The sequence below is a fragment of the Gottfriedia acidiceleris genome (genome assembly GCF_004138285.1).
Classification (GTDB): domain Bacteria; phylum Bacillota; class Bacilli; order Bacillales; family Bacillaceae_G; genus Gottfriedia; species Gottfriedia acidiceleris_A.
Genome location: NZ_SCFN01000008.1, coordinates 57,672 through 173,014 on the forward strand (window position 1 = coordinate 57,672; position 115,343 = coordinate 173,014).

A 115,343-nucleotide genomic window follows, 5' to 3' on the forward strand; every position below is an offset into this window, starting at 1 on the left:
TTCAGGTGTAAAAAATGTTTATTTAGCAAATGAATACAATCGTCCTACAGCAGAACCATCTACACCAGATATGACGAAGAGTCATCAATTCATCCAGTCTAAAGAAACTTGGAAAGACACTGGATTTGATGGTAAAGGTATGGTTATCTCAATTATTGATACAGGAATTGACCCTACACACCGTGACTTTAAATTAACTGATCCTTCAAAAGAGGACTTAACAAAAGATTCAGTAGCTCAAATTGTAAAAGATAAAGCTTTACCAGGTAAATTCTACACTGATAAGGTTCCTTATGGTTATAACTATTATGACCAAAACAGTATCGTAACGGACCTTGGACCTGGTGCTTCCATGCATGGTATGCACGTAGCAGGTATTACGGCTGCAAACGGTGACGAAGCAAACGGTGGTATTAAAGGGGTTGCACCAGAAGCGCAAGTTCTTGCGATGAAAGTCTTCAGTAATGACCCAAGTTATCCATCTACATGGTCTGATATTTATCTTGCAGCTATCGACGATTCTATTAAACTAGGTGCTGATGTATTAAACATGAGTCTTGGTTCTGTAGCATCTTCTTATGAGCCAAATAGTGCAGAAGATCTTGCAATTACTCGTGCAGTTGACAATGGTATTGTGTGTGCTGTTTCTTCAGGTAACTCGAATCATATTGGTTATGGATGGGGAGATCCTCTATCACAAAACCCTGATATCGGTGTGACTGGAGCGCCAGGTCTTAATAAAGACACAATCTCAGTAGCTGCTTCTGGAAATGAAGCTTATCTTTATGAACATGCGATCACTGTTGATGGTAATAATGATCTTAGCGTTGTTGGTAAGGGAATTGATGCTTGGAAAAATTTATCAGATCAATTCAGTGGAAATATTCCAGTTGTAAACCTTGGTAAAAATGCTGATGGAAGCTACAAATTAGGTTCACCTGATGATTATAAAGGCGTAGATGTAAAAGGAAAAATCGTGTTAGTAGCACGTGGTTCATTAACTTTTGCTGATAAAACGAAATATGCAGCTCAAGCTGGCGCAGCTGGTATTATCGTATGGAATGCAACAAACGGTACTCAATACGGTGACCAAGGCGGATGGGATGTTCCTATTATGCTTGTTAACTCAAAAGCAGATGGTGAAGCATTATTTAATTCGATTAATGGTTCAGGAACACTACATGTCTCTCAAATTGCTAGAAATGAAAGTCCTGAAATGGGTCGTATGACAAGCTTTACTTCATGGGGAGTTACACCTAGCCTTGAGTTAAAGCCAGAAATTACAGCTCCTGGTGGAAATATCTATTCAACTGTAAATAACAATCAATATGAAGTAATGAGTGGTACTTCAATGGCAGCTCCACACGTAGCTGGTGGTTCTGCATTAGTACAAGAGTACTTGAAAAATGATAATCGTTTCAGTTCTTTAAGCTTAAGTCAACGTACTCACTTAGCAAAAGTATTATTAATGAATACAGCGAAAGTTATTAATGACTTAGATGGTCATCCATTCTCTCCACGCCGTCAAGGTGCAGGTATGATGCAAATTGAAAACGCTGTTACAACACCAGTTTACTTCTATAGTAAGGCAACAGGTGAAGCGAAATACGAATTGAAGGATTTCCAATCTAAGCAAGTTTCAATGACTTTCACAGCTAAAAATATTTCTGATAAAGATGCTGAATATAAAGTTGACACAAATGCGTTAACAGATGAATTCTATCAAACTGCTGATGTTGACCGTAATGCGCTTCAAACAGGTGCTTTAGATGGTGCAAAAATAAATGCGCCTGAAACGATTATAGTGCCAGCAGGTAAATCTGTTGATTTCACTGTGAAAATTGATTTAACTGATGCAAAAATTCCTGGATTCGATAAAGCTGGTAAAGAAATTCTAGCAGATCTTCATGACAACATTTTCGTTGAAGGTTCTGTAAATCTTATCGGTACAAATGGCAATCCAAACTTAACTGCTCCATACGTAGGCTTCTACGGCAAGTGGGACAGTCTGCCAATTCTAGATGGATTCAAAGATCTTGGTGAAACTCGTTATTTTGATTTAGCAAGAGCTTATAAAGGTGCACATGACATGGCAACTGATAACGATAGTACATTCTGGGAAGCTGCTCCTGGAAAGGATGGAGAGAAATATTACGCGTTTTCACCAAACGGAGATAACAGTTGTGATGATATCAATGCTCTTCCATCATTCTTAAGAAATGCATCAGAAGTACAATATAACATCCTTGACAAAGGTGGTAAATTCCTTCGCCGTTTAAGTGCTCAATCTGAAGTTACTAAAAATAACTATAACAATGGTAAAGGCGATATCATGAAGGATAGCGAGTCTACTATTTGGGATGGTAAAGTAAATGGTCAAGTTATGCCAGACGGTAAATACTATTACGAGATTAAATCTGTAATTGGCTACGATAATGCAGGGTGGCAGTCTAAGAAGATTCCAGTTTATATTGATACTCATGCTCCAAGTATTAAAGCAACTTATGATCCAGATAAGAAAATTGTATCTTGGGAAGGTTCAGATGATGCAACAGGAGTCAAAGTATATGGTATTTTCGTAAATGGGAAATTAGAAGGCACAACTGATAATACAAAATCTTCTTATGATCTTTCTAAAGCTCCTGCTAAAGCTTTAGTAGAAGTAGTTGCAATGGACTATGCAGGTAACGGGGCAGAAGATACTGCAACGATTGGTGACGTAGATCTTCCATTAGTATATATCACTGACGGTACGTCAGATGGTGCTGGAGGATACGTTCCTAACTCACCAGAGCCATGGGGAGCTTATAAAGATAACACAGTTCCAGTTAAAGGTTTCGTAACAGATGATATTGGTATTAAAACAGTTAAGGTTAATGGAAAAGAAGTTCCAGTTGATTTTGATGCTAAGACTGGACACTACAACTATTCAACAACTGTAACGTTTGACCAAGATGGACCGTTCACTGTTCAAGTAGAAGCAACAGATTTTGCTAACAAAAATTTCTCAGTTGCGCGTCATATTTATGTTGATACTCACGCAGCAGAAATTAATGTACTAAACGCTCCTACTCGAGTGAATAAAAATGTAGATGAAGTTACATTTAAAGTAAACTTAAAAGATAACTACAGCTACTTAAACTTCTTCGTTGGTGAAAACCACGAATTTGAAGTACCATTAATTAGCCCAGTGGATGTTGTAAAACCACTAAACAAAGTTCATGAAGTAACTGTACCGTTAAAAGAAGGACAAAATAAAATTACGTTAAGAGCGACTGACCTTGCTGGTAATGAAACAGTGAAGGAAGTAGTAATTAATCGTGCAGATGCTCCGATTAAAACTGGTTGGGTAGTAGAAAATGGCAAAAAATACTACTACAATTCTGCTGGAAAGAAAGTAACTGGCTGGTTAACGTATAATGGTAAGAAGTATTATCTAAACAGCGACGGTTCTATGTTTAATTCTGGTTGGAAAGTAATAAGTGGAAAAAGTTATTACTTCGACAAAAACGGCATAATGAAAACTGGTTGGTTAACAGTAAGTGGTAAGAAGTATTACCTAAACAGTGATGGATCAAGATTTAGCAATGGCTGGAAATCAATTAGTGGTAAATACTACTATTTCGATAAAAATGGCGTAATGAAAACTGGTTGGTTAACAGTAAGTGGTAAGAAGTATTACTTAAACAGCGATGGATCAAGAGTTAGTAATGGTTGGAAGTCAATCAGTGGTAAACACTACTACTTTGATAAAAACGGCGTAATGAAAACTGGTTGGTTAACAGTAAGTGGTAAGAAATATTACTTAAACAGTGATGGATCAAGATTTAGTAATGGCTGGAAATCAATCGGCGGTAAATACTACCACTTCGATAAAAATGGTGTAATGAAAACTGGTTGGTTAACAGTAAGTGGTAAGAAGTATTACTTAAACAGCGATGGCTCAAGATTTAACAATGGCTGGAAAAAAATCAGCGGTAAATACTATTACTTCAACAAATCAGGTGTAATGGCTGTTAATACTAAAGTAGGGAAATATAAAGTTGGAAAAGACGGAGCAAGAAAGTAAGTTTTGACCTTCTAAAAGCGTATTAGATATAGGATATCGTGGGCATGTATTCGATACAAAATCGGATACATGCTTTTTTTGTTTCGATTAAGGATGCAGAAAAGCCACAAGGAAAACAAATTTCCTTGTGGCTTTTTAATGCTGCTCTAGCTTATTTTCGTTTTATTATTGTTATTCGCTGTCTCCAGCTTACTTCTTTTCTTGCCATATAATACATAAACAACAAGTCCTATAGCCATCCAGACAATAAAGCGAATAAATGTAATGCCTGGAAGACTAGCAATTAGATAAGCCGAGAAACCGATCCCGATTATTGGAATAAGTGGAACCAATGGTGTTTTGAATCCTCTTTTTAAATCAGGACGTTTTACACGTAATACAATGATAGAAGAACAAATTAAAATAAATGCTGTTAACGTTCCAATATTAACTAATTCAGCCACTTCGTTAATTGGCGTAACACCTGCTACAAATGCAGTAATTAAACCAATTATTAAAGTAGGACGATAAGGTGTTTTATATTTAGGATGTAATTTTGTAAACCATTTTGGTAATAGACCATCTCTACTCATTGAGAACCAAATACGTGATCCAGCAAGCATAAATGAGAATAAAACGGATAGAATCCCTGTAATTGCAGCGGCAGATATGATTAACGTAATCCACTTCATTCCGATATTACTAAAGGCTTTTGCTACAGGTGCTGCGTTATTAAGTGTTTCATACGGAGCCATACCTGTAATAATAAGTGACATTGCAACATACAAACATAAAGCGACAGCTAATGATATGATAACTGCAAGTGGTAAATCACGTTGCGGTCTTTTTGCTTCTTCTGCTGCTGTCGTTAATGTGTCATAGCCGAATACAGCAAAGAATACTAGAGCTGCTCCACTCATAACGCCATGAAAACCAAATGGCATGAAAGGATGCCAGTTAGCTGAATCAATATGAAAACTTCCAACGCCAATAACTAAAAGAATAATACCTAATTTGATCATAACCATTAATGAATTAAATTTAGAACCTATTTCAGTTCCTAATGTAAGTAAGCCCGCAATTCCAAGACTAACTAAAACGGCAATTAAATCAACTTTGTGACCTGCTCCAGTACCAGGCGCGCCTTGTGCCCAAACAGGAATATGAACACCCATTTGTAATAAAAACTCTTGCATATAGCCAGACCATCCAATGGCTACTACTGCAACAACTAAGGCATACTCAAGTAACAAATCCCACCCGATTAACCAAGCTGTACCTTCTCCTAAAACAGCATAGCTGTAAGTATAAGCACTTCCGGCTACAGGTATTAATCCAGCAAATTCTGCATAACACAATGCTGCTGCTGCGCTAGCTAAACCAGCAATAATAAATGATAAAAGAACTGCCGGACCAGCGTGTTCAGCCGCTGCTACACCGGTTAATACGAAGATACCTACACCTATAATACCGCCTAAACCAATGGCAGTTAATTGCCATAAACCTAGAACGCGGTTAAGTCCGGTATTTTTAGCCCCATCCTGTTGAAGCTGTTCAATCGACTTTTTCCTGAAAAAAGCATTCATCCAAGATTCCCCCTTTTTGTGAATAATCTGTATTTTTAGTAAATAAATACACACTGCTTAAAAGAGTGTGCAGTAACTAATCAATTTGCAACGGGAGAGTTGTATTAATTCCCTAAATTGAAGGAGGAATGACTAATAATTCCTCGAAATTTTCGTAAGCGTTTTCTAATGCGTATACGAAATACATTTTAATAGACTAAATATTGGAAGAAATATCCTTTTCTACAAACATATTTTTTGTATTGTAACATAGTTCAATAATACTACGCAATAATAGTATGAATGTTTTAAATATTATATTTTAATCTAATAGAATATTAATTTTAACTAATTTAATGAAAGTGTGTGCAAAAATACATAGATGTATCAAGGGGTTCTGTGACTTTTTTAGTAGACTTTAATTATTCATTCTTTCAGATAAAAATTAAAACATAAATGATAAAATTATTTTTTTGAAATTAAAGTTTGAATATTCTGAAATAATATAAATCTACTCAGATCACCTCCAATAGTTCACTCAGGAGAGACAAATAATAGGCTTATTAAAAAAAACATACCAAATATTTATGATTTTCTAAAAAATCTCCTTGAAACGCTTTTTAAAACAATAGACAATAGATATAGGGAAAGTCGTATTATGTTTTTGGCAAGATAAGGAAGGGGTATAGTTTTATGGAAACGGCGAAAAGAATTGACGAAGAAAAAGAACAAGCAAAAGTAACTACGCCACGTCAGAAGAAATTTATTTTAATAGGGATCATTGTTCTTTTAATCGTTTCTGTGGTTCTTAGCGTAGCGGTGGTAGAAATTAAAAAAAGTAAATCTAAAACATTACAGTTTATCAGCCCAACAGTAAAAAGTTTTACGAAAACTGAAACTGTGTCTGGTCGTGTAGTACAAAGTCATACTGAAACAATTTACGTAAATCCAACAAAAGGTTCTATAAATGAGATTTTTGTTAAAGAAGGAGATACTGTCACTAAAGGGCAAAAACTTTTTTCTTATGAAGATACAACTATAGCAGCTGAACTAGGACAAGCAGAAGTAAATAAGAAGCTAGCAGAAACAACTGTTACGCAGAAAAACGATCAAATTGCATCATTAGAGAAAGACATTCAAAATGCTATTTCAGCGTCAACATCTAATACAACTGATGCAAATAATACAGATAAAAATGCAACAAATACAACAAATACAACAAACACACCAGAGATTCAATCGCTACAAGCTGAACTTAATACTGCAAAAGAAGAGCTTAATGCTACACAGCTAAAAGTAGAACAATATACACTTGAAGCTGAAAAGCTGAAAGCACAACAAGAATCATTAACTGTTAACAGTAATAATGATGGGGTAGTACTTAACTTGAACAAAAGTATCGGTCAAGGTTATAAAGCAACAGATAAACAGCAAATCTCAATTATGCAAATTGCTTCAAATGAACCATTTCAAATTGAAGGAAAGCTAACAGAAGAAGAGAAAGCAAAAGTTGAGCCTGGCCAAACAATTAAAGTGAGTTCAAAGGTTGTTGCCGATAAGAGCTGGAAAGGAAGTATTTCAGAGGTAAGTAACTATCCTTTGAATGATCCATCCACAAATCAAGATAAGAATTCCAAAAAAGAAACTATACCATATTACACTTTTAGAGCAACACTAGATTCACAAGAGAACCTATATCCTGGCTATGAAACAAATCTTGAAGTAGTAGTACAATCAAAGGATTTGTTAGCAATACCTGAGACGAGCGTTAAAGGATCAGGAAAATCAAAATATGTGTATGTACTTAAAAAAGGAACTATTTATAAACAAAATGTAAAAACTGGTCAAAAACAAGGGAAATATGTTGCCATTCTTAAAGGAGTAAAGGAAGGGGATAAAGTAGGGAAAAATCCTTCCTGGACTGTCCGCCCTGGAACTAAAATTGATTTAAATAAGTAATAGAATAGACGATCACTGTAGAAAATTCATTTTACTATAGTGATCGTCTATTTGTTTTTTAGAAACAAAGGTAAAAAAGGGCGTCTCAAAAAGTCAGGTTAACTGACACGAGACGCCTTTTTTAATGTGAAACTAGTATTTAGTCGAAGTAGTATAGGTATCTCAACAGAACTTTTCATTTTAGTTGAGAAAATGGCTCTTTTTTAATAGATATTTAGAAGAGTTTTATTCGATTTAGTAAGAGTTAGAATATATTTGCTAGTTTTCCATTTCAAGTTATCTATTGGACTTCTTATTTGCGATTCGCAGTTATAAAAAAGGGGCTACCCGTTTAAAGTTATACTTTTGGGACGCCCCCTCCTTATAAAAGCGTTTTCAAAAATTAAATTGATTAAGCATTAATTTTTTGTGGAGGTAGGGGAACAGCGCGTAGTTCGGTTGCTTCTTCTTTAATAGAAAATAAATAAGCGATCAATCCTAAGAGAGCCGTAATGATTAACATAATAATTGAGGTAGTGAAATTGCCTCCTGATGAATCACGTAACCAGCCCATAATATAGCTAGAAAAGCCACCCATTAGGTTTGTAAATCCGATTAAGCCTGCTGCACGGCCAGCCGTCTCTTGAGTTGAATATTTTACTAAGAACATATTACTAAGATGGAAGACTCCACCTTGACATCCCATAGCAAGTCCCATGCAAATCCCTGCTAATACTGGATTTGGAACAAGAACTGCCATTGTTAAAAATATAGCAGTCAGTGAAAATAATATTGATGCCATTAAGCTTGGGCGTCTGGTTTTATCGGCAAGAAAACCACATGCGAGAACAAATCCAAGTGCAAATAACCATGATAAAGAAGTAATGCTTGTCATACCTTCACGATCAAAACCTTTTGCCTCGATCAAGTATGTTGGCAGCCAAATGCTTATTCCAAAGAAAAGGAAAGAACACACTAACATACCAAACCATACAATCCAAAAACGATAATCTTGAATAAAATTTTTATTCCCATTGGAACTACTTACTTGATGTTCTATTGGTTCTATTGGACGGTGAATTAGATCCAATTCTTCTTTACTAACCCACGGGTGTTCATCAGGTGTATTTCTTGTAAGAAAAATAAACATAGGAATATTAATTAAAAAGTTAAATCCAGCGAGCAGAAAGAAAGCTGATTGCCAATGAAGTGATGAAATAACAAGTACTAATATAACTGCCCCAATTGCTGGTCCTAAATAGTTACCTGTAAGCCAAGAAGCTTGAGCTCGCCCTAGCTCTCGTTTGTTGAACCAAGCAGAGATAAATTTCCCTGAAACAGGAATCATCATCCCTTCCCCAAATCCAAGAATAATTCGACTTATAATAAATGCTTCATATGTAGTTGAGAGCCCAGATGAAAACATAGTAAGAGACCAAACAAATAATCCAGCTATAGCCGTTTTTCTCGCACCAAATTTATCAATAATGAATCCCCAAAATAGATTCGAAATTCCATATGCAATCGTAAAAACAAATGAAAGAAGACCAATTTTTGCATTTTTGTCAACACCAGTCATACCGAGCGCCTTCAAAAACTCTGGATCTGTTTGTATGACAGAAATGCCAACTTTATCAATTTGTCCGAAGAACCAAAAGAAAAAGATTGGTAAAGCGATTAAAATCCATCTTTTTTGTCTATGTAGCATTAAAATTCTCTCTCCTTTTAAAATCAAGTAATTGCGTTTAAAATTTGGAAGGAAAAAGCAGAAACTACGTTTACCTAATAGATATTGAAGTTCAAATAATCTGTTTTGATACTTCAAGTATTAATTTTGGCTCAAACCGAACGATCCACTCCTTTCGTTATAAGTACAAAAGTTTTAAATATAAAACACTGTTTCAAAATTTAACGATGAAACTCTTTTAAAGATAAAATAATTAGAAAAGTTTGTCAATTATGATTTTACTGAAATATTTTCCAATTTTTATGTTTCAATAGCATAATCAATCATTTATCTATCCATTGAAAAAATAGAGTTATTGACATTAAATTCTGACAAATCTATAATTCAAGTTAAAAAAACATGTTTTTTATATGAAACATTATGTTTTTTTGATATTCAGGTTAATAGATTTTGATTATAGAGAATAGAGTGGAGGTAATGCGGATGCCAATTAGTCATTTAAAAGAGTTATCGATTCATTATCAAGAATCAGGTGAAGGACAAGCCCTTGTAATTTTACATGGTTTGGGAAACAATTCTCAGTCATGGAAGCATCAATTAAGTGAATTGAAGGAAAATTATAGAGTAATTGTTTGGGATGCTCCAGGTTATGGTGGGAGTTCCGATCTACAAGTGGAGTTCCGTGAATTTTCCGAGTTTGCTAATGTTCTTAAAGAGTTTTTGGATAGTCTAGGGCTAGATTCTATCTATTTACTAGGTCATTCAATGGGATCGGCAATTGCAATTGATTTTACGAATCGTTTTCCACATATGGTCGATGCGTTAATTATTTCAGATGCAACACGTGGAGCAGCTGGATTAAGTAGAGAAGAAAATGAGAAAAAACTTCAAAATAGATTAAACTCCATTGAAAATCTACATCCAAGTGAACTAGCCAGAAAAAGAGTAAAAGCATTACTTGCTCCAAATGCATCAGCTGAGGTTATTAAAGAGGCTGAACGTATAATGTCACAAGTACGTCTATCTGGTTACCGTTCTGTTTCCTACTCTTTATCAAACTTAAACCAAATGGAGATTCTGTCTTCAATACCTGTTCCAACACTTGTTATGTGCGGGGAGTTAGATCAAGTAACACCAGTAAGTGAATCACAAATATTTCACGAGTTGATTCCAAATTCGGAATTTGTTATCGTTCCAAATACAGGGCATTTATGCTATCAAGAAGATCCTAAAATATTTAATCAATCCGTGTTAAACTTTTTAAAGAAACAACCGATAAGTCAAAAGTAGAATTGAATCTATGTATTAGGAGAGGTTTGCTCGATGGATAATGTAGAAAAAGAAAAATATAGCGCCAATTCTTTAGTTAGAGGTTTAGAAATTATTAAGCTTTTTAATGAGGAACATCCTAGTTTGTCACTTTCAGAGATTGCAAAAAAGTTAGGAGTAAGCAGAACAGTACCTTATCGATTACTTTATACACTACAGTCGATTGGATATTTAACACAGGATGAAAATACGAAACAATATTCGTTAACTCCTAAAGTTCTTGAATTAGGTTTTAGTTATATAAATAGCTTGAAAATACCTGAAATTGCACAACCTTATATGGAATCATTACGTGATGAAATAGGTGCTTCTTGTCATTTGTCAATTTTAGATGGACATGAAGTAGTCTATGTGGGTAGTGCTCCGGTTAGAGGAGTATCAGCAGTCAACGTCAATATTGGTTTAAGATTACCAGCTCATGCAACTGCAAATGGAAAGCTACTTCTTGCATACGAATCAAAGGATAGTCTTATGCAACTGTTCCAAGTTACAAATTTAACGCCATATACAGATAAAACATTAACGACGCCTGGGGAGTTTATGGATCAATTAGAAAAAATACGTCAAAATGGCTACTCTATGACTAGTGGAGAATTTCATCAAGGTATTCATTCAATCGCTGCACCTATTTACGGTAGAACAGGAAAGGTATTAGCAGCACTGAATATCGTAGCGACTGAATTATCTTATCAGGAAGATTTCATGAATAAAGTTGCATTACCTAAACTTCTAGATGTCTCTGTTTTACTATCAAACTATATGGGTTACAATGGCAGAGTTTCAAGTAGGTAAAATAGTTCAAGTTAAAAATATGGATTCCCATACTAAGGGAATCCATATTTTTTTTGCAAAGAAAACTAGTTATAAACCTTGAAAATACAGTGCTTTTTTATATTTAACTTTTATGACATATCAAAATTTTCTAAAAACTATGTTGACACAAAGGATAAACCATCCTAGAATTATTTTATAGATAAAACACTGTTTTGTATATAAAACACATTTAATATTAAATACAAAACATTTTGTTTAAAAAAAGAACAACAATACAGGGAGGATTTTAAAAATGACAAATGAAACTTTTTCAGTTAAAGAATTTGAAAAAAAATACGTGGCTCGCTTAGAAGACCGTACGTTAGATTGGAATGTCTTAAAGTTTCAAGAGGAAATTGATCCTAGATACAAGCGTGCACAAATGCGTTATATTGGACGCGGTGCGACAGCGAATAATGATTCAAATGTAATTACAGCAGAACATTTTACATTAAGTACAATGGTTCTACCTCCTGGCTGCATTGGACCTTTACATCTCCACGATGATGTAGAAGAAGTATTTTTCATTCTTGAGGGAGAAGTTACTGCTTTAATTCAAGAAGTTGGTAAAGATGAAGTACATGAAATTAAATTAAAAGCTAGAGATTGTATCAGTTCTCCTCCTGGCGTTCATCGAGGAATTAGAAATGATGGAGACACTGAAGCACGTATGTTAGTTATGCTTGGCGCAGTGAAACCAAACCTTCCAACCTATCCAGAGGGTAGTGCGCTTGAAGAACTTCGTAAACAACGTGCTAAAGAAAGAGAAGCAATCATCAAAGGTTAATTAAAAAAATTGAAAAAGGGTCAGCTGCATTTTGAATAAATTGCAGCTGCCTTTTTCAATAGAGTTAATTAAAGAAAGCGCTTTATATAGATGAATGGGAGGGATTGTTGGTGCTAGGAATTACTCATTTAAGACATATAAGTTTGATCACACCAAACTTTGAAGAACAAGTGAACTTTTACGAAAAGGTTTGGAGTTTAGATCGTGTAAATGTTTCAGATGACAATATTGCATATTTTCGAGGGGCAGGACCTGAGCATCATATACTAAGCCTTCGAAAGGGCGATAAATGCGGTTTGCATCATATCGCATTTGGAATGGTCGATAAAAATGCAGTTGATCGTGCAGCGGAAATCTTACATTCAAAAGGTGTACATATTGTTGAAGAGCCAGGTTATTTGGATGAAGCTGGTGGAGGATATGGACTTCGATTTGTTGATCCAGAAAACCGTGTAATTGAACTTTCCGCTTGGGTAGAGGTTCAAACATCGATTTGGACTAATAAAAACGTTGATCCCGTGAAATTAAACCATGTAGTTATGAACACAAAAGATTTAGATATGATCGTGGAGTTTTATACTGATGTGCTTGGATTCAAAGTGACTGATTGGAGTGAGCACCAAATGTCCTTCTTAAGATGTAATCGAAAACATCACTCGATTGCATTTAACCAAGATGCACACGCTTCAGTTAATCATATTGCTTACGAGGTTGATTCGGTGGATGAACTGATGCGAGGCATTAGTAATGTTAGGAAAGCCGGATTAAGTGAGTTATGGGGGCCAGGTCGACATGGTCCTGGTAATAATATCTTTTGTTATTTTCAAGATCTCGGTGGATTTGTCATGGAATATACATGTTATCTTGAAACAATTGAAGATGAGGCGGAGTGGAGAGCGCGAGTTTGGAAACGCGTGCCACATCTAATGGATCAATGGGGAATTGCTGGTCCACCAAAACCAGAAGCTCGTAAAGCTATGGGCGGAGAGCCGGATAATGGCTGGGTAGATACAACGGTTAAAGTACGTTAAAAAGTTTAAATAAAAATGCTTTAAATAATACGAACCATGAAAGCTTTAATAAGGGGTGACGGGATGGATCTTGGGTTAAAAGGAAAAGTTGCAGTGATTATGGGTGGCACTTCTGGTGTTGGACTGAAGACAGCTGAGTTATTTTTAGGTGAAGGTGCTAAAGTAGCAATTTGCGGAAGAAGCAAAGAGCGTGCAGATAAAGCATTAAAGCATTTACTCTCATATGGCAAAAGCGAAGATCTATTTGCTACGACCTGTGATGTTACATCAAAAGAGGAAGTTAACTCGTTTATTCAACAAACAGCAGAAAAGTTTGGTGGAATTGATACGTTAGTGAATGCAGCTGGTCAAAGTGTTATGGGGCATTTTTTCGATATTACAGATGAACAGTGGCAGGAACAAATTCAATTAAAATATTTCGCTATTATTTATGCAGTTCGTGCAGCTCATCCTTATTTAGTGAAAAGAGGAGGGGGCCGAATAATTAATATAAATGCAACTCTAGCGAAAGAGCCCGAGCGTCATATGGTAGCAACAGCAGCAACTCGTGCAGGACTTTTAAATTTAAGCAAAACGTTGTCTCAAGAATTAGCATCAGACAATATTTTAGTAAATTCAGTATGTCTTGGATTAATTCGGACAGATCAATGGGAACGTAGAAGATTAAAAAATGCTCCTGATATGGATCCTGAAGAATATTATAGAGATCTTGCGATAAAAAGAAATATTCCTCTAGGTCGTGTAGGTGAAGCAGAAGAGGTTGCTAGTGTAATTGTTTTTCTTGCTTCAGACAAAGCGAGTTATGTGGCTGGTTCTACAATTGAAACTGCAGGTGCAATCGGTAAAGCACTTTAAATAAATTATTAGACAAAGGTAGGATACCAAGATGAAAAATCAAGAAGAGATCATATTTACTACTGCGGATGCCGTCGTAAAAGAGTTAGTTCAAGCAGGCGTAGAAGTCGCCTTTGGAATCGTAAGTATTCACAATATGCCCATCTATGACGCGATTTTAAGGGATGGAAGTATCAAGCTAATCTGTTCACGTGGCGAAAGTGGAGCAGTAAATATGGCAGATGGCTATGCACGTGCGACAGGGAAATTAGGTGTTGTTATTACTAGTACAGGAACAGGAGCAGGAAACGCTGCTGGTTCATTAGTAGAAGCATGGGCAGCTGGAGTTCCACTACTACATCTGACTGGAGAAGTAGCTTCACCTTATCTTGGTACAGGTAAAGGGTACATACATGAATGTAAAGACCAGCTTTCAATGATGAGTGGTGCTTGTAAAAATGCTGTAAGACTTAGAAGACCAGAACAAACAGCTGGTGTAGTAAGAAAAGCAATTGAAGAAGCATTAACTGCTCCAACTGGACCAGTTAGCTTAGAAATTCCAATTGATTTTCAATCAGCAATTATCGAGGACGTTTCAATTGATAAGGTACAGGTAGATGTTTTTAAACCGCAACTAACTACCGTAATACCAGAAATCGCAATTTCAAAAATTCTAGAAGCACGTCGTCCAGTTATTTGGGCTGGTGGCGGTGTTATTTCTGCAAATGCCTCAAAAGAGTTAACAAATTTAGCAGAAATTCTTGGAGCTGCTGTCATTACAAGTCAATCTGGAAAAGGTTCGATACCAGAAGATCATGAGCAATGTATAGGTCATTTTGCGGCCAATGAGTCGACAAAAGAGTTTTTGAGAAATGCAGATTTACTGATTAGTGTAGGTGTACGTTTCAGAGGAAATGAAACTTCTAACTGGAAAGTTCCTGTCCCAGAAGAACATATTTCGATTGATGCAGATTTTAATGCAATTAATCGTAATTATAAAGCAACAGTTGGGTTAGTCGGAGATGCAAAAGATATTTTATCGGCTCTAATTAATAAAATCGATGAAAAGTCTATTTCGGTTATACCATCTTATAAAGAAGAAGTACGTTCATTAAGAAATGAAGTACGAGGACAACTTCGTAAAACACTTGGCCCATTTGAACAATTTGTAGATGGCATGAGAGAGATTCTACCGAGAGATACGATTTTGGTTCGAGATGTGACAGTACAAGCAAATGTCTGGGGTAGCAGAATATTCGATATTTATGAACCGAGAACATCTATTCACGCATCTGGTGGCGGGATCGGTCAGGGTCTTCCTACTGCTATTGGAGCTCAATTGGGTTGCCCTCATCAAAAGGTCGTATTAATGGCTGGAGATGGTGGGTTTATGGTTAATGTAGGTGAAATGGTAACTGCAGCTGAAGAAAATCTTCCTATTATTGTTGTGTTATTTGATGATTCTGGCTATGGGGTTCTACGTAATATTCAAGAAGCGGCATACGGTCGCCAAGTAGCAGTGAATTTATTAAGTCCAGATTTTGTAAAACTAGCTGAGTCAATGCATTTTGAAGCAGCACGTATTGGTTCAGGAGACGAATTTGTTAATGAACTAAAGAAGGCAACTGAAAGAAGAAAGCCAACAATGATCGTTGTAGATATGGAAGCAGTTGGACCTATGGCAAAACCTTTTGGCGGACCTCCAGGAGCAGCTGAAAGCTTTAAACCAAAAAAATTATAAAGGAGATTCAATATGATTTCGACATATCCAGTTGTATCAGGAAGATATCTCATAAATGGTGAATGGAAAGAAAATAATGAAACATCAAATATTATTAATCCTGCAAATAAGTCGGAAGTAATCGGTAAAGTAGCATTATGTACTGAGGAAATCGTAAACGAAGCAATTAATGCAGCATCGAGTACATTTAAACTTTGGTCACAGAGTGAGATTCAGGATCGTGTAGAAAGAATGAAAGCAGCCGCGCAGGAACTTTCTAAAATCATTGAAGAACATGTTTCATTATTTGTTCGTGAAAATGGAAAAACACTAGTAGAAGCTAAAAAAGATTTATTACGCTGCGTTGAAGTAATGAATGGTGGAGCGGATGAACTTCTTAAATGGTGGAATCCAGAATTACTTCCAGGAAATCAAAAAGTTCAAGTAAGAAGAAGAGCTAGAGGGGTTACTGCAGTAATTACTCCTTGGAATTCGCCTATGATTTTAACATTTAAGCGAGTGATTCCTGCTGTTTTAGCAGGTAATACAGTTGTCGTGAAACCTGCGACAAATTGTCCGTTTACCATTATGGCTTGTTTAAAAGTAGTGGCTGAACATTTTCCGCCTGGTGTAATCAATATTGTAACAGGTTCAGGAAAAATGATTGGTGACAAGCTTTGTTCTGATTCACGTGTTCGTACGATTGCTTTTGTCGGAAGTACACAAACAGGTAAAGATATTATGAAAAAGTCTTCAGGAAATCTTCAAAAAGTATATATGGAGCTTGGTGGGAATGACCCAGCAATCATTTTAGAGGATGCAAACTTAGATGAAGAAGCTATTAAACGATTAAGAATGAGTATTTTAAAAGCGGCTGGCCAAGTATGTTCGGCTATTAAGCGCGTATATGTACAAGAATCTAGATATGTTGAATTAGTAAAAAAATTAAAGAAAGAATTTGAGCGTATTGTTGTAGGTGATGGTATTCAACCTGATGTAACAATGGGCCCATTAAATAATAAAGCTCAGTATGACTATGTTAACGGATTAATCGAGCGTACTGAAAAAGCAGGTGCAAATGTAATAACAGCTGGAATTCAACTGAATCCTGAAATGTGGGATCAAGGTTATTACATCTTACCAACAATCGTAACAGGTGTTGACCAGCAAAGTGAGATCGTTCGTGCAGAACAATTTGGACCAGTAATTCCTATTCTACCTTTTTCAACTATTGACGAAGTTATCAAACTAGCAAATGATAGTGAATTTGGCTTAAGGGCTTCTGTTTGGACTGAAAATGAAGAATTAGCAGTTGAAATGGCAGATCGATTAGAAGCAGGCGCAGTTTTTCATAATAACCATACCATTTTTAGCGATTTAGCATTGGATTTCCCAGGGTTAAAAGAGAGTGGTGTTTCAAGGGAAACGAGACACTGTGGATTGGAATTCTTTGCAGATTCATACGGATTTGCAAATTAAGGATGGTGAATAAGCATGAAACTAGGTCTAATCGGCTGTGGAAATATTGGTCAATTTCTTCTTCAAGCAATTAATAAAAATGGAATGTTACCTGGTGGAAAGATTGTTTCAATTTATACGCGTTGTGAAGAATCAGGCGTTCAACTTGCTAAAGAATTTGAAACAGAAGCTTATCAAAGTGTAGAGGCGCTGCTTCTTTCTGATATAGATTTAGTCATTGAAGCTGCAACAGTAGAAGCAGCAGAAGAGTACGCTATAAAAGTTCTTGAAGGTGGAAAAGACTTATTGTTAAGTAGCATTGGGGTAATGGCTGATTCTGATTTTGAAGAAAGAGTTCGAGATGTTTGTTCAAGATATGCTGTAAATGTTTTCCTACCATCAGGGGCTATCGGTGGATTGGATATTTTAAAGTCAGCAAAAGCTGCGGATGGTCTAGAGACTGTTTCAATTACAACTAGAAAACCACCTGGAGCATTATCGAAAGAAGTATTAGATAAAGAAACGATATTGTTTGAAGGCTCTGCAGCTGAAGCAATTAAGCTATACCCAAGAAATATTAATGTGGCAATTGTATTATCCTTAGCTGGACTTGGTGCTAACAATACGAAAGTGAAAATTATTGCTGATCCAATTGCGATAAAAAATAGTCATTTAATTGAAGCATCTGGTGCGTTCGGAAAACTTAAACTTGAAATCGAAAATGATCCAATGCCAAATAATCCTAAAACAAGTTATTTAGCAGCGTTAAGTGTTTTGGCAAAGTTACAAAATAAAGACAAATATGTACAAGTTGGGTAAAGAGTCAAAATATGAAAGGAGAGTGCTGAGCATGATTAAAACAGAAAAAACTTTAGATGAACTGTCAAAAGAGCAACTAGTAAATTACTTAAACGAAACCGTCAAACCAGATGAAGGAGTCATTCCTGCATATCTTCTAGGTGATAAAGCTGTTTACGAATTAGAGCATGAAAAAGTATTTTTAAAAACATGGATTTTTCTAGGTCATGAATCTGAAGTTCCAAATCCGGGGGACTTTATGACACGTGAACTTGCAGGTTATTCGATCATTATCTCACGAGATAGCAATGGTGAAATCAATGCATTTTACAATATGTGTACACACCGTGGTATGAAGCTGTGCCGTGCTGATAAAGGAAACAAGACTTTATTTACATGTCCGTATCATGGATTTAATTTTAAAAATACTGGTGAACTTGTTGGGGTTCCGCTTCAAAAAGATATTTATGGCGAGAGACTCGACCGATCAAAAATGGGTCTTCACCAAGTAAAGCTAGAATCATATAAAGGTCTTTTATTTGGAAACTGGGACGAAAATGCAGAGCCTCTTGAAGAGTTTCTCGGTGATTTTAAGTGGTATTTAGATATCGTAGTAGGACGTGCTGAGATGGAAGTAATTGGAGCTCCTCAACGTTTTATTGTTCAATCAAACTGGAAGGTCGGTTCTGATAACTTTGTAGGTGATTCATACCATACGATGGTTACTCACGGTTCAATTGCCAAATTAGGTATGGTACCAAATGCAACATATTCGAAGCGTGGTTTTCAAATTCATACTGAAAACGGACACGGATTAAACCTTGGAACACCAAACCCAGACTTTGCTTTTCCTGAAGAATTAAAGGATGAGTATAAAAGTAATTTGTCAGAAGAACAATATGAAGTTCTATCAAACTTAAAAAATATGATTGGAAATGCTTTTCCGAATATGTCATTTTTAATATCTCACACAAAAGTTAAAGGCGAATTAATTTCGAATACTTCAATTAGAATGTGGAGACCAATTAGTCACAATAAAATGGAAGTAATTGCATGGATGTTAGTAGAAAAAAATGCTTCTCAGGAATGGAAGAATCGATCAAGAGATTCCTTTATCTTAACGTTTAGTCCATCTGGTATTTTTGAGCAAGATGATACTGAAGTTTTCACAGACATAACGGAAGCAGCACAAGGTCCAATGCCATTTCAAAAGAATTTAACTTATAACTATACAATGGGACTACATCGTGAACCCGTCGATTTTATCGGACCTGGAGTAGCCTATGATGATAAATTTACAGAAGCAAGTCAACGTAATTTCTATCAGTACTGGCTTGAATTAATGACAAAGTAATAAAGGAGGGAGGAAGGAAAATGAATATTGAAAAATTATTAGCAAAATTAGAATTTGAGCAGTGGTTAATTGATGAAGCAGAATTACTTGATGATATTGAATTTGATGATTGGTTTAGTTTAATGCACTCGAATCTAATCTATCAAATGCCTGTACGCGTAAATAAAGAAGGAACTGAACGCCCAGACTATTCAACTGAGATGTTTACTTTTAATGATGATATTGAATTATTAAAGCTTCGAGTAGATCGATTGAAAACTGACTATGCATGGGCTGAAATTCCTCCTTCAAGAACCCGCCGTTTTGTAAGCAATGTTAGCGTAAAAGAGTTAGTTAAAGAAGAGAAGGCAGTAGTTAATAGTTATTTACTGATCTATCGAAGCCGTAGCACAGATATTCACTATGATCTAATTTCTGGAGAACGTAATGACGAGTTTACATATGAAGATGGGAAATGGAAGCTTTCCAAGAGGGTATTTATTGTAGATCAAACGACAATTAATACTAGAAATCTTGCAATCTTTGTTTAATAGAAGAAAAAGGAGGCTAAGTCATGTTATTAAAAGATAAAGTAGTGTTAATTACAGGAGGCGCATCTGGAATAGGAGCAGCCGTTACAAGACGATTCATTCAAGAGGGAGCAAAGGTAAGTATTATAGGTCGCTCACTTGAAACACTAGAGCAAATGAAAGAAGAATTTAATGACAATCTCCTTATCATTCAAGGTGACGTAAGCAAATACGAAGACAATGAGCGAGCTGTAAAAGCAACTGTTGAACAGTTTGGTAAACTAGATGTATTTATTGCGAATGCAGGCGTTTTCGATGGATTTGCAAAATTCGCTGATGTGACACCCGATGCCCTATCAGATGCATATGATTACCTTTTAAATATAAATGTAAAAGGATCATTTTTTGGTGCAAAAGCAGCTTTAGAGGAATTACAAAAAACAAATGGTAATATTATCTTTACTGTATCTGGAGCAAGCTTCTACCCAGACGGCGGTGGAGTTTGGTACACGGCTAGTAAGCATGCTCAAATCGGATTAATGCGTCAGCTTGCTTTTGAACTAGCACCAAATATACGAGTAAATGCAGTAGCACCAGGAGGGACTTTAACAGCACTAACTGTCATCCCACCTTTACGTACTTTTACTAAATCCGTGGATAATGATACGAAAGCAAGCAATATAAAAAGAAGAAATCTACTTCAACTAGCACAAATGCCTGAAGATCATGTTGCAGCATATGTACTTTTGGCATCTGATCAGTCACGTGCGATCACTGGTGAAGTCATTTCTAGTGATGGTGGATTATCGGTTCGAGGACTTGGTTAAGAAATTTTTGATAAAGCATAGGGTGTCTTAAAGGGACACTCTCTTTTTTATTAGTGCTAATTAAATTGTAAGTGATAGTAGTTCAAACCGTATATATGATGAGTTATATAGAGACCAGTATATAATTTGAAGTTATTCCACTAACCTTCCATTTGCTTCAATATAAAATGAGCAACAAAAGTGACTCATGATCTTCGACTAAAGCATGCTTTAGTTGAATAATCATTTTTGATAATGTCTTGTGAAGTAGTAGACTTAAATTAAAAAATAAAAAATGTGCCAAGAGAACAGTTAATTCAATAGGTTTTATTTCATATTCTTTAGAGGGGAGATGACATTGTTATAAAAAAATCTTTCCCATTTAGCCAACAAACTGTTTCCATTTTCACCACGTTGTATTTCAATTTCATGGTTTTTATGAAATTCAACTGTTCGTTTATTATGCTTTTTATGCCATTGGTGTAGAGTTGCTTGTTTCATTTTTATTCCCCCTTCGATTAATAACATTTTTATATCTCTTGGATTGAAAATTACAAAGTTATTTTAGTCCCTTAGTTTTGACATAAATGAATGAAATTAATAGAGAAATTTAGGTGATGTAAAGCGATGTTCATTATTAAAATAGAACTCTATATGAAGAATAGAGATGCTTTACAACTAACACATGTGTTAGTTGTAAAGGGGTTTAATTAGATTCTATCTTTTCTGCATATCCTAATGCATTAAATAAACCCTTAATAACACTACAAACATGAGAATAACCTCATTTTATTTATATAAATATATATCAATCTTATCATTTTCATTTAGAGTTGCTAGTAATATTTCATTGATTGAAACATTATATTTATTTTTTAATTCTGCTATAAGCCAATTTAAATCTTTGTTGATTTTAGTAAGAGCTTCTTGTTCAACCGCCCCATCTTTAATAATTGGTTGGTTAAAATGAAATGGTTTATCTTTTATTTGAAGTTCTTCTCTTGTTGGTTGCTCGTATTTCGGATATAAAAACGTAGATATAAAACCACCAGCTTCCCAGCAAGCTAGCGCAACCTTTTTCGGATCATCAATTTTTTCTTTTCTGAGCTCTGAAAGTAATTCATCAATGGTAATTCGGGCTTTTTTTAAATTTTTATATTGTATGTTTCCATTAGAAATAAGATGCAATGGATGAGGATTCACATAATGTTTGAATTTATTTGATCTAAAAGTTAAATAGTTACAAAATAAATATAATAGAACTAAAACACCGATAGAAAGAAAGGAATCCGTTAACGCTAATTTTTCATCAGATAATGGATGGGCGATAATATTTCCTACGATGAGAACGATAACAAAATCCAGTAATCTCATTTGCGAAATTGTTCTTTGACCTAATATTTTCACACTAATTAACATAAAAATAAATCCAACTATTGCTCTCAACAACCAGTCAAAAAAAGTTAAAGAATGATCACTAAATAAAAAAGACAATTTACTACCCCCGATATATTAATCAACTTTAGTATCATAATAATTCAGTAAACTATACTACATAGGAATCTGAAAAAACTATTGTTTGGAGTTGATCTTCGTGAAAGATAAAAGCTCAGGGGGAACATATAATCAAGTCAAACGATTACTTGCTGATCAATATAATAAGAAGAATAACAAACCCTTCTGCGGCAAGGGACTAACTTTTATGTGTTTTATCTAGCAATGCATAATTTGTATAAAATCATCCATACAAATAGGCCTTTAAAATTTCCCTTAGAATTGATTCAAAAGAGGAAGTTTATAGGCCTTTTATTTTAAAAAATATTAAAAATTACTATCTGCAATTAATTAAAACCAAGAACGTCTTCTACAGCTCTTGATCAAATCCCACATTTCTCTTTGATGAGAAGGATTTTGTGGATCTACATTACAATTCATTAGCCACTCACATGCGTTTTCACGTTGTTCCTCAGTTATTGATACTTTACAACATTCTGACAGTCTGTCGATCATACTACATGCACCTTCACGGCTTTTTAAATCATTACAACGAAATGATCGACAAACATTAAAAATACGTGGAAAACAGCGAGGATCACACGCCTTACTACAAAATAACCTCATTAAAGTTGGGTCAAGATTTCCCATAAAGCCACTCCTTTATTATTTAAACCATAAACTAAAATGACATATACACAAATAACAATGTATTATATGCAATCATAGAAAATAAGGACAAGGCGTTTAACTAAGTAATTGTAAATTAGTCACTTGTCTTATACTTTTTTAGATAATGGCTTAATGTCAATAAGGGCCATATATAACGATAACTATGGTAATTTATATAGAAATGGCCTGGTAATCCTCCACCTGTTGGATAGGTCAATCGTTTATCAGGGATTTTTAACCAGTTTAAAATGTTTGATATTCCATCGTCAATTTCACTAGTAGGGTAATCGTTGATCGAAATGAGCGTATCAACTACCCATGATGTATGAACAATTGTGGAAAAGGATAGTGGGATATATTTTCTTTCTATGTCGCTTTTACAGGACTCACCCCAGCCACCATCATCGTTTTTTATATTAAGTAGCCAGTTGTTAGCTTTTTGAATGCTAGGGTGATTTGAAGGGATACCGACCGCTTTCATACCAGTAATAGCGGCCCATGTTCCATAAATATATGAAATTCCCCAACGACCGTACCAGGAACCATCTTCGTGTTGATGATGGATTAACCAATTAACTCCGTCTTCAATTCTTGGATGAACTATATTTAACTTTAATTTGGATCCTAGAAATTCGATTGTTCGACCGGTCAAATCTGCTGTAGATGGATCAACTGCAGTATCAACAAAATTTTGGATAGGGAAAATGAGTTTTAAGTACTTGCTACTGTTTTTTTCAAATGATGCCCATCCGCCGTCCTTATTTTGCATATCAAATAACCATTTCACTCCAGCGTTCCAAGATTTTCGATAATCGTCATCTATTAAGGAGATATCAGTTGTCGCTCTTAAGACTGCTTGTGTATCATCTACATCAGGATTTTGAGTATTGCTGTCTGAAAACCCCCACCCACCTAAACTAATCTTATGATCTTTCTCGACCACTGTATGTTGGAGGGAGACTAAGTAGTTAGAAGCGGACGCGATTGCTTCATCATTAACTGGCACACCGGCCTCCTGTAATGCGTAACTAGTAAGGGCTGTGTCCCATATTGTCGAAGGGGAGTTTTGGATATGAAGGGAATCTTCCAAATCAAATAAGTATGCTTTTATACCTAACACAGCACTTTGTATTACGGGTGAGGTAGATTGATAGCCTAATGAGAGGAGTGCATAAATTCCAATAAAAGTAGCGCTGGCATAACTAGATAAGGTTCCATCTCCTTCAATATTTTGAAGAATATATTTCTCGGCCTTCTTAATAGCCACTTTGGGTAATGATTTAATAAAAGGCATTTTAAAATTTGTGAATTTCCGTCTTTTGCTAATCTCTTTAAATTTATTGTTTGTAAACAAATGTTGTATAGTAGGCGTCCATTTATTTTTAATCGTAAATCTTTTATGCCCTAATATTAAAAGTGGAGCAAAATGGAATCGAACATAAGAACTAAATTTAAAGAAGGACAAAGGAAAAAACTTTGGTAAATTCATTAAAAGGAGAGGGACTGGAAAAAACCTGGGCCATGGATACAATTCATGTAAAGCAAGCATAAATTTTGTGGAGACGTGTACACTCTCTAATCCCCCATTTTGACGAATGAACGCTTCTGCTTTCTTCATTTTTTCATCAGTAATTTCTATATAACCCGAGAACAGTAATGCAGTGTAAGCCTCTACAGTTACCGATAAATTTCCTGAGTCATCATCAAAAAGCTTCCAGGCCCCACTGGAGTCTTGCTTTATTAATAAACGATTTACCAGTTTCTGAATTAGTTCTTCATCATGACCTTCAATCGTTCTTAAAATAATAATCATATAGGCATCTGTCATAGGACCGCTTTCGAAGCAATATCTCCATGATCCATCATCACTTTGATTAAATTTAATTTTATCTATTAGACTATCTATTTCAACTCTAACTTTCTCTGATAAATCCATTTTTAATCTTCACCGCCAACTGATTGTGATACATATTTTTTTTACATTAATAAATAATAAATTGGCAGGGAATCGTACTCGACGTGGTTGCCAATTTTAGGAATTAAGTGTAAGTGCAATTACGTCTCTGACTTCGCCTAAATAGGATCGTCAGTCGACGAGTTTTCTTTATATAGATATGTATATGGCCATCAATTGGGGCGGGCAACTATCTGTACAAATCATTTGTTAAGAAGTTAAAGTAGCTAATTAAATATTTTTGAAGGTTAAGTGTAAAAAAATAAAAAGGAAGTATCTCAGAAAGCAAGAATACTAAAAAATACCCTCTATTTAAATTTCCAATATTTAGTAGTGTGGCTTTTTTCGTTTTATATAAAGAAGGGCGGGGATAAAAAATGGAACGTGATTATTTAATTAAACCATTACTTGGCCAGCATTACCCTATGATTTCTCATGGAAAGGGTGTGTACCTATTTGATAAAGATGGAAATCGGTACATTGATGGGTCATCTGGTGCAATTACTGTAGGAATCGGTCATGGTGTTGAGGAAATCATTGATGTTATGACTGAACAAGCAAAACAAGTATCTTTTGTTTATCGTTCACAGTTTACTAGTGAACCTGCGGAGAAGCTAGCAAAGAAGCTGAGTGATATTACTCAAGGTGATTTAAACTGGACGTTCTTTGTTAATAGTGGTACTGAAGCAACAGAAACTGCTATGAAACTAGCAATACAGCATTACCAAGAAAAGGGAATCAAGGGGAAGAATAAAATCCTCTCACGCTGGATGAGCTACCATGGAATAACAATTGGAGCATTATCTATGTCAGGCCACCCTTTACGACGACAACGATTTGTACCAATCTTGGAGGATTACCCTTCAGTTTCACCACCATATTGCTATCGTTGTCCTTTCAACTTAGAACATCCATCTTGTGATTTAGCGTGTGCATCTGAATTAGAAACAGCCATTGATCGAATTGGCCCTGAACATATTGCAGCATTTATTGCTGAACCAATTATCGGTGCTGCAGGTGGTGCGATTGTACCATCTAAAGGGTATTACCAAAGAATTAAAGCTATTTGTGAAAAGTACGATATTTTGTTGATTGCAGACGAGGTTATGACTGGCCTTGGACGTACTGGGAAAATGTTCGCAATGGAGCATTGGGGTGTTCAGCCTGATATCGTTACGCTTGGAAAAGGATTAACATCTGGATATACACCAATGGCTGCAACGATTGCTAGCGATCGCGTTATTGAACCGATTATGCAAGGTTCAAAACTTGTAATGAGTGGACATACTTTTAGTGCCAATCCACTATCAGCTGCAGTTTCATTAGCCGTTATTGAGTATGTTGAGAAACATAATTTAGTACAAGCTGCAGAAGAAAAAGGTAATTATCTGATGAATAGGCTCCAAGGATTAAAGGAGAAATTTCCATTCGTAGGAGATGTTAGAGGAAAAGGTTTATTAATCGGTATTGAATTTATTCATGATATAAAATCAAGTTCATTTATTCAAAGAGTAATGAGTAAGGGGTTACTTTTATACCCTTCCGTAGCCGGAAAAAACGGAAAGGAAGATGCAGCTTTCATGATTGCACCACCTTTAACTATTACTTATGAAGAACTGGATGAATTGCTTCAAATTCTCGATGAGAGTTTAAAAGAATTGGAAATGGAACAATCCCATCTAACTTATACAGCTAAGGGGGAAATCGTATGAATTTAGTTGAAAATACTTATAAAAAAATAGCAACAATGGAACAAATTCTTCAATTTTTTCATGACGACATGACGCTAATGGTTGGGGGATTTGGAGGAGTCGGTTCACCGCCAACTTTACTACAAACTTTATTTGAAAGTGGAGTTAAGGATCTTCACTTGATTTGCAACGATACTGGATTTCCGGATATTGGCATCGGAAGAATGGTAAGGAATGAAAGGATCAAGTCAATTGTGACATCTCATATAGGGTCGAATCCGTTTGCAGGAAAATTAATGACAGAAGGTAAGCTCAAAGTAGAATTTTCTCCGCAAGGTACTTTAGCAGAGCGTATTCGAGCTGGTGGAATGGGGCTTGGAGGAGTATTAGTAGATGTAGGTCTTGATAGTATGGCAGAAAACGGTAAGGAAAAGGTATCTGTAAAAGGTAAACAATTTCTAGTTGAAGAAGCTCTTAAGGCAGAAGTCAGTATTATTTTTGCAAAGAAAGCTGATCCATTTGGAAATTTGGTTTTTGACAAGAGTGCGAGGAATATGAATCCTCATATGGCTATGGCAGGAGATATTACGATTGTAGAAGCGGAAGAAATCGTTCCACTTGGCTCGTTGAATCCTGAGGAAATCGTAACTCCAGGTGTGTTTGTTGATTACATAATTTCATCAGAAGGAGTGAACTGGAAATGGGCATGGGAATAGACTTTCGTCAAAAAATTGCAATGCGAGCTGCTAAGGAAATAAAAAACGGGATGATCGTAAATTTAGGAATCGGAATTCCATCCATTGTTCCTGATTACTTACCGGAAGATGTACATGTTATGTTCCATGCGGAAAATGGCGTTATGGGAATTGGACCGAGTCCCGAAAAAGGAAAAGAAGATGAAAATTTATGTAATGCAGGTGGTTTCCCGATAACTGTATTAAAAGGTGCTAGCTATTTTGATAGTGCTACTGCTTTTGGCATTATACGAAGAGGTTTACTAGATTTAACGGTTTTAGGGGCATTACAAGTTAGTGAAAAAGGAGATTTAGCAAACTGGATTGTACCTGGAAAGCGTGTACCAGGAATAGGTGGGGCAATGGATTTAGCTCAAAAAGCTAAAAGAGTAATAGTCGTTATGAATCATACCGATAAAGCTGGGAATCCAAAAATTGTGGAAGAATGTAGTTTGCCATTAACTTCTAAATCTTGTGTAGATTTAATCATAACGGAAATGGCTGTTATTGAAGTAGTCAATAACACTTTAGTGCTTAAAGAACTAATGAGTCCATATACTGTAGAGGATGTAATCGAAAAAACTGGTGCGAAACTAGAAATTAGTACGGATTTAAAAATGTTTATATAGAAAAGGGTGAAGAGGATGAGTCATTACAAAAAAGTTATTCAAGATTATATAAGCAATCATAAAGCTAAAACAATTGATCTTCTTAAACAACTAGTAATGGAAAATAGTGTGTCTGGTAATGAGAGTAAGGCACAAGCAATTGTCCTTGAAAAATTGAGAGAGCTTGAATTGGATTTAGACGTATGGGAACCAGATCTGAAAGAAATGAAAGAGCATCCTTATTTTATTTCTACAAGAGACAGTTTTACAGGTAGTCCTAATATTGTCGCTACGCTTAAAGGAACGAGCGGAGGAAAGTCCATGATCTTAAATGGACATATAGATGTTGTTCCAGAAGGAAATATTCAGCAATGGACTTACCCTCCTTACAGTGCAACCGTAGTAGATAACAAGCTTTATGGGCGCGGGGCAACCGACATGAAAGGCGGAAATGTTGCGCTAATTTTAGCAATTGAAGCAATAAAAAGAAGTGGAATTACACTAAAAGGTAATGTTTATTTTCAAAGTGTAATTGAGGAAGAGAGTGGTGGCGCTGGTACACTTGCTACAATATTACGAGGATATTCAGCTGATGGTGTTATTATTCCCGAACCAACAAATATGAAGTTTTTCATTAAGCAACAAGGGTCAATGTGGTTCCGTCTTAAGGTAAAAGGTAAGGTAGCACATGGAGGTACTCGTTACGAAGGTGTAAGCGCTATCGAAAAAAGCGTTCTCATCATTCAGCAAATCCAAAAACTTGAGCAATTACGAAATGAACGAATAACTGATCCGTTATATGATGGAGTACCGATTCCGATACCAATTAATATAGGAACAATTCATGGTGGAACATGGCCATCTTCTGTATCTGATCTAGTGACTTTAGAAGGAAGATTCGGAGTAGCGCCAAATGAAAGATTAGAAGATGCGAAAAAAGAATTTGAGAATTGGATAGGTAATATTAAAAATCTTGATGATTGGTTCGTAGAAAATCCTGTAGAAGTAGAGTGGTTTGGAGCAAGGTGGGTTCCTGGTACGATTGAAGCTGATAGTGAATTAGTGCAAACTTTGCAACAAAACTATCTTGAAACAATGAAACAAAACCCAGTTGTTGAAGCTGCACCATGGGGAACTGATGGAGGATTATTTACACAAATTTTAAATATTCCGATGATTGTTTTTGGACCAGGGGAGACAAAAGTAGCTCACTACCCGGATGAATTTATTGATTTAGATCAAATGTTTTTAGCAGCAGAAATAATTGCTTGTACATTAATTGACTGGTGTGGAGTTGAGGGCCAACAACATGAAGGTGAGGGAGCATATGAAAACGAAAAAGTATTATGAAACAATTAAAGTTCAACAAGAAAACTATTATTTCGAAGGTGCTTTAGATTATTTTAATGAGCGAATTCGAGTTGATTTTTACTTAGGGAACGTATCACTTCTAATCGAGAGAATAGAAGAGCTAGCAAAAGAACACAAATTTACTAAGCTAATTATTAAAGCAAGAAGTGAACATATTTATTCCTTCTTACAATCAGGATATATGATTGAATCTGCACTGAAAGGCTATTTTCAAGGTAGTGATGGCTTTTTTGTTACGAAATATGCTAGCCAGGATAGAAGAAATAGTCTTTATTGGGCTGCTGGAGATGATATTTTAGATGCTGTTTTAAAGAGTGATCGATCAAAAGAAAAAGTAATTCCTGACGATTATGTTTTACGAAGAGCTGAAAAAAATGACTCAAAAAAACTTGCTAAATTATATGGTCAAGTTTTTAAGGTATATCCTACACCTTTAAATGAATCCACTTATGTTGAAAAGACGATGGATGAAGGAACTATTTATTGGATTTATGAGAAAGATGGAAATATTGTAAGTGCAGCATCTGCTGAAGTGGACTTCGGTCAAAGAAATGCCGAGCTAACAAATTGCGCAACACTTGAAGAGCATCGTAAGCATGGATTGATGAAGGAGCTAATGAAGAAGTTGGAACAGGATTTAGTAAGCCAATCAGTTTATTGCTCTTATACGATAGCGCGAGCATTATCATATGGAATGAACGCAGCCTTTCATCAATTAGGATATAAGTATACTGGAAGAATGACAAACAACTGCTATATCTTTGATAAATTAGAAGATATGAATGTATGGGTGAAGGATCTTTCAAAAGTAATCTTTTAATGTCAAACTGCCGAAAAGTGAGCGTTAAATTGCCAACTTTTCGGCAGTGAAAGGATGGTTATGAAATGAACGCAACAATTCCAACTAATCAAATGATTAGTGCCATATTAAATAGTATCGATGAATCAATTCACGCAGTCGACAAAAATGGAATGACTATATTTTATAATCAAGTTGCGGCTGACCATGACGGTGTTTCAGTTGAAGAGGTTCTGGGAAAGCATGTACTAGAAGCTTTCCCTTCTTTAACAAAAGAAACAAGTACCTTACTGAAAGTACTAGAAACAAAGCAAGCGATTATTCAACAGCCTCAACGCTATGAAAATATTAAAGGCCAATTCATTGATACAGTTAACACGACAATTCCAATCATTTTGGATGATCAATTGATCGGTGCTGTTGAAATTGCAAAGGATTATTCTACAATTAAATCGCTTGGTGAGAAGGTTTTAGACTTACAAGCGAGAATTAAACCGCAAGTAAAAAAAGGAAAAGCAAAACAAGTTCACTCATATACGATCTCAGATATATTAACGGATGACCCTGCTTTAATAGCCGTTAAAAATCAAGTTGAAAAGGTAGCAAATGCAGACTCTGCAGTACTGGTAGTTGGTGAAACTGGAACTGGGAAGGAACTTTTTGTACAGTCCATTCACTATATTTCAAATAGAAGTGAAGGCCCTTTTATTGCTCAAAACTGCGCTGCTTTACCAGAATCATTATTGGAAAGTATATTATTTGGTACGACAAAGGGTAGTTATACGGGAGCCATAGATCGAGCAGGGTTATTTGAACTTGCTGATGGTGGAAGTTTGTTTTTAGATGAACTAAATTCGATGCCATTAGAGCTCCAAGCTAAGCTACTAAGAGTACTAGAGGATGGCGTTGTTCGCCGAATAGGTGATCAAAAGACTCGTAAAGTTAATGTAAGAGTAATCGCTGCAATTAATGAATCACCTTTAGATTGCGTTCAAAACGGTATTATGCGACCGGATTTGTATTATCGTTTAAATGTGTTTTCTTTGTTCATACCTCCGTTAAGAGAAAGGAATTATGATATCGAGCTACTCACATCTCATTTTGTTGAGAAATTCAATGAACGCTTCTCAAAGAATATTCGAAATGTAGAACATACTGTATTTGAGTTATTCCACCAATATAATTGGCCTGGTAATGTCCGAGAACTAAAGCATACGATTGAGCATGCTATGATTATGGCAGAAGGACATACTCTTACGGTTAAACATCTTCCGATTCAACTACAACAAATTAAGAAAAGTACTGAAACAAAAGGAGTTCAGCCTTTACGTTCTGCAATGCAGGAAATGGAAATTTCACTTATTAAACAAGCATTGCTACAAACGAATTCTAATATTCAACAAGCTGCAGCACTACTTGAAATACCTAGGCAAACTCTTCAATATAAGATTCAAAAGTTAAATATCGTAGTATAAACTACATTTTAATCTTCTGAAAAATCTAGTTTTAGCACTTCATTCAATAGCCAAGCCGCCTAATTTTAGGCGGTTTTATTATTTTTGATTCATCTTGGGAAGATATCCACTTAAGATTTTACCTTAAAAAAATAAAATAACAGGCTGAATAGTTTGAATTTTCTATATTCACAGCGCTTTTATTAAAGAATTGTAAATTTTTGGCACGGCTCTTGCTTTATATTAAAACAAACAATTTGAAAGGGGATGTAAGTATGGTAAATGCAGTCTATGCTCCAAAAAGACATTGGAAAGAAATTGAATTGTGGAAAGATGTAACAGATGAACAATGGAATGATTGGGTTTGGCAACTTACAAACACCATCAAATCATTGGATGAGTTAAAGCAAGTAATTAACCTCACGCCAGACGAAGAAGATGGGGTACGAATTGCGACAAAAACAATTCCACTAAACATTACCCCATATTATGCATCGTTAATGAATCCGGATGACCCACGTTGTCCAGTTCGTATGCAATCTGTTCCAATCTCTGCGGAGATTCATAAAACTAAGTATGATTTAGAGGACCCTCTTCATGAGGATGAAGATTCTCCTGTACCAGGTTTAACACATCGTTATCCAGATCGAGTCCTATTTTTAGTAACAAATCAATGCTCAATGTACTGTCGTTACTGTACAAGACGTCGCTTCTCAGGACAAATTGGAATGGGAGTGCCAAAGAAACAACTTGATGCTGCTATTAATTACATTAGCAAAAATCCTCAAGTACGAGATGTACTTATTTCAGGTGGAGACGGTCTTTTAATTAACGATAATATTTTAGAGTATATTTTAAAAAATTTACGTGATATTCCACATGTGGAAATTATCCGTATTGGTACGAGGGCACCTGTAGTATTCCCACAACGTATTACTGAAAATCTTTGTAATATCTTAAAAAAATATCATCCAGTTTGGTTAAATACTCACTTTAATACTTCAATTGAAATTACAGAGGAATCGAAACGAGCTTGTGAAATGCTTGCAAATGTTGGTGTACCGTTAGGGAACCAAGCCGTAATCTTAGCTGGAATTAATGACAGTGTTCCAATTATGAAAAAGCTAATGCATGATTTAGTTAAAATTCGTGTTCGTCCATATTATATTTATCAATGTGATTTATCAGAAGGAATTGGACACTTCCGTGCGCCTGTTTCAAAAGGTTTAGAAATTATGGAAGGATTACGCGGCCATACTTCTGGATATGCGGTACCAACATTTGTAGTAGACGCACCAGGTGGGGGAGGAAAAATTTCTCTTCAACCAAATTACTTAATTTCTCAAAGTGCTGATAAAGTTGTTCTTCGTAATTTTGAAGGTGTAATTACTACTTATCCGGAACCACAAAATTACGTGCCAGGTAGAGCTGAAGCATACTTTAAAGAAATTTATCCTAATATGGAAGAAAAACGTTCAAATGCAGGAATCGCGGGATTAATGAATGAAACAAAATTCAATCTTGTACCAGAAGGTTTACAACGTATGGAAGTTCGTAAAACATATGCAACAAACCCAGAGCATGCTTCTTTGAAAGATAAGCGTGATAAACGCGACGAATTAAAAGAAAAGAAATTCCAAGCACAGATTACAAAAATCCAAGTTAGTGAAAAACTAGTAGGAAGTGCGCAAGGAGACGCTGAATGATGAAATGTCAGTGGTGTGAATCAGCTAACATAGTTGAATCAACAAATACAGTCTACTGGGAACTTCCTGATGGTACGAAGGCAATTGAGATTAAAGAAACACCATGTATCATTTGCTTAGATTGCAAAATAACATATCAAACAGATGATACTGTTGGTGCAATTGAGGAGCAATTATACTTAATTGACACAAAGTTGCTTGGAAAGGCAACTTCATATAATGAGTTGATCGAGCAACAAAGATTATTAAAGAGGAATTATTTTGATTTTTCCAAATAAGAAATGAGAAGCGACCATTCGCTTCTCATTTTCTCTAATGCTCAAACTTTTCCTAATCCTGCCGTTGGACGTTTGAAAAAAGCAGAAAATTATCGAATCCAAAAAACGACTGAAAAGGAGTATTTTAATGAAAAATACGGTAAATACAATAACAGTCATTGATTCTAAGAACGATATTTCTATTATGCCTCAAGAGTTAAAGCGTGGACTAAAACCTCGTCATATTACAATGATTTCTCTAGGAGGAACAATTGGAACAGGTCTATTTTTGGCAAGTGGAGGTGCAATCCATAATGCAGGACCAGGTGGTGTTCTGGCGGCTTATACAGCGATTGGAATAATGGTGTACTTTTTAATGACAAGCCTTGCTGAGATGGCTACATATATGCCAGTTGCAGGATCTTTTAGTACATATGCAACAAAATTCGTTGATCCCGCACTTGGTTTTGCACTTGGCTGGAATTACTGGTATAACTGGGCAATTACTATAGCAGCTGAATTAGCTGCAGTTACGATGGTTATGAAATTCTGGTTACCACATACATCCTCACTCTTATGGAGTTCTTTATTTTTAGCGATTATCTTTCTGTTAAACTATCTGTCTGTTAAAGGGTTTGGGGAATCAGAATACTGGTTTTCTATTATAAAAGTTGTTACAGTAATCATTTTTTTAATTTCGGGATTTTTAATGATTTTTGGAATTATTGGTGGAGAAGCAGTAGGATTTAAAAATTTTACAGTTGGTGACGCTCCTTTTCATGGAGGATTCATGGCGACGCTCGGAATCTTTATGGCAGCTGGATTTTCTTTCCAAGGTACTGAGTTATTAGGGGTAGCAGCTGGGGAGAGCGAGGAGCCTGAGCGAAATATTCCTCGTGCGGCTCGCCAAATATTTTGGCGTATTTTATTATTTTACGTATTATCTATAGTTGTAATAGGTCTACTAATACCATATACAAATCATAATCTAGCAAGTGGCGACGTAGCTGTTAGCCCATTTACGCTAGTTTTTGATAAAGCTGGCATTGCATTTGCAGCGTCTGTAATGAATGCAGTTATCTTAACGGCGGTTTTATCTGCTGGAAATTCAGGAATGTATGCTTCAGCTCGAATGCTGTGGGACATGGCTCGCCAAGGGAAAGCTCCAAAAGCATTAGGTAGGTTAAATAAAAGGGGTGTACCTGTTAATGCATTAATGATTACAGCGGCAGTCGGTACTTTAGCTTTTTTAGCTTCTCTATATGGTGACGGAGTCGTTTACATTTGGTTACTTAATGCTTCAGGTATGTCTGGTTTTATTGCTTGGCTTGGCATAGCGATTTGTCATTATCGATTCCGCAAAGCCTACGTAGCACAAGGGAAGGATTTAAATGACCTACCGTATAAAGCGAAATGGTTCCCGTTCGGACCAATATTTGCTTTCGTACTATGTGGGGTCGTTATTCTTGGACAAAACTATTCAGCATTCACGGGAAATACGATTGACTGGAACGGTGTACTTGTTTCATATATAGGTCTGCCATTATTTCTTGCTTTGTGGATCGGATATAAACTCATAAAAAGAACAAAAATTGTTCGACTTAATGAGTGTGATTTAGAAAATTGATGAAAGACTTATTTCATTAGATAAAAGGTCTTTAAGTCTTTATGGGGATAAGTTTATTAACTATTTGGACAAATTCCAAAGATAAAAATGATAATATCAAATTATGATGGAGATGTAATTCATGATTGAATTTGCATCTCCTTTTTAATGTTACAACAATGGAAAAGTTGTTTCTCCTGTTAATGGAGTTGTTACAACTTTATTTACGCAATAGGCAATACGTCAGAAAATGGAATTGAAATTCTAATTCACTTTGGGATGGATACAGTTAAATTAGATGGGGAATTTTTTACAGCACACATTGACCAAGGTGATGTAGTGAAAGCTGGAGACTTACTTGTTGAATTTGACTTAGTAAAAATCAAGGAAGCAGGCTACGTTGAAAATGGTCTTGGGGCATACGATCAGATTAAAGAAGATGGTTCTATTAACGATGATTACCTTCTTAGTCATATTGAGGCAATCGGTGAAGCAATCGAGGATGGTGTCGAACTGATGGGCTACACTCCATAGGGCTGTATTGACTTAGTAAGTGCGTCTACAGGAGAAATGTCTAACCGCTACGGTTTTATTTACGTTGACAAGCATGATGACGGAAGTGGAACATTAGATCGCAAAAAGAAAAAATCATTTTATTGGTAGCAAAATGTCATTCAAACTAATGGAACCCAACTTGATTAAATATTGATAAATGAAATAACGTACATATTTGGAAATGAATATGTACGTTATTTTTCTATTAATCTATTATTTTATCAATAACATACTTTAAACATCCAAATCCTTCTCCAAATTTATACCAATTTTACCTTCCTGTATTCTAGATCGGAATACAGTCCAATAAATAATAATCCCAGCAAGAAATAAGTAAAGGATAACTTTAGTAGTTGGTAGGAAATCCTTTGGGAGTGTTAAAATGCCAACTTCAAATACTAACCAAATAATCGCAAGAATCGTAACAGGTAGTCGCCATTTTCCTAGCTTAAAACCATCTGTATCCGGTAAGGTCTTAATTTTAGTAGCGTATGCGATTACAGTTATTAAGTAAATTATGGCCGGAAGTGCCGCAGAAGTACCTATTAATAAAGATAGTTTCCCAAAATAGAATACAGCAATAATGCCTAATACAGAAACTAAAATTATCGCATTGTACGGTACATTATGTTTTTTATCTACTTTTTTAAACACATTTGAAGCGAAAAACACATTGTCTCTTGAAAGGGCGTAAATAAGTCGAGAAGCAGAAGCCATAATAATTAATCCACAAGCAAAAATTGACACAATTACTAATGCGAGGAAGAAGTCCGCAACTGCAGTTCCTAAACGTGATTGTAAAATATCAGAAATAGGAGAAGCAGAAGCCATGATTCTATTAATATCTTTAATTCCCGAAGTAACAATAATTAGGAAAATAAATCCAATTATACCTGCAAGTAACATTGAGTAAACGATGGCTTTAGGTACAGTTTTATTGGCATCAACTGTTTCTTCTGCTAAATTCGCCGCTGCTTCAAAGCCTACTAATGTATAAGAGCCCATTACGACTGCTAGTACAAATGCTGTAAAATAGCTTCCATTTGAACCAACTTTGTGGGCAGTATAAGTTAATAATGAAAAATCTGCCCCTTTGAAATATAAGACAAAGCTTAAAATAATAATAATGCCAATAAATCCGATTACTTCTGTATAGACAGCTGAATTATTAATGATTGTAGCAATCCTTACTCCATAAATATTTAATAGTGCTTGTATAACGATTGTAATTATTACGACGGTTGTAAGTACTGTAGTTGTACTTTTAATACCAAATAAATCAAGAAAAATTGGCGCTACGCCATAATCAACGGTAGGTACAACAATAATTAAGTAACATAATGCAGCCCAACCTGTAAACCAACCAAATCCCCGATTAGTTAAACGACTGACCCATTGGTATACATAGCCACTTAAAGGAATTTTACTTGATAAATCTGCAAAAATTAAAGCAACAAGCAAATGTCCTACCATAACAAATGGCCAAGTCCAAATCCCCGCCGGCCCAGCTGCTCCTAAAGCAAGACTATAAGAGCTAAAAATACCAGTTGTAATTGAGATAAACGAGAACGCAACTGCAAATGAACTGAAAAATTTTAATGATCGCTGTAATTCCTGTTTGTAGTTAAACGATTGTAAAGCATCTGAATCAAAACCTTGTTTACTCATAAATCATCTCCTCCGAATTCAAATTTATTTTACAGAATTTTCTTATAATTAAACTCGTAGTTAGTCCGATTAGATTAACTAAAAGTTTTATTATCGATCAGGTATTAAGCTTACATATTTTGCAAAGATCTAAAATTGGGCAGAGTGATAGTTTACAGTTAACAATGCAACTTTCGTGCCAGTCTAATAGATGTAAGTAATTTTAGAGATTCGTATAAAAAGAGAAGTAAATTCTATGAGGTCTTGAATAATGTATGCAGGACTGAATAACAACCAGGCTAATTATAAAAGTAGATTTTAGTGAAAGGAATTTCGCTTTTTCTATGAAAACTTAATAATTTCAAAGCAATAGTACGTGTTCTTTATAACGTTTACAAAAAATTAATATTTTGGCATAAAACTTGCAATTCTAGAAAAAGACTTATTTAAATATTCAAAAAAAGGAGGTTTCTGTCGGAAAAGTAAGAATTATAAGGAAGTAGTAATAACGATGTAAGCGCTTAATCTAAAACGAAGGGGATATGATAGGTGGAGAATAAAACACAGTTAAAAAGATCCTTAAAGTTATGGCAAGTAGTTATGATGGGGTTAGCCTATATGACCCCTATGGTTGTTTTCGACACATTTGGAATTGTATCTGATGTAACTAATGGTCACGTACCAACTGCATATATTGTAGCCTTAATAGGAATGTTATTTACAGCTGTTAGCTACGGCAAGTTAGTAAGAGTATTTCCTGAAGCTGGGTCTGCATATACTTACACTCAAAAAGCGATTAGTGGTCACTTAGGTTTCCTTGTTGGATGGTCATCTTTACTAGATTACTTGTTCCTTCCTATGGTAAATGCTTTATTAACTAAAATTTACTTAAACGCTCTGTTTCCAAGTGTGCCAACTTGGATTTGGGTAATTGGATTTGTAGGACTAGTAACTTTCTTAAACTTAAGAAGTATCAATATGCTAGCGAATTTCAATACTTTTTTTGTGTTAGTTCAGCTTGCGATTATGGTTGTCTTTATCATTCTAGTAATCCAAGGGTTACATCATGGAGAAGGATACGGAGAATTCAGTATAAAGCCACTTTTTAATGCAGGAATGCATTTTGGCACATTAGTAACTGGTGCAACGATTCTTTGCTTTTCATTTTTAGGGTTTGATGCTGTTTCTACTTTATCAGAAGAAGCAATAAACCCTGCAAAAACAATTCCTAAAGCAATTCTTTACACAGCTCTTTGGGGAGGCGTAATCTTCACAGTTACATCATTTTTCATTCAATTATACTATCCAGATATATCTAGATTTAAGCATCCTGATGCTGCTTCACCAGAGATTGCATTATATGTAGGTGGTAAATTATTCCAATCAATTTTCTTATGCATTACCTTTATTAATACACTTGCTTCTGCATTGGCTTCACATGCGAGTGTATCACGTTTGTTATATGTAATGGGACGCGACAAAGTTTTCCCGGATAAATGGTTCGGATTTGTTCATCCAAAATGGAAAACGCCAGCATTTAACGTAATTTTTGTTGGCGTGATTTCATTATCAGCAATCTTTTTCAACTTGGTAACAGCCACTTCGTTAATTAACTTCGGAGCATTAATGGCATTTACTTTTGTTAACTTATCAGTCATTAATCATTTTTACATTCGAGGAAAGCATAGATCAGTCAAAGACTTCTTTTCTTACCTGCTATTACCTTTAATTGGAGCCGCATCTGTAGCGATCCTATGGTTTAACATTGAAAAAAGCTCACTAATAATGGGAACAGTTTGGTTCGTCGTTGGATTATTATATCTAATTTACCTTACTAAGGCATTCCAAATTGCACCTCCTAAATATGAAGAAGAAGCTGCAGTGTAGTAAACACACAATGAAGAAAAGTCACAAGGTAATTAAACCTTGTGGCTTTTTTTGTTTGAGTCAACTCCAGAATATTTTGTTCGCATTTCCCTTTCCTTAGTCATGCATAGTAAGTAATTCAATTTTGAATAATGATTAATGCAAAATTGAATAATTCATGCATTCAATCATATTTCCACTAAAGGATCGAATTTGGTTATTGAAGAAAAAAAGACTTATAAGGATCGTTCGAAAAAATATAAAAAGTAATGAAAGTCTTGTAACTGCCTTTCTAATAAGCTTTTGTTTGTTCTATCACTTCACAAAATGATGAAATGAATTCAAGTTGGCACAGGAATTGCTATTAAATTTTTAAAATAACTAATGAGGTGTGTAAAATGAGCTCAAATTTAACTGAAGTTGAACAAAATGAAAAGAGTAGTGAGCAGGTAGAGATAGATGATTCCCTTCAGGAGTTTAGAGAAACGCTAAATGAAGCAATTGGCATAATGAACTATCCAAGCCAAGTATTTGATTTCCTTAAAACACCAATGCGATTTTTAGAATTTAGTATTCCCGTTCAAATGGATAATGGTGAGACAAAAGTATTTCAAGGATATCGAGCCCAACATAACGATGCACTAGGACCTACAAAAGGGGGAATCAGATTTCATCCTGATGTAACGCCAGAGGAAGTAAAAGCATTAGCTGGCTGGATGAGTTTAAAGTGTAGTATTACTGATTTACCTTATGGAGGTGCAAAAGGTGGGGTTGTTTGTGACCCAAGACTATTAAGTATGAATGAGCTAGAAAAACTAAGTAGAGGTTATGTAAGAGCTGTAAGCCAAATTGTAGGACCTACTAAAGATATTCCAGCACCTGATATGTATACAAACGCACAAGTAATGGCTTGGATGCTAGATGAATATGACCATATTAGAGAGTTTGATTCACCAAGCTTTATTACTGGTAAACCTCTAACTTTAGGAGGATCAGTAGGTCGAGAGACAGCAACTTCAAAAGGAGTATTTTATGCTCTCGAGTTAATTAGTGAAATACAGAAAATCGAGATTAAAAATATGAAGGTCATTATTCAAGGATTTGGAAATGTTGGTAGTTACTTAGCACAATACTTATATGAAGCTGGAGCAAAGGTTGTTGGAGTTTCAGATGTACTTGGAGGAATTTATGATCCAAAAGGTTTAGACATTCCATATCTATTAGACAATAGAGATTCATTTGGAGTTGTTTCTAACTTATTTAAAAATGCGATATCTAATCAAGAGTTATTAGAAAAAGAATGTGATGTCTTAATTCCAGCAGCAATAAGTGGAGTTATTAACAACCGTAATGCGGATAAATTGAAATGCAAGATTGTTGTTGAAGCAGCGAATGGACCGACTACTAAAGAAGCTCTAGAAATCCTTGATCAAAAAGAGATTTTAGTCGTTCCTGATATTTTGGCTAACTCAGGTGGAGTAGTTGTTTCATATTTTGAATGGTGTCAAAATATGCAAGGTTATTATTGGACTGAAAGTACTGTAGATGAGAGATTAAAAGAAAAAATGACAGATAGCTTTTTAAAAGTTTATAAAACATCACAAAAATATAATGTAAACATGAAAATAGCGGCTTATATTGAAGGCATTCGTAAAATCGCTGAAGCTTGTCGCTTGAGAGGTTGGGTAAAATACTAAAACAAAAGGAGAGATCTAGAATGATTGATATTATTTCTGAATCAACGGAAAGTCAGCTTGTACACCATTATTGTTTATTAACGCAGAACAATCGATATGATTTATCAATTGCCTTTTCAAGTCACTTTTATGGAAAATCAATGGTTACATCAATTCAATCTAGTAAAATGGCGTTATTATGTTTAGAAGATATTCATTCTGAACATTATTGGGCTCCTAAATTAGGTATTGCTGAGGAGGATATTTCAGAAATCCAAAATTTCTTTAGCATGGTTTTACAATCAAAACACATTTGCGAGTTATAATATCAGGGATTATTTTTAAAAGAAAATTCGCCGATTGAGCTTTAAGGAGAAGTCAGAGGCGGAGTTGCAATTATACTAAATTCCTAAAATTTGCAACTACGTCGAGACACCTTCTTCGCTACAAATTTAAAACATTCTTAATGTGCAAAAAAGGAGTGAGCTTTATGTATTATGGAGTCATTGTCAGTGACTACCATGGAACAGTTGAAGAGACCGCTATTCAGAAAGATTCAAGAATTTATGAATGGGAGCCGTTATTCTTTATTAAAACTACAGATGGAATTACAAAAGTTATTCATCAAGGAATAAGTGGTGAAGTTGTTTCATTGGAGGTCTCAATTGGAGACGAGATCGTTCCTGGAATGGTTCTTGCGTACGTTAAAGAGGATTTGTTTGTTACCGCTAGCGATTGAGTAGAGTGTGATTAAGATTTCGAGGTTGTACAAATGACAACTTTGATTCAATTAACGCGTACTCTTATCTAACAAATAAAGGGGTGTCTCTTGTCGAATAGACTTAAGAGACTGCCCTTTCTTTTTTGTTTATGTTAAATAGATTAGCAAATTATAATTTTAGATTTTTATGATAAATTTAAAAATTCTGCTAAAATAGGTATGTATAATGGTTTAGACATAAGGGGGGAAAGCAATGTTATCAATAAATGAGAAACAAATAAGACCAGTCATCGCAATAGATATCGACCAGTACAAGGAAAATGATGAAATCGATTTATCCAGTATAAATGAACCCTTTTTATTCTTACGTAAGCAAAATCAGATTTTTGGTTATGTTCAATTCAATAATATTATTCAAGGTAATAATAAAAAGAAAAATATAGAAATTTCAAAGATTACTAGTTCCTCTCAATCAATTAAGAGTGTTTATTGCTTAAGTGGACAAATTTCATTAACAGATCTATTTCAAATTATTGGTGAACCAATCTCAATCGTTAAAGAAGAGGAAGATATGCCAATAGGTTACATACTTCGAGAAGATATATTAGCGGAGCTTTTCAAACAAGAAAATAAAAGTGTAGATTTATTAAAAAGTATTTTGACTTCAATACCGATGGGAACGTTTGTAGTAGATAAAAATAAAGTTATTATTAATTGCAATGATGCTGGGTTAAAAATGATTAAATCAACATCTGAAAAAGTAATTAATACAAAAGCAGAAACTATTTTTAGCGGTGAACAAGTTGAAAATGTATTTGCTACAGGTAAAACAATTCTTAATCAGATTCAAATAAATGACGATATGGGTGTTCTTGTCGATTATAGCCCAATTTTCGTTGATAATGAGGTTGAAGGAATCGTTATTGTTGTACAAGATCTCCCAATGGTTGAAGAAATGGCCTCCGAAATTGAATATGTAAAAGATTTAAATAAAGATTTAAATGCTATTTTATCGAGTATTTATGATGAAATACTTGTAGTAAATCGTAAGGGTGAGCTAATTCGTTACAGTGAAAATATAATTCCAGGATTTTGGAATGTAGATTTAAAAGAACTACTTGGAAAGAGTATTTTAGAATTCGAAAACCAAGGACTTTTTACGCCATCTGTTACAAAATTAGTTTTAGAAAAAAAGAAGAAAGTATCAATTGTTCAAGAAACAATTAATGGACGTAAAGTACTTGCAGTAGGAAATCCAGTTTTTGATGAGAATATGGAAATTGAACGTATTATTATTGCTTCTAGAGATATTACAGAAACTTCACGCCTTAAAACGGAATTAAAAGAAATGAAGAAGATTTCTGAGCAATATAAAAAGGAGCTTGAAGATATAAAGAGCAAGGATCGTTTTGTCAAAAAACTGATTTACTGTAGCCCAAAAATGGAGCAAATCATCAATCAAGCGAAAAAAATTGCTGATTTTTCTTCCACTGTGTTACTGCATGGAGAGTCTGGTGTAGGGAAGGAAGTAATTGCACAGGCTATTCATCAATTAGGAAACCGTTCTTCAAAACCGTTTTTAAAATTAAATTGCGGTGCAATTCCTGAAAATCTTCTGGAAAGTGAGCTTTTTGGCTATATTAAAGGCGCGTTTACAGGAGCAGATCAAAATAAGGACGGCTATTTTAAGCAAGCAGATGAAGGTGTTTTATTTTTAGATGAAATTGGTGAAATGCCATTACATTTACAAGTAAAACTGCTTAGAGTCCTTCAAGAACAAGAAGTAATTCCAGTTGGAAGTACAAAGCCAATTAAAGTAAATGTGCAAATTATTGCAGCTACAAATAAAAGATTAGAAAAAATGGTTGAAGAACGTACATTTAGGGAGGATTTGTATTATCGACTAAATGTTATACCTTTAAATATTCCACCGTTAAGAGAAAGAATTGAAGATATCTCATTATTAGCTTTCCATTTCTTACAGAAATTAAATGAAAAATATAATAAGAGTTTTCATCTTACACCTGATGCAATTAACGTATTAGAATTTTATTCTTGGCCAGGTAATGTCAGAGAACTTCAAAACATCATAGAAAGATTAGTCGTCTCTGCTGAAGATCAAATTATTAATGCAGAGGATGTTAATCAATTCTTACCAAATAGCTATGATTTTAATAAATCTAAACCAGTCATTAATAAAGTAATTCCTCTACAAGAAGCGATTGATTATGTTGAGGAGCAGCTCATTATGCTTGCGATGAAGCAATATAAAACAACAACGAAGGCTGCACAGGTTTTAGGCATTAGTCAGTCCTCGGTTAGTCGTAAGTATCAAAAAATAATGAATGAAAAGAATATGAATAGTGACTTTATGTCATTTAATTGAGTAAGTAAAAAAACGCACCAAGTGGGTGCGTTTTTTTCATGCTGTTGAAAAAGGAATTTGTCAATTAAATTGTTGGATTAATCATTGTTAAGTAAGTTGTGTCATATTGATTTCCACTACAGGGTGCTCGTTTTCCATGGGGCGTGATTCTTGAGCCTCCTCGGCGCTATATTTATCAAACTGTAACTTAAGATGACAAATTACACATCTTTACAATTATTGATTCAAAAAAGAAGATATTTTAATTTTTGCAAGTTAGTTAAAACATTTATATATCAACCAAAATTACTTGTTTATCAATAAGATGACAGATAAAACAATAATAAATAGACTAATTTTCATAGAAATTCATTTAATTTTGTATTTTTCAATATTGACTACAATATATTTCAACACTCTAAAAAAACGCACAGAGTGCGTTTTTTTATTTCTCTAAATCCCCTATATTTTCAACATTACTATCAATTACTTCAGTCATACTAACTTGATCCCTCGAGATACTAAATGCCATGAATATGATGATGAGTCCCACTGCAATACATGTTCCTGCAAGCAACATAAAATTTTCCTCCTTTCATGGTGTTCTAGCCTATGCAATGATTTTTCTTAATATGTCGTTTTAGAGTAATAGTTTTAAAAACGTTTTATTAGCGCAGAATTTTTACGAGTTTCAAAGATTATGCAATTTGTAATAGTGTTATGCAAAATTGAATACTAGTTGTACAAGGTATGGAATAAAACCCTTATAAATTGGGGGTATTAAAGTTGGCACAGTTCTTGCAATCTAGTAAGTTGTAAAGAAATTAAGGAGGGTTTATATACAATGGTCGATGTTCAATTTAAAACAATTGATTTAAAGATGTTTATTAATGGCGAATGGAAAGATTCTAGCAATCATGAGAAACGCCCAGTTATTAACCCAGCAAATGGAGAAATCATTGCATATGCTCCTGAAGGAACGGTTGAAGATGCGAAAGAAGCAATTGATGTTGCTCGTAAAGCATTCAATGATGGAAGATGGTCTGATTTATCTGCTCAAGAAAGAGCAACTTACTTATTTAAAATTGCAGACAAAATAGAAGAGTACCAAGATGAATTAACTAAACTTGAAACATTAGATAATGGAAAACCTAATCGTGAAGCGGGCTTTGATGTTGCCGATGCGGCAGCTTGCTTTCGTTATTATGCAGGATTAATTACAAAGCCAGATGGGTTTACTTATCATGTAGCAGATCCTATGCAGGCAATGGTTGTTCGCGAGCCAATAGGAGTATGCGGATTAATTGTTCCTTGGAATTATCCGTTATTAATGAGTATATGGAAAATTGCTCCAGCGTTAGCGGCAGGTAATACAATTGTTTTCAAACCATCAGAAGTAACACCAGTGACTCCTAAGAAATTATTTGAAATTTTTGAAGAAGTTGGTCTTCCACAAGGTGTAGCAAATATGGTGATGGGTGCTGGTCCAGTGGTTGGAAATGAAATCGCTGCCAACCCTGATGTAGATATGGTTTCATTCACAGGTGGAACAAAAACAGGTAAACACATCATGAAAACAGCGGCTGATACGATGAAAAAAGTGTCACTTGAGCTTGGTGGGAAATCTCCAAATATTATTTTTGCAGATGCAGATTTTGAAACGGCTGTCGATTATGCTCTATTTGGAATTTATGCAGGTTCAGGTCAAGTTTGTTCAGCAGGATCAAGAATTTTAGTTGAAGAATCAATTTATGATCGCTTCGTGGAGCGATTTGTAGAGCGTGCTAAAAAAATTAAAGTAGGTCCTGGGGATGTAGCAGAAACGGAGATGGGACCACTAGTTAGTAAAGAGCATTTAGAAAAAGTTTTAAGCTATATACAAATAGGTAAAGAAGAAGGAGCAAGACTTGCTTGTGGGGGAAATCGTATCGAAAAAGATGGTTTAGAAAAGGGATACTTTGTTGAACCAACTGTTTTTGTAGATGTTGAACAAAATATGCGCATTGTCCAAGAAGAAATTTTTGGTCCAGTTGTATGTATTCAAAAGTTTAAATCTGAAGAAGAAGCGTTAAAACTTGCAAATGGCACTGTATATGGTTTAGCGGGTGCTGTCTTTAGTAAGGATGGAGCGAAAGCTTTAAGGGTAATTAAAAAGCTACGTTCAGGCATTACTTGGATTAACTCATATCATCCAACATACAATGAAGCACCTTGGGGCGGCTACAAACAAAGCGGTGTAGGACGTAGCTTAGGTACATTTGGACTAGAAGAATTCCAAGAAATTAAGCAAATTAACATTAACTTACAAGTTGAACCAATTGGATGGTTTGCAGAATAATTTTAGGCAGTTATAAGAAGAGACATATGGGAAAGAAAAAAATAGATAAAACGACTATAGGAGTGAACAAAATGAGTATCAACTTAAAAAACGAATTAAAAAGTGAAGAAAAAAATGTAACCGAGTATATTAATAAGGTTTTAAGTTTAATAGAAAAAGAGACTGTTACAGAAGAAGATGCTGCATGGATCACAAAGGAAACAGTTGATGGTTTTAGAGAGCACGTAAACCCAGGTTTCCTTGCTTACCGCAAAACTGTTACAGAAGGCGGTCAATTTGCATCTGTTGAATGGTCTGATAGCGGCTCATGCTTTAAAGACGTAAATGGTAAAGAGTATATTGACTGTTTAGGCGGATTTGGAATTTATAATGTTGGACACCGTCATCCAAAAGTTATCAAAGCTGTTACAGATCAGTTAAAAAGACAGGCACTTCATAGCCAAGATTTATTAGATCCATTACGTGCAATGCTTGCTAAAATTTTAGCAGATATTACACCTGGTGATTTAAAATACTCATTCTTTACCAATAGTGGTACTGAAAGCGTAGAAGCAGCATTAAAGCTTGCGAAAATGTATAGTGAGCGCAGTACATTTATTTCAACTACACGTGCATTCCACGGAAAAAGCTTAGGTTCTTTATCTGGTACTGCAAAAGGCATGTTCCGTAAACCGTTTTTACCGTTAATTCCTGGATTCCGTCATGTTCCATTTGGTGACATTGATATGATGAGAAAAACATTTGAAACTTGCTCTTTAGTAGGCGAAGATGTTGCAGCAGTTATACTTGAGCCAATTCAAGGTGAAGGTGGAATTATTCTTCCTCCTCCAAACTACTTAAAAGAAGTTCGTGAACTATGTGATGAGTACGGAGCTCTACTAATTTTTGACGAAGTTCAAACAGGTATGGGACGTACTGGTAAAATGTTTGCTGCTGATTTATATGAAGTAGTTCCAGACATTATTTGTCTTGCTAAAGCATTCGGCGGCGGAGTTATGCCGGCTGGAGCAGTAGTTGCAAAAGAAGAAGTATTCAAAAGCTGGTTCCCAAATCCATTTATGCATACAACAACATTTGGTGGAAATCCATTAGCATGTGCAGCTGCTATTGCTACAATCAGTGTGCTTCTTGAAGAAAAATTACCTGAAAGAGCAGAAGTAGTTGGGGCTTACTTCTTAGATCAATTAAAAGAAGCAGCAAAAGGACATGAAGACAAAGTTTTAGAAATTCGTGGTCAAGGTTTAATGATTGGAATTGAGTTCCATCAAGATGAAATTGGCTATGAAGTTTCTAAAGGAATGTTTGATAAAGGTATCCTAGTTGCTGGTACATTAATTAACTCAAAAACAATTCGTATCGAGCCTTCTTTAAAAATTAGCTATGAAGAAGTTGATACTGTAGTGAGTGCATTTAAAGAAATATTATCTAATATTTAAGTTAATCTTTCAGCATGTCATGACCGATAATCATGACATGCTTTCATTACACTCAAAAACCGTTATAGATAGGATGGTGTAATTATGGCAGATCGAAAATTCGTTAAAATCCAAACGTCAATTCCAGGACCAAAATCACAAGAGTTGGTTGCTCGAAGAAATAAAGTGGTTCCAAAAGGGATTAGTAATAATAGTGCAGCATTTGTAAAAAAAGCAAAGGGTGCACTAGTTGAGGATATTGATGGTAATACGTTTATTGACTTTGCAGGTGCAATTGGAACGATAAACGTGGGCCATTCCCATCCTAGAGTAGTAAGGGCGCTTCAAGCTCAGGCAGGCGATTATATTCACACAGGATTTAATGTCATGATGTATGAATCTTATATTCAGCTTGCAGAAAGATTAGCAGATCTTTCACCTGGAAGTTTTGATAAACAAGTGGCATTTTTTAATAGTGGCGCAGAGGCTGTTGAAAATGCAGTAAAGATAGCAAGAAAGTATACAAAGCGTCAAGGAATCATTTCTTTTACTAGAGGATTCCATGGTCGAACATTAATGACAATGACGATGACAAGTAAGGTTAAGCCTTACAAATATGGATTTGGGCCATTTGCTCCTGAAGTGTATAAAGCACCATATCCATATGTTTACCGTCGTCCAGATCAAATGGATGAAAAGGAATATAGTAAATTTATCATTGAACAATTTGAACAGTTTTTGATTGCAGAGGTTGCACCAGAAACGATTGCTGCAGTCGTAATGGAACCAATCCAAGGTGAAGGTGGCTTTATTGTTCCTGATCTTGATTTTGTAAAAAGGGTTAGAGAAATCTGTACGCAATATGGAATATTATTTGTAGCAGATGAGATTCAAACTGGTTTTGCTAGAACAGGTAAATATTTTGCAATTGAGCACTTTGGAATTGAGCCTGATTTAATAACAATTTCAAAATCAATGGGTGCAGGAGTACCTATTAGTGGCGTTATCGGTAGAAAAGAAATTATGGAAGCTTCTGATGCCGGAGAAATAGGCGGAACATACTCTGGTAGTCCACTTGGATGTCGTGCAGCATTAGCAGTACTCGATATCATTGAGGAAGAAGGATTAAATGATCGAGCTGTTGTAATTGGCGAAAAAGTTAACGAGAAAATGCGCAGGTGGGCTAAACAGTTTGAACAAATAGGTGATATTCGCGGAATTGGCGCAATGTGTGCGATGGAGATTGTAACAAATAAGAAAGATAAAACACCAGATAAAGTGACAGTTGGAAAGATTGTAAAAGAAGCTAACAATAGAGGGTTAATGTTGTTAAGCGCAGGTATCTTTGGCAATGTTATTCGTTTGTTAATGCCACTAACGATTACAGATGAACAGCTTGAAGAGGGACTAGATATTTTAAGGGAGTCAATTGAAGCTGTATTAGTACCAGAATTTCAATTGGAGGTAAACTCATGAGCCAAATTAAAGAGAAATATGAAGTCTACCCAATGTATATAGATGGTACATGGGTTGGGAACGATCATGAATATTATACGAAGGTTACAAATCCTGCAACCGGTGCAGTTGTAGGGGCAATTCCAACGGGTGGTACATATGAAGCTAAATTAGCTGTTGATGCTGCTCATACTGCATTTAAAACTTGGTCAAAAAAGACGGCAGAAGAAAGATACCATTTATTAATGAATTGGTATCGTCTTATTGACGAAAAGAAAGAAGAAATTGCTAGATTAATGACAATTGAGCAAGGTAAACCATTAAAAGAAGCGTTAGGTGAGACTGTTTATGCAAATGGTTTTATTTCGTGGTATGCAGAAGAAGGCAAACGTGTATATGGAGAAACAATTCCTGCATCACAACCTAATAAACGAATACTAATTAGGAAAGAACCTGTAGGAGTTGTAGCAGCAATTACTCCGTGGAATTTCCCGGCAGCTATGATTACTAGAAAAGTTGCTCCTGCACTTGCAGCTGGTTGCACAACGGTTATTAAACCAGCTACTCAAACACCTTTAACAGCATTAAAGCTTGCGGAGCTTGCCCATGAAGCGGGAATTCCAAAAGGTGTAATTAATGTCGTTACTGGTAAGTCTTCTGAAATAGGCGATGTATGGCTCAAAGATCCAAGAGTAACAAAGATTACATTCACTGGCTCTACTGAAGTTGGAAAAACGCTAATGGTAGGAGCAGCGGAGAATGTCAAAAAGGTTTCGCTAGAGCTTGGTGGAAATGCACCATTTATTGTCATGGATGATGCTGATTTATCAAAAGCAGCGGTTGGCCTAGTTCAATCAAAATTCCGCAATGCAGGTCAAACTTGCATTTGTACAAATCGTATTTATGTACAAGAAAGTGTAGCTGAAGAATTTACAGCGTTATTTACAAAAGAGCTAGAAAAATTAAAAGTAGGTAACGGTTTAGAAGAAGGAATTGATGTTGGTCCACTAATTGATCATGCAGCTTTAGAAAAAGTAAAAACGCTAGTTGAAGACGCTACTAATAACGGTGGAAAAATCGTATTTAGTGGTAATAAACCTGCAGAGGAAAATGGATATTATTATGCACCAACTATTTTAACTGGAATCACGGATGAAATGGCATGTATGAAGGAGGAAATATTTGGTCCACTTGCACCAATTACTACATTTAAAACCGAAGAAGAAGTAATTGAGAGAGCAAATAATTCAAATTACGGTCTGGCTGCATATGTGTATACGGAAAACTTAAGTCGTTCTTTCCGCGTTACAGAAGCACTTGAGTACGGAATTATTGGACTAAATGATGGTACACCATCTGCTGTACAAGTTCCATTTGGCGGTTATAAAGAGAGCGGTCTTGGAAGAGAAGGCGGTCACTTTGGAATTGAGGAATTTTTAGAAGTTAAATATATTTCAATTGGGTTAGACATCTAATAAATCTACTATTTTTATAAAGCGCAGTTGTAAGCCAGTTAAACATTCAATTCAACTAGTGTAATTGATCGTTTACTGGCTTATTAACTAGATTAATTGAGGTGGAAAAGTTGCCGGGTGCATTACATGGAGTAAAAATCATTGATTTAACAAGAGTACTAGCCGGGCCCTTTTGTACGATGATCCTTGGGGATTTAGGAGCAGAGATCATAAAAGTAGAAAGTATAAATAATGGCGATGAAACAAGGGGATGGGGGCCACCTTTCGTTGAAGGTGAAAGCGCTTATTATTTGTGCGCAAACCGCAATAAAAAAGGCATTACTCTAAACTTAAAAAGTGAGCAAGGTAAAGAAATTTTAAAAAAGCTAGTTTCAGAGGCTGATGTAGTTGTTCAAAATTTCAAACCTGGAACAATGACAAAACTAGGTTTTGGCTATGAGGATTTGAAAAAAATAAAAGAAGACATAATACTAGCGTCCATTAGTGGGTTTGGCAGTGAAGGGCCGAATTCAAGTTTACCAGGATATGATTATATCATCCAAGCGATGTCTGGATTAATGAGCATTACTGGTGAGAAAGAGGCAGAGCCAACAAAAGTAGGTGTAGCCATTTCGGATGTTTTAACTGGTCTATTTACATGTATTGGGATTCTTGCTTCACTTCAGCATCGAGATCGTACAGGAGAAGGTCAGGAAATCGATATTTCATTGTTTGACTCCCAGCTAGCTGCTTTAGTAAATGTAGCTAGTAATTATTTATGCAGTGGGATTGTACCTGAACGAATGGGGAATCAACACCCAAATATCGTTCCATACCAAGTCTTTACTGCAAGTGACGGTGAATTAGTCGTAGCGGTAGGTAATGATGAACAATTTAAAAGGTTTGCTTTACTAATTGATGAACCAAACTTATGGGATGATAAATTTAAGACAAATACTGGCCGTTTACAGCATCGAAAACAAATAGAGCAATTAATTCAAAATAAGTTGAAGATGAAAAGTAAAAATGAGTGGAAACAATTATTAGATCAAATTGGAATTCCGAATGGCCCAATTAATAATGTGAGTGAAGCTCTAAAGTCAGAACAAGCTAAATCGAGAGAAATGGTGTTGGATGTAAACCATCCTTTTATAAAGGATCTAAAATTAGTGGGATCACCGCTAAAATTATCAAAAACACCAGTTGAAGTATTAAGACACCCACCCCTACATGGCGAACATACTGAAGAAATAATGAGCAAACTAGGTTATTCCCGAATTGAAATAGAAGAAATGAAATTAAATAAAACAATTTGAGGAGGAAATAGGAATGGATTTTTCATTATCAGAGGAACAAATTAGTGTAAGGAAAGTAGTCAGGTCATTTGTAGACAGAGAAATTATTCCTTTTATAAAGGAATGGGATGAAAAAGGACATTTTGAAGCTAATATTCTAAAACGACTTGCAGATTTACAACTAATGGGTGTATGTATTCCAGAACAATACGGTGGAGTAGGAATGGATTATAATACTTTAGCAATTGTCTGTGAGGAATTAGAACGTGGAGATACTGCTTTCCGTACTGCTGTTTCAGTACATACTGGTTTAAATAGTATGACATTACTACAATGGGGAACTGAAGAACAAAAGAAAAAATATCTTGTTCCTCAAGCACAAGGGAAGAAAATTGGTGCATTTGGATTAACTGAACCTAATGCAGGATCTGATGTAGTGGCGATGGCAACAACTGCTGTAAAAGATGGGGATAGTTATATCTTAAACGGATCAAAAACATGGATTTCTTTATGTGATGTAGCTGATCATTTCTTAATTTTTGCGAAAACAAATCATGACCTAAAGCATCATGGTATCTCCTGTTTTATTGTAGAACGTACATTTGAAGGCGTTTCCACAAAAGCGATCAAAGGAAAAATGGGTATTAGAGCAGGGAACACTGGAGAAGTATTTTTAGATGATGTCAGAGTACCTGCTGAAAACTTATTAGGCTTTGAAGGTGAAGGCTTTAAAATTGCAATGTCTGCGTTAGATAATGGACGATTTACAGTTGCAGCAGGTGCTTGTGGCTTAATCCAGGCATCACTTGAAGCAAGCGTAAAATACTGTCATGAACGAAAAACATTTGGTAAAGAAATCGGAAAACATCAATTAGTACAACAAATGATCGCAAAAATGTCTTCAAACCTTGAAATCTCACGCCTATTAGTTTATAAAGCTGGTTGGTTAAAAAATAGTGGAAAACGTAACACTAGAGAAACGTCACTAGCAAAATGGATTTCTTGTAATGCAGCAAACGAAGCTGCAAATGATGCAGTTCAAATTCATGGAGCATACGGATTCTCAAACGAATTCCCAGTAGAGCGCTACTTAAGAAACTCAAAAGCACCTGTTATCTACGAAGGAACAAGAGAAATTCACACAATTATGCAAGCTGAATATGACCTTGGTTACAGAGAAGATAAAATCCTAAGAAAAATGCTCCCATCTTGGCCATTTGAAGAGATTACGGTTGAGGCAGTGAAGTCTTAACAAAGAAATTACGTGCAGATTTTTGAATAACTTTGATAGCTCAGCATATGCTGGGCTTTTTTTCGTAAAAGAAAGCATTTGAAGGATTAATCATGTTTCGCCTAAAGCTACCAACTAATCATCAATTTTTTAAGTGATATAATTGCTCAAAATTTTACCAATATAGGGAGGAAATCTTGATATTTACAAGAAAATAATAATAAGCATATTTATAGTGCTTCCTATAACTTTTTTAATAATAATCTTTAATTCATCAAAAAACTCTAGTGGATATAGTAATTTTTTACACAATTAAATAGTAAAAAGCAAATGTTGAAGGAGTAATTATTTAATATGAACATAACAACAATTGGATTCTCCAAAAAATCATTAAGAACATTCTCATCATTGCTTCAACAAAATAACGTTACACATCTAATTGATACAAGACTACATAACACATCACAACTAGCAGGATATGCAAAAAAAGATGACCTTCATTTTGTAATGGATTTATTAAATATTCAATACACACATGACACTGATTTAGCTCCAACAGAAGAATTATTGAAAGCAATTAAGAAAAAGGAAGTCTCATGGAATGATTTTGAAAAAGACTTTTTTAGCTTAATACAAAATCGTAAAATCGAAACAAAAATAAACGACTTTATAAGCAACGGCGTTCCATGCTTTTTGTGTAGCGAAGAAAAACCACACCATTGTCACCGCAAACTAGTCGTAGAATATTTAAGAGAATTTGATAATCGTTTTGAAATTATTCATTTATAAATTCGAAAAGACTGTCCGTTAAAGACAGTCTTATTTAAGTTATTTAATATAAGTACGTAACCTATCTTGTATCTGCTTGAAAATATCATCAATATGATCCAGTTCTAAAATGATTTTATCATATTTATGATTGTTTAAAGTTAAAACTAAATTCCCCTTGTTAGTACTTGTAGCAACGAAATAGTTCACGCCGTCCTTTTTAAAATAGCCATATTTATTTGCACCTATTTGAGTACCGTAAATTTTCCAAAGAAATTGATGGAGATCCTCTATCGAAACGTCCTTAATATCACCATATGGTACTTCGATTGTATGATTTAACCCTAATATTGTTTCAAAACCAGAAAGTGTAATGATTAATTTATCTTCTTCAAATAAAATTGTTTTCATAAAAAATCCCTCCTTACTTCTTATACGACCCGGGACTGAGTATCGTTCATTTATTTTGATTTAATTATAAATAGATAAGTATATTTTTCATCGAAACCGCTTATTTTCAAAACTAAACAAACGTTTAATTAAATATATAATGCAACGATTTTCGTGATTTTAAAGTATACTGACTTTGGAATAAGTAGGCTTAGTATTAGTAAAAATCGAAAAAAATTGAACGATAAGATAATTTTTTTTCATAGCTAGTAAATGCTAGGGAATGATATCATCTAGGTATACGAATTATTTACTATTCTCAAAGAGGTACGTGATATGGATCAACAAGTACAAACTTATTTTGAAAACCTTGAATCAAAAGACAAGAATTTGCAATACGAAGCCTTTAACTATATTATTTCCGTTACAAAAGAGAAAGTGGATTGGTCATATGAAGTATGGGATCGATTAAAATCAGAGCTAACGCACAAAGGAAATCACACAAGGTCAAGAGCGGCACAATTTCTCTCAAATTTAGCGATTAGTGACCCAGAGAAAAGAATGTTAAATGATTTTCCTGAAATTTGGCAAGTTACATATGATCCAAAATTTGTTACCGCAAGACATACCTTACAATCTATATGGAGAGTAGGATTAGCTGGTCCAGAACAAAGAGCAATCGTCCTTGAATATCTAGAAAACCGTTATTTAAATTGTAAAGAAGAGAAGAACAATAAATTAATTCGTTACGATATCATTCAATGTATGAGGAATCTTTATGATGCGGTTAAGAATGAGGAGATTAAACAAAAGGCTTTAGAGTTGATTGAAACAGAAGAAGATCCAAAATATCGAAAAAAGTATATGACAGTGTGGAAATGAAGCAAGAAAAAATAGAAGCCCATTAGGGGTTTCTATTTTTTTTATACTAAAAGAAGTAAGGGGAAGTAATTAAAGGCACAACGCTTAAGAAATAAAAAACGAATTCACATGGAATTCGTTTTTTTTTTATTAGCAAGTAAAAATTAACTAAGATTAGTTCATCATCTGTTTAATTAATTCACGATTTCGTTTTTTAAATACTTCATTATGAGATGAAACCATTGCAGATCCACTAGCATCTGGTTGGATATATTGCTTCGCTTTATTAACGGCATTAGCGGCATCTTGAAATGCGCCAGCAATTAATTGTAACTTTCCTTCATGCATTAAAATATCTCCAGCTGCGTAAATCCCTTCAATCGAAGTTTCACTCGTTGTATTCCCTTTAATATAGAAATCTTGAATCATTTCTACTTTTATTTCACTGTTATTTAATAAAGAAGTATCCTGTTCATAACCGTGGTTTATGATTACTTCATCAATTGCCAAATGAGATACTTCACCAGTTTCATTATTTGTCAGTTCAACCTTTTCAATTTCCTCATGGTTTTCACCAGCAATTAATTTCGTAATAGATGTATTGAAAAGACATTCGACTGTACTATTCATCAATTGAGAAACTTGTGCTTCATGACCCTTTAGAGCATCTTTTCGGTAAGTTAAATAAACTTTCTTAGCAATCGGCTCTAACTCATTAGCCCAATCAATTGCAGAGTTACCACCACCGGAAACGATTACAGTTTTATTTTGGAAATGTTTAAGTGATTTTACTGTATAGTTTAAATTTGAAACTTCGAATCTTTCTGCACCATCTATTTGAAGCTTTGTTGGATTTAAAATACCACTTCCTACTGCAACAATAACTGTTTTAGAATAATGTTTTTGACCTGAAGCTGTATGTAAAACAAAAATACCATTATCATCACGAGTGATTGTGTCGACTTTTTCATTTAACACAACAGTCGGATCAAACGTTAATCCTTGTTGAACAATTTGTCCGATGAATCTCTCGCCAGGGATTGGTGGTTGTCCTCCAACATCCCAAATTACCTTTTCAGGATAACAATGAACTTTACCGCCTAATTCAGATTGAAATTCTATAATTTTTGTTTTCATTTCTCGTAAACCACTATAAAAGGCAGAGTAAAGTCCAGCAGGACCTCCTCCGATTACTGTTACATCATAAAGATCGTTCATATTCATTATGTTCTCACTCCAGAATATTCTGTCATTGATTATCATTCTCAGTAAAATATAAACCATTTTTGAGAATTTTTCAATGATTTCACTAAAAAATAATATTGACAATAATAGTAAATAGACTTATATTTACCTAGCAACAATGATTGATAATAATTATCATTATCACTAACGGTTAAAATATTAAATGAATGGAGGTCCCTTTATGGTACGGTTATATACTAATGAATTGACCATTGGTTATGGTGATCGTTTGATTGTAAAAGACCTTAATATAAAAATTCCGGATAAACAAATTACAACAATCATTGGTTCAAATGGATGCGGTAAATCGACTCTTTTGAAGGCGATTACAAGAATAATCTCTCATCAATCCGGAACGATTATTTTAGATGGAGAAAACATTGCTTCAGAGAATACTAAATTACTAGCTAAAAAAATGGCGATTCTTCCTCAAACACCAGAGAGTGCAAGTGGCTTAACAGTAGGTGAACTAATATCTTATGGTCGATTCCCATATCAAAGTGGTTTTGGCAGATTAACTCAAAAAGATATTGAAGTTATTGACTGGGCACTTGAGGTTACAGGTACAAAGGAATATAAATATCAAACAGTTGATTCGCTTTCAGGAGGTCAACGTCAACGAGTTTGGATTGCAATGGCGTTAGCACAAGAAACTGAAATCATTTTCCTTGATGAGCCAACTACATATTTAGATTTAGCTCATCAGCTCGAAATTTTGGAGTTGTTACAAAAGCTAAATCAGGAGCAAGAACGTACGATTGTAATGGTTTTACATGACCTAAATCAAGCAGCTCGATTTGCAGATTATATCATCGCACTTAAAGATGGAGAAATCGTAAAAGCAGGTTCTTGCGAAGAAGTCATTACGCATGAAGTTCTAAAAAAAGTTTTTTCAATTGATACAGTAATAGGAAGAGACCCAAGAACAAATAAACCAATGTGCATAACATACAATTTACTTAAGGGAGAAGAGAAAAATGAAGAAAATCTTAATACCATTTCTTTTAATATTCGTGCTAATTATTAGTGCATGTAGTAAAGGAGCATCAAGTACAGAAGGCTCAAAGAATGAACCAAAAAAGTCTGGAACTATTACATATCAATCTCAAAATGGTCCAGTTAAAGTCCCAGCAAATCCTAAACGTGTAGTAGTATTATCTTCGTTTGCAGGAAATGTAATGTCTTTAGGAGTTAACATTGTCGGTGTTGATTCTTGGTCTAAATCGAATCCTCGCTGGGCTGAAAACTTAAAAAATGCTGAAGTAGTTTCAGATGATAATATCGAAAAAATTATTGAGTTAAACCCAGATTTAATTATTGGTTTAGATAATGTTAAAAACCTTGATAAATTAAAGAAAATCGCACCTACTGTAGTATATACTTACGGCAAAGTAGATTACTTAACTCAACATATTGAAATTGGTAAATTATTAAACAAAGAAAAAGAAGCGCAAGCATGGGTAGATGATTTTAAAGCTCGTGCACAAAAGGCCGGAGAAGAGATAAAAGCTAAAATTGGTCCAGATGCAACAGTTTCTGTAATTGAAAAATTCGACAAGCAGCTTTATGTTTATGGCAACAACTGGGGTCGTGGAACAGAAATTCTTTTCCAAGAAATGAAATTAAAAATGCCTAAAAAAGTTGAAGAAAATGCATTGAAACCAGGATATTATGCAATCTCTTTAGAAGTACTTCCTGAGTTTATGGGTGAATATGTAATCTTTAGTAAATTTGATCAAACTGATACTTCTGTAGAAAAAACAGATACTTATAAAAATACACCAGCAGTAAAGAATAAGCACGTTTTTGAAGTTAATGGAAGTGAATTCTACTTCAATGATCCAGATACTTTAGACATGCAATTAGAATTCTTTAAAAAGCAATTTTTAGGTAACTAACAAATATAAGAGTAGGAATTCTATTATTCCTACTCTTATTATTTAGACATTGTCCAAAAATTTTATTGCAGACTGATTGAAAACGTTTATCTTTCGGGGCGGGAAGCATTAAAGAAAGCGAGCGTTTGGCGGGCAGTCTGAAGACATTCTATAAAGAGAAGATGAGAGGCTAATGACACAAAAAAACAAAGGTTCTGTTCCATTCTTTTTTAAACTTATATTGGGGATTATCATTTTTATAGTTATGTTTGTAATTGCAATCGTTTTCGGCGCAGCGGATACAACTGTTGGTGATGTATGGAATGCAATTTTTACAAACATGAATAGTCAACAGATTTCTATTATTAGAGAGTTACGGTTACCTCGAGAGGTGGCGGCAATATTTGTAGGAGCAGCTCTTGCGGTGGCAGGCGCTATTATGCAGGGGATGACAAGAAATCCACTTGCAGATCCGGGTTTGCTTGGCTTAACGGCAGGAGCAAATGCAGCTTTAGCAATAACAATGGCTTTCCTACCAAAAGTAAATTATTTTGGAATTATGTTAGCTTGTTTTATAGGTGCAGCAGTTGGTTCACTAATCGTTTTTGGAATTGCTACAGTGAAAAAAGGCGGTTTTTCTCCATTTCGTATTGTTTTAGCAGGGGCGGCTGTTACAGGCTTTTTAACTGCTATTTCTGAAGGTGTAGGGATTTACTTTAAAATATCTCAAAATATTTCAATGTGGACTTCTGGTGGATTAGTTGGTACTTCATGGGGCCAAGTAAAAACGATTACGCCTTTTATTATAGTCGGTATTCTAGTAACAATTTTCTTGGCACGTCAATTAACAATACTTAGTTTAAATGAAGAGGTTGCTGTAGGTTTAGGTCAAAATATCCCAAGAATCAAAGCAATCTTATTTGTCGTAATCGTATTACTAGCTGGAGCGGCAGTTGCTCTAGTAGGAAATATGGCATTTTTAGGTTTAATGGTACCTCACATGGTGCGTGGATTCGTCGGAACTGATTACCGATTTATTATACCGATGTCTGCTATTTTTGGTGCTACATTTTTACTTTTGGCAGATACACTTGGGCGAACAATTAATATACCTTATGAAACACCAGTTGCAGCGATTGTTGCAATGATTGGCCTTCCTTTCTTTCTATTTATCGTACATAAAGGAGGCAAAGAATTCTCTTGATACAGCCTGCTATTATTAGAAAACAAAGGTTAATTCTGTTGATACTCTTTATACTTATTCTCTTAACAATGTTTATTGGAATGGGAATGGGATTTTCAGCAATACCATATAGTAGATTACTTCCAACATTTTTAGGTGATGGTACATTTAAAGAAGAGTTTGTAATCTTTTCAATTCGTTTACCTAGAATGATTATAACTTTAATGGCGGGAATGGCACTTGCACTATCTGGTGCAATTTTGCAAGGGGTAACAAGAAATGATATGGCTGAGCCTGGGATACTAGGTTTTAATGCTGGTGCAGGTGTAGCTATTACAGTATTCTTTTTATACTTTCCAATTGAAGCAGGATCGTTTGTTTATTTAATCCCAATCGTTGGATTTTGTGGTGCTATTGTAACAGCAATTATTATTTACTTATTTTCTTATAAGAAAAATTCGGGTTTACAACCTATAAGACTAGTTTTAGTAGGTATTGGTTTCTCGATGGCTCTTTCAGGAATCATGATTGTATTAATTTCATCTGCGGAACGTGCTAAAGTAGATTTTATTGCAAAATGGTTGGCAGGTAATATATGGGGGACAGATTGGCCGTTTATTTGGGCATTCTTACCTTGGCTAATTGTATTAATTCCGTTTACTTTATATAAAGCAAATACATTAAACCTTCTTAATTTAAATGAGCCTGTTGCAATCGGGGTAGGGGTCTCATTAGAAAAGGAAAGAATTGTTTTAATGTTAGCAGCAGTTGCATTAGCAGCATCGGCTGTTTCAGTAACAGGAGGAATTGCGTTTATCGGATTAATGGCACCACATATAGCCAAAAGCTTAGTTGGCCCAAGAAATCAATTATTTATACCCATTGCAATTTTAATTGGTGGATTCTTGCTATTAGTTGCCGACACAATCGGAAGAAACTTAGTCGATCCTGAAGGAATACCAGCGGGGATTATAGTAGCCCTAATCGGTGGGCCTTACTTTGTATATTTAATCCTAAAAAAGGCTTAATCAATAGAAAAAGACATTGTGAACTACACAAATCGTTCAAACAATGTCTTTTCTTTATTCTTAAACAGTTAATTCTTCATTTAAGTATTTAATTTGTCCGTCTTTTAAAGATTGAATACGAGCAAGAGATTTAACTCGATAACCACGATCACGCAGAATCTTTCCGCCATCTTGGAATGATTTTTCAATTACGATTCCAAAGCCAACTGTTTCTGCCTTCGCTTGTTCCATGATTGAAAGTAAGCCAAGAGCTGCCTGTCCGTTTGCTAAGAAATCGTCTATTACTAATACTTTATCACCTTCGTCTAACCATTTATGAGAAATTGAAATTTCATTTTCTTCTTTTTTTGTAAATGAATATACTTTGGCAGTATAAACATCTTGCTGCATTGTGATTGACTTTTTCTTACGAGCAAAAACTAGAGGGACATTTAAAGCAAGTGCTGTCATTAGCCCAGGTCCGATACCTGAAGATTCTATAGTAACTACCTTTGTTATTTTTTCTTCAGAAAATAAACGTGCAAATTCTTCCCCAATTTCTTTCATTAAAACAGGATCCATTTGATGATTTAAGAAAGCATCCACTTTTAATACATCATTTGCTAAAACGATTCCTTCTTGTTCAATTTTTTTTAGTAATAATTCCATAATGATCCCCCTTAATCTAAACAAAAAAACTCAAAACATGTACTTCACTGTATAAAATGAGTGAAGTAACACATTTTGAGTCTTTGATTCGCTAGAGCTAAAATGTTAGATGTGTTACCACTCATAGTCGGTAAATTTACGGTTAACCGGTAGAAACTTGTGAGCCATATCCTCACTATTATACGAGTGAAATTTATAATTTTAATGAAACTATAACATGTTAATAGATTCTGGTCTAGCAATTAATAGGTGTAAATTATTAGCATTATTGAATACAGCTTAATACAGTTTACAAATAAATTTAGTGAACTCCTTTACTAAATCCTGGTCATAAACAGTACCACTTTGTTTTTGAATTTTTTTTAACGATCTTTCAATTGAACATTTTTTTCTATAAGGGCGATCATGGGCTAATGCATCAAAACTATCAATTATTCTAATTACTTTCGAATTAAAATCAATTTCGTTACTACATAAACCTTCATAGCCAGTCCCATCAATATTTTCATGATGATAACGGACAGCATTTAAAATATCATTATGATATGAAAAATCTTTTAATAAATCATATCCATAAATTGTGTGATTCTTCATTAGATTCCACTCGAAATCAGTAAGAGGACCTCTTTTTGCAACGATTGAATTTGGTATTTTAAACTTACCAATATCATGTACATAACCAATAAAATGTAATTGATTGGATTGATGTAAAGAGAGATCTAAATATCTACTGAATTTATACGACATTTCTCCTACACGCATCCCGTGTAAAAAAGTATCATGATCGAGTTGCCTTAATAGATCAACTAACTCATTTGTGACTAATGTTGGCCTTTCTTTTACCATAAAATCACCTTTGAATGCTTATTCAACATAAAACTTATTTTAATAAATGGGCGATATGATTAATATCGCGCTGTGAAAGAGTAGAACTAATTACCGCAATTGGAACAATATCTAAATCAATTTGAAAATCAGCAATGATAAAGTCCAAACGTAATTCACTAATCGTTTCAGGGCTTAGTTCGCCGTTTTGGAGTTCAACAAATTGGATTTTATCTCCAAATTCTTTTATTAGTTTAGCTGTTATATACTGTCGTACACCATAACCTTCACTACTTAACAGCAGTACCCTTTTTTTTACGAATGATAATTTAATAATGATTGCTTGAATATTTAATGTGATTTTAGCAATTACTTCATTATTTACTTCTGGGTATGAAAGGTAATTGCACCAATTACGAAATACAGTTTTTACTTTATGAAATAACTCCGGATAACGCTTTTTAACGTATTCAGTAATGAGGCAAGATCGATCAATTCTACCGTTTAAAAAAAGAACTAGGGAAAAGGCTTTAAATTGTTTTTGAAGAGTGAGAATAAAATCATTATGATCATGTAATTTTATACCAAGCTTTTTTTCGAGCATCGTAACGAGCTCGTGTAATTCTATATATTGTTTTTTTGATTTATGATGGTAGCTAATTATTATTTCATCTTGAGGTTCATTATCGCTAGAAAAATAAGGGGATGCAGATATCATTATAGAAAGAGCGTTTATTTCATTTAATGGAATTGATACTTTATAAATTTTTTCTAGCTGTCCGCATATATCAGTTGCAACTGAAAAAAACTTCGAATCCTTAATATTGTTAGAAGGATTTAAATCCAATTGTATATCTCGATCGATTCTTTGAATCATCGTACCAACATAATAAATATATTTATATATAGTAGGTGGGAATAAAAGTAAATTATTTTCTTCAGCTGACTTTGTAACTACTTTTTTTATTATAGAAAACGATAGAGAATCATAAGGCCATTTATTCGTATGGGAGTATAGACCATACAATACGTCACAGCATAAGATTCTTTTTTGGAACTCATTTCCTACAATTTCAAGAGGTGCACGCTTTAAACTTAAGTTATATGATTTCAATAAAGTGTCTACTCGTTCGAGAATTTTATAAACAGTATTATGATGTGTATATAAGACTTTTCCTAAATCACTAATGTGTTCAATCTCTTTTATTAGAATAAACATGATTACTTGAAGTGATAAAGAGTTCTTAACAAAAAGTGAACGAACTTGATCAAGTGAGGAATTAATTGGATTATTTATATAAATACCTTTTCCTTTTATCGTTTCAATTTGCCATCCTTCTGGAAGTGTTGCATTGATAATTTGTATATCAGTTCTTATTGTTTTCTCAGTACAATTTAAATTTTTAGCAAGCTCCTCCGTTTTGAACCATTTTTCTTGACTACTTAAAATATCGATTAAGTGTAATCTTCGTAAACTCGCCTTATCCATCTCATCTCCTACTTTAGATCTAGAATAATATTTTTACTAACATAAATAAACTAACTATTTTTGTGATGAAACTCACATAAAATGTTGTTGAGATAATGTTTTCAAAATTATTTTAAACTTAGATGATGGATAAGGATATGACTATTTTTACCGTTAAAAACGGTAATAAATATATATTAATCGAAAATCTCCTTTTATATAACGAAGGGCATACATCGTTTAATGAAACTTTATATATTAACTGTTTTTACCTATCAAAACGGTAAAAAAAAGCATTTGAAACTTTAATAAGCAAGACTATAATTTACTTTGAAAAGGAACTCGTTTTAATTTGTGATTGTATTCGGATGTGATCATGATTGGTGCTCTAAATTGAGAAATGAGGAGGGAAATGATGGGTATAGTGTTACTGTTTTTTATCCTAGGAAAACTTTTGCTAGTTCAGTCTATGTTACATAGCCGTATTACTTTGTTAGGATTGTTATTTAGTATTTTTATTGTTGTTTTGCTATATTTACTTCCAATCTTTTTAGAATTCAATAAAAGAGAACGATCTATTGGTTATAGTTTTACTTCATTAGTAGTTGGATCTATATTTTTAATCTGTACTGTTTATGAAAGATATGCTGTTTTTGTATTTTCTACTATTGATCAAACAGAAGAAATCTCCAATACAATATTCTCGTTTTTTATGATAGGGGACTTACTTTTTGTTTTTGATTTTCTATTATTACTGTACCTCTTACTATTCAAAGTACTTAAAATAAAGACAGCACATTTAATTTTTGGAAAAGAAATAAGGAGAAATAAGAGAGCAAGTATAAAGAATGTCTATTCATATTCTCCTCTTAAAAACATTACGCTTAATGAAGATTAAAGAGCAACTGATTTAATTATGAATGAATATAAAAAAATGAATGACATACGAAAAACCTCACTTTCGAAGTGAGGTTTTTTTGCACTTTCAATCCGTTCATAATTTTACTAAGGAGTAAGAAAATTGGGCAAGTGAATCGGTAACAATGCCCAAGTCCTCAACATATTTTGTTGTTGAGAGTCTGCGTTTTAGTGGATTCAAATTAGGGAATCGTATTTATTTTATTTAAGTACGTTATGTTTTATTCGCTTTCAAATTTTATGTCGGAGGTTATAAAAATGTATGATTTTCAAAGAGAGCTTCAACAATTAAACGTTGATCAGTTTCAAACTAGTCAAGTAGTTCCATGGGATTATAATCAGAATCAAAATCAAGATGCTCGAGTTTGCTTTGCATGCTTTTTCCCTTTTTTTAGTTGTTTTGGTTGTGGAGGTTGCTTCGGTTGTGGAGGATGCGGAGGCTGTTTCCGTTGCGGAGGATGCGGTCACTGTGGTCGCTGTCACCGTTAATTGTAATGTTTCATAAAAACTATTTGTCCAACTAGACAATCAGCCCCTACTTATCTTTGTAGGGGTTATCTATTAAATTAGGTTATGACATAAGGAATACATAATATACATAGGATTATGAAGAAAGTATTTATTAAATTCAATGTACAACTCACAGGAGATTGAAGGAGTTGAAAAGGATGTCAAAATTGAATCCATCTGCACGACTAAAGGTTAATCGAGATACTTTTTTTGTACCTGATTCGAATGGAGGTGTCTATTTTAGGAATAACTTAAGTTCATTTCGAATGGAAGGTGCATCTGTATACCAGTGGATTGAAAAGTTACTTCCTATGTTTAACGGTGAACACTCCCTAGATAGTTTAACAAATGGTTTGCCTGACCAATACCGAGAAAGAGTATATGAAATTGGTGAGATTTTATATAAAAATGGCTTTGCACGGGATGTAAGTAAGGATCATCCACATCAATTATCTAAAGATATTTTAAATAAGTATGCAAGTCAAATTGAGTTTTTAAATTGTTTTGGGGAGTCTGGTTCATATCGTTTTCAAACGTATCGCCAATCCAAGATATTGGCAATTGGTTCTGGAACAATTGTCACTTCGCTAGTTTCAGCATTATTAGAGTCGGGGTTAGCCAAATTCCATCTTTTAATAACGAATACGGAAAATACTGATAAAAAACGAATAAAAGAAATTGTAGACAACGCACGGAGAACGGATAGTGAAGTCGAAGTTGAATTAATTAAGAGAAAGAAGCTTTCATTACAAGAGATTGTATCAGCTTTTGATTCGATTTTATACGTATCAGAAGATGATCGTGTTTATGAACTTAAATTGCTCAATGAGATTTGTAAAAGAGAGAAAAAGCGATTTATCCCAGCAATTTCTTCGCAAAAGATCTGTATGGCCGGACCACTAGTGACTTCAAATTCTGAAGCTTGCTTTGAGTCAGCGTGGAGAAGCGTTCATCAAAACATACTCTGTGAAGAAGAAACGAACCAACCATTGTCTTCGATTACATCAGCAATGTTGGCAAATATAATGGTGTTCGAGCTATTTAAGGATATTACAAAGTCACGCGAAACAGAAAAGAATAATCAGGTTTATATTATTAATCAAGAGACGCTAGAGGGCAGTTGGCACTCATTCTCTCCTCATCCACTAGTGACTGGGAAAGCAAAAGCTAAAATAGTTCATAATTTTGAGGAAAAGCTAGAGCAAAACAAACCTAGTGGAGATCAAAGGAAGTTATTAACTTACTTAGGTCAGTTCAATTCACAAGAAACTGGATTATTTCACGTTTGGGATGAGGGTGAACTAAATCAACTTCCATTAGCTCAGTGTCGGATACAAGTAGTAGATCCTCTTACAGAAGGACCAGTAAAACTACTAACGAGTACGATTTGTACTGAATTAACTCATGAAGAAGCACGAAGAGAGGCGGGACTTACTGGAGTTGAAATGTATGTATCGCAAATAGCCAGTCAACTTATTATGAATTCAGAGTCCGATGTTGTAGAGTGTATTGAACCTGAGGAATACATCGCAATAGCTACTGGTCAAACTTTTTCAGAAAGTATTTGTAGAGCTCTACAAAAATATTTGTCTGAAGAGCTTAATAAACAAACGAGTGATCATGAAAATCATATTCAGGAAATAAAAGCGATAAAAATTGAAGATGATTGTGCTCAATTTTATTTACAAACATTAAATACAATACATGAATCTCCAAAAATAGCATTAGGAAAAGAGATTTGTGGATTTCCAGTAGTCTGGATTGGTACACAAAAAGGCTGGTATAGAAGTGTTGGTTTAAATATAACAATGGCCTTACAAGATGCACTAAAACAAGTACTTAAGGAATCACAAAATAAAACCCCACTACTTGCATCAAAAGCTACCCAGAGTTCATCAGTTTTAGTGGAAGAAAAGCAAGTACCTGAAATTATTATCCCTGAATCTGACCGTGCTAAACATGCTGATTTATTATTCTCGGCTATGGATATTTTAAAACAGAATAATATGGAACTACTAACATTGGAGTTTATGCTTGAATCAATTAATGTAGATGAGCTAGCGGGAGTTTATGGTGTCTTGTTAAGAGAGGTGAGCTCGATTTGAATTCAATGGTTACTATTTTTGGAGAGGGATTATTAAGTAAGTACACATCCGAAATTCTTTTAAATAAATATAAGATCGTTCAACAGAAAGATTTAGAGTCGAAGGTTTCAGAGGATACTAGTTTAATACTTATTTTAGATGACGCGTGGAACCCTAAGATTTATGAAAAAGTAGATGAAAACTTAAGAATAGGAACTGTTCCATGGCTACGTGCTTGTGTTTCGTTTGGGGAAGGTGTAATCGGACCCTTAGTACATCCAGGGCAAAAAGGATGCATAAAGTGTGCTGATTTTAGACGTTTAATGGCTGGCAGAGAGCGCAGAGAAATGCTAGAAATTGATCATCAGTTATTAGAAGGTGATGGAGTATCGGATGATGTATGGGGTACAAGAACGGGACTTTTACAAATGGCTTACTTAATTGCTGCTGAAGTAGATAAATTTATGAACGGTAAAGAAACTCGTCTAGAGGAACGAATTTTTTTATTAAATATGAAAACATTCAAGAGTTCTAATCACTTTTTTTTACCGAATCCTTTATGTCCAATTTGTGGCGAACTAGAAGATGATACTTCTGATTCTGCTATTATTTCACTTGAGCCAAGTATGAAAGTATCTCCAAATAGTTATCGTAGTCGCTCGATGGATGAATTAAAAAAAGTGTTAGTTAATGACTATTTAGGTCAAAAGACAGGTTTTTTAAATGGAAAGGCATATGATCTAACCACACCATTTGCAGATGTTGTCGTAAACCTACCATTACTTCAAGGGGATGAAGGAACAGCAGGGCGTACACTATCATATGAATCTAGTGAATTAACTGCTATTTTGGAAGGGTTAGAAAGGTATTGTGGTCTCACTCCACGAGGAAAAAGAACGGTAGTACATGATAGCTATAACAACGTAAAAGATTATGCAATTAATCCTGAAATTGTCGGTACTCATTCGAAAGAGCAATATGCTCTGCCGCGTTTTCCATTTAAGGCGTTTAATCCTAAACGGAAGATTGATTGGGTATGGGGCTATTCATTTATGAAGGAAGAGCCGATTCTTGTACCAGAGTTGCTTTCATACTATAGTCTAGGATGCGGACACGGTTATGTTTATGAAACTTCCAATGGATGTGCATTAGGAGGGAGTTTAGAAGAAGCTATATTCTACGGTATTTTGGAAATTGTTGAACGGGATTCTTTCTTAATGACTTGGTATGCTCAGTTGCCTCTTCCTCGACTTGATCCAAAATCGGCTAAGGATCAAGAACTCGATTTAATGATTGAGCGAATGCGCTTGGTTGGAGGATATGATCTTCATCTATTTAATTCGACGATGGAAAATGGAATTCCAAGTATTGTTGCCATTGCAAAAAACCGAAAAGAACATGGTTTAAATCTCATTTGTGCAGCAGGCGCACATCTTGATCCAGTTAGGGCGGTTAAAAGCGCAGTGCATGAGTTAGCTGGAATGATGTTAACATTGGATAAAAAGTTTGAAGAAAATTACGCTCAAAATATGAAAATGCTTTTAGATAATAATCTCGTTAAACAAATGGATGATCATGGAATGTTATACGGGCTACGTCAAGCAGAGGAGCGTCTGAAGTTTTTATTAGATGATAACCGTCCATTAAAGACTTTTGAGGAAGAATTTAAATGGGATACAAACCATCTGGATTTGACGAATGATCTAAAGGATATTCTACAAGTATTTAAACAATTAAATCTTGATGTGATTGTAGTCGATCAAACTACACCTGAAATTAAAAGAAATGGATTATCTTGTGTAAAAGTCTTAATTCCAGGAATGTTGCCTATGACATTCGGCAATCATTTAAAACGATTGAATGGACTTGATCGAGTGTTAAAAGTTCCTGTTAAAATGGGCTATACGAAGAAGCCGCTAAAGCCGGAGCAGCTCAATCCATATCCGCACCCGTTCCCATAGGTGGTGTTCTAGGAGGTTTTTGGATGAGTTTACAAACATTTCTACACAATCTGCATTTTGATATTGAAAAGGCAAATCAATCGGATTGGGAAGTAGATTGGGAGGATGCGCCACTAACTTATAAGCTTTATAAAGATTTACCTACTATTCCACTTTCTCTTAACGTTCCATTATCCTTAAAAGAAAAAAGGGACGAATTTGAGCCGAATTTAGACGAAATAGGCTATTTTCTATGGTATGTATATGGAATAGCACAAGTTGCTCAAACAGCAATTACTTCCGGTTCCAACGAAATGGTTAATATGATGTCTTCAAACCGAAGATTCATCCCCTCTGGTGGTGGATTGTATCCGAATGAATTGTATTTATATCTTAAGTCTGATCAAGTCTCTTCAGGTATTTATCATTATGATGTTGCTAGACATTGCTTAGTTTTATTAAGAGAAGGAAATTTTGATTCTTATGTATCAAGAGCTTTAGGAAATAGATGTGATCTTCCTAAGTGTTTTGGTACTATTTTTATTTCAACAATGTTTTGGAAAAATTTCTTTAAATATAATAATTTTTCTTACCGTCTTCAAGGGTTAGATTGCGGTGTGCTTATTGGACAGATTTTAGAGATGGCTAAACGCTTTGGGTTTAAAGCGGGAGTATATTACCAGTTCCTAGATCAAGCGATCAACCATTTAATCGGCATAAACGAACGTGAGGAAAGTGTATATGGAGTAATTCCACTCTCAATTGAAGAATCTACCTTGATTTCAAAAGATAATGTGAAAAATAAAATTTACAATTCTATCGATCTAAATAAAGAGTTACAAGCAGTTTCACATAAATATTTAGTAAAATCGAAAAAGATAAGAGAGTTCCCGATGCTAATTAAAATGAATAAAGTATCGATGATCGAATCGACTCAAACATTTAGAAAAGTTGATGAAACTGTTGATGCTTTAGATGAACGGCATCGAATAATTTTACCTAAAGTGGAGCGTCTGTCCTATGATTTTGCAGCTATATGTAAAGAACGGTTTTCACCTGAACTTGACTTTGTTTTACGCTCTATTAGTCAAAAAAACCTAGCAACACTACTTAAAGAGGCGACAGCATCCTTCTCATATATAAATGATTTAGATGGATCCTTTAAAAAGAATAAAAACCGACCAAAATTATATTTATGTTTGTATAACGTTGAAGGGATTAACAATGGGGCTTATTATTATGATGATCATACCCATACGCTAGTACAAACTAAATTAGGCGATCATCGTATGCAGCTCCAATATGGAATGAATGCCCCTACCGTTAATTTATTCCAAGTGCCAATTTGTATACATGTAGTGGGGAATACGGAACATATAAAATCGACACATAGTTATAGAGGCTATCGAATTCAACAGATGGAAGCTGGCATAATGGTTCAGCGTTTACTAATAGCCGCATCAGCATTAGGAATGGGGGGGCATCCACTACTTGGCTATAATGTAAAATTATGCGATGAGTTATACCAATTAGAAGAAATAGGAAAAACAAGTTTAATTCAAATTCCTATAGGTCATTATCGGAATCGACCTTGGTTAAAAGGAAATTTGCATAGCTAATAGAACTTAAAAAGTTAAAAACAAGAATACTTTCTGGGTATTCTTGTTTTTTTTTTAGAGTGTTGAAATATGTAGTCAATATTGAAAAATACAAACATTAAATGAATTTCTATGAAAAAAATTTATTTTATCTGTCATCTTATTGATAAACAAGTGATTTTGGTTGATATATAAATGTTTTAACTAAATTGCAAAAATTAAATTATCTTCTTTTTTGACGATCAATATTTTTAAAGATGTGTAAGTCGTCATCATAAGTTATAAATTGAAGAGTAATTCATTCGTTCAATTGACCATTCTATTATTTTTAAGATTATTATTTTTTATAAAGAGTTTGATTGGAACGGAAGGGTGCTCGACTCCTATGGGAGAAGCGGGAAGACTAAAGACCCCGCAGGCGCGCCGAGGAGGCTCAGGTCTCGCCCCATGGAAAGCGAGCACCCTGTAGTGGAAATCAATATGACGCAACTTACTTATCAATGTTCAATCTAACAATTTAATTGACAAATTCTTTTTTTGAAATATAAAACGGTCAAACCTATATTAAGTGAATCTTATTGACAATAAACCCAATGGTGGCGCTGGTTAACCGCATAATCGACATTTATTCGACATACAAAAGTCTCGGAAATTAGATTGAATAGTTCTTTTGGATTAAAATTATATAGTATAATTAATTTAGTTATTATTTAGATATAAAAAAAACCTTCCAAAAAGAAGGTTTTTTTATTTTTGGAAATATTTAACGTAAAAATCCCCAAAGAAGAATTGGTGTAATTAAAAAAGTATAAAGCAAAAACTGAAGTATAATAATCGGTGCAATTTCTTTAAAATCTTCAGCCCAAAATTTAGCAATACCGGCCGTTATAGCTAGTTCTAATAAGGGGCCAAAACAAATTAACCATTTCATATTTTTATTCTCCTGTATATAGATTCTTAGATGAATTAGTCTTTTTCGTGAAAATTCTTACTAAAAAATCTTTAAAAAATTGTTTTTATGTCTGCTAATAAAATTATATTAACACAATTTTAAAATTGTTATAAATACTATTTAATAACATAACATATAATTAAAAAAAATGTCAGATTATAAAACTTTTTGTATAATTAAATCGTCTAATTTTAGTAAAACAAATTTAAATAATTTTTATGGTTAGTTTTTGTTTAATCTTAAACGTTGATTATTAGTAGTTTGATTAAAAGAATTCGTGACGATACTAGAGTAAAAAAAGCTTTATTTATCATCTACCAAATTCTACGACAACAACCAATTAAAAAAAACGATAAAAAGTATAGAAATTATAGGAGGAGAAAACCATTGTCCAGAAGTATGAAAAATCGTAGAAAAAAACCAATTATAGGAATCGCAATTTCTTTAGTTTTAGTAGCCGGTGTTGCAGGTACACTTTATGAACAAAACAAAGAACCTAAAACGATTGTTATTAAGAAGAATGCCAAAGTTAAAAATGACATTGTAAAAAATGATAACGTACTTAATTTTCCAGATTATTATAAAACTACAAAAGAAGATGAATCTGGGTTATTAGAAGTGTTAAACGTTGATTCAAATTTAGTCTTAGTTAATAAAGATCGAAAGCTACCCGATGGTTATGAACCAAACGATCTTATTTATCCATCAATACCATTAAATGGGGCAGTAAAAGAAAAAACTAGAATGAGAAGTGAAGCTGGACATGCATTAGAGAAGTTATTTGCTGGTGCATCTGCGGATGGTTTTACATTAACAGCAATTTCTGGATACCGTTCATATGATCGACAAGTTTCTTTATACAATAATTATCTTTCAACACATGGCGAGGAATGGACTAAAGCATACAGTGCATTTCCAGGAACGAGTGAACATCAGACTGGACTAGCGATAGATGTTTCTTCACCGGCATTTGGTAATGCGTTAGAAGTAGGTTTTGCCAAAACGCCTGAAGGAACATGGTTAGCAGAGCACGCACATGAATACGGCTTTATTATTCGTTACCCAGAAGATAAAGTAGATATAACAAACTATCACTATGAACCATGGCATATTCGATACGTTGGAAAAGAATACGCTACTTATTTATATACGAAGCATCTTGCACTTGAAGAAGCGATGCCCGCTAAAAAATAATAATAACAATAAGGCATGTCCCATTAGTATGAGACATGCCTTTTACTATCTACTGATTTATTAATGTATTTGCCATACTTAGAGCTTTACGGGTTTGTTTGCGTTTAAAATAATAGTTAAACAATTCTTTTTCCGAATGATTGATTAGATAAGCGAATCCTAGTTTTTTAAAAAATGGTAATGAATGATCTGCCATATATTGATGATATTCTTCTTCTTTTTCTAAGATTAAAAGGTCTAATAAGGTGAATAAGTTGATAAAAAGTTTGTCGCTTTTCTTGGAAGCAATATCAAACCCTTCACTTACAAACTGTAATAATTCACCCTTAGGTAATAGTTCTCCATAGTATGAGCTTCGTATATATCCTTCTAGGGAAAGTAAATACGGTATAGAGTTAGAATCCTTCAATTTCATAGACTCAAAATAGTATTTTTTTGCTAACTCATAATTTTTTCTTCGGTAATATTCAAAGGCCAAATTATGATATACCCTTGCTTTTCGGTCTGATGATCTACAAATTTCACAGCTTTGAATTAAGTTTTCAAATCTTTTAATCGTCTCAGTAAATTCTTCATTATCTTTAACTTGTATTAGCATAAGCATTTCGGAGTCGATTACTCGAAGATAGGAATTAATACTTTTGAAATACTGACGAGCTTTATCAGCGTAAAAATAAGCCATTACGGGCATTTCATTAGAATGGTAAGCTGATGCTAAATGATAATAATATTCTTCATTTGTATACTCTTCATTATTGATTTCCTTCAGAACTTTCATGGCAAGTAAAGGTTCATGGTTCGTTAAGTGATAAATACCTTGCACATGTCTAAAAAGATTTATTTCATAAGGTGACAATTTATGCTTTATTTTTTTCATTTCATCAATGAGCTCTTTTGCTTCATTCATTAAATTACGCATTAATAAATATCTGATACGAAGTAATTTATATTGATTAGTATAATTTGAAATTTGAATTAACTCTTCTTGCTCAAGTTCTAAGTTGATTTCTTCTATTTCGTCAAATAGCTGCATTACAATAGACTGCTGCCAACTATTTATACGTATTTTTATATTTTTTAATTTTGAAATCTCATTTTCAATTTTTATTCCAAGTCGATCAGATAGTAGGGCTATTATTTCATGTGCATATTCAGTTTGAGATCTTTCTATTTTACTAATATGCGTACTAGAACAAATTCCTTTCCCTAACTGTTCTTGTGTCATCTGAGATTTTTCACGATAATATTTTATGATTTTCCCCTCATACATAACAAATTTCTCCCTTTAGAAAACCTTTTTATTAAAAGTTTGAGTAGTAGAAAACCAGCGATTCCCCCAAGTTTATAATAAAAATTTCTATTGAATTTAAATGACTTTCTTCCAAACATAATCTATAAATTAATAAATTTAGTAAAATATGAGACTTTAATTCTAAAAAGAAAAATTAATTATTGATGATTAATGTCGAAATAAGGATTATAAATGAAAATATGGACTGAAATAACCCCCATTTACCACGAAAAATAGCTAAATTACAATTAAATTATTAGATTTGTCTAATTATTCTAATTCTAATTTTACATCATTTTTTTATTTGGAGGAATGAAATAGAGTTAGTTAATTTAACCATTTTTTCATATAGTAGATTATTTTTTACTTAATTTAAATTAAGTTAGTAGAAGGAGCGCATCGAAATGAAGATTAGAAAGAAGAAAATGCTAAACATATTGGTGACAAGTGTATTAACTACAAGCTTTTTTGCATCTTATTTAATGCCCCAAAAAAGGTCTTATGCAACTTCGAACTCTGTAGAATCAATGTTAAAGGGTCTAACAGATGAGCAAAGACAATCAATTAAGCGCTTAACACCTCAAGAAGGCTTTATTATTGATCCTAGTTTACTATCATTAAAGGATAAGACTGCGCATGTCATCGTTGAACTAAAAACATCGCCACTAGAAGAGACTCAACAATCAAAATCAAAAGCATCACCAAAAGAAAAAAAACAAAAAGTAAGAGGCGAACAAGCGTTTTTTAAACAGCGATTAACTGAACTTTTCAATGAGAAGGCATCCAAACAAAAATCAAGCCAAACATTCAACCAACAAGCCCTCCAATTTGATATTAAACAAACATATGAGAATGTATTTAATGGGATGGCAATGACAATTCCTACGAATCAAATTAATACACTTCTACAAACAGGTGTTGTTAAGCGAATTTGGAAAGATAATGAGGTCCGCTTGCCAAAAAATGAGTTATCTACATTAGATCAATCAGCAGGAAAAGCAATACCACCAGCTCTTCCGCATATTGGCGTTGATCGATTACAAAGTGAAGGCCTAAAAGGACAGGGCATAAAAGTAGGTGTTCTTGATACTGGTATTGACTATAATCATCCTGATTTAAAAGATTCATATAAAGGTGGATATGATTTTGTAGACAATGACGCTGATCCAATGGAATCAACGCCTGCAGATCAAAAAGCATCAGAAATGCCCGAATCTATAGATGGAATTCCGTTTGTAACTGAACATGGAACACATGTTGCAGGTACAATCGCATCCAACCCTAAAAATGACGTGGAATATGCAATGACAGGTGTTGCTCCAAATGTAGACTTGTATGCATATCGAGTATTAGGTCCTTATGGGTCAGGCTCTGATTCAGGGGTAATTGCAGGTATTGAGAGAGCCGTTAAAGATGGTATGGATGTTATTAATCTATCTTTAGGTAATAATAGTAATAATTCATTAAACGCTACTTCCGTTGCGATAAATAATGCGGCAATACAAGGTGTAGTACCAGTAGTTGCTGGAGGAAACGCTGGCCCAAACCCTGGAACGCTAGGATCACCAGGTACGTCTCCACTAGCAATTACGGTTGGTGCAAGTGATGTTCCAACTGATATTCCTACGGTAATTACTAGTTTAGGAGATGTTTCTGTAACAAATACGTTAATGGGACATGGTCTTGGTAAAGATTATTTAAATGTAATTGATAAGGATTATGAAGTTGTAGAAGTTGGCATCGGTACAGAAGACAATTATGCAGGGAAAGACGTAAATGGTAAAGTGGCCTTAATTGCCCGTGGAGATATTTCATTTGATGAAAAAATTAGACGTGCAAATTCCAAAGGTGCAGTAGCTGTTTTAATTTACAATAATGTTGATGGAGATATGCCGTTTTTCTTTGGTGAAAACTATGGTTATGCTCCAACATTTAAAATGTTGCAAGAGGATGGAGTTAAACTTGTTGATAAATTAAAAGAGGATCCAACAGCAACTATTAAACTATCAGATTTTAAGTCAAATATGACTACTGGCGATGTATTAGCTGACTTTAGTTCTAGGGGACCAGTGAGTAATAACTTTGATATTAAGCCAGATGTAGTAGCACCAGGTGTTTCTACATTTTCAACAGTGCCTGAGTTTATTAATAGCCCTGAAGAGGGAACTGATTACTCAACAGGCTATGCAAGTTTAAGTGGAACATCGATGGCTACACCTCATGTAGCAGGAGTAGCGGCATTATTATTACAATCACATCCAGATTATACGGTAGCTGATGTAAAAGCAGCTCTTATGAATACGGCTGACCCATTAAAAGGAAGAACTTACAATGTAAATGAAGTTGGGGCAGGACGTGTAGATGCTTATGAAGCAGTTCATAACACTACGTTAGTTGAAGTACAAAACAAAACGATCACACTAGATCAAGATGGTTTCAAAAAAGAAATTGCTGATATTTCTGGTTCTCTACCATTTGGAAGTATTGCACAATCAAGCGAAGATCAAAAAAGAACGACATCAATTCAGATAAAAAACTTAAGTAGTAAAAAAGAAACATATCATTCAAGAGTAGAATTTTTAACTATTGATGGTGTATCAAAAGATGCTAGTAAAAGTGGAGTTAAATTAGAATTACCATCTATGATTGAAGTAAATGGAAATGAAAGTATTAATATTGATGCAAATTTAACGATTCCAAATAATGCTGAATTTGGTATATATCAAGGATATATTCATATTGAAAATGAATCAAAAACTGCGGAATATCAAATTCCTTTCCATGTACGCTATTCGACTAGTGGTTTTGAAAAGGTAGAATTTTATAAACATGCTATAACAAATGATTTAAGTAACTATCATCCATATATTGAACCATTTACACCTGCATCTTTCAAATTGAATAGTCAAATGAAAACGATGGATGTAATCGTTAGCGATTTAAACGGTAAACCTATTGGATATTATGGAACGTTTACTAATATGGAAGATCTCAGTGTTGATACTGAATACTTTATCTTTTTTGGATTCTCTGGTGCAGTAAAATATTTTACAGCTGATCCAAACAATCCTTTATCACGTGAATATGAAAATCTAGAAGAAGGTAAATATATTGTATCGTATATTGGTACAGGAGTAGACGGAAAAACGTATAAAGTAGATAACGACATGGTAATCGATAATACAGCCCCTAAGGTGACATTTGATAAGAAAACAGGAATTAATGAAATTGCTAATGAGGATTTAACAACGGAAAATAATCCAATGGATGGCAAGGATTATAATGCATATTGGGTTCATGGTAATGTATATGACGATACAATTGATTTTCTGAAGAGTAGAGGACATGACATTACGCAAGAAGCAAATAAAGTATATGCTTACCAAGATTCATTTTGGCCAACTGCAGAATTTTTCCCGACAGCTAATGGAGACTTTAAATTTGGTGTATTACCAGAAGAATATGCAAATTATCCGACGAGTATAAGAGTGTATACTTTTGATCACGCAACTGCAGGCAATCCGACTTTCCCAGAATTTACGATTATTAACAAAGGTGATAAGTATGCAACATTTAATACAAGTTCAAAAGGAGTTAGTCTTGGTTCTGAGTTTGTAAATACGTTTAAGGTTAATAACGCAAAAGAATTAACAAGTGCTAGTATTACAGCTGATATTCCAAATTATTATAAAGTTGTAGATGTTAAAGCGTCAAAACAATTAGAAGATTTAGCTGAAAGGAATAATTGGACAATTGATGTTGCAAAACCTGAAATAATTGCAAGCACATGGTCAAATGTATCAACATTCGGTGTAGATATTTCAGATAAAAAGACTAAATTACCGGTTTCAATTAATGGTGACATTAATTTATTAGATATTAATTTAAAAGTAATTGATGACCATAATTATTTTGTAGAGAGTGGATTCTATTATCAAGAATCATCGTATCAAACAAATAACGGAACTAAGTTTACATTACCTACTTATGCTGATAAATTTAAATTCATCTCTCAGCATTCAATGTTAGAGGGTTACTACCATGGAGAAGCAGTAAATTTAGATAATTATGATATGGACTATTCAAAGATTGGTACAAAAGTTTATGTTGTTGATAAAAAAGGTAAGAAATATAATGCTTCAATTATTGATAGCGGTTGGTTGACGATTACTGATATTCCTGCAGTTGCAGATGACTATACATTAGTAGTCGATATTCCTGGTCATTTCCTATACACTAAAAAAATCAAAATAAGTAAAACAATTGATGGAAAAGTACAAGGTATGTACTATGACATGTATATGGACACTGCTGCAGCTGGTGATGTAAATGATGATAACGTAATTGATATTTATGACGCGAAGTTTGTTGCAAATAATGCAGGTGAAACAGGAGTTAACCTAAAAGCAGATCTTAATAAAGATGGTGTTGTAGATATTGTAGACTTCAACTATGTCGAAAAGAATTTTATGTCAATCAATCCATATTTCCCTACTTCAATTAAACCAGTTGAAAAAGTAGGTAAATTAACGTTAGAAGAATTGAAAAAGAGCTTTAACTAAAAAAAGAGGGTGCCTTATATGGCATCCTCTTTTTTATTTCCAAGATTCAATTGCATTTATTAGTAATGACGCAAATACTTTTGCACCATCTGGTTTTAAATGAACGCCATCTGGAGAAAAATATGAATTATGATTTGCGCTAGCACTATGCCAGTCTACAACCCTAGTATTTGGATATTTACTTGAAACTTCTCTTAAAGTTTTATTAACAATGGATTCCCAAGGTCTAGGGACACGCGTGTTAACAAATAAAATTTTTCGATCTTTTCCAATTAAATCTATGAGAGAAGACATTTGTTTTACGGTAAACGGACCGTTTGTACCTAGCTCTATGACAACAATATTACCAAGCGAATTTGTGTTTTTTGCTTGTTGAATAATTGCAGATGCTTCAGTAAATTGTCTTCCAATTTTAGCATTTACCGAAAGAGATGAATATGTTTTTTTGAGTTCAGGAATTGAATTAATAACGATAGAATCTCCAATGATAAATACATTATTTTTTGAAACAACCGGCTGATTCGCTTCAGCAGGTTTATTATTATTATTTGGAGTTTGATTGTTATTTACACCTGGCTTAGGATCTTCATTTGTTTGACCTATATTATTTTGCTTACTAGTATTGTCAGTAACTGGCTTTTCATCTTTATTTACTGGTTTTTCTTCATTATTTACTGTTTTTTCGTCATCATTTTGCTCAATTGGCTTAGTTGCCTGTTTATCGTGATCAACTATAGTTGTTGAAGGAGGTTTTTTAGTATCGTTTTCAACAACAGTTTCAGATGATTGCTTTGATACGGATTGAACCGATTCAATTTCTGAGCTTGCTTTTACACCTTTAGCATCAGGGAGAACTGATAGTCCGAAGCTTGCAATACCAGATAGTAAAATAAACGTGCTTATGATAACAATATGTTTATAAAAGAATTCTTTTACATTAATATTTCCTGCGATGAAGTTTTTCCAAAGTATACCTAGTTTACCTTTTCTTATTGGATCTTCAATATAGTGATAGGATAGTGCTGCAAGAACAAATATTAATGTAATTTGACAAATTGCTCTAAAAAGTGAAATATCGCCAGTATTAACCTTAGGGGAAAATAAAATAATTACAGGGTACTGCCATAAATAGATTCCGTATGAACGTAATCCGATCCATTTCAATGGTCTCATTGCTAGGAATCTACCAATCTTACTTGTAGGGTGAGCGAGTGCTGCAATTAGCATTGCAGCGGAAATAGACAATAGGAACATTCCTCCGCGATAAAGGAAACTATCATATTGATTTGTTTTACCGACCATAAGTAGAAAAATAAGTAAACCAGTAATCCCAACTAGATCAATTAAAATCTTTCCAGAGGTTGTAACATTATTTGTTAGTTTTCGGCTAGGCCATACTAATGCTAATGAAGCTCCTATTAATAAAGAAAAAGCTCTCGTATCAGTACCGTAATAGACCCTACTAGGATCACTACCCGGATGGAATAATATAGCCATCAGTAATGCAGAAACAATTGCACCAACTAGTGTATACAAAAACAGGCGATCTTTATTTTTAATATATTTTAAGCCTAATAAAGTAAGGATTGGCCAAATAATATAAAACTGCTCTTCAACTGCTAACGACCAAAAATGATTTAATATTGATGGATTTGCAAAAGACTCAAAATACGAAAGATGATGGAAAATATACCACCAATTACTGTAATAAAATATTGCAGCTACTGAATCTTGTTTTAAATTTCCGATCATTGATGATTTGAATAATGAAACAAATGCAATAACGATTAGTAGTAAGGTGAACATTCCAGGTAAAAGTCTTTTTGCGCGGCGGTACCAAAAACTTTTTAAGTCGATCCTTTGATTTGTACTCCACTCGGCAATTAATAAATCAGTAATCAAATAGCCTGAAAGTACAAAAAATACTGTTACTCCTAGGAATCCACCAGAAGCCCAAGAAAAATTCAAGTGATATGCGATGACCGATAAAACTGCTAAAGCTCTAAGCCCGTCTAATCCAGCCATATAACGAAACTGTTTATTTGTATTAGACATAAGCATAGCCTCTTCGTTTAAACACCTTATAAACGATTTCTTTTTCGAATAAATGTTGAACGCTTATTAAATTAAATTTCTTAACCGTCTGAACCGCGAAGTTCATTACTAATTTCCCCTTCCCCTAATTTAACTATTTATGTAGCCTTCTTTATATATTTGGCTTTTTGTTTAATGTAATTGTTTTACTTAAAAGAGAGCCAAGTCTTAAAAAATTTAGAAAGGCTCTTTTATTCGTTTGTTTAAAAGTTATCTAATATAATGATTTCCAACTAAAACTTTTGAAAGAACGTCAGTTGGAATCGTAAATTCAACAACACCCATATAACCAGGGGCAACTTCATATTTATCAAATGAAATAACAAGCTTATGATCATTATTTATATAAAAATTTTGATTGTCTTTAATGCTTACGAAAGGATCAATTGAATAGTCAAGATTTGCCTCCGGTATCCAGTATACCTTACTTTCATCTTTTTTCATCTGATCTTTCATTTGTTCTTTAATGTTTTCGCTAATTATTTTCACATACGATTTATCTTTAAAAAGAATAGGTAATGACAATAAAATTTCCTTTTTCTTGTCAATTGTGTCAAATTTCATAGTTGTTGAGGAGGAAGCAGCAGTATTAACAACATATCTTTCAATGGACAATATGTCCTCATTATCTGTTTTAACTTCATAACCACTATCAATTCCTAAGTGTGCACCAGAATCTTTCTTTACAGATTCTGTTTCTTTTATAAACTGATCATATAGCTTCTTATTTTCTTCTAAGTATTTTTTGTTCAAGCTTTGCTCTAAACCTTTATTTTTTAAATTTTTAACCGCAGGGACTTTTAAATTTGCCTTATAGGTTGGTTCATCAACAGTATATTCAGTAAAGGTTAGTACATTAACAACATTTCCAAGTATTGGAACATTCGATAATGTTTTTGCAAAAGTCGAACTAGTATTTATTGATAAAACAAATAGTGCAGCAGTAAAAAAACCTGTAATTGACTTTAGAGGGAATCTTTTTTGTATGGAACGTTTAATTGCTTTTTTAACAATAATGTCCAAATTATCAGGGATAGGGACATTTTTATAGTCCGATCTTAATTTTTCTAATTTTTTATCCAACTAATTGGCCTCCCAAAAATAAATTCATTTCATTTTAATCCGGAGTATTTCTAAAGCTTTATATAAACGAGTTTTTATTGTATTTGGACTCTCCTGTAAAATTTCAGCAACTTCTTCAATTTTTAAGTCTTCGAAATACCTGAGGACAATTACAGCCCGATATTTAGTTGGTAAAGATTCTAATGATCTTTCTAAATCAATATCTGTATAATTATCATCCTGTCCTGAAGAATAGAACTCAATCGTTTCTTCATCCATTACAGTTACTTTTTTTTGTTTTCTTAAAAAATCTAATGATGTATTTACTACAATTCTATAAAACCAACTTTTTAAAGATTGTTCATTTTTTAATTTATCTTTTGAGGAAATGGCTTTATGAATAGAATCTTGTAATATATCCACCGCATCTTCTGAATTTTTAACGTAGCTATAAGCTAACCGATAAAAATCGTCTTTATTATTAATAATAAAATCTACAAGTTCCTTTTCTAAGTTAGATTTCCCCTTCATTTAAAGAGCTCCTTTTTTGAGATACGTATCTAAGAAGGTACACATTATAAAAGACGTATACCTATTCGAAAAAGTTTTATAAAAAGTAAAAAATATTTAAGGAATTTTTTACTAAAAATCAGCCAAGCAGTTTATGGAAATTTGGCCTAAATTAGTAGTATACAGATGGCATACCTATTCGTAAACAAACTATAGACAATTAATCCAAAAAAAGAGCCAAGGATTACTTCTGTTCCAATCAACAGGCGTTTTAAAGTATAAAAAGAACCCATAACAAAAAAAGCAAAAATCTTAAAATCCTGCTCTTTTATAGTCGTTTTATTTGAAATTACTGATAGTACAACGAATCAAACGGTTAAATCAGCTTTTTCTTTGAAAACTATTTATTTACATATTGAGAATATAGATAATAGGAATAAGAGTCTGCAAACTGTACTAATCTTACTAATTTAGTTGGAGGATATATGATTAAAGAACACTATAATTTTAGCCCATTTCCCAAAATAGTCACGGACCGATTAGTTTTAAGACAAATGAATAATGAAGATCGATATGAAATATTTGCATTACGATCAAATAAAAAGGTGTCTCAATATATTAACAGACCGATTGCAAAAGAAGTTGATGAAGCACTTCAATATATAATAATGATTAATAAAGGAATTGAACGTAATGATTGGGTTCTTTGGGCAATTATTATTAAAGAAAGTGATCAATTAATAGGTACAATATGCTTGTGGAATTTTTCGGTTGAGCAATCGAAAGGAGAAGTTGGATATGAACTCTCACCAGGGCTTCAAGGAAAAGGGATCATGCAAGAGGCATTAAAAGCAGTGTTAGCATATGGGTTTAATACACTTGAATTACAAGTCATTGAAGGAATTGTTCAGTCAGAAAATCAAAAATCACTCCAAATTTTAGAGAGAAATAAATTTATTAATAAAGGCTTGGTGAATAGGGAATCAACTAATGAAGAAGACATACATTCATAAGTTTTTGAGTTAACGAATGAAAGGTATCACTCGAAATAATAACTTAAAGCATTATAAAGTTTAAACAAACGTTTGAATAAAAAAGTAGTCGCTAATAGCGACTACTTTTTTAATTTAAACTAACAATTTTTAAATTTTTTGATTGAAGATATTCAATAATTTGTGGTAAAGCATCTAAAGAAGGTTTAGATTCGTGAAGTAGAATGATACTTCCAGATTCAGTGTGGCTTTTAACGTAATTTATAATTGTATTTGTATTACGGTTCTTCCAATCTTCAGTATCTTTATCCCATAAAACCATTTTAAATTGATGTTTTTGCATTAATTCAATAGTTGCTTGGTTTTTTGCACCGTAGGGTGGTCTAAAGAGGATTGTGTCTTGCTTTGTAATGTTTTTTATTAAGTTACTTGTTCTAACCATATCATCTTCTTGATTTTTATATGATAGTTTTAAGAAGTTATTGTGGTGCATGGAGTGGCTTCCAACTGAGTACCCGTTAGAATATGCGTATTGTACACAATCAGGATATCTTTGAACGTTATCTCCGATGTAGAAAAAAGTACCGCCAACCTTATATTTTTTTAAAACATTTACTATTTCCTTCGAATACTTCGATGGACCGTCATCAAAGGTAAGGGCTACGCTACCTTGTGGGATACTATAGCTAACTACATTGTTTAATTTTACAGTCGGATAAATTGATTGGACAGGTTTATTGATTGGTTCTTGCTTAATTGCATATCGAACATCTGGCTCATTTGTGTACACATTCGGTTGAGATACGTTTTTAATAGCAGTTTTATTTGGATCTTGTTTATCCTGATTAGTTTTTATTTGTTTCTCTGGAGATTTTATATTTTGTGCCTTTGAAACACTTTCAGCTTTTGCTGGTTTTTTTCCGCAAAATAATGTTTCTGATTTACAAGTTTGACTCTTATAACCTATTAAAATAATCGAGAGAATACTAATAGCAGCAACAGTAAGCCAACCATAAAGTTTATATCGTTTCGAATTACCTTTTTCTTTTTTGGAACTGGATCGACTAATTGATAAATAAGGTAGATCAATTAAAATCCTAAGATCCTTCATATTTTTTATGGAGTGAAGTTGAAGATGAAACTCTTCTGAACAAGAAAAGTATATTTTTTCACTCTCATTATTGTTTGATTTAGTTACAAAACTAGTAAACTGATTTTTATCCTCTTCCCAAGTACTACATAAAGAAAGGCTAAACTTATAGTTTTCATCAAAAATAATTTTTGATTTCATAAGATTGGCCGTTTCGTTGTCAATTTCCCAATGAAGTTCTATTTCTTGATTAAATAATAATTTTACATGTAAAAAGGATTTATCGAATTTTTGTTCGATTGATAAAAGCTCAATAAGTTTTTCATTGTAAATTGACATAACTTCCTCCTATCTTGTAAAGAAATCACTAATTTTCGTTTATTCTTAGACATCAAAGACTGACCTAAAAATATATCTTTTGTCATAATTATTTCTACTTTATTTCTTAAAATATATTAGTCTATAAGGAAAATAATAAGTAAAGATTTTCCCTATTGAGAACAGTTTTTTTAAATACATTAAAATGTGTCGAATATTAAATTTACCTTACATTTTAATTGTAAAGTACTGTAATAAATTGTCAATTGAAGATTTGAAATTAGTCCTTATGGAATAAGAGAGTAAGGTTAGAAAGGATAGAAAGAACCATTTTATCATTTTAAAACGGTTGAAATGGCGTCTCATTAGGGAAAAAGTACTTTAAGGGTGCTTTTTTTTTGTAAATTATGAGTTCAAACATCTTATGAGGTCTTTTGAGGCATGCTTTTTTTATCAATATGTAAGTATAAACAACTTGAGTTATTGTTTAGTAAAATTGACATTTTGCAAACAATAACATATTATGTTTGTAGATGAATAAACATATTGAAAATTTGTTTGGTTAATTATAAACAATAAAGGGTTGTGTTTGTTAAATGGAAAATTTAGACGTTTTTTGGAATGCCGATATTGAAGAATTAAAACAAGGTTATATCGAAGAGGAAAATCATTATTTATGTTTACTTTGTAGTAAAAGTATTGAAAAAGGAATTATCTATCAAGATTCAGGAGTTTTATATGAAGCCAAAAAATATATGAAAGTTCATATAGAACAAAGTCATGACTCTGTTTTCGATTATTTAATCCAACTAGATAAAAAGTTAACAGGATTAACAGAGCATCAAAACCATCTTTTACGTCTTTTTTATCAAGGTAAGAGCGATACAGATATTCAAAAAGAAACTGGTATCGGTAGTGCTTCTACGATTAGGAATCATCGGTTTGTTTTAAAGGAAAAGGAAAGACAAGCAAAATTATTTCTTGTCATGATGGAGCTTTTAAAAGAAAAGGATCAGCATGCGCCAAGTTTTTTGCCGCTTCATAAAACAGCAAAAATGGTCGATGAGCGCTATAACATTACAGAGGATGAAATGGAAAAAAACTTAAAAAAATACTTTCCGGAAGGCATAGATGGACCATTGAAAAAATTTCCATTAAAGGAAAAACAAAAGCTTGTTGTTTTGAGAGAAATCGTTAAAAGATTTTCACCAAATAAGACATATACAGAAAAAGAGATAAATGAAATACTGACAACTATTTATCCTGATTATGTCGTATTAAGAAGATACTTAATTGAATATGGCTTTATTGATCGAAAGTCGGATGGAAGTAGTTATTGGTTAAAAGCTTAGTAAAAGAAAGGTTGTTAAAAATGAGTAGAAAAAAAGAATTAAAAATGCAATATAAAGAAACGAAAGTTCAAGCAGGTATTTATCAAATTAAAAATATAAAAAATCAAAAAATATTCATAGTAAGTACTAAAAATTTAAAAACAATTAATGGAAAGAAATTTGAATTAGAGGCAGGGTCTTGTACAAATAAAATTCTTCAACAGGAATGGAATGAATATGGTAAAGAGTCATTTGTATTTGAGGAATTAGAAATTTTAAAGGAAGAAGACATTAGTCCATTAGGTATAAAGGGTGATTTAAAGAGACTCGAGGAAAAATGGTTAGAAAAACTTCAACCTTATGGTGAAAGAGGATATAACACATACAGTAGCAAGGGTGATCAGGCTTGATTACATCAGAGATTAATCCTCAGGAGCAAAAAAAAGTAAAATTTACTTTATTACGCCCGATGGTTATGTTTCTAATTCCATTACTTTTAAGTAATATTTTGCAGTCAATTGGTCAGGTTTTTAGCATGATTATAGTGGGGAATTGGTTAGGGGAAAATGCTTTAGCTGCAATTTCAGCTTTCTTTCCAATCTTTTTCTTTTTAGTATCATTTATTATTGGAATTGGATCTGGTAGTTCAATTTTAATCGGTCAGGCACATGGTGCAAAGCTTGAAGAAAGAGTAAAAGCTATTGTTGGAACGACTCTTACTTTTACTCTTTTCCTTGCTGTAGTGCTAGCGATAATCGGTAATATTTTTATTGAAAAACTTTTGAGATTAATAGGAACACCTGAAAATATACTTCATGTAAGCACACATTATGCTTCCATTTTATTTTGGTCAATTCCCGTGCTATTTATCTATATGGTATATACAACCCTAATGAGAGGTATTGGGGACTCGAAAACACCGTTTTATTTTCTTATTTTAAGTACAGCTTTAAATGTTGCATTTTTACCTCCATTAGTATTCGGTTGGGTAGGCATACCGAGGCTAGGAATTTATGGGGCAGCTTATGCCTCAGTAGGCTCAACAGTTTTGACATGTATAATTCTATTCAAATACTTACACAAAACGAATCATCCTCTACGCTTTGATACTCGAATGAGAAATTATTTGAAAATGGACCCTGAACTTTTAAAACTAATTTTAAAACTAGGTATTCCAACGAGTATAAATATGGTATTCCTTTCGATTTCTGAAATTGCCGTTATTACTTTTGTTAATCAATATGGATCAGATGCTACTGCATCCTATGGGGTTGTAAACCAGTTAGTAAGTTATGTTCAAATGCCATCAATATGTATTGGAATCGCTGTATCAATTTTTGCTGCTCAGTCAATAGGAGCAAATCAGGTTGATCGATTAAACCAAGTTATTAAAATAGGATTATTTCTTAATTATGTGCTTGGTGGCATAGTAGTATTACTCACTTATTTTTTCTCAAAGCCTATTTTAAATTTATTTCTAACGAATGATAGTACTGTACAAATAGCCAATAGTTTATTGATGATTACGTTATGGGGGTATTTAATACTCGGACATTCATTTATTTTATCGTCTACAATGCGTGCTAGTGGAGCAGTACTGTGGCCAACGCTAATTAGTATATTCGTAATATGGTGTATTGAAGTACCTGTAGCCTATCTTTTATCTCAATACACAAGTCTCGGTATGAAAGGAATTTGGGTCGGATATCCGGCAGCTTTTATAGTTGGACTTGGATTAAACTTTTTATATTATAAATTTTCATGGAGAAAGAAACGTATAGTCCGTTTAGTCAATTAATTTGAAATTCCATAATTGTAGTTCAACCACAAGGTTTTCCTTGTGGTTTTTTGTTTTACCTACACTTTCTTTGGACTTAAGATTCCCCGTATACCTTTTTTGTTATAGGAACATACTTTTATAGATACAAATTAAAATGCAATTTTACTGATTGTGTTCATAAAATCGTAACATTATCGGTCATTTGATTAGAATAATTAAATTCATTGGACAATAAGATATTACATTATAGGGGGGGATTCGGATGGAGTTAGATAATGTCACACTCAGTAGATTACTAACAAGTATGACACTAATATTTCACATTATTTTTGCAACAATTGGTGTAGGAATACCCTTAATGATCGCAATTGCAGAAGGGTTGGGAATCTTAAAAAAGGATCCACATTACACGCTAATGGCAAGAAGATGGGCAAGAGGTTACACAATTACTGTTGCAGTTGGAGTCGTAACTGGTACTTGTATTGGTCTACAACTATCCTTATTATGGCCGAGCTTTATGAGAATCGCAGGTCAAGCAATTAGTTTTCCTTTGTTTATGGAAACATTCGCTTTCTTTTTTGAAGCAATATTCCTAGGGATCTATTTATATACTTGGGACCGATTTAAAAAACCTATTTATCATTGGTTAATCATTTTACCTGTTATATTAGGTTCAACTATGTCGGCATTTTTTATCACTACGGTAAATGCGTTTATGAATACGCCACAAGGTTTTACTTTGAAAGATGGAATAATTAAAACGGTCGATCCAATTGCCGCAATGTTTAATCCAGCTGCTCCTTCTAAAACTTTACATGTAATTGTTACTGCATATGTTGCATCCGCACTTATATTAACGTCGATCGCCGCTATTCAATTATTAAGAGGAAAGAATACGGAATACACACGAAAAGGGCTTCGATTAGCAGCAACACTAGGATTAATTTTTGCTGTTTTAACAGGTATCACAGGTGATGTTTCAGCGAAATTCCTTGCTAAATATCAACCAGAAAAACTAGCAGCAATAGAATGGCATTTTGAGACAGAAAGAGGGGCAGATTTTGTCTTATTCGGTACGCTAGATGATAAAACACATGAAGTGAAATATGAAATTCGAATTCCTAAACTGCTAAGCTTTTTATCTTTCTCAGATTTTAATGCACCAGTAACTGGATTAAATGAATTTCCAAAAGATGAGACGCCACCTTTGTTCATACATTATTTATTTGATATTAAGATGACCTTTGTCGGTTTAATTATATCGATGACCTTTATATTTGTAGTTTTTTCTATTAAGAAGAAAAATTGGATGCATAATAAGTGGCTTTTACGTGGACTAGCGCTGACTGGACCATTAGCGATGATCAATATCGAACTTGGATGGATGATTGCCGAAATTGGCCGCCAACCATGGATATTAAGAGGATATATGAAGGTTTCAGAGGGAGCCACAACTGCCAAAGGACTAGGCGGTATGTTTTGGTTATTTTTTGTATTGTATGTATTTTTAGGAGTCTTTTGTACAATCGTTATTCGAAAAATGTTCATTCATAATCCACCCGAAGATGAACTTCAATATCGTTTAAAAAAATAGGCTCTGTTTAAAATTCAATCAAAAAACTCTGTAAGTTACGAATAAGTAAATCTTGTAGCTTGAAAGAGTATTACTGGAATTTAAGACAAAGCCAATGAATAGGAGGGTGAACATTGAATATTGAGTTATTAGGAATAATCGTTTTATGGATATTTCTATATGGATATATCATTATTGCATCAATTGACTTCGGTGCTGGTTTCTTTGCTTATTATGGAAAAGTAACGAAAAAGGATCACTTAATAAGTAATTTGATTAGTAGATATTTATCACCTGTTTGGGAGATAACGAATGTATTTTTTGTATTCTTCTTTGTTGGCATTATTGGTTTCTTTCCAAGCGTTGCATTTTACTATGGAACGGCCCTTTTAATCCCAGGAAGTATTTCGTTAGTTCTACTGGCAATTAGAGGCTCTTTTTATGCCTTTTCTAATTATGGATCCAAGGAAAATAAAGTTTATTTATTCTTATATGGAGCGACTGGCCTATTGATTCCCGCTTCACTTTGTACGGTTCTGACCATTTCTGGGGGAGGTTATATAGTTGAAAAAAATGGAGTCGTTCAATTTTTAGCTAAAAACTTATTAACAAGTATATACTCCTGGAGTGTTGTCATCATTGCAATCATTTCAGTCTTATATATTAGCGCAACATTTTTAACCTATTACGCAAGTAAAGCGAAAGATGAAAGTGCGCTAGCAATATTAAGACAATATGCTTTATTTTGGACCGTTCCAACGATCCTATCAAGCTTTCTTATATTCGTAGGATTAAGAGATAATAATGTTAGATTTTATGAAAATATAGTTAATCATTATTGGTGGATGTTTTTATTATCATTAATTTGTTTTTTAATCGCATCATCATTAATTTTACTAAAACGAAATTACGGAACAGCTTTTATATTTGTAATGCTCCAATTCTTCTTCGCTTTTTTCGGCTATGGAGCAGCTCACTTGCCATATATATTAGATCCATATATTACGATATACAATGGATACACCAATCAAACATCCGGTACCATGCTAGTAACTGTATTTGTCTTAGGGTTATTACTGTTAGTTCCATCGCTATTGTTCTTATTTAAACTATTTTTATTTGATGCTGAGTATGTTCAAGGCAAAAAGTAAAGTGGGGGAGATGAAATGCACTCTTCTAATAAACATGAAAAGAGGCTTGTGCTTCTATGTTTTATTGTAGCTTTTATAATGGGATTATCATTTATTAGTAAATTTTTTCATTGAATAATGAGTAGAGAGGCGCCTATTACATTGAGGCGTCTTTTTTGGAACGTTGATAGTTAAATAGGCTAGAACTGAATTAAGGGTGAGGTAGGAAATAATAAGGGGAGAACTAAACTTTGATAGAACTGCAAATAAAAAAGGTGAATCTGCAATTAACATGCTAAATCCACCTGAAATTACGTTCATATTATTTAGTTTTATAGAAAAAAGAGTAAATCTAAGCAGATATTTAAAAATATATCCTAGTTTCCGCTATATTTATGCACTTTCTAAAACCTTTCCTTCTTTTACAAGTAGCGTACGGGTCGAAACATTACTTGCGAATTCCATGTCGTGAGTAATGACAAGAATGCTCATCCCGTCTTTTGCTAATTTTTTCATAATCTCAGCAATTCCATTCGTTAGTTCAGGATCTAGGGCTGAAGTAGGTTCATCAAAGCAAAGAATTTTTGGTTGTAGTGCACACGCTCTAGCGATAGCTACACGTTGCTGTTGTCCGCCTGATAACTCGTTTGGTAATGAATTTGCTTTATCACTTAGACCAACTTGTTCTAATAAATCCATTGCTCTTTTTGTAGCTTCTTCTTTATTCATACCTAGTACAAGGATAGGGGCTTCAATAATATTTTCAATTACTGTTTTGTGTGGGAATAAATTATAGTTTTGAAAAACGAGTCCAACGTTTTTTCTTACTTTTAAAAGATCTTTTTTAGATTTTATTATTTGGCCATCTATTTCAATTGATCCGCCATCAAAGCTTTCTAAACCATTAATACAACGAAGTATAGTCGTTTTACCTGCTCCTGATTGTCCTAATAGAGTAACGATTTCTCCTTTATTAACTTCAAAAGAGACTTCATTTAATACGGTTTGTTTATTAAACTGTTTTGTTAAGTTATTCACTTTTAACATTTTTAGTCTCTCCTTATTTATAATATGAATAACGATTTTCTAATCGTTTAAATAAATTCGTTAATATTGCTGTTAGTAGTAGATAAATAATACCAACGAAAACAAGAGGCAGTAATGATGCGCTAGTATTAGATGCGATTTTAGCCACTCGAAGCATATCATCAAGTCCAACAACATATACAAGAGCTGAATCTTTTACTAGAGTAATTACTTCGTTTGAAACAGGAGGTAATACTTTTTTAGTCATTTGAGGCAGAATAATTCTTTTAAAAGTTTGACTGCGACTCAAGCCTAAAACCTCTGCTGCTTCATATTGACCTTTATCAACAGATTGAATACCAGCTCTGAATATTTCTCCAAAATAAGCTGCGTAATTAAGTACAAATGCGATAATAACTGTTGTAAAACGGTCAAAGACAATTCCGACTAATGGTAAACCAAAAAAGATAAAGATTAATTGTAAAAGTAGAGGTGTACCACGCATTAATAAAATATAAGAACTAATAATTGATTTGATTGCTGTAATATTCGAAAGTCTTCCAAGTGCAATGATGATTCCAAGTGGAATTGCTAACGCTAGAGTTATTAAGAAAACCTCTAGCGTTACTTTTAATCCATCAAGCATGGAAGGTAATAAAGATGTAATTTGTTCCATGATCGTAAGCTCCTTTTTATTTCAATGTTCCGAACCATTTTTTATAAATTTTGTCGTAAGTGCCATCTTTTTTCATAGCACCAATTTGTTTGTTAATTTTTTTAAGCAATTCAGCATCATCTTTTCTAACGCCAATTCCATACTCTTCTTCACCAAAGTTATCTTCTAAAATTTTGTATTTGTTTTGGCCTCTTTTATTCATGTAATATCTAGCTAATGTTTCATCCGCTACAACCACATCAACACGTTTTGATTCTAAGTCCATTAAAGCTTGGTTGTTATTTTCATATAGTACAGGTTTACTACCGTTAAACGATTTTACTAAGTTTTTATCTTTATTAACTGCATCTAAAGAACTTGATCCTTCTTGAATCCCAACATTTTTACCTTTTAAATCTGCTTTTGTTTTTATATTTGAATTTGCTAGCGTGATAATAACTTGTCTATTTTTTAAATAGGCATCTGAGAAATTTACTTTTTTCTTACGCTCATCTGTAATTGAATAGCCGTTCCAAATTGCATCGATATTTCCAGATTTTAATTCAGTCTCTTTCATTGACCAATCAATTGGTTGGAAAGTTACTTTCATATTTTCACGTTTAAATACTTCTTTTGCTAAATCGATATCAAAACCTACAACTTTACCTTTATCATCTTTAAAACCCATTGGTACAAAAGTATCATCTAATCCAACGACTACTTCGTTTGCATTTCGTTTTTCTTTTCCACAACCAGTTACAACTAATATTGAAATCACACAAATGATAATTGCTGACATTAATTTTTTATTCATTTTACTCTCTCCCTTAAAATATTCTTGAAAAACAAAAAACTCCCGACCTCTAGCTATATGAAATAGCTAGAGGACGGGAGTATTACTCACGTGGTTCCACCTCTATTTTATTGATACCTCACGATACCAACCTCTTCAAGTGCAGCAATTAAGCTATACTCTAGCACGATAACGGGTGCAGGGAATCCGGAAACAGTCTACTACCAAAAAGGGTTCGGTGCTCAGCTCAGAGATGTGTTCAAAATATTGTCTTACGCCCCTCGCACCAACCGGGAACTCTCTGTTTAAGAACTTAATACTTCTACTATTTCTCATCAATGCTTTTAAAATTAAATTTTCAAATATGTTCAATACTGCAGTTTTTATAAAATCAAACTAGTTTGTTTTGCGATGAACAAATAATATTACAGATTACAAACAACTGTCAACAAATTTTATTTAAAAAAACTTTGATTTTGTCAAAACTTGGGTTGGAAATTTCTCGGGAAATATGGAAAATTGTCGATTGAATGCTGATAAAACTGATTGGGATTGTCAAATATTATCAATCCACAAAAATAATATATACTTCATAAATTTCGATTAAAAAATATGATAAATAATAATTAAGAATGAGCGGGATAACACTCGTTCTTGACAACAAAATAAGCCGAGATGGTTTTATCAATGTATTTTTTCTAAGAAGTAGCCCATACCGAGCAAAAGCATAGGGGCTATTTCTTTTTTGTTGCGTTAATAATACTAACTACTAATTGAATCAATGCAACGACAAAGGTCATTGCGACGATAATTTCTTTATATTTAACAAAAAATTCATGCGTTCAAAGTATAACTAAAGAATCATATGATATAATAATTATATAAAAAAGAACGAGTGCTGTAACACTCGTTCTAGGTAATTGAATAAGCTGAGATGGTTTTATCTAGTTATATCATAAGAAGTAGCCCATGCCAGGTCAAAGCATAGGGGCTATTTCTTTTTTGTTGCGTTGATAATACTAACTACTAATTGAATCAATGCAACGACAAAGGTCATTGCGATGAAGATTAGAGTAAGTATTTCAAGAGTTTGCATTGGCATCACCACCTTTCTACAAAAATGCGTAGAAAAGAAGATAAAACCAATTCCCCTATGCTATTCAATTGCCTAGTTTGATTATAATAAAATAATTATAATCAAACTGTGGTTGTAATTATAAAATTTAAACAATTTCATGAAGTTTTAGAATGATTACAATTCTGTTCGGTTGGTAAAAATTGAACAGAGTGTTGAAATATTAATATCTTAAAAATTATTGTATGATAGGATTATAGTTTTTTTAGAGCGAAAAATATGGATATAGATAATGTAAAGTAGGAGAGTAGAATGAGAAAATTTAAGAAAGTTTATATAGAAATTACGAATATATGTAATTTGAAGTGTAATTTTTGTCCAAGCCCAACGCTTGAGAGACCGTTGAAGTTTTTGGACGAGAAAGCATTTACTCATGTTGTAAATTCGGTTAAACCTTATACGGATCATATTTATTTTCATTTGATGGGTGAGCCATTTTTAAATACAAAGCTCGGTAGATTTTTGGATATTAGTCATGAAAATGGTTTGAAGGTTAATATTACAACGAATGGTACGTTAATTAATAAAGTAAAGGATTTATTAATTGAATCCAAAGGTTTAAGACAAATCAATTTTTCACTTCATAGTTTTGAGGCGAATGATTTAACGAAGGATTTGCACGATTACGTTGAAAATATTACGAACTTCATTAATGAAGCGAATGAAAAAAGTGATATGATTTGTGCAATTAGGCTTTGGAATATGGATAGTGAAGAGCTAAGAGCAAGTAACTCATTGAATATTGATATATTAAATTTACTTGAGGAAAAACTAAAATTAGATTTTTCTTTAAGTGAGAGACTTCAGGAAACACATAATATTAAACTGCGCGATAAAATTTATTTAAATATGGCTGAAAAATTCCAATGGCCAGACATGGGTAATGATATCATCGATGAAAATGTATTCTGCTATGGTTTAAGAGATCAAATCGGAGTATTAGTAGATGGAACGGTTGTACCATGTTGTTTAGATAGCGAAGGGAAGATTCCATTAGGAAATATCTATGAGACATCATTAGAGGATATTTTAAATTCTGAACGTGCAAGAGCAATTTATGATGGCTTCTCAAGACGATGTGCAGTGGAAGAATTATGCAAAAGATGCGGTTATGCAAAACGACATAAAAAGTAATTTTTGGTAAAAAGCGCTTTCTTTTTAAAAGAAAGTGCTTTCTTATTTAAATCCGAAAAAAAGTTATATTAATCCTCAAAATTTTATAGTAGTATAGTTTGGTCTGTTTAAAATTTTAGGAGGATTTACATCAATGAAAGACGTACAACAAATTAAAATAACTACTGCAGATCCATCTGCAATTGGTTTATTCGGTTTAGCAATGGTAACTCTTGTTGCCTCAACACAAAAATTAGGAATTACTGATGGTGTTTCATTAGTATTACCTTGGGCGATTTTTTTAGGTGCTATTGCACAATTATTTGCGAGTATCCAGGATTTTAAACATAATAATGTATTTGGAGCAACAGCATTTGGAGCATATGCTTTCTTTTGGTTAGCTGTTGGTACTACTTGGTTAATCCAATTAGGTGTTTTTGGAGAAGCATTAATGAACGCAGCTGATGTTAAACAACTTGGCTTTGCTTTTGTAGGATATTTAATCTTTTCGATTTTTATGACAATCGGTGCAATGGAAACTCATAAGGTATTATTTATTATTTTTGTATTAATTGATTGTTTATTTATTGGATTATCATTAAGTACATTAGGCTTTATGGAAGAAGCTACACATACTTTTGCAGCATATAGTGAATTAGGAATAGCCATTATGTCATTTTATGGATCAGCTGCAGCTGTCTTAAATAGTCACTTTGGAAGAGAATTTTTACCTGTAGGGAAACCTTTTGGAATTTTTAAAGCGAAATAAAAATTTAGTCTTAAAATCAAGTTTTCGGACTTTGACTATACACAGAAACCTTTACCACTGGAGTAAAGGTTTTTTTTTATAAATATTTGTATTGTTTGGTTAGAAATGACAGATGATAATATCGTGCTTTTAATAAAGTAAAGATAGTTTGGACATTTAAATTGAAAGGTGGAAATTCGTTGACAACACTATTGTATATCACTGCACATCCTCACGATAAGTCTACTTCATACAGTATGGCGGTTGGTGATGCATTTATCGAGAGTTATAAGGCTGCACATCCTAATGACCAAGTAGTACATATTGACCTTTATAATGAAACGATTCCTCATATTGATGCTGAAGTGTTTGCAGGTTGGGGGAAACTTCAATCTGGAGGATCTTTTGATACACTTTCTTCAGGTGAGCAATCAAAAGTAGGAAGACTAAATGAGATTGTAACTCAATTTGCTGAAGCAGATAAATATGTCTTTGTAACACCTTTATGGAACTTTTTATTCCCACCAATTATGAAAAACTATATTGATGCGATTTGCGTTGCTGGTAAAACTTTCAAATATACTTCTAATGGGCCTCAAGGATTATTAGGTGATAAAAAAGCTTTGCATATCCAAGCACGTGGTGGAGTTTATTCAGAAGGTCCAGCGGCAGGTCTTGAAATGGGACATCGCTATATTGGAGTGATAATGAGCTTCTTAGGTGTTCAAGATTTTAATGGAATTTTTGTTGAAGGTCAAAATCAATTCCCTGACCGAGCACAAGAAATTAAAGAACAAGCAATTCAAAAAGCTAAGGAAACTGCAAAGGATTTTTAATATGATTACAACAAAAAAACTCACTTTTTTTGTGAGTTTTTTGTTTTTTTCAGTTATGATCAGTAATTATCGTCTTTTTGCATTTTTACTTACTCATGAACCTGTTTAGTCAAAAATGCACCTCCAAATGTTAGACTGTGTCTAACATTTGGGGTGCACTTCATTTGTGGTTTTTCTTCATTCATTTTCACATTGCCAATTCGGTAAATAAATTCGGAATATTGATCCTTCGTTTTCTTTACTGCTTACTTTAATTTTACCTTTAAATTTTTCGATTATATTAAAGCATACGGTTAACCCAATTCCTGTGCCTCTTTCTTTTAGTGAGTAGAAGGGAGTGCCCAGCTTTTCAATTGTTTCTTGAGACATTCCAATTCCTGTGTCTATGATTTCAATAAGTGCATATTCATTTTCTTGTAAGAGATTGATCGTTATAAAACCGGCATCATGCATTGATTCGATTGCATTTTTCATCAAGTTAACGAGAACTTGTTTAAATTCAATCGGATTTATTTTCGTGTAAAGTATTTGATTTAAGTTTAAATGGAAACCGATGCTTTGGCTATTTGCCATCGAGGCAAGCAAATCAGTTACATTCAATATTTCTTTATTTACTTCTACGACTTGTATCGTTTCTGTTTGAGGTTTTGCTAGTGATAAATAATCATTAATAATAATCTGAGCGTATTCTAATTCTTTTAGCATCGCATCGACATAGTATTTTTCGTCTGAGTTCATTGTTTTTGTTTTTTGAAAAAGTTGTGCAAAACCTTTTACGACAGTAATCGGATTACGAATTTCATGTGCAATCGTTGCAGCTAGTTGACCAATCGAATTTAATTGTTTCGCCTGTTGTATTTCCTTGTGATTGGCTTCTAAAGCTATGACCTTCGTCTCTGTTTGTAAAAATACAAATAAGAGTATTAATTGAATCGATAGGAATTCTAATATATTGCCGAAAGGGTCTAACGCTATATAAGAATATTTTTCTTTTAGATTGGTGAATGAGATTAGTAATACAAAAGTAGGTCCAATTAGTATATTTAATGCCCAACCGATATAAAATGCTATGCGATTATATAAAAAGATCGTAAAGATTGGGATGATTGCTACAAAACTATACATTGTTGATGTGTCTGGGTATGTCCAAAATTTAATATACACATATAGTGAAGATATTGTTGTAAATAATACTTTTGAAAATGTGTTATCTCTTTTAACAAAATTGTATAAAGCAAAAATAACAATGAACATTAAGATAACTTGAGTAATAAGTTCAATTGGATGATCCTTAAAAGTTAAAGGAGAGAGTGTAATTCCTACTAGTAATAAAGAAGTAAGTGAAGCCATAAAAAAAATATAAATTCGACGGCTCCTTTTGTTATAGTACTCTGTATTTTTCATGCTTCAATCTCCGTTCTGAAAAGAAACTTTTCAATAATATTTTACACTTTTCAGAAAATTATTTATATATAAATTATGACATTAATATAAAAGAGACCAAAAATATGTTTTTTGGTCTCTTAACAGATTGAATTAATTAGAAAATGAAACAGTGATCGTTACAATCTCAGAAGGGTTACCTGTTCTAATTGGAGGTCCCCAAGTTCCAAATCCTGATGAAACGACAAAGTGTGAGCGTTCTTTTTGTAAATAGCCCCAATCAACTTCATAAAGTCGACGGGTAATTAAGTGATTTGGCATAAACTGGCCGCGATGTGTATGGCCAGACACTTGTAAATCTACGCCTAATTGAGTCGGAATTTCTAAATGATAGGGCTGATGATCAAGTAAGATAATAGGTTTTGTATGATCGATTCCTTCAAGTAGTTCATGTAAATCTAAGCGCTTTTTACTTGCAAGGTCTTTACGACCAACGATATAGAAATTGTCATCAACTAGTTCTTTCTCATCTAATAAAATATGAATACCAGCATCCTTTAAATGCCGGGCAAGTAAATCTAAATGTCCACCGTAATAATCATGATTACCAGGGACCGCGTAAGTGCCAATCTTTGGCTTTAACTTTTTTAACGTTTGGATCATATTTTCCTCAACAAAAGGAGTAATATCTTCATCTATAATATCTCCAGCAATTAAGACTAAATCAGGGGCAAGCTTATTAATATTCTCAATAAGAAACTCTAGTCTTTTATTCGTGACTAATGTGCTTAAATGTAAATCCGAAACTAATACGATTGATAGTTCTTTATACTTTTCATTTGTTTTTTCAACATTGATGTCATAATGAACAATCTGTGTGTCTAGTGCACTTTTTCTACCTTTTGCGATAAGGTTTGTGACACATAATATGACAATTGTTCCAAGTATCACAGTTATGCTACGTGTTTTGAATGATGTAAATTCTCTTAAAATCAGCCCAACTAAATCAGCAACGATGACAAAGAAAATTAAATAATAAAAGATGGCTAACCAGTATGCTCCAATTTTATGGATCGGTTTAAAGAATGATGTAGGAAGCTTACTCTTTAAAACTCTTGAAAGAATGTACGCAAAAGTTATAAACAGAAATACGATCCAATAGATTATTTTTATTGTTGGATTCGTCCACTTACTTAGCAAAGCATTAATATAGATCCATCCATTAAAACCTATGTAAAAATTAATTAAGAAAAAGAAAATCATAACCAAAATAATATTTAATACTATTCTTTTATTCATAGTGATCCCTTTCATACGATAGTGGTAAGGTACTTCTAGTATAAATGTTTAAACTTATAAACGCACCTAATTCACTTTCTTATAAAGTGAAAAATAGGATAAAAATATTAATCGACAGAAAATGAAAAATAGTGGGAGTTAATAGGGTAAAATAAAGGATTTTTGGAAGATTTGTCGTATTATATTTATGTTAATTATATTTCGAAAATTTCGAATCTAGTGAGGATAAAAACGTGTTAATCGAAAAACTTTTGCTACATGTTTTAATCATATTAAGTCCAATATTAATATACAGTATTATTTATGAAAGGCATGGCTATAAAGATAAAATTTATCTTTTTGGCATGTTTCAGGCTGTGGCAGGCTTTTTTTGCATGGCCTTTCCATACCCAGCATATGGGTTATTTTGGGATTTAAGATATATCCCACTAACTATTGCGTTTCTTTATTGCGGCTATCGCTGGGGGATCGTGACTTTTTTAGCGATCTTATTAGCTAGGATCATTTTAGGTGGAGACGCTATCATATTTGGTATGATCAGTATTACCTTATCCTCACTAGGGTCTTTAATTTTATTTAAATGGTTTTGGACATTTAAGCCTAAACAGAGAATATTTGCAACAGCTCTTATTAGTTTATGGCCTGCTTTAGTTCAACTAGGAATCTTATTTACTTTTTTATACGTAAATAAGATTAGTTTTAAAAGCGATTACAGACTATTTGGGTTAGTTTTAATTTTTATTGTAATAGAGTTAATCGCAATTACTTTAGGAGCAAAATTGATTGAAACACTAATTGAAAACAAAATACTACATAAAGAAATCCAACGAGCTGAGAAACTTAATACGTTAAGTGAAATGGCAGCTTCTATTGCACACGAAGTTAGGAATCCGCTTACAGTAGTTAAAGGTTTCCTGCAATTAATGCAAGAAAGCAAAGACAAACAATCTATGGAATATTTGCCACTAGTATTAAGCGAATTAGGTAGAGCAGAAGGAATCATTAATGATTATTTAAATTTTGCCAAGCCGCAATTTGAAAAAGTAGAAACGTTCAATTTAAAACAATGCGTATCAGATGTAGTCACCTTATTAGTTCCTTTAGCTTTAAAGCAAAATGTTAAATTAAAAGGCGATACAGAGGTCGAAACATTTATAAATACAGATAAAAATCAATTTAAACAAGCACTAATAAACCTAATTAAAAACGCAATTGAGGCAACTAGCTCGGGGGGATTTGTACATACGAAGCTACACGAAGAAAAAGATAAAACAGTCATTACGATTAGAGATAATGGAAAAGGAATGACTAAAGAACAGCTTTCACGTATAGGTACACTTTTCTATTCAACTAAAGAAAAGGGAACTGGCGTAGGGACAACAGTCTCTGTTCGAATCATTGAAGCAATGAACGGAACAATCTCTTTCGAAAGTAGCGTTGATGAAGGAACAAAAGTAACGATTAAACTACCAAAAGTTGAGCCTAAAGAAAGTAAAGTGAATGGATAGTTGATTAATAAGTATTTTTTTAAGATGGTTACAACTACTAGTTGGACCTTAATGGGAAATGAAAAAACGCTTAGAATTTAGACTAAGCGTTTCTATTAATGTGAGTAGTGTCCATAATATTATTTCTTTCTAGCAAACCAAACTGTCCAACAGTCTTTTTCAACAATAGAATTTTGATGCTGAAGCTTATTATCGATGAATTTTACTAGTTGATTTAGCTCTTCATCAGTGAGTTCATGAAGAATTGATCGGCCTGTTCTGAGTAATAAATCACTCCGAAGTGATTCTAGGTTAGTATAGATACGTCTTGTTTCCCAAAGTTTTACTTTATTTTCTATATGAAACCCGGCTGACTCTAATGCTGAGCGCATTTCTTGTGTATCATATCTTCTAGATATTTCTTTCGTTTTCAATTTTTGGTATAGCTCAAAAAAATAACCCCGTATATGGCTATCGTCTCCAGGAAGTAAACAATCTTCTGGCGTCCGGTCTTGTACAATTAATATTCCATTCTTTTTTAGTAAACGGTTTGCCTCATCGAAACAGGCATTTAAATTATCTAAATGATGTACTAAAGCTCTTTCCAAAACTACATCGTAATTTGAAGATGGAAGTTTAGTATTATATGCATCTCCATTACTAAAAGAAATGTTACTGTAGTCTTTACAATTTTCAGCAGCACCTTTAAGCATTTCCTCTGAAAAATCTACCGCCGTAACGTGGTTTACTTTTAACTTAGCGAGAGCTTTCGAATAGATCCCTCCACCACAACCGATATCAACTGCGTCTTTTTCAAATAAATCGACGTTATCCCTAATTAACTGAATCCATGATTGATCAGCCTCTCTAGTTGTATAAGTCTTTTTATTTTGTGCATCGTGGAAGTTGATGGCCATGTAATTACCTCCCCAAAATTTGATTTTAGATGCGTCTACATTATTAGTATAGACGATGATATTACACTGAATAATATCAATAAGTTATTGGAATTAATAAGTTATTTTTATTAAAAAAAGCGTCAGATAAAAAAGGAATGGTGAAAATGGAAGGTACAATAGAAAGATTTGAAAGCTTAAGAACTGAACTAATCAATCACTATGAAGCATCAAAAGGAAGTATCTTTGGACATAAAGGATTAAAAATACAAGGTAAAGTTTTTGTGTTCTATAATGACCCAAATATTGTTTTAAAGCTAAAGCCAGAAGATGTTGCAACAGCTTTATTAATAAACGGAGCAAAAAATTTTGACCCAATGGGTGGGAAACCTATGAGAGAATGGGTTGAAATTCCATACGGGAATCAACAGTGGTTTGATTATGCTATAAAAGGTATGATATACGTTAAAAGTTTACTAAAAAATTAATAACTAAAAAATTGTTTGATATAAACTATGGATAGAAATTTATTCATTTCTATCGCTTTAATTTTAAGGAGAATGATATAAGTGAACAATCGTAAAGTAGCAGTTTCTTGGAGTGGTGGGAAGGATTGTTGTTTAGCATTAGATTTACTAATTAAAAATAAATATGAAGTGGCATGTCTAGTATCAATGGTTTCGAAAAAGGATGAGAGGAATCATGCGCATGGGACTCAGCTTAAATTCTTACAAATGCAAGCAGATGCAATTGGAATTCCTCTTGTCATGATTGACTCAGCAGGTAAATACGAGGAGTCAATGATTAATGGACTAAAAACAATAAAAGAGCAATTTGATCTTTCTGCGATTGCATTTGGTACTTTATATGTTGAGGAAGATCGGCAATGGAATGAACTAGTTGCAACCAAGGCGGGACTTGAACCGATTTTCCCCGTGTGGATTAAGAAAAGTGAAACCACTATTTTACTAGACCAGTGGCTAGCGACTGGATACGATGCAATTATTTGTAGGGCAAGAGAAAATATTTTTGATTCTACGATCGTAGGAAAGAGCTTAAATAATGATTTAAAAGAACTATTCATTAGCAAAGAAATCTGTTTAATGGGCGAGAGCGGAGAATATCATACGTTTGTAATTGACGGACCATTATTCAAAGAACGCTTAAATATAATAGGTGCAGATACAATTCTAAATAGTGGATTATGGTCTTTAAATATTAAAGAAATACAAACAACTATTAAATAGATTCTACTGGTTTTTTTATAAAGATAATATAGTTTGAGAATGCTATTAACATTGCTTTAGAGTAATTTGGCATATAAGAGGAGTTTGCATGATGAAGCATTATGTTGCAATTGATTTAGGCGGATCTGCAATAAAGTTTGCATTAATGAAAGAGGATGGGGGCATTGTCGAAAAGGGCTCAGTGTCGACACCTAAGGATGGTTTACACGACTTTATTAGCGAAGTGATTACTATTGTTAAAAACTATGAAAATAAAGTTAAGTTGGAAGGTATTGCATTAAGTATACCAGGAGCAGTAAATATTGAGACAGGTATTATTCAAGGGAGTAGCGCCGTACCTTATATACATGGGCCGAATATAAAGCAATTATTATTTGAGAGTACCGGATACAGAGTAGAATTAGAAAACGACGCAAATTGTGCTGGGCTTGCTGAAGGATGGATTGGCGCGGCGAAAGATATAAACGATTTCATATGCATAGTGATTGGCACAGGTATCGGTGGTGTGGTCGTACTAGATAAAAAAGTGCGAAGAGGTAAAAATGAACATGCAGGTGAATTTGGAAGTATGCTTATGAAGGAGTGCACAGAGGAGTCGCTTGTAAAAGATGTTAGAAAATTGATAAGTAAAACAATAAGAAAACTTTTAGGAAAACCAACTGGAGAAACATTAGGATACTCATGGAGTCATTTCGCTTCAACAACCAGCCTAGTTCAAGCTGTCTCAAAGCGAAAAGGTCTAGGTTTGGAGAGTTTAAACGGTAAAGAGGTATTCGATTTGCTTGAAAAAGGCGACAAAGTTGTAAGAGAAGAATTCGATAGGTTTGTAAAATACTTGGCAGTAGGAATCTTTAATTTGGCTTATGTTATTGATCCCGAGAAAATATTAATTGGTGGAGCAATAAGTGAAAGTGATGAATTAATTAAACGAATAAATGAAACCTTAGCTGCTATGAGAGGGAAGTACGCAATTTTAGATATATCAGTTGAAAGATGTGCATTTGAAAATGACTCGAATCTAATAGGTGCGCTTTGGCATTTTAAAAGTAGGGTAGAACAGGAAAAGCTGGGGGCGTAAAGCTGCAAATAAAAGTGGTAGAAGTGCAAGTGAAAATCCCGGAACTGTAATGAAAAATCGTAAAAGTGCAAATATAAAACTAAAACTGCAATTAAAAAAGACAAAACTGCAAATAAACAGACTATTATAGCCAAACAATAGCCAGAATCAACATCAATTTACTAGATACAAATAAGACCAATCAAAAACAAGCTAAAATCGCCTAAATACAATTAATTTAGGTGACTTTAGCTTGTTTTTATACTAGCTTACTTTCGATCATTTGTATTTAAGTACCAGTCAGCATAACGCTTAATTCCTTCACTAATTGATACTTTAGGTTCATAGTTTAAATCATTTTTGATTTTTTCAATATTTAGTGTATAGTCATAGCTTAAGAAATTGGCAATATGCTTGGAAACTTTAGGTGGTTTGTTAGTAATCCTCGCAATTATTTCCAAATTCAACGCGATAAATGACAGTAGTTTTGGTGAGATATTTTTTGTATTCAACTCTTTATTTAAGGCTAAGAAGAGCTGTTTAAGCACGTCAATTAAATAAATAGGTTGATCATTTGTAATATTGTAGTATTCACCATTAAAGGCATCATCCGCATTCATACAAGCTATGATCATATCGACAACATTATCGATATAAGTAAAATCCATTAGAACTTGTCCTTTATGAACTAATGGAATTCCTCCATTTTCATTGATCTGAATAAATCTTCCGAAAATCGTATGATCGAAAGGACCAAAAATTTGTCTAGGTCTTAGTGAGATTGCCGGTAGTCCTTTTTCAATTGCATCTTCAATAATTAAATCTGCCATGTGCTTTGTTTTAGCGTAGTAATTAGAGTGTTTTGATGGCAGCGGATCACTTTCTTTAACATTTTTACGACTTTCACTAGTAAAGTATACACTCGGCGTCGAAATATTAATAAACTTTTTTAAATCTGTTGAAAGTGAAGCTTTAACAATATTCTTTGTCCCTTCAACATTTGTTTTCTCAAATTCAGAAAAATGTCCAAAAGGTGCTGCAAGTGCAGCACAATGGATTACATAGTCTACATTCTTTATATTCTTCTCTAATAAGACAGAGTCATTTAAATCTCCTTTGACAAAGGTGACATTTTCCATCTTGTTGAAAAATTTAGCTGCTTCCTCATTTCTTCCAAAGGCTATAACGGAATAGCCTATTTCACTTAATTTTTTAGTAGTATGTTTTCCTAAAAAACCCGTGGCACCACTTATGAAAACATTCATTAATCCACCCCGAAAAGAAATTATTGTCGCTCAAAGTTTATGAATCTTGTTCCTTGGAAAGTTAGTTTTCCCGTATCATTTTCTACTAATTGACCATAAATGAACCCATCAATTTGAAATTCAATTCTGTCTCCAGATTCGACCTCAAGTGTAACATAATAATGTGTAGAGGAATGAGCAAACTGGTTCGTATTAGCACGCTGAATATAATCTATTCTTTTCGTAACTATTTTTGCTGGGACAATTAATTTGGGTTGTTTATTATTATAATTCCATTGCTTTAATCCTTTTATTAGTGCAAAAAATATACCTGCAAAAACGAAGACGAAAATGATCGGAAATACGAAAGCAATAATTTTAAAAGCATCAAAACCTGCACCAAACCCTGACATTATTAAGACCCCCTTTTAATAAATTGTAAGGCTCCCATTTCTTAATCCTTTTAAGTCTAATTGGACTATATATATAGTTTATTAAATTTTCTGAAAGTAATAAACTTATTTCTTTCAACAAGCAAATAAAATTGGAGATGAATTGTAAACGTTAAAATATTTTAGTGAATTTTATTACTTTTGTTATTCGGATATAATTCTAAAATCGATCAAATTAGTAAAAAATTGTAAAAAAATTACTATTAATAATCTAATAGAACTACTATCAAAAAAGCTTTAAATTAAATGGGAATCTTGTTATTTTCCTTATTTGAACATTAATTGTGACAGAATAAAAAACTAAGTAAAAAATCCTTCCATTTTAGTAAATTTTAATTGAATTAATTATTGACCAATAATATCCATGGGAGTAGGATACTCTTAATAGAATTCTTTTTTTCTTTATTATGTTCCTTTGCCAAAGTAATAGTTTTTAAAACTAGTATGGTGATCAGTGCTAGTAAGATTGTTATCTACTAACAGTAAGAATTGAAATAAGGCTTGCGAGGAGATACAGGGTTAGATGATTAAATGTTTGGTTTTAATCTATTTCTATCTAATCGAAGCCGGTGGTGATCATCATGGAAAATTAGTTATAGGAGTGATTAGAAAATGAATGTTAAAGACTTAGTATCAGTATACAATCAGTATTACAGTCATTCTAATTTACGCGTTTTTTTTGTATCAGGTCATACTGACGAAATTGAAGAAATTACAGATTTTGATGGAAACGGTCAACATATTTCACAATCAGTTGGCATTTATGTGATTTTGTCTAGAACAGAGACGCGATTAATTAAATTAGTATCCTTAAACTTCGAAGATTTAGGAATCATTGAAATTTCTTTAAATGATTTAGGTGATGAAATAAAGCATGACTGGACTAGCTACTTAAAGAAAGTGATAAGTTATTTAAAACAAGCAGGGTATCGTATTAATAGGGGGATGGATATACTGATTTACAGTAATCTTCCAAATGAAGTAGGGCTATCCTCAACCAAATCAGTTGAAGCGTTAACAGATACAATGTTAAAAACTTTATACGAATAGAAATGAGAAACCACATCAAAATTTTCAACAATTATAAAAACAGCTAAGATTACTCCAGAAAAATTAAATTCTCCTCCTGTAAATTATAATATTTCAAATTTGCGTAAATAAAACTTAATAATACGATCTTAATTTAAAGAAAGTAAAATATGTAAAAAATTCTCCATATTTAATGAATAATCGTACAACCTTCAACTGTTAAAATTAAAGTAATAGTTTCGAAAACAATTCAGATTTGGAAGGTTACGAGGAGAGTTGTAATGACTACAATTAAAGAAATTGCCGAAAAAGCAGGGGTATCGATTGCTACTGTATCAAGAGTGCTTAATTATGACCCTGCACTATCAGTAAGTGACGATACAAAACAAAGAATCTTTGAAACAGCAGAAAAGCTTTCATATAGGAAAAAATCAAAAGTAAAAAAGAATATCGCTAAAATCGCACTTGTTAAAGGTGATAATGGTAAAGAAGAATTAAGTGATCTCTTTTATATGCTAATTCGTTTTGGAATTGAAAGTAAGTGTGAACAACATTCCCTTCACATTTCTACTTTTTTTCGTGGAAATGAAAAGGGGATGTTAGATGAGCAAATACTTGGTGTGATTGCATTAGGTAAGTTTGATGATCAACAAATTAGCTCATTGAAAAAAGTATCAAAAAATATCGTTTTTGTTGATTTTTCACCAGATGAAGAGATATATGATTCTGTTGTTACAGATTATGAGAATGCTATTATAAAAGTTTTAGATCATTTTATATCGCATGGACATCAAAAAATCGGATATATTGGTGGACGCGAGTATGAAAAGAAGCAAGGTCAAAAAAATAATTCTCGAGTGAAAACATATAAAAATTATTTAGAGGAAAAGGGACTCTTTCGAAAAGAGAATCTGTACTTAAGTGAATTTACAGCTGAGGCAGGGTTTAATTTAATGAACAAGGCAATTAGAGAACAAGGTGGGGAATTACCAACAGCATTTTTAATTGGTTGTGATACGATGGCTGTCGGATGCCTAAGAGCACTTCATGAAGCAAAAATATCAGTGCCAGAGCGTGTAAATTTAATCGGAATGAATGATTTTGTGTTTTCAAAATATCTTTTTCCTAGCTTAAGTACTTTGAAGGTATACACTGAATTGATGGGTGAATCTGCAGTGGATTTATTAATGGAAAGACTTTTAGGTAGGAAAGTAGCTAAAAAAGTGATTGTTCCTACGACGTTAAAGATTCGTCAAAGTAGCCTTTAAAACAGTTAATTGCGAAATTTGTAAGATAATTGCTAAAAATTAAACATTTTACTTTTAATCTTAACTCTTTTTAGTATAATTAAAAATTAAAAGGAGTGGGAACGTGAAGGTTGGGTATTTAGGTCCTGAGGCGACTTTTACACATGTTGCTGTTCGGTCTGTTTTTAAGAATGATGAACATATTGCTTATTCTAGCATTCCAGTTTGTATGGATAGTGTAGCAGAAGGTGAAGTTGATTTAGTTGTCGTTCCAATAGAGAATTCGGTTGAAGGATCTGTGACTACAACGATTGATTATCTTGTACATGAACAGCCATTAAAAATGGTTGGTGAAATTATTATACCGATAAGACAGCATTTATTGATGGCAAAAGGACAAGCACATCGAGTAAAGGATATTGAGGTGATTTATTCTCATTCTCATGCGTTAGCTCAGTGCCATACATTTTTGCATAATCAATATAAATATACAAAGCTAGAACCGGTTACTTCTACAAGTGCCGCAGCTAAAATTGTTAGTGAGCAATCTAATGAGTGTATAGCTGCTATCGCTAACGAATTTGCTGCAAAGAAATATGGATTAGAAATTGTTGCTTCAGATATTCACTCTAATTCGTATAATCACACGAGATTTATTGTTTTGCAAAGACAAGAAGCTAAACTAGCAACAAATTATTTTGAACCTAAACATACTAAGGCGACTTTAGTTATTAACATGCCGGAGAATCGTGCAGGTGCACTTCACCAAGTGCTTTCTGCATTTGCATGGAGACAAATTGACCTCTCAAAAATTGAGTCACGCCCGACGAAAACTGGATTAGGAAATTACTTTTTCATAATTGATGTAGAAATGGGTTATGATGATGTTTTATTACCTGGAGTTAAGCAAGAATTAGAAGCTTTAGGATTTACAGTAGAAGTTGTAGGAAGTTATTCAACAATATCACTATAAAAAAAGAGAAGGTTTATGAGCCTTCTCTTTTTATATTTTTTTATTTTTCCATTAATAGTAGTAATAAGGGGGAGGACAATAGTATCCTGGCGGGCAATAATAAGGATAGTAATAAGGGCGCCAAAATAATGAAGAAGCTAAGAAAAATGGGAAAAATGGACGGAAAAACGGACGGAAGAACGGACGACCGAATCCAAATCCAAACCCAGGTCTACCGAATCCAAATCCTGGTCTACCAAATCCACCGAATCCACCATGAAAGCCTCCGAATCCACCGTGTCCAAAGCCACCACCAAATCCATGCGGACGATACTCATGTTCATTCGACATATAAAAAACCTCCTTTACTTATGAGTCTTACATAATCAAAATATGCAGGACAAAAGTGGAAGGTTTGGGCATATTATATTTTAAACTGAATTAGAAAATTAGAATTATTTAATACAATACTTTCAATTTATTAAAACTTAATCATTCAATAAATTAAACTTACGAATACGATATTGTAAATTTTGTCTACTGATGCCTAATTTTTTTGCAGCCTGTGTAATATTGCCGTTATGATCATTTAAAACATTTATAATATGTTGTTTTTCTTTGTTCATTAAAGTATTTTTTAAATTTGATTTGTCATCTATTGATTCTGGTTGATGTAATGTAACATCTCTATTTTGTTGAACGATTGGAGTAGTACTTGTATTTCTTTTTTCATTAAAAAACCTAGATGATAAATGCGTTGCGGATATAGTTGTTTCATTTTCTACTAAGTTCATTGCACCTTCGATCATATGTTCAAGTTCGCGTATATTACCTGGCCAGTTATGATTCAGGAAGAAATTTGCTACATTTTCATCTAAATTAGTTACCCGATGGCCGAAAAGACGATTATATTTTTGAATAAAGAAGTTTGCTAACAACAATATATCTTCGAAGCGTTCACGTAGTGGCGGTAGAAATAATGAAACGACACTTAGACGGTAATATAAGTCTTTACGTAAATGATTATTCGCGATTGCTTCAATAGGGTCTTCGTTTATCGTAGCGATAATTCGGACATCTAATTCTTTTTCGTTAATATCACCAATTCTTCTAACTTTGCGTTCTTGAATTACCCTTAAAAGTTTAGCCTGTAAGTTAGGGCTAAGTGAATTAATTTCATCTAATAATAATGTTCCACCATTTGCCTCTTCAAACAATCCAGGCTTATCGATTGCTCCAGTAAATGCGCCTTTTTTTGTCCCAAAAAGTATACTTTCAATTAAGGATTCTGGAAGTGCGGCGCAATTTTGAGAAATGAATGGCTTTGTTGCTCTTTTACTAGCATTATGAATACTTTGAGCGAATAGTTCTTTACCTGTTCCAGTTTCTCCTACAATTAAAACGGATGATGAAGTTTTGGCAGATCTTTTTGCATCTTCAATTATGCTTTTAAATGAACCGGATGTTCCGATTAATTGTTCAAATGTATAACGTGTATTTCGATTTTGAAGAATACCTTCCTGAACTGATTGCTTTAATTCCGTCACGTCGTGAACCATTTCAATAGCCCCGATAATTTTATTTTCTTTCATTATTGGGTAAGTATCATTGATTGTCGTAACTTCTTTTCCTTTATTATTAAAATAAGATTGTTTAATATTTTTTCGTACTTTACCTTTTTGGAGGGCTTCAAGTAAAGTGCTCGATTGGTTCTTTTGAAACGTGAAGACATCTAAAAGATTTTTATGTAAGACATCCTCTTCATTCATCATTTCGATTTCCATCATTTTGCGGTTATACACCATTGTATTTGCTTCTTGATCAACTACATGTATACCGATATCTATTTCTTCTAATATTAATTGTAATAATTCATCAACAGCTAAAAAGTTTTGCTTATCATTTTTCATATAATTCTCTCTTTTCATTATAACAATAGAAAAAATTTGCACTTCTAACTATTTTTGGTAAGATAAAAAGGCAGTTTTTTTCTGAATGTGCTAATTTTCTTTGTTAATCGTTTTTTTGCTGCAAATATTCTATGCATATTTTAATTAATTTTGCGCCTGAATGCAAAAATATTTTGCGGTAAATTGAAAACGGTATCATGCTTAAGGGTGAATAACGTTAAGAATAAGTACATTTTGTGAATTTTAATTTATTTAACATGTTTGGCACGGAAATTGCTTATTCTTTTAGTAAGAAACTAAAAATTAATCAATATTGGGGGAACTCAAATGACAACTAATTCTCAAAAGATTATTGACCAAACAAATCAATATGGCGCAAATAACTATCATCCACTTCCAGTAGTAATCGCTAAAGCTGAAGGTATTTGGGTAACAGACCCTGAGGGTAACAGATATTTAGATATGTTAAGCGCATATTCTTCTGTAAACCAAGGACATCGTCATCCTAAAATTATCCAAGCTTTAAAAGATCAAGCTGACAAAGTTACATTAACTTCTCGTGCTTTCTATAGTGAAAATATGGGTGAGTGGTATGAAAAGGTAGCAAAAGTTACTAACAAAGATATGATTTTACCTATGAACACTGGTGCTGAAGCTGTTGAGACAGCTATTAAAGCTGCTAGAAGATGGGCTTATGATGTTAAAGGTGTAGAAGAAAACCAAGCAGAAATTATTGCTTGTGTTGGAAACTTCCATGGTCGTACGATGGCTGCAGTTTCTTTATCATCAGAAAAAGACTATCAACGTGGATTTGGACCATTCTTACCAGGAATTAAGTTAATTCCTTATGGTGATATTGAAGCATTAAAAGCTGCAATTACGCCTAATACTGCTGCATTCTTAATCGAACCAATTCAAGGTGAAGCTGGTATTAATATCCCTAAAGAGGGATTCTTACCTGAAGTAGCTGAAGTTTGTAAAAACGAAAACGTATTATTTATTGCAGATGAAATTCAAACAGGTTTATGCAGAACTGGTAAAACTTTTGCATGTGATTGGGATGGCGTAACTCCTGATATGTACATTTTAGGTAAAGCACTTGGTGGCGGAGTATTCCCAATTTCATGTGTTGCTGCAAATCGTTCAATCTTAGGCGTATTTGAGCCAGGTTCTCACGGATCTACATTTGGTGGAAATCCATTAGCTTGTGCAGTTTCTGTAGCTGCTTTAGAAGTTTTAGAAGAAGAGAAGTTAGCTGAGCGTTCAAATGAGCTTGGAAACTACTTTATGGAAAAATTAAAAGAAATCGATCATCCTCATATTAAAGAAGTTAGAGGACGTGGATTATTTATTGGTGTAGAACTTCATGTACCAGCACGTGTTTATTGTGAAGCATTAAAGAAACAAGGTTTATTATGTAAAGAAACACATGATACAGTAATTCGTTTTGCACCACCATTAATTATTTCAAAAGAAGATTTAGACTGGTCAATTCAACAAATTAACGAAGTATTTAGCCAATATAAAGCAACTGTATAAATGGAGCGATAAAAATGACAACTACAATCCCACAAAATGAAGTACAAAACAAAATCAAAGAAGAAGGCAGAGAGTTAATTGAGTCTACTCAAGAAGTAATCTCAGAAGCACTTCATAAACTTGGTTATTCAAAAGAACTTTATGAGTTATTAAAAGAACCATTACGATTTTTAACAGTTCAAATTCCGGTAAGAATGGATGATGGCTCAGTGAAAATTTTCACTGGCTATCGTTCACAACATAATGATTCTGTAGGTCCAACAAAGGGTGGAATTCGTTTCCATCCTGAGGTTAATGAGGACGAAGTAAAAGCTTTATCAATGTGGATGAGCTTAAAATGCGGTATCGTTGATTTACCATACGGTGGGGGAAAAGGCGGTATCATTTGTGATCCAAGAAAAATGTCAATTTTTGAGTTAGAGCGTTTAAGTAGAGGATATGTTCGTGCAATTAGCCAAATCGTTGGACCAACAAAGGATATTCCTGCTCCAGACGTATATACTAACCCACAAATCATGGCTTGGATGATGGATGAATATAGTAGAATTCAAGAATTTGATTCTCCTGGTTTTATTACTGGTAAACCACTTGTATTAGGTGGATCAGAGGGACGTGAAACAGCTACAGCTCAAGGTGTTACAATTTGTATCGAAGAGGCTGCTAAACGTAAGGGAATCGATTTAAAGGGTGCTAGTGTCATTGTTCAAGGATTTGGAAATGCGGGTAGCTTCTTAGCGAAGTTCATGATTGAAGCAGGTGCAAAGGTAGTCGGTATTTCTGATGCACTTGGCGCATTATACGATCCAGACGGTTTAGATATTCATAGCTTACTAGAAAAAAGAGATAGCTTCGGAACGATAACAAACTTATTTACTGATGTAATTTCGAATAAAGAATTACTTGAAAAACCTTGTGATATTTTAGTTCCAGCTGCAATTTCAAACCAAATTACAATTGAAAATGCTCACAATATTAAAGCATCAATCGTAGTTGAAGCTGCAAATGGTCCTACTACTCTAGAAGCTACTAAAATATTAACAGAGCGCGGAATTTTACTAGTTCCAGACGTACTAGCAAGTGCTGGTGGAGTTTCTGTTTCTTATTTTGAGTGGGTTCAAAATAACCAAGGTTACTACTGGTCTGATGAAGAAGTTGCTCAAAAACTTCGTAACAAAATGGTGCGTTCATTTGATAGTGTTTACCAAACTTCAGTTAATCGCAAAGTAAATATGAGATTAGCGGCATATATGGTTGGTATTCGCAAAATGGCGGAAGCGTCTCGTTTCCGTGGATGGGTTTAATAGACTAATAGGTTTGCTCCAGATGAAAATTTCATCTGGAGCACTTATATTGTATTGACAGATAATAAACTCTATTTTTATAATTAAGATATTATTTCGGTACAATAAGTTTGTATACGCTTACAGATATTATCTGAAAATTTAGTCTTAAGATACGTTGATTTAGAGCGCTTTAGTGTTCATTAAGAAAATAAGTGAACTTATATTCTGTTATATCAGAATATTTTAACTTATACGCACAATTTACATCTAGAGGAGGGACTTTCATGAAACAACAAGAACAGGGGTTAAAGAAAGAGCTTAAAAGTAGACACTTGTTTATGATTGCTCTTGGGGGAGTAATTGGGACAGGTTTGTTTATGGGATCAGGCTATACAATTAGTGAAGCTGGCCCAGGTGGAGCAATATTAGCCTACTTAGTAGGTGGAATAGTAATGTATTTAACAATGCTATGTTTAGGAGAATTAGCAGTTAATTTACCAGATGCTGGTTCTTATCAAACTTATGCAACTAAATATATCTCACCAGCGTCAGGCTATGTAGTTGGATGGATGGCATGGTTAAACTGGTCGGTAACAATCGGTTTAGAGTTAATTACAGTTAGTATGTTAATGAAGAGATGGTTTCCAGATGTATCGACTTGGATCTGGTGTGTAGTATTTGGTGTAATATTATTCTCAGTAAATGCACTTTCAACGAGATCCTTTGCTGAAGTTGAGTTTTGGTTTGCAAGTATTAAAGTAGTAACAATTGTTCTTTTTATTATTTTAGGTGGAGCAGTAATGTTTGGCATTGTACCAATGGAAGGGACAAAGGCTCCAATGCTTTCTAACTTTACAGACCACGGCGGGCTTTTCCCGAATGGCTTTTTAGCGATTATGGTCACAATGGTTGCAGTTAACTTCTCATTCCAGGGAAGTGAATTAGTAGGGATTGCAGCTGGTGAAAGTGAAGATCCAGCAAAAGCTGTACCTAAAGCAATTAATAACACTGTATGGCGAATTCTAGTATTCTTTATTTTATCAATATTTGTTTTAGCAGGCTTATTCCCTTGGGAGAAAGCTGGCTTAGTAGATAGTCCATTCGTAGTAGTATTTGATAACATCGGTATTCCATATGCAGCAGATATTATGAACTTTGTTATTATTACAGCAGTTCTATCAGTTGCTAACTCAGGTTTATACGCAACATCTCGTATGATGTATTCAATGGCTCAAAAAGGAATGGTTAGTTCGAAATTAGGAAAACTAACTAAAAAAGGTGTACCTTTAAACGCTTTAACTTTTAGTATGTTTTTTGGATGTTTATCTCTATTAAGTGGAATTTACGCAGAAGACACGGTTTATCTATGGTTACTATCAATTGCAGGATTTGGCTGCTTATTTGTTTGGGCAAGCATCGCATTATCAAATCTTTTAGGTAGAAAGAAATACATTCAAGAAGGTGGAAAATTAGAGGATTTAAAATATAAAACGCCTCTTTATCCAATCGTTCCAATCGTTGCTTTTGTTTTAAATGTAGCTGTAATTATTAGCCTTGCATTTATCCCAGACCAACGCATTGCATTGTATTGTGGTGTTCCATTTATGATTGCATGTTTAATTTATTATCACTTCTCTGCTAAGCATAAAATTGAAAAACACGAGCAAGAAGAGAGTAAAAAAGTAAGTTAATAATAGTTTTGAGATTGTCTCAAAAATTGGTTAAAACTCGCTAGTAAGTTACTACTAG

At 33.6% G+C, this 115,343-nt stretch carries 94 protein-coding genes, 1 pseudogene, 1 riboswitch and 1 other annotated feature (1 of these 97 only partly in view); of the genes and pseudogenes, 66 read left to right on the top strand and 29 right to left on the bottom strand.

All coding sequences use genetic code 11. From position 1 onward, the window contains the following. Positions 1-4,069 carry the 3' portion of a S8 family serine peptidase gene (locus EP747_RS13830; RefSeq protein WP_165347052.1) on the top strand. 470 nt of this gene lie to the left of the window's left edge, so the window shows 4,069 of its 4,539 coding nt (coding positions 471-4,539); the start codon falls outside the window, past its left edge; its stop codon occupies positions 4,067-4,069. 146 nt (positions 4,070-4,215) lie between these two features. On the opposite strand, the gene EP747_RS13835 is transcribed toward EP747_RS13830, so the two are convergent. Further along, positions 4,216-5,634 (bottom strand): amino acid permease, encoded by a 1,419-nt coding sequence (locus EP747_RS13835; protein ID WP_129690722.1) that lies wholly within the window; start codon positions 5,632-5,634, stop codon positions 4,216-4,218. A 672-nt stretch (positions 5,635-6,306) separates the two neighbouring features. Between EP747_RS13835 and EP747_RS13840 the strand changes: the two genes are divergently transcribed. Beyond that, entirely contained in the window at positions 6,307-7,572 is a 1,266-nt protein-coding gene (locus EP747_RS13840) for an efflux RND transporter periplasmic adaptor subunit (RefSeq protein WP_129690723.1), read from the top strand. Positions 7,573-7,963: 391 nt separating this feature from the next. Here the strand turns inward: EP747_RS13840 and EP747_RS13845 are convergent, their stop codons facing one another. Next, positions 7,964-9,259, bottom strand: a complete 1,296-nt coding sequence (locus EP747_RS13845) for an MFS transporter (RefSeq protein ID WP_129690724.1) — start codon at positions 9,257-9,259, stop codon at positions 7,964-7,966. Between the two features lie 462 nt (positions 9,260-9,721). Between EP747_RS13845 and EP747_RS13850 the strand changes: the two genes are divergently transcribed. From EP747_RS13850 to EP747_RS13900, 11 genes are all read left to right on the top strand, one after another. Next, positions 9,722-10,528: an alpha/beta fold hydrolase gene (locus EP747_RS13850; RefSeq protein WP_129690725.1), complete on the top strand. Its 807-nt coding sequence runs from the start codon at positions 9,722-9,724 to the stop codon at positions 10,526-10,528. Positions 10,529-10,561: 33 nt separating this feature from the next. Further along, positions 10,562-11,359 (top strand): IclR family transcriptional regulator, encoded by a 798-nt coding sequence (locus tag EP747_RS13855; protein WP_129690726.1) that lies wholly within the window; start codon positions 10,562-10,564, stop codon positions 11,357-11,359. A gap of 274 nt (positions 11,360-11,633) precedes the next feature. Beyond that, the gene (locus EP747_RS13860; protein WP_098231233.1) at positions 11,634-12,167 is read left to right on the top strand and encodes a cupin domain-containing protein; all 534 of its coding nucleotides are present in this window, start codon (positions 11,634-11,636) and stop codon (positions 12,165-12,167) included. A 110-nt stretch (positions 12,168-12,277) separates the two neighbouring features. Next, complete coding sequence (locus EP747_RS13865) at positions 12,278-13,198, top strand: VOC family protein (RefSeq protein ID WP_129690727.1); 921 nt, start codon at positions 12,278-12,280, stop codon at positions 13,196-13,198. 63 nt (positions 13,199-13,261) lie between these two features. Next, positions 13,262-14,053: an SDR family oxidoreductase gene (locus EP747_RS13870; RefSeq protein ID WP_129690728.1), complete on the top strand. Its 792-nt coding sequence runs from the start codon at positions 13,262-13,264 to the stop codon at positions 14,051-14,053. A gap of 31 nt (positions 14,054-14,084) precedes the next feature. Then, positions 14,085-15,773, top strand: a complete 1,689-nt coding sequence (locus EP747_RS13875; RefSeq protein WP_129690729.1) for a thiamine pyrophosphate-binding protein — start codon at positions 14,085-14,087, stop codon at positions 15,771-15,773. 12 nt (positions 15,774-15,785) lie between these two features. Further along, entirely contained in the window at positions 15,786-17,231 is a 1,446-nt protein-coding gene (locus tag EP747_RS13880; RefSeq protein WP_129690730.1) for an aldehyde dehydrogenase family protein, read from the top strand. A gap of 15 nt (positions 17,232-17,246) precedes the next feature. Continuing rightward, the gene (gene nadX, locus EP747_RS13885) at positions 17,247-18,029 is read left to right on the top strand and encodes an aspartate dehydrogenase (protein ID WP_129690731.1); all 783 of its coding nucleotides are present in this window, start codon (positions 17,247-17,249) and stop codon (positions 18,027-18,029) included. Between the two features lie 31 nt (positions 18,030-18,060). Continuing rightward, on the top strand, positions 18,061-19,362 hold the full coding sequence (locus EP747_RS13890) for an aromatic ring-hydroxylating oxygenase subunit alpha (protein ID WP_129690732.1): 1,302 nt from the start codon (positions 18,061-18,063) through the stop codon (positions 19,360-19,362). A gap of 20 nt (positions 19,363-19,382) precedes the next feature. Next, positions 19,383-19,892 (top strand): aromatic-ring-hydroxylating dioxygenase subunit beta, encoded by a 510-nt coding sequence (locus EP747_RS13895; RefSeq protein WP_129690733.1) that lies wholly within the window; start codon positions 19,383-19,385, stop codon positions 19,890-19,892. A 23-nt stretch (positions 19,893-19,915) separates the two neighbouring features. Next, a complete protein-coding gene (locus EP747_RS13900) occupies positions 19,916-20,698 on the top strand; it encodes an SDR family NAD(P)-dependent oxidoreductase (RefSeq protein ID WP_129690734.1) in 783 nt (260 codons plus the stop codon). A 306-nt stretch (positions 20,699-21,004) separates the two neighbouring features. On the opposite strand, the gene EP747_RS24265 is transcribed toward EP747_RS13900, so the two are convergent. From EP747_RS24265 to EP747_RS13915, 4 genes are all read right to left on the bottom strand, one after another. Next, complete coding sequence (locus EP747_RS24265) at positions 21,005-21,178, bottom strand: hypothetical protein (RefSeq protein WP_165347053.1); 174 nt, start codon at positions 21,176-21,178, stop codon at positions 21,005-21,007. A gap of 288 nt (positions 21,179-21,466) precedes the next feature. After that, positions 21,467-22,171: a DUF421 domain-containing protein gene (locus tag EP747_RS13905; RefSeq protein WP_235832881.1), complete on the bottom strand. Its 705-nt coding sequence runs from the start codon at positions 22,169-22,171 to the stop codon at positions 21,467-21,469. Between the two features lie 351 nt (positions 22,172-22,522). Continuing rightward, entirely contained in the window at positions 22,523-22,822 is a 300-nt protein-coding gene (locus tag EP747_RS13910) for a hypothetical protein (RefSeq protein WP_129690735.1), read from the bottom strand. Positions 22,823-22,937: 115 nt separating this feature from the next. Continuing rightward, complete coding sequence (locus tag EP747_RS13915) at positions 22,938-24,779, bottom strand: prenyltransferase/squalene oxidase repeat-containing protein (RefSeq protein ID WP_129690736.1); 1,842 nt, start codon at positions 24,777-24,779, stop codon at positions 22,938-22,940. A gap of 395 nt (positions 24,780-25,174) precedes the next feature. Between EP747_RS13915 and EP747_RS13920 the strand changes: the two genes are divergently transcribed. The 10 genes and pseudogenes from EP747_RS13920 to EP747_RS24530 all read left to right on the top strand — a co-directional run bounded on the left by EP747_RS13920 (position 25,175) and on the right by EP747_RS24530 (position 35,686). Beyond that, positions 25,175-26,509, top strand: coding sequence for an aspartate aminotransferase family protein (locus EP747_RS13920; RefSeq protein ID WP_129690737.1), 1,335 nt, complete (start codon positions 25,175-25,177; stop codon positions 26,507-26,509). Beyond that, a complete protein-coding gene (locus EP747_RS13925; protein ID WP_129690738.1) occupies positions 26,506-27,204 on the top strand; it encodes a CoA transferase subunit A in 699 nt (232 codons plus the stop codon). The genes EP747_RS13920 and EP747_RS13925 overlap by 4 nt, the downstream gene beginning before the upstream one ends. After that, positions 27,189-27,851, top strand: coding sequence for a 3-oxoacid CoA-transferase subunit B (locus tag EP747_RS13930; RefSeq protein ID WP_129690739.1), 663 nt, complete (start codon positions 27,189-27,191; stop codon positions 27,849-27,851). The genes EP747_RS13925 and EP747_RS13930 overlap by 16 nt, the downstream gene beginning before the upstream one ends. A 15-nt stretch (positions 27,852-27,866) precedes the next feature. Then, positions 27,867-29,180 carry a peptidase gene (locus tag EP747_RS13935; RefSeq protein WP_129690740.1) on the top strand — a complete coding sequence of 438 codons (1,314 nt, stop codon included), beginning with the start codon at positions 27,867-27,869 and terminating at the stop codon, positions 29,178-29,180. Beyond that, positions 29,158-30,021, top strand: a complete 864-nt coding sequence (gene ablB, locus EP747_RS13940) for a putative beta-lysine N-acetyltransferase (RefSeq protein WP_129690741.1) — start codon at positions 29,158-29,160, stop codon at positions 30,019-30,021. Before EP747_RS13935 ends, ablB begins: the two co-directional genes overlap by 23 nt. Before the next feature lie 65 nt (positions 30,022-30,086). Then, positions 30,087-31,475 carry a sigma-54 interaction domain-containing protein gene (locus tag EP747_RS13945; RefSeq protein WP_129690742.1) on the top strand — a complete coding sequence of 463 codons (1,389 nt, stop codon included), beginning with the start codon at positions 30,087-30,089 and terminating at the stop codon, positions 31,473-31,475. Between the two features lie 254 nt (positions 31,476-31,729). Continuing rightward, positions 31,730-33,160: a lysine 2,3-aminomutase gene (ablA, locus tag EP747_RS13950; RefSeq protein ID WP_129690743.1), complete on the top strand. Its 1,431-nt coding sequence runs from the start codon at positions 31,730-31,732 to the stop codon at positions 33,158-33,160. Next, positions 33,160-33,438 carry a YokU family protein gene (locus tag EP747_RS13955; protein ID WP_129690898.1) on the top strand — a complete coding sequence of 93 codons (279 nt, stop codon included), beginning with the start codon at positions 33,160-33,162 and terminating at the stop codon, positions 33,436-33,438. Before ablA ends, EP747_RS13955 begins: the two co-directional genes overlap by 1 nt. A 184-nt stretch (positions 33,439-33,622) precedes the next feature. Beyond that, the gene (locus EP747_RS13960; RefSeq protein WP_129690899.1) at positions 33,623-35,044 is read left to right on the top strand and encodes an amino acid permease; all 1,422 of its coding nucleotides are present in this window, start codon (positions 33,623-33,625) and stop codon (positions 35,042-35,044) included. 258 nt (positions 35,045-35,302) lie between these two features. Then, positions 35,303-35,686 (top strand): annotated as a pseudogene (locus EP747_RS24530) (family 1 glycosylhydrolase). Positions 35,687-35,812: 126 nt separating this feature from the next. Here EP747_RS24530 and EP747_RS13975 read toward each other — a convergent pair. Then, entirely contained in the window at positions 35,813-37,246 is a 1,434-nt protein-coding gene (locus EP747_RS13975) for an APC family permease (protein ID WP_129690746.1), read from the bottom strand. A 528-nt stretch (positions 37,247-37,774) separates the two neighbouring features. On the opposite strand from EP747_RS13975, the gene EP747_RS13980 reads away from it, so the two are divergent. From EP747_RS13980 to EP747_RS14000, 5 genes are all read left to right on the top strand, one after another. Continuing rightward, positions 37,775-39,112, top strand: coding sequence for an APC family permease (locus EP747_RS13980; RefSeq protein ID WP_205753833.1), 1,338 nt, complete (start codon positions 37,775-37,777; stop codon positions 39,110-39,112). 377 nt (positions 39,113-39,489) lie between these two features. Then, a complete protein-coding gene (locus EP747_RS13985) occupies positions 39,490-40,788 on the top strand; it encodes a Glu/Leu/Phe/Val family dehydrogenase (RefSeq protein ID WP_129690747.1) in 1,299 nt (432 codons plus the stop codon). A gap of 20 nt (positions 40,789-40,808) precedes the next feature. Further along, positions 40,809-41,093 carry an SAV0927 family protein gene (locus EP747_RS13990; RefSeq protein WP_129690748.1) on the top strand — a complete coding sequence of 95 codons (285 nt, stop codon included), beginning with the start codon at positions 40,809-40,811 and terminating at the stop codon, positions 41,091-41,093. 164 nt (positions 41,094-41,257) lie between these two features. After that, positions 41,258-41,506, top strand: coding sequence for a hypothetical protein (locus EP747_RS13995; protein WP_129690749.1), 249 nt, complete (start codon positions 41,258-41,260; stop codon positions 41,504-41,506). Between the two features lie 235 nt (positions 41,507-41,741). Then, a complete protein-coding gene (locus EP747_RS14000; RefSeq protein WP_129690750.1) occupies positions 41,742-43,874 on the top strand; it encodes a sigma 54-interacting transcriptional regulator in 2,133 nt (710 codons plus the stop codon). Between the two features lie 424 nt (positions 43,875-44,298). Here the strand turns inward: EP747_RS14000 and EP747_RS25105 are convergent, their stop codons facing one another. Beyond that, entirely contained in the window at positions 44,299-44,433 is a 135-nt protein-coding gene (locus tag EP747_RS25105; protein ID WP_268875904.1) for a hypothetical protein, read from the bottom strand. 264 nt (positions 44,434-44,697) lie between these two features. Here EP747_RS25105 and EP747_RS14005 point away from each other — a divergent pair, with 264 nt between their 5' ends. The 7 genes from EP747_RS14005 (at position 44,698) to EP747_RS14035 (ending at position 53,830) form a co-directional block, all read left to right on the top strand. Beyond that, positions 44,698-46,191: an aldehyde dehydrogenase family protein gene (locus tag EP747_RS14005; protein WP_129690751.1), complete on the top strand. Its 1,494-nt coding sequence runs from the start codon at positions 44,698-44,700 to the stop codon at positions 46,189-46,191. A gap of 71 nt (positions 46,192-46,262) precedes the next feature. Further along, on the top strand, positions 46,263-47,627 hold the full coding sequence (locus EP747_RS14010; protein ID WP_129690752.1) for a putrescine aminotransferase: 1,365 nt from the start codon (positions 46,263-46,265) through the stop codon (positions 47,625-47,627). An 84-nt stretch (positions 47,628-47,711) separates the two neighbouring features. After that, positions 47,712-49,082, top strand: a complete 1,371-nt coding sequence (gabT, locus tag EP747_RS14015; protein WP_129690753.1) for a 4-aminobutyrate--2-oxoglutarate transaminase — start codon at positions 47,712-47,714, stop codon at positions 49,080-49,082. Continuing rightward, positions 49,079-50,536, top strand: coding sequence for an NAD-dependent succinate-semialdehyde dehydrogenase (locus EP747_RS14020; RefSeq protein ID WP_129690754.1), 1,458 nt, complete (start codon positions 49,079-49,081; stop codon positions 50,534-50,536). Before gabT ends, EP747_RS14020 begins: the two co-directional genes overlap by 4 nt. Before the next feature lie 110 nt (positions 50,537-50,646). Then, complete coding sequence (locus EP747_RS14025) at positions 50,647-51,831, top strand: CaiB/BaiF CoA transferase family protein (protein ID WP_129690755.1); 1,185 nt, start codon at positions 50,647-50,649, stop codon at positions 51,829-51,831. A gap of 13 nt (positions 51,832-51,844) precedes the next feature. After that, complete coding sequence (locus tag EP747_RS14030; RefSeq protein ID WP_129690756.1) at positions 51,845-53,062, top strand: acyl-CoA dehydrogenase family protein; 1,218 nt, start codon at positions 51,845-51,847, stop codon at positions 53,060-53,062. Positions 53,063-53,395: 333 nt separating this feature from the next. Beyond that, positions 53,396-53,830, top strand: coding sequence for a DUF488 family protein (locus EP747_RS14035; RefSeq protein ID WP_129690757.1), 435 nt, complete (start codon positions 53,396-53,398; stop codon positions 53,828-53,830). A 39-nt stretch (positions 53,831-53,869) separates the two neighbouring features. Here EP747_RS14035 and EP747_RS14040 read toward each other — a convergent pair whose 3' ends face one another. Continuing rightward, complete coding sequence (locus tag EP747_RS14040) at positions 53,870-54,220, bottom strand: PH domain-containing protein (RefSeq protein WP_129690758.1); 351 nt, start codon at positions 54,218-54,220, stop codon at positions 53,870-53,872. 315 nt (positions 54,221-54,535) lie between these two features. Between EP747_RS14040 and EP747_RS14045 the strand changes: the two genes are divergently transcribed. Further along, positions 54,536-55,081 carry a hypothetical protein gene (locus EP747_RS14045; protein ID WP_129690759.1) on the top strand — a complete coding sequence of 182 codons (546 nt, stop codon included), beginning with the start codon at positions 54,536-54,538 and terminating at the stop codon, positions 55,079-55,081. 153 nt (positions 55,082-55,234) lie between these two features. Here EP747_RS14045 and EP747_RS14050 read toward each other — a convergent pair whose 3' ends face one another. Beyond that, complete coding sequence (locus EP747_RS14050; protein ID WP_129690760.1) at positions 55,235-56,284, bottom strand: NAD(P)/FAD-dependent oxidoreductase; 1,050 nt, start codon at positions 56,282-56,284, stop codon at positions 55,235-55,237. A 202-nt stretch (positions 56,285-56,486) separates the two neighbouring features. On the opposite strand from EP747_RS14050, the gene EP747_RS14055 reads away from it, so the two are divergent. The 4 genes from EP747_RS14055 to EP747_RS14070 all read left to right on the top strand — a co-directional run bounded on the left by EP747_RS14055 (position 56,487) and on the right by EP747_RS14070 (position 60,393). After that, positions 56,487-57,332, top strand: a complete 846-nt coding sequence (locus EP747_RS14055) for an ABC transporter ATP-binding protein (protein WP_129690761.1) — start codon at positions 56,487-56,489, stop codon at positions 57,330-57,332. Next, positions 57,283-58,203: an iron-hydroxamate ABC transporter substrate-binding protein gene (locus tag EP747_RS14060; protein WP_129690762.1), complete on the top strand. Its 921-nt coding sequence runs from the start codon at positions 57,283-57,285 to the stop codon at positions 58,201-58,203. The genes EP747_RS14055 and EP747_RS14060 overlap by 50 nt, the downstream gene beginning before the upstream one ends. A 172-nt stretch (positions 58,204-58,375) precedes the next feature. Continuing rightward, entirely contained in the window at positions 58,376-59,386 is a 1,011-nt protein-coding gene (locus tag EP747_RS14065) for a FecCD family ABC transporter permease (protein WP_129690763.1), read from the top strand. Continuing rightward, a complete protein-coding gene (locus tag EP747_RS14070) occupies positions 59,383-60,393 on the top strand; it encodes a FecCD family ABC transporter permease (protein WP_129690764.1) in 1,011 nt (336 codons plus the stop codon). The genes EP747_RS14065 and EP747_RS14070 overlap by 4 nt, the downstream gene beginning before the upstream one ends. 60 nt (positions 60,394-60,453) lie before the next feature. Here the strand turns inward: EP747_RS14070 and EP747_RS14075 are convergent, their stop codons facing one another. The 3 genes from EP747_RS14075 to EP747_RS14085 form a co-directional block, all read right to left on the bottom strand. Beyond that, positions 60,454-61,041, bottom strand: coding sequence for a xanthine phosphoribosyltransferase (locus EP747_RS14075; RefSeq protein ID WP_129690765.1), 588 nt, complete (start codon positions 61,039-61,041; stop codon positions 60,454-60,456). Between the two features lie 104 nt (positions 61,042-61,145). Continuing rightward, a riboswitch (purine riboswitch) is annotated at positions 61,146-61,247 on the bottom strand. 73 nt (positions 61,248-61,320) lie between these two features. Further along, entirely contained in the window at positions 61,321-61,887 is a 567-nt protein-coding gene (locus EP747_RS14080; RefSeq protein WP_129690766.1) for an HD-GYP domain-containing protein, read from the bottom strand. 34 nt (positions 61,888-61,921) lie between these two features. Further along, complete coding sequence (locus EP747_RS14085) at positions 61,922-63,355, bottom strand: BglG family transcription antiterminator (RefSeq protein ID WP_129690767.1); 1,434 nt, start codon at positions 63,353-63,355, stop codon at positions 61,922-61,924. Between the two features lie 394 nt (positions 63,356-63,749). On the opposite strand from EP747_RS14085, the gene EP747_RS14090 reads away from it, so the two are divergent. The 5 genes from EP747_RS14090 (at position 63,750) to EP747_RS14110 (ending at position 70,405) form a co-directional block, all read left to right on the top strand. Next, positions 63,750-64,232 carry a hypothetical protein gene (locus EP747_RS14090; protein WP_129690768.1) on the top strand — a complete coding sequence of 161 codons (483 nt, stop codon included), beginning with the start codon at positions 63,750-63,752 and terminating at the stop codon, positions 64,230-64,232. A 278-nt stretch (positions 64,233-64,510) separates the two neighbouring features. Then, on the top strand, positions 64,511-64,741 hold the full coding sequence (locus tag EP747_RS14095) for a heterocycloanthracin/sonorensin family bacteriocin (protein ID WP_129690769.1): 231 nt from the start codon (positions 64,511-64,513) through the stop codon (positions 64,739-64,741). 179 nt (positions 64,742-64,920) lie between these two features. Beyond that, on the top strand, positions 64,921-66,867 hold the full coding sequence (locus tag EP747_RS14100; protein WP_129690770.1) for a putative thiazole-containing bacteriocin maturation protein: 1,947 nt from the start codon (positions 64,921-64,923) through the stop codon (positions 66,865-66,867). Continuing rightward, positions 66,864-68,807, top strand: a complete 1,944-nt coding sequence (locus tag EP747_RS14105) for a TOMM precursor leader peptide-binding protein (RefSeq protein ID WP_129690771.1) — start codon at positions 66,864-66,866, stop codon at positions 68,805-68,807. Before EP747_RS14100 ends, EP747_RS14105 begins: the two co-directional genes overlap by 4 nt. Before the next feature lie 23 nt (positions 68,808-68,830). After that, positions 68,831-70,405 carry a SagB family peptide dehydrogenase gene (locus EP747_RS14110; RefSeq protein WP_129690772.1) on the top strand — a complete coding sequence of 525 codons (1,575 nt, stop codon included), beginning with the start codon at positions 68,831-68,833 and terminating at the stop codon, positions 70,403-70,405. Positions 70,406-71,147: 742 nt separating this feature from the next. Here EP747_RS14110 and EP747_RS24270 read toward each other — a convergent pair. After that, positions 71,148-71,315 carry a hypothetical protein gene (locus EP747_RS24270; RefSeq protein WP_165347055.1) on the bottom strand — a complete coding sequence of 56 codons (168 nt, stop codon included), beginning with the start codon at positions 71,313-71,315 and terminating at the stop codon, positions 71,148-71,150. A 408-nt stretch (positions 71,316-71,723) separates the two neighbouring features. Here EP747_RS24270 and EP747_RS14120 point away from each other — a divergent pair, with 408 nt between their 5' ends. Further along, positions 71,724-72,530 (top strand): M15 family metallopeptidase, encoded by an 807-nt coding sequence (locus tag EP747_RS14120; RefSeq protein WP_235832882.1) that lies wholly within the window; start codon positions 71,724-71,726, stop codon positions 72,528-72,530. A 49-nt stretch (positions 72,531-72,579) separates the two neighbouring features. Here EP747_RS14120 and EP747_RS14125 read toward each other — a convergent pair whose 3' ends face one another. Continuing rightward, positions 72,580-73,800: a helix-turn-helix domain-containing protein gene (locus EP747_RS14125; protein ID WP_129690773.1), complete on the bottom strand. Its 1,221-nt coding sequence runs from the start codon at positions 73,798-73,800 to the stop codon at positions 72,580-72,582. Between the two features lie 425 nt (positions 73,801-74,225). On the opposite strand from EP747_RS14125, the gene EP747_RS25110 reads away from it, so the two are divergent. Next, on the top strand, positions 74,226-78,383 hold the full coding sequence (locus tag EP747_RS25110) for a S8 family serine peptidase (protein ID WP_129690774.1): 4,158 nt from the start codon (positions 74,226-74,228) through the stop codon (positions 78,381-78,383). A 33-nt stretch (positions 78,384-78,416) separates the two neighbouring features. Here the strand turns inward: EP747_RS25110 and EP747_RS14135 are convergent, their stop codons facing one another. The 3 genes from EP747_RS14135 to EP747_RS14145 form a co-directional block, all read right to left on the bottom strand. Further along, positions 78,417-80,438 carry an acyltransferase family protein gene (locus EP747_RS14135; protein WP_129690775.1) on the bottom strand — a complete coding sequence of 674 codons (2,022 nt, stop codon included), beginning with the start codon at positions 80,436-80,438 and terminating at the stop codon, positions 78,417-78,419. A gap of 249 nt (positions 80,439-80,687) precedes the next feature. Continuing rightward, positions 80,688-81,560 (bottom strand): DUF3298 and DUF4163 domain-containing protein, encoded by an 873-nt coding sequence (locus EP747_RS14140; RefSeq protein WP_129690776.1) that lies wholly within the window; start codon positions 81,558-81,560, stop codon positions 80,688-80,690. A 24-nt stretch (positions 81,561-81,584) separates the two neighbouring features. Further along, on the bottom strand, positions 81,585-82,070 hold the full coding sequence (locus EP747_RS14145) for an RNA polymerase sigma factor (RefSeq protein ID WP_129690777.1): 486 nt from the start codon (positions 82,068-82,070) through the stop codon (positions 81,585-81,587). A 464-nt stretch (positions 82,071-82,534) separates the two neighbouring features. Here EP747_RS14145 and EP747_RS14150 point away from each other — a divergent pair, with 464 nt between their 5' ends. Further along, on the top strand, positions 82,535-83,062 hold the full coding sequence (locus EP747_RS14150; protein ID WP_129690778.1) for a GNAT family N-acetyltransferase: 528 nt from the start codon (positions 82,535-82,537) through the stop codon (positions 83,060-83,062). 109 nt (positions 83,063-83,171) lie between these two features. Here EP747_RS14150 and EP747_RS14155 read toward each other — a convergent pair whose 3' ends face one another. Further along, positions 83,172-84,470 carry a polysaccharide deacetylase family protein gene (locus EP747_RS14155; RefSeq protein WP_129690779.1) on the bottom strand — a complete coding sequence of 433 codons (1,299 nt, stop codon included), beginning with the start codon at positions 84,468-84,470 and terminating at the stop codon, positions 83,172-83,174. 575 nt (positions 84,471-85,045) lie between these two features. Between EP747_RS14155 and EP747_RS14160 the strand changes: the two genes are divergently transcribed. From EP747_RS14160 to EP747_RS14180, 5 genes are all read left to right on the top strand, one after another. Then, positions 85,046-85,801, top strand: coding sequence for a DUF2087 domain-containing protein (locus EP747_RS14160; protein ID WP_129690780.1), 756 nt, complete (start codon positions 85,046-85,048; stop codon positions 85,799-85,801). A 20-nt stretch (positions 85,802-85,821) separates the two neighbouring features. After that, complete coding sequence (locus tag EP747_RS14165; protein ID WP_129690781.1) at positions 85,822-86,190, top strand: GIY-YIG nuclease family protein; 369 nt, start codon at positions 85,822-85,824, stop codon at positions 86,188-86,190. A gap of 59 nt (positions 86,191-86,249) precedes the next feature. After that, entirely contained in the window at positions 86,250-87,578 is a 1,329-nt protein-coding gene (locus EP747_RS14170; protein WP_129690903.1) for an MATE family efflux transporter, read from the top strand. A 244-nt stretch (positions 87,579-87,822) separates the two neighbouring features. Further along, complete coding sequence (locus EP747_RS14175; RefSeq protein WP_129690782.1) at positions 87,823-89,154, top strand: cytochrome ubiquinol oxidase subunit I; 1,332 nt, start codon at positions 87,823-87,825, stop codon at positions 89,152-89,154. A gap of 113 nt (positions 89,155-89,267) precedes the next feature. Further along, on the top strand, positions 89,268-90,284 hold the full coding sequence (locus EP747_RS14180; RefSeq protein WP_129690783.1) for a cytochrome d ubiquinol oxidase subunit II: 1,017 nt from the start codon (positions 89,268-89,270) through the stop codon (positions 90,282-90,284). Between the two features lie 372 nt (positions 90,285-90,656). On the opposite strand, the gene EP747_RS14185 is transcribed toward EP747_RS14180, so the two are convergent. The 3 genes from EP747_RS14185 to EP747_RS14195 are packed head-to-tail and all read right to left on the bottom strand — an operon-like array spanning position 90,657 to position 92,758. Continuing rightward, positions 90,657-91,310 (bottom strand): amino acid ABC transporter ATP-binding protein, encoded by a 654-nt coding sequence (locus EP747_RS14185; protein ID WP_129690784.1) that lies wholly within the window; start codon positions 91,308-91,310, stop codon positions 90,657-90,659. A 13-nt stretch (positions 91,311-91,323) separates the two neighbouring features. After that, complete coding sequence (locus tag EP747_RS14190; RefSeq protein ID WP_129690785.1) at positions 91,324-91,965, bottom strand: amino acid ABC transporter permease; 642 nt, start codon at positions 91,963-91,965, stop codon at positions 91,324-91,326. 16 nt (positions 91,966-91,981) lie between these two features. After that, positions 91,982-92,758, bottom strand: coding sequence for an amino acid ABC transporter substrate-binding protein (locus tag EP747_RS14195; RefSeq protein WP_129690786.1), 777 nt, complete (start codon positions 92,756-92,758; stop codon positions 91,982-91,984). A gap of 66 nt (positions 92,759-92,824) precedes the next feature. Continuing rightward, positions 92,825-93,085, bottom strand: a binding site (T-box leader). 1,039 nt (positions 93,086-94,124) lie between these two features. On the opposite strand from EP747_RS14195, the gene EP747_RS14200 reads away from it, so the two are divergent. The 3 genes from EP747_RS14200 to EP747_RS14210 all read left to right on the top strand — a co-directional run bounded on the left by EP747_RS14200 (position 94,125) and on the right by EP747_RS14210 (position 96,569). Further along, positions 94,125-95,006, top strand: a complete 882-nt coding sequence (locus EP747_RS14200; protein ID WP_129690787.1) for a radical SAM/SPASM domain-containing protein — start codon at positions 94,125-94,127, stop codon at positions 95,004-95,006. 133 nt (positions 95,007-95,139) lie between these two features. Then, positions 95,140-95,754 carry an acetate uptake transporter gene (locus EP747_RS14205; protein WP_098231563.1) on the top strand — a complete coding sequence of 205 codons (615 nt, stop codon included), beginning with the start codon at positions 95,140-95,142 and terminating at the stop codon, positions 95,752-95,754. A 179-nt stretch (positions 95,755-95,933) separates the two neighbouring features. Further along, positions 95,934-96,569, top strand: a complete 636-nt coding sequence (locus tag EP747_RS14210; RefSeq protein ID WP_129690788.1) for an FMN-dependent NADH-azoreductase — start codon at positions 95,934-95,936, stop codon at positions 96,567-96,569. Positions 96,570-96,746: 177 nt separating this feature from the next. Here EP747_RS14210 and EP747_RS14215 read toward each other — a convergent pair whose 3' ends face one another. Together EP747_RS14215 and EP747_RS14220 are read right to left on the bottom strand one after the other, a co-directional pair. Then, positions 96,747-97,973, bottom strand: coding sequence for a sensor histidine kinase (locus tag EP747_RS14215; protein WP_129690789.1), 1,227 nt, complete (start codon positions 97,971-97,973; stop codon positions 96,747-96,749). A 132-nt stretch (positions 97,974-98,105) separates the two neighbouring features. Then, positions 98,106-99,251, bottom strand: a complete 1,146-nt coding sequence (locus EP747_RS14220; protein WP_165347057.1) for a metallophosphoesterase — start codon at positions 99,249-99,251, stop codon at positions 98,106-98,108. A gap of 233 nt (positions 99,252-99,484) precedes the next feature. Here EP747_RS14220 and EP747_RS14225 point away from each other — a divergent pair, with 233 nt between their 5' ends. Next, positions 99,485-100,759, top strand: a complete 1,275-nt coding sequence (locus tag EP747_RS14225) for an ATP-binding protein (RefSeq protein WP_129690791.1) — start codon at positions 99,485-99,487, stop codon at positions 100,757-100,759. Positions 100,760-100,878: 119 nt separating this feature from the next. Here the strand turns inward: EP747_RS14225 and EP747_RS14230 are convergent, their stop codons facing one another. Then, the gene (locus EP747_RS14230; protein WP_235832883.1) at positions 100,879-101,655 is read right to left on the bottom strand and encodes a class I SAM-dependent methyltransferase; all 777 of its coding nucleotides are present in this window, start codon (positions 101,653-101,655) and stop codon (positions 100,879-100,881) included. Between the two features lie 146 nt (positions 101,656-101,801). Here EP747_RS14230 and EP747_RS14235 point away from each other — a divergent pair, with 146 nt between their 5' ends. From EP747_RS14235 to EP747_RS14245, 3 genes are all read left to right on the top strand, one after another. After that, positions 101,802-102,122, top strand: coding sequence for a hypothetical protein (locus EP747_RS14235; RefSeq protein WP_129690793.1), 321 nt, complete (start codon positions 101,802-101,804; stop codon positions 102,120-102,122). A gap of 81 nt (positions 102,123-102,203) precedes the next feature. Beyond that, positions 102,204-102,881, top strand: coding sequence for a diphthine--ammonia ligase (locus EP747_RS14240; protein ID WP_129690794.1), 678 nt, complete (start codon positions 102,204-102,206; stop codon positions 102,879-102,881). An 88-nt stretch (positions 102,882-102,969) separates the two neighbouring features. Continuing rightward, on the top strand, positions 102,970-103,959 hold the full coding sequence (locus EP747_RS14245) for an ROK family protein (RefSeq protein WP_235832884.1): 990 nt from the start codon (positions 102,970-102,972) through the stop codon (positions 103,957-103,959). Positions 103,960-104,207: 248 nt separating this feature from the next. Here the strand turns inward: EP747_RS14245 and EP747_RS14250 are convergent, their stop codons facing one another. Next, entirely contained in the window at positions 104,208-105,203 is a 996-nt protein-coding gene (locus EP747_RS14250) for an NAD-dependent epimerase/dehydratase family protein (RefSeq protein ID WP_129690795.1), read from the bottom strand. Positions 105,204-105,223: 20 nt separating this feature from the next. Then, complete coding sequence (locus EP747_RS14255; RefSeq protein WP_129690796.1) at positions 105,224-105,595, bottom strand: DUF2500 domain-containing protein; 372 nt, start codon at positions 105,593-105,595, stop codon at positions 105,224-105,226. A 651-nt stretch (positions 105,596-106,246) separates the two neighbouring features. Between EP747_RS14255 and EP747_RS14260 the strand changes: the two genes are divergently transcribed. The 3 genes from EP747_RS14260 (at position 106,247) to pheA (ending at position 108,883) form a co-directional block, all read left to right on the top strand. Further along, a complete protein-coding gene (locus EP747_RS14260) occupies positions 106,247-106,684 on the top strand; it encodes a hypothetical protein (RefSeq protein WP_129690797.1) in 438 nt (145 codons plus the stop codon). 260 nt (positions 106,685-106,944) lie between these two features. After that, positions 106,945-107,931 carry a LacI family DNA-binding transcriptional regulator gene (locus tag EP747_RS14265; RefSeq protein WP_129690798.1) on the top strand — a complete coding sequence of 329 codons (987 nt, stop codon included), beginning with the start codon at positions 106,945-106,947 and terminating at the stop codon, positions 107,929-107,931. A 103-nt stretch (positions 107,932-108,034) separates the two neighbouring features. Beyond that, entirely contained in the window at positions 108,035-108,883 is an 849-nt protein-coding gene (pheA, locus tag EP747_RS14270; RefSeq protein WP_129690799.1) for a prephenate dehydratase, read from the top strand. A 51-nt stretch (positions 108,884-108,934) separates the two neighbouring features. Here pheA and EP747_RS14275 read toward each other — a convergent pair whose 3' ends face one another. Together EP747_RS14275 and EP747_RS14280 are read right to left on the bottom strand one after the other, a co-directional pair. Continuing rightward, positions 108,935-109,213: a hypothetical protein gene (locus EP747_RS14275; protein WP_129690800.1), complete on the bottom strand. Its 279-nt coding sequence runs from the start codon at positions 109,211-109,213 to the stop codon at positions 108,935-108,937. 137 nt (positions 109,214-109,350) lie between these two features. Continuing rightward, positions 109,351-110,772, bottom strand: coding sequence for a sigma-54 interaction domain-containing protein (locus EP747_RS14280; protein WP_129690801.1), 1,422 nt, complete (start codon positions 110,770-110,772; stop codon positions 109,351-109,353). A gap of 327 nt (positions 110,773-111,099) precedes the next feature. Between EP747_RS14280 and EP747_RS14285 the strand changes: the two genes are divergently transcribed. From EP747_RS14285 to EP747_RS14295, 3 genes are all read left to right on the top strand, one after another. Continuing rightward, complete coding sequence (locus tag EP747_RS14285; RefSeq protein ID WP_129690802.1) at positions 111,100-112,311, top strand: ornithine--oxo-acid transaminase; 1,212 nt, start codon at positions 111,100-111,102, stop codon at positions 112,309-112,311. Positions 112,312-112,325: 14 nt separating this feature from the next. Next, positions 112,326-113,612, top strand: coding sequence for a Glu/Leu/Phe/Val family dehydrogenase (locus tag EP747_RS14290; protein ID WP_129690803.1), 1,287 nt, complete (start codon positions 112,326-112,328; stop codon positions 113,610-113,612). Positions 113,613-113,878: 266 nt separating this feature from the next. Continuing rightward, positions 113,879-115,285 carry an amino acid permease gene (locus EP747_RS14295; protein WP_129690804.1) on the top strand — a complete coding sequence of 469 codons (1,407 nt, stop codon included), beginning with the start codon at positions 113,879-113,881 and terminating at the stop codon, positions 115,283-115,285. The last annotated feature ends 58 nt before the right edge of the window (positions 115,286-115,343 follow it).

What these genes read in the sequence shown, in the direction of transcription:
- EP747_RS13960 (WP_129690899.1), top strand. Translation starts at nt 33,623, where the DNA reads ATGCCTCAAGAGTTAAAGCGTGGACTAAAACCTCGTCATATTACAATG.
- EP747_RS14060 (WP_129690762.1), top strand. Translation starts at nt 57,283, where the DNA reads ATGAAGAAAATCTTAATACCATTTCTTTTAATATTCGTGCTAATTATT.
- EP747_RS14090 (WP_129690768.1), top strand. Translation starts at nt 63,750, where the DNA reads ATGGGTATAGTGTTACTGTTTTTTATCCTAGGAAAACTTTTGCTAGTT.
- gabT (WP_129690753.1), top strand. Translation starts at nt 47,712, where the DNA reads ATGGCAGATCGAAAATTCGTTAAAATCCAAACGTCAATTCCAGGACCA.
- EP747_RS13835 (WP_129690722.1), bottom strand. Translation starts at nt 5,634, where the DNA reads ATGAATGCTTTTTTCAGGAAAAAGTCGATTGAACAGCTTCAACAGGAT.
- EP747_RS24270 (WP_165347055.1), bottom strand. Translation starts at nt 71,315, where the DNA reads ATGAAATGGTTAATTTGTTTTGGCCCCTTATTAGAACTAGCTATAACG.
- EP747_RS13855 (WP_129690726.1), top strand. Translation starts at nt 10,562, where the DNA reads ATGGATAATGTAGAAAAAGAAAAATATAGCGCCAATTCTTTAGTTAGA.
- EP747_RS14235 (WP_129690793.1), top strand. Translation starts at nt 101,802, where the DNA reads ATGGAAGGTACAATAGAAAGATTTGAAAGCTTAAGAACTGAACTAATC.
- EP747_RS13915 (WP_129690736.1), bottom strand. Translation starts at nt 24,779, where the DNA reads ATGGATTTATCAGAGAAAGTTAGAGTTGAAATAGATAGTCTAATAGAT.
- EP747_RS25105 (WP_268875904.1), bottom strand. Translation starts at nt 44,433, where the DNA reads ATGTTGCTTGCAGGAACATGTATTGCAGTGGGACTCATCATCATATTC.
- EP747_RS13930 (WP_129690739.1), top strand. Translation starts at nt 27,189, where the DNA reads ATGGGCATGGGAATAGACTTTCGTCAAAAAATTGCAATGCGAGCTGCT.
- EP747_RS14080 (WP_129690766.1), bottom strand. Translation starts at nt 61,887, where the DNA reads ATGGTAAAAGAAAGGCCAACATTAGTCACAAATGAGTTAGTTGATCTA.
- EP747_RS14295 (WP_129690804.1), top strand. Translation starts at nt 113,879, where the DNA reads ATGAAACAACAAGAACAGGGGTTAAAGAAAGAGCTTAAAAGTAGACAC.
- EP747_RS14050 (WP_129690760.1), bottom strand. Translation starts at nt 56,284, where the DNA reads ATGAATATGAACGATCTTTATGATGTAACAGTAATCGGAGGAGGTCCT.
- EP747_RS13860 (WP_098231233.1), top strand. Translation starts at nt 11,634, where the DNA reads ATGACAAATGAAACTTTTTCAGTTAAAGAATTTGAAAAAAAATACGTG.
- EP747_RS14030 (WP_129690756.1), top strand. Translation starts at nt 51,845, where the DNA reads ATGGATTTTTCATTATCAGAGGAACAAATTAGTGTAAGGAAAGTAGTC.
- EP747_RS14220 (WP_165347057.1), bottom strand. Translation starts at nt 99,251, where the DNA reads ATGAATAAAAGAATAGTATTAAATATTATTTTGGTTATGATTTTCTTT.
- EP747_RS14000 (WP_129690750.1), top strand. Translation starts at nt 41,742, where the DNA reads ATGTTATCAATAAATGAGAAACAAATAAGACCAGTCATCGCAATAGAT.
- EP747_RS13875 (WP_129690729.1), top strand. Translation starts at nt 14,085, where the DNA reads ATGAAAAATCAAGAAGAGATCATATTTACTACTGCGGATGCCGTCGTA.
- EP747_RS13840 (WP_129690723.1), top strand. Translation starts at nt 6,307, where the DNA reads ATGGAAACGGCGAAAAGAATTGACGAAGAAAAAGAACAAGCAAAAGTA.
- EP747_RS14125 (WP_129690773.1), bottom strand. Translation starts at nt 73,800, where the DNA reads ATGTATGAGGGGAAAATCATAAAATATTATCGTGAAAAATCTCAGATG.
- EP747_RS13955 (WP_129690898.1), top strand. Translation starts at nt 33,160, where the DNA reads ATGAAATGTCAGTGGTGTGAATCAGCTAACATAGTTGAATCAACAAAT.
- EP747_RS14110 (WP_129690772.1), top strand. Translation starts at nt 68,831, where the DNA reads ATGAGTTTACAAACATTTCTACACAATCTGCATTTTGATATTGAAAAG.
- EP747_RS14145 (WP_129690777.1), bottom strand. Translation starts at nt 82,070, where the DNA reads ATGAAGGGGAAATCTAACTTAGAAAAGGAACTTGTAGATTTTATTATT.
- EP747_RS14265 (WP_129690798.1), top strand. Translation starts at nt 106,945, where the DNA reads ATGACTACAATTAAAGAAATTGCCGAAAAAGCAGGGGTATCGATTGCT.
- EP747_RS14045 (WP_129690759.1), top strand. Translation starts at nt 54,536, where the DNA reads ATGGATCAACAAGTACAAACTTATTTTGAAAACCTTGAATCAAAAGAC.
- EP747_RS13910 (WP_129690735.1), bottom strand. Translation starts at nt 22,822, where the DNA reads ATGGGAAATCTTGACCCAACTTTAATGAGGTTATTTTGTAGTAAGGCG.
- EP747_RS14095 (WP_129690769.1), top strand. Translation starts at nt 64,511, where the DNA reads ATGTATGATTTTCAAAGAGAGCTTCAACAATTAAACGTTGATCAGTTT.
- EP747_RS14150 (WP_129690778.1), top strand. Translation starts at nt 82,535, where the DNA reads ATGATTAAAGAACACTATAATTTTAGCCCATTTCCCAAAATAGTCACG.
- EP747_RS14035 (WP_129690757.1), top strand. Translation starts at nt 53,396, where the DNA reads ATGAACATAACAACAATTGGATTCTCCAAAAAATCATTAAGAACATTC.
- ablA (WP_129690743.1), top strand. Translation starts at nt 31,730, where the DNA reads ATGGTAAATGCAGTCTATGCTCCAAAAAGACATTGGAAAGAAATTGAA.
- EP747_RS14190 (WP_129690785.1), bottom strand. Translation starts at nt 91,965, where the DNA reads ATGGAACAAATTACATCTTTATTACCTTCCATGCTTGATGGATTAAAA.
- EP747_RS14055 (WP_129690761.1), top strand. Translation starts at nt 56,487, where the DNA reads ATGGTACGGTTATATACTAATGAATTGACCATTGGTTATGGTGATCGT.
- EP747_RS14260 (WP_129690797.1), top strand. Translation starts at nt 106,247, where the DNA reads ATGAATGTTAAAGACTTAGTATCAGTATACAATCAGTATTACAGTCAT.
- EP747_RS13990 (WP_129690748.1), top strand. Translation starts at nt 40,809, where the DNA reads ATGATTGATATTATTTCTGAATCAACGGAAAGTCAGCTTGTACACCAT.
- EP747_RS14230 (WP_235832883.1), bottom strand. Translation starts at nt 101,655, where the DNA reads ATGGCCATCAACTTCCACGATGCACAAAATAAAAAGACTTATACAACT.
- EP747_RS13850 (WP_129690725.1), top strand. Translation starts at nt 9,722, where the DNA reads ATGCCAATTAGTCATTTAAAAGAGTTATCGATTCATTATCAAGAATCA.
- EP747_RS25110 (WP_129690774.1), top strand. Translation starts at nt 74,226, where the DNA reads ATGAAGATTAGAAAGAAGAAAATGCTAAACATATTGGTGACAAGTGTA.
- ablB (WP_129690741.1), top strand. Translation starts at nt 29,158, where the DNA reads ATGAAAACGAAAAAGTATTATGAAACAATTAAAGTTCAACAAGAAAAC.
- EP747_RS13880 (WP_129690730.1), top strand. Translation starts at nt 15,786, where the DNA reads ATGATTTCGACATATCCAGTTGTATCAGGAAGATATCTCATAAATGGT.
- EP747_RS14255 (WP_129690796.1), bottom strand. Translation starts at nt 105,595, where the DNA reads ATGTCAGGGTTTGGTGCAGGTTTTGATGCTTTTAAAATTATTGCTTTC.
- EP747_RS14170 (WP_129690903.1), top strand. Translation starts at nt 86,250, where the DNA reads ATGGTTATGTTTCTAATTCCATTACTTTTAAGTAATATTTTGCAGTCA.
- EP747_RS14155 (WP_129690779.1), bottom strand. Translation starts at nt 84,470, where the DNA reads ATGTCAATTTACAATGAAAAACTTATTGAGCTTTTATCAATCGAACAA.
- EP747_RS14250 (WP_129690795.1), bottom strand. Translation starts at nt 105,203, where the DNA reads ATGAATGTTTTCATAAGTGGTGCCACGGGTTTTTTAGGAAAACATACT.
- EP747_RS14280 (WP_129690801.1), bottom strand. Translation starts at nt 110,772, where the DNA reads ATGAAAAATGATAAGCAAAACTTTTTAGCTGTTGATGAATTATTACAA.
- EP747_RS14085 (WP_129690767.1), bottom strand. Translation starts at nt 63,355, where the DNA reads ATGGATAAGGCGAGTTTACGAAGATTACACTTAATCGATATTTTAAGT.
- EP747_RS13995 (WP_129690749.1), top strand. Translation starts at nt 41,258, where the DNA reads ATGTATTATGGAGTCATTGTCAGTGACTACCATGGAACAGTTGAAGAG.
- EP747_RS13920 (WP_129690737.1), top strand. Translation starts at nt 25,175, where the DNA reads ATGGAACGTGATTATTTAATTAAACCATTACTTGGCCAGCATTACCCT.
- EP747_RS14165 (WP_129690781.1), top strand. Translation starts at nt 85,822, where the DNA reads ATGAGTAGAAAAAAAGAATTAAAAATGCAATATAAAGAAACGAAAGTT.
- EP747_RS14040 (WP_129690758.1), bottom strand. Translation starts at nt 54,220, where the DNA reads ATGAAAACAATTTTATTTGAAGAAGATAAATTAATCATTACACTTTCT.
- EP747_RS13985 (WP_129690747.1), top strand. Translation starts at nt 39,490, where the DNA reads ATGAGCTCAAATTTAACTGAAGTTGAACAAAATGAAAAGAGTAGTGAG.
- EP747_RS14285 (WP_129690802.1), top strand. Translation starts at nt 111,100, where the DNA reads ATGACAACTAATTCTCAAAAGATTATTGACCAAACAAATCAATATGGC.
- nadX (WP_129690731.1), top strand. Translation starts at nt 17,247, where the DNA reads ATGAAACTAGGTCTAATCGGCTGTGGAAATATTGGTCAATTTCTTCTT.
- EP747_RS14195 (WP_129690786.1), bottom strand. Translation starts at nt 92,758, where the DNA reads ATGAATAAAAAATTAATGTCAGCAATTATCATTTGTGTGATTTCAATA.
- EP747_RS14010 (WP_129690752.1), top strand. Translation starts at nt 46,263, where the DNA reads ATGAGTATCAACTTAAAAAACGAATTAAAAAGTGAAGAAAAAAATGTA.
- EP747_RS13925 (WP_129690738.1), top strand. Translation starts at nt 26,506, where the DNA reads ATGAATTTAGTTGAAAATACTTATAAAAAAATAGCAACAATGGAACAA.
- EP747_RS14020 (WP_129690754.1), top strand. Translation starts at nt 49,079, where the DNA reads ATGAGCCAAATTAAAGAGAAATATGAAGTCTACCCAATGTATATAGAT.
- EP747_RS14075 (WP_129690765.1), bottom strand. Translation starts at nt 61,041, where the DNA reads ATGGAATTATTACTAAAAAAAATTGAACAAGAAGGAATCGTTTTAGCA.
- EP747_RS13895 (WP_129690733.1), top strand. Translation starts at nt 19,383, where the DNA reads ATGAATATTGAAAAATTATTAGCAAAATTAGAATTTGAGCAGTGGTTA.
- EP747_RS13945 (WP_129690742.1), top strand. Translation starts at nt 30,087, where the DNA reads ATGAACGCAACAATTCCAACTAATCAAATGATTAGTGCCATATTAAAT.
- EP747_RS14065 (WP_129690763.1), top strand. Translation starts at nt 58,376, where the DNA reads ATGACACAAAAAAACAAAGGTTCTGTTCCATTCTTTTTTAAACTTATA.
- EP747_RS13975 (WP_129690746.1), bottom strand. Translation starts at nt 37,246, where the DNA reads ATGAGTAAACAAGGTTTTGATTCAGATGCTTTACAATCGTTTAACTAC.
- EP747_RS14290 (WP_129690803.1), top strand. Translation starts at nt 112,326, where the DNA reads ATGACAACTACAATCCCACAAAATGAAGTACAAAACAAAATCAAAGAA.
- EP747_RS14215 (WP_129690789.1), bottom strand. Translation starts at nt 97,973, where the DNA reads ATGAAAAATACAGAGTACTATAACAAAAGGAGCCGTCGAATTTATATT.
- EP747_RS14175 (WP_129690782.1), top strand. Translation starts at nt 87,823, where the DNA reads ATGGAGTTAGATAATGTCACACTCAGTAGATTACTAACAAGTATGACA.
- EP747_RS14160 (WP_129690780.1), top strand. Translation starts at nt 85,046, where the DNA reads ATGGAAAATTTAGACGTTTTTTGGAATGCCGATATTGAAGAATTAAAA.
- EP747_RS14005 (WP_129690751.1), top strand. Translation starts at nt 44,698, where the DNA reads ATGGTCGATGTTCAATTTAAAACAATTGATTTAAAGATGTTTATTAAT.
- EP747_RS13900 (WP_129690734.1), top strand. Translation starts at nt 19,916, where the DNA reads ATGTTATTAAAAGATAAAGTAGTGTTAATTACAGGAGGCGCATCTGGA.
- EP747_RS13845 (WP_129690724.1), bottom strand. Translation starts at nt 9,259, where the DNA reads ATGCTACATAGACAAAAAAGATGGATTTTAATCGCTTTACCAATCTTT.
- EP747_RS14245 (WP_235832884.1), top strand. Translation starts at nt 102,970, where the DNA reads ATGATGAAGCATTATGTTGCAATTGATTTAGGCGGATCTGCAATAAAG.
- EP747_RS13935 (WP_129690740.1), top strand. Translation starts at nt 27,867, where the DNA reads ATGAGTCATTACAAAAAAGTTATTCAAGATTATATAAGCAATCATAAA.
- EP747_RS14185 (WP_129690784.1), bottom strand. Translation starts at nt 91,310, where the DNA reads ATGTTAAAAGTGAATAACTTAACAAAACAGTTTAATAAACAAACCGTA.
- EP747_RS14200 (WP_129690787.1), top strand. Translation starts at nt 94,125, where the DNA reads ATGAGAAAATTTAAGAAAGTTTATATAGAAATTACGAATATATGTAAT.
- EP747_RS14100 (WP_129690770.1), top strand. Translation starts at nt 64,921, where the DNA reads ATGTCAAAATTGAATCCATCTGCACGACTAAAGGTTAATCGAGATACT.
- EP747_RS13890 (WP_129690732.1), top strand. Translation starts at nt 18,061, where the DNA reads ATGATTAAAACAGAAAAAACTTTAGATGAACTGTCAAAAGAGCAACTA.
- EP747_RS13870 (WP_129690728.1), top strand. Translation starts at nt 13,262, where the DNA reads ATGGATCTTGGGTTAAAAGGAAAAGTTGCAGTGATTATGGGTGGCACT.
- EP747_RS24265 (WP_165347053.1), bottom strand. Translation starts at nt 21,178, where the DNA reads ATGAAACAAGCAACTCTACACCAATGGCATAAAAAGCATAATAAACGA.
- EP747_RS14275 (WP_129690800.1), bottom strand. Translation starts at nt 109,213, where the DNA reads ATGTCGAATGAACATGAGTATCGTCCGCATGGATTTGGTGGTGGCTTT.
- EP747_RS14135 (WP_129690775.1), bottom strand. Translation starts at nt 80,438, where the DNA reads ATGTCTAATACAAATAAACAGTTTCGTTATATGGCTGGATTAGACGGG.
- EP747_RS14205 (WP_098231563.1), top strand. Translation starts at nt 95,140, where the DNA reads ATGAAAGACGTACAACAAATTAAAATAACTACTGCAGATCCATCTGCA.